The organism is Pontibacter sp. LHS2, assembly GCF_058932845.1.
Window position 1 is genome coordinate 115,343 of sequence record NZ_JBZYWG010000001.1, and the last position, 115,343, is coordinate 230,685.

Genomic DNA, 115,343 nt, shown 5'->3' on the forward strand with positions numbered 1-115,343 from the left:
ATGCAAGAGGATGCATCCGTGTCTGCACGTCCCGGGCTGCTGCTTCCCCAGCTGTGGATGCGCCGATCACTAGCCAGAGAAAGCCACCAATGACAGTAATAGCCGTGATGAGTAAGGTATTGTTAGGGTATATGCCATCACCGGGTTTGATACCTAGCGCCATAATAAATGTAAGAGCAAGCAGAACTGCTAAATAGAGCCAGGTAGAGACGCGCCTTATCAGGTAGGCGAATTCAAAGCGAAAGATCTTCCAGAGTATCATAGCTGCACCTCTCTTTCCTGTTGCATCACCTGCTTTTGGTCATGTCCAGCCATGGTGGTGAAATACACGTCTTCCAGATCGGGAGCCACCGGTTCAAAGCCGTTGCCGGGATTTTCCTCGCTGTAGACATGCACTGCCGTTCGTCCGCTTAGCAGTTTGGTAGAGATGATCTTATACTCCCGCTCCAACTGGGTAAGTGCACTCTTCTCGACAATGCGGCGCCAAATCTTTCCCTGTAGTTCCTCTACTGCTTTAAGTGGCTCCGCTTCCTGCAGTATCTGCCCTTTGTTGATGATCGCCATCCGGGTGCAAAGTTCGCTCACATCTTCTACTATATGCGTTGATAGTAGTACCACGCTGTTCTCACCCAACTCACTTAACAGGTTAAGGAAGCGTACCCGCTCGGCAGGGTCCAGTCCTGCCGTAGGCTCATCCACAATCATCAGCTTTGGGTTTCCCAACAGGGCCACTGCCACCCCAAAACGTTGTTTCATACCACCCGAGAAGCCTCCAAGTTTCTGCTTGCGCTTTTCCCAAAGATTGGTCTGTTTCAGTAAGGCTTCTACCACTTCTTTTCGGGAGGACCGGTTGGTGATGCCTTTGAGTACCGCAAAATAGTCGAGCAAATCTTCAGCCCTTGCCTTAGGGTAAACCCCAAACTCCTGTGGCAGGTAGCCCAGCGTCTGACGCACCTCCTCCTTCTGATTCAACACGTCAATATCACCCAGGTGGACACTTCCTGTATCCGGCTCCTGTAGGGTAGCCAGAATTCGCATGAGCGTGGACTTGCCAGCGCCATTAGGCCCAAGAAGGCCATACATGCCATTGGGAATGGTGAGCGTAACATCTTGGAGCGCCTGCACCCCGTTGGCGTATGTTTTGGAGATGTTGGAGATTTGTAGTGCCATAGGTTTATTTTGTTAGCTGCCGTCTTGATTGCGTCCTGCGAACTGAAGTACAAAGCCATGCTGTAGCAAGACAAGGGAGCATAGCTTTATTTATGTTATGACTAGGAATGCGTTTCCCAGCAGTCTTGCTAAAAAGCTGAAGAGTTATATCTAATGTACCACATAGTACTATGTAATGCAAACTAGCATAATAACTATTCGACCAAAGAAGATTTTTTGTCTATAAACCAGCCAGTTTTAATCCTGAAAAGGGAGTAGCCTATTCCTTATTTCTCTGTTTTATGGTGGTGGTCTGAGGTGCTCTATAAGTATAGGGAAAGGAATAGTGTTGAGGATAAGGGCATTTTAATCTCAAATTTTCAGACCATACAGTTAGACAAGAGAGGATAGAATGAAAGGAGTAGTACGCAGGTATAGCCAAACAAAAAAGCCATACCCTTGCAGGTATGGCTTTCCGATTATTCAGGTATAGGTATAGCGCTTAGGCTTCCGGCATCAGTCGCACCACCAGCCCATCCAGGTCAGGGTTCACGCGCAGCTGGCACGAGAGACGACTGGTTGCAGTAGCGTGTGGCAGGGTTTCGAGCATGTAGGCTTCGTCGTCGCCAGGCTCTGGCAGTTCGGCGCTTTCGAGTACCTCCACATGGCAGGTAGCACAGATGGCCATACCACCACAGATGGCAGGCACCTCAAGTTCATTCGCCTTCATCACTTCCATTACGGAAAGGCCCATGTCAGTCGGCGCTTCCAGCGTCACGCGGCTACCGTCTGGCAGCTCTACGTGTATGTTGATCAGCTCCTCCATTAGCTCAGCTCCTGTATGCCGTTCACGGTCGTGTATTTCAGCACAAACTTCTTGTCCGGGTAAATGATGTTGTAAGCGCTCTGGGCCATCAAGGCTGACTCGTGGAAACCGCACAGGATCAGCTTGAGTTTGCCCGGATAAGTGTTGATGTCGCCGATTGCGTATACACCCGGTATATTGGTAGAGTAGTCGAAGGTATTTACCACGATGGCACCCTTCTCCAGTTCCAGTCCCCAGTTCTCAAGCGGGCCAAGCTTTGGCACCAGTCCGAAAAGCGGAATGAAGTAATCTGTCTCGATTTTGTGTTCGGTCTGGTTGTCGATCAGCACCGTCACAGCATCTACTTTGCCGTTGCCCTGCACATCCGTCACATTCGACTTAAGCAGCAGTTTAATCTGTCCTTCCTCGGCTAGGGTCAGCACTTTTTCAGCTGACTCCGGTGCTCCCCTAAAGGTAGAGCCGCGGTGAACCAATGTGAGTTCCTCTGCTACGCCAGCCAGGTAGATGGCCCAGTCCAGGGCAGAGTCACCGCCGCCAGCCAGCACCACTTTCTTGCTGCGGAATAGCTCCGGGTCGCGCACCATGTAGGTCACGCCTTTGCCCTCAAAACTTTCGAGGCTTTCGATGGCTGGTTTGCGCGGCTCAAACGAACCAAGTCCGCCGGCAATGGCCACTACCTTACAAGCGATCTCGGTGCCTTCGGAAGTGCGCACGATGAACGAGCCGTCCTCTTGCTTGTCAAGTTCTTCCACACGCTCACCCAGAGTGAACGTCGGGTGGAAAGGCTCGATCTGCTTCATCAGGTTGTCTACCAGTTCACCGGCCAAAATTGACGGAAATCCAGGTATATCGTAGATCGGTTTTTTAGGGTATATCTCGGCTAGCTGTCCACCTACCACGGGCAGGGCGTCTACCACGTGGCAACGCATTTTGAGCAAGCCTGCTTCAAACACGGCGAACAGGCCCACCGGGCCTGCCCCCACAATGCATATATCAGTTGTTATTCTGTCCATTTAAATTAGTCTTTTGATCGATCAATTTCTACCGTAAAGATACGGCCATGTGTTAAGCATCCATAGCAATTTCTGTTATAATGCGGCGACCAAAAGAAAATTCAGGTCAATCAATCATATCGCCCAGGTCACTTACACCCAGTGTGAACATGACCAGCACGATGGCCAGCATGACCTTCAGAACAACCGGAATCGAGAAGCCCAGGTGTCGCTGGAGGTAGTCATTGGTTAGCGGATAATAGACGAAGGAGATGAGCAGGTATGCGATGCCCGGCACAGGATGTACCAATATCAGATTGAGGACACCCACTGCTGCCACTACCATGCCGAATAGCCAGCCGAGTAGGTTAGAGGTTAAGGTTTGAGCTTTCATGTGGCTGTTGCTTAACTTCCCGCAAATGGACTACCAAATATACCGACTGCCAGCTCTGCCCAAATGAGGAAGAAGGCCAAGAGAATGACCCCGATGATGATGAGCCGGGATTCGGTGCTTTTCACTTTCCGGATGACCAGTTCTGCAGCGAGTCCGGTGCTAAGCAGCAGAAAACCCATGATCAGAAAATCACGCAGATCCCAGTCTACTTCGCTGGTGAATTGCATCGCGACAAGCGGGATGAGCAGCAAAAACACTACTGTGAGTATAATGCCGATAAGTCTTTTGTTTTGCGTTACCATATCTGTATTGTTAATGATGAAAATGATTTTATTTCTAATTCAATTGTGTTACAAGTCCTTCAGCATCAGGTCGATCTTGTCTGGCAGTTCGGCCACTCCCACGGCAGACCACAGGATGAAGATGCCTAGTATGATCTTGACTGGCAATGGAACAGAGAAGCCTGTTGTCTCCTGCAGGATAGCAGTCATAGGAGGGAAGTAGGCAAGGGATAGGATGATAACAAAAAGGCCATAGCCGGCATCATTTCCCCAAAAAGTATTGATAAACCCAATAGCCAGAAAGAGGAAGCCAAACAGCCAGCTGACGACACTCCCGATTTGCAATGATTTTTCCATAAGGTGTTTTGTTTTTATGATAGAATGAATGTTTACTGCGAGTTATTCAAAGCCGAAAATCAGGGGGAAAAGGAAAACGACTACGATGGTCCAGGCAAAATAAACCGGAATGTAGAGCACGATGGAGCGCCCAACCTCCGTGATGGCTGCCTTCTTTGTGGCGGCTTTGAAAAGCATGACCGTTACGATGAGCAGGTGCACCAGTATGAGGACGTTGCCGCCCATCACAGCGACTCTGTTGGGTGTGATGCCCCACTCCGAAATGCGGAAGGAAATAGCAGACAGTGCAATGCCATTCACGACCACTGTCACGATAGAAAGCAGCAGCAGCACCCATACAGCCGATAGAGCGCCTGACCGGTTCGTGCTCTCCGCCACCGAAAAGAAGATGAGTGCCATCACCCCGATCAGGAGCACGTTGAAAAGCATCAGAAATTCCCGGTCGTTATAAGGGTCCTTGCCGGAGTAGATGATGGCTCCGAGGTAGATCACCAGCATGACCAGCACCAGCGGGCTGAAGATGCGGGCAATAACCGGCGACACTTTGTTGACAAGCTGCGGATTGTTCTGGGTCAGGTAGGAAGCCACGATCGGTACAGCCGGCAAACCGAAAGCCACGATGTACTCAAAGTAAAACTCCTCGATCCTCAGACCGATCAGCGCAAACAAGCCAATCGTGATACCTGTCATCAGACCACCTGCAATAACCAGCAACGCTGACATCACCGCCAGGTCACCGTTAAAGCGCAGGAAGCTGAGGCGCTTGTCGGCCAAGTGGAGTTCATCGCCCGCGTAGGATACGCCCAGCAGTACCCACAGTAGCAAGGGTAGGTGAATGCAAGCCAGAACCAGTGTATCGCTCTGATTGTCCGGCAGTGCGTTGATGTAGATCAGACAGGCTGTCGTGATCCCACCGATAAGAGCTAGTCTGTTTGCAGGCACCTTGTTTCTCCAGGCGAAGTAGGCCATCAAAGCAGGAAATACAAAGAAGGCAATGTTGCGGGGATAGTAGAACTCCTCATTGATCGGGAAGATAGCCGGCAGCTTGACCAGTATACCTGCTACCAGCGCAGCGATCACGATAAACAGAAACTCCCGGTTGAAGCGCCAGAAAACCTCTTCTGCTTCATAGTAAAGCCTTTCGTACCAGAACGCTGCCAGTGCCTTGTCCTGTAGCTGTGGGTATAAGCCGCTGAACTCCTGCTTAAAGCCGGCCTTATTGGAACGGTACAGTTTCTCCAACTGCCCGGGATTGTCAAGATGAGATAAAATTTGCTCTTTCATGGGGCTGCTTGTGGGTTAATTTTCATAATTAAGTGAGCGGTTTGACACTTGCCTCTTAATGCCAGAGCGTGCCTACCAGACCCAGCACAAAGCCAAGCCATAAACCAACCAGAAAAATCACTGCACTAAGGATTATGGCAATTGCTCTGTGGACTCCAAACTTGTGGTGATACTGCAGTAGAAAGTAATTGATCAAACCTCCGAGCGCACCAGCCATAGGTACAATAATCAGGGGCCTGATCATCCACAGCTTTCCCCAGGCAGGGTCAGGTGAGTTGACACCAGCCAGAAAGAGGCTGATCAAGGCGAGTCCGATCACGGCGCCTGACAGGGCTCGCTTACCTGCAGCAGCTAGCTGCACAGGTTGGTTTTGAAAATCTTGTTGCTGTACCATCTTAATTTGAGTTAAAGATTATGAATTATGTTTGAGTGTTGTTAAAGTACTTTGAGTTTCAAAGTAAAGCGACAAAAAAAATTTAATCGCTTTGCCTGTTATTCAAAATCAACTGTTCCAGCGCATCCAGGTGACTTTTAAAAGCCTCACGGCCAGCATCCGTTGCATGGTAAGTTGTATTGGGTTTGCGGCCCACAAACTGCTTTTCCACCTGCAGGTATTTGGCTTCCTCCAACGCCCGCAGGTGACTGGCCAGATTGCCATCGGTCAGTTGCAGGGTTTCTTTCAGGGTGTTGAAATCCACCCTGTCTTCTACCATCAGCACTGACATAATGCCCAGCCGCGCCTTGCTTTCGAAGGCCTTGTTTATATTTTCGAGATACTCTTTCACCGGTCTGCTAGCGTTCGTATTTAAAGTACACCAGCGCGCCATATACAATGTGCAGGATGCCAAAGCCCAGGGTCCAGAGCATCAGGCCATAGCTTACAAACACACAGGCAACCAGACCAATGATGATCTCAATAATACCCAGATAACGAATATCGCCCAAGGTATACTTGCTGCCATTGAGCAGCGCCAGTCCATAAAAAACCAGCATGGCGGGTGCTACCAGGTATAGAATGCCATGATACAGCAGAACAGCGCAAAACACACCTCCTGTAGCCAAAGGTATAGCCAGGTTCAAAACCAGTCGCCTGGATTGATTGTCCCAGGTGCGTTGGTTCTTTTTGCGGGCATTGCGTGCCGTGAAATAGGTGGCCGTACTGAATGCCAGTACCAATACACCAACGGCTACCGCTAACACAAAAAGGACATTATTACGACTGAAGTTGCTGGTCAGGTCATTGTAGTAATTGATGCTGTGTTGCGTGAAGTACCACTTGACCACAGCCGCACCGGCCAGCGCCGACAGGCCTGCAAATACGCCGGACAATCCGCTCAGGGAGATAAAGCGGGAGGAGCGATCCATGATGTTACGGATCTCATGCAGGGCTTCTAACTGGTCTTGCTGCTGGTTCATTATAAAGTACTTTGAGTTTCAAAGTTAATATTGCTTTACGTAAAGTCAAGCCCCAGGGCTAAATAAATTTAAAAAATCTATATAAGGTCGTTTGATATCTGCACAGCGTTACAAAAGAAGACGAGCGCTGTGTATCCGGTTATACAGCGCTCGTCAGGTATAGCGTATGCAGCAGCAGGCTATTTTTCCATTTCTTTTAGCCTGGCAACTGGCTTGAATTTTTCCGACTCCCATAAAGCCACAAACGGTTCGGTATCTGCTGACCGGTAAGCACGCTTCATGAAACCTGTGTTGAAAGCGAAAGCAGGCTTGCCTTCCGTATCCATGGCCAGTATCCCTTTATCGCCCTGTAGTTTATCGGCGTGTAGGTTCACAGCGTGATCTGCCGCCTTCTGCAGCGAACTGCCTGCATACTTGACCATCGCACTGATTTCATGCGCCAGCACGCCGCGCAAGATCACTTCACCCTCGCCGGTGCAACTCACGGCACAGACTTCATTATCGGCAAAGGTGCCGCCACCAATGATCGGGGTATCGCCCACCCGGCCTTTAAGCTGTCCTGTCAGTCCGCCTGTGGAAGTGGCTGCGGCGAGGTTTCCATTGATGTCCAGGGCAACAGCGCCTACCGTGTCAGCCATAGAGCCGGGCATGGTTTTTTTCTTTTCTGATTGCTTGTGTTGCAATTCACGCCAGGCTTCGTCTTTTTCAGCAGATACGAAATACTCTGGTTCCCTGAGCTCCAGCTTGTGGCGAAGTGCAAACTCTTCTGCTCCGGTACTGACCAGCAGGCAATGGTCGCACTTCTGCAAAATTGTTTTAGCCAGGCTGATCGGGTTTTTGACATAGCGTACTGCTGCCGTGGCGCCAACCCGCAGGGTATTGCCATCCATAATGGCCGCATCAAATTCCACCTCGCCGCGCTGAGTAAGGCTTGCACCCCGTCCGGCATTAAATACAGGGTTATCCTCCATGCTGTTAACAGCGGCTTCTACGGCATCCAGTGCGCTGCCACCTTTCTCCAGTACCTCATAGCCTGCCTGCAGGGCTGACTCCAGTCCCTCCCGGTAGAGCGTTTCCATTTTCTTATCGAGTTCTCCTGGTTTTATGCTTTCGGCACCCCCGTGTATCGCGATTGCAAATTTTTTCATTGTAGTTCGTTTCATTTAGGTGAGTCATGATAATACGATGTGTTGTTTTTCCGGTTTGGGCAGAAAAAGCCCGGCATGCAGCGGCTGTCCCTAAAACTAAGGATAGTTACTGCATGCCGGAAGCCTATCTAAAACGAGTCCTGCTCCAGTGAGGAAATGTGTCGGTGCTCGATGATTCGGAAACTTTCCACCAGCTTAATTGACTCTGGAATATCCTCCGAAAAAAGGGCTATGAAAGCCCCCTCCGGAGCATACTCCAGGGCATGTGCGAGCGCACGTGTTTCCTGGTTGATCTCCGTTACTTTCATGTTGGGTTTGGCAGACATGATGCCCTGCTTGATCAGGCTGTTGATCTCCTGTCCGGTCTTGCCGCGCAGGTCCTTATCCTGCCGGATGATGATCTCGTCAAACGTCTCTGCCGCGATCCTGCCTATCTCAATCGTGTCTTCTTCCTGACGATCGCCCACACCGGCTACGATGCCTATCTTGTAGCTTGCATGCACGTTGTCTATAAAGTCGGCAATGGCCTCCATGCTGGCGATGTTGTGGGCATAGTCAATAAGCACCTCATAACGCGGTAACTTGAACAGGTTCATGCGGCCCGGCGTGGTTTCAGCGGAAGGTATAAAGGTGCGCAGGGCTGTTCTGATCTCAGCTATCTCGAAGTGGTTGATGTAGCCGGCCAGCGTTGCTGCCAGCACGTTTTGAATATTGAAGCGGGCACGTCCCCCAAATGTCAGCGGAATATCCGCCACCCGGTCGACCCGGATCTTGTAGGTGTTCTTGAAGATAGATATGTATCCGTTTTCGAGTACGGCGGCCAGTCCACCTTTGCTGATGTGCTGCAGGATGCGGGGATTGTTTTCGTCCAGACTGAATAAGGCTATTTTGCAGCTCAGACCGGTGGCCATATCGTAGACCAGGTCATCATCGGCATTAAGCACGGCATACCCATTCTGACACACGGTGCGGGGGACCACAGCCTTCACATCAGCCATTTCCTCTACTGTGTAGATGTCACCCAGCCCCAAGTGGTCAGCCGACACATTGGTCACGATGCCAATGTCACACTGCCGGAAGGCCAGGCCAGAACGCAGCATGCCCCCCCGTGCACATTCCAGCACAGCATAGTTCACGGTAGGGTCTTTTAGCACAAACTCACTGCTGAATGAGCCGGTCGTATCGCCTTTGATGATCTTATTATCCTGTATGTAAATGCCGTCGGTGGTGGTATAGCCGACCTGGTAACCTTTAAACTTGAGCATGTGCGCCACCAGGCGGGTAGTAGTGGTTTTACCATTGGTACCTGTGATCGCCACTATAGGTATACGGGTCGGGCTACCGTGCGGAAAGAGCATGTTGATGATCGGCTCGGCTACATTGCGGGGCAGGCCTTCGGTAGGGGAGATGTGCATGCGCAGGCCTGGTGCGGCATTGACCTCGATCACGGCGCCGCGTGTTTCGGGCAGGGGTATGGCTATATCAGTCGTCATGACATCGATGCCACACACATCGAGCCCAATTATGCCGGCGATGCGTTCTGCCATCAGTACATTGTAAGGGTGCACCAGATCCGTCACGTCCGTAGCGGTACCACCCGTGCTGAGATTAGCAGTGCTTTTCAGGTAGAGCACTTCGCCCTCGGGTAGCACCGATTGCAGCGTCAGGCCTTTGTCTTTGAGCAGGCTGCGGGTATGCTTGTCTACCTTAATATGGGTGAGTGCCTTTTCGTGACCTATACCTCGTCGGGGATCTTTGTTAACCTCTTTTACCAATTGCTGTATGGTTGAGATGCCATTGCCGGTGACCATGGCCGGTGTGCGCTTGGCAGCCGCTATGAACTTGCCGTTAATCACCAGCAGGCGGTAATCGTCACCGGTGATGAACTGCTCTACCATCACGTTTTTAGAGTAGCACTGGGCTTCAGTGAGAGCCCGCTGCGCCTCTTTCCAGGTATGGATGTTGACAGTGGCGCCTTTCCCCTGGTTGCCATCCAATGGTTTTACCACGATGGGGTAGCCCAGTTCTTCCACAGCCTCTTCCAATTCGTCTGCGTCAGTCACGATGCTGCCACGTGGCACTGGTATACCTGCGTCGTCCAGTATCAGCTTGGTCGCGTTCTTGTTGCCGGCATTTTCCACCCCGAAGCAGGAGGTGCGGCAAGTCATGGCAGCCTGAATGTGCTTTTGGTGTATGCCATAGCCCAGTTGTATGAGGCCGCTCCGCTGGTTGTTGATGTAAGGTATACCTCTGCTCACCGCTTCAGACACGATCGCCTCTGTACTCGGGCCGAAGTACTCGTCTTCCCGGATCTGGTGCAGCTTGGCAATATCCTGTACGATACTGGGCTTTTTGCCTTTGGCCATCAGTTCGGTGATGCGCACGGCCGCATGGGCCGCATACTCACCGGCACGCTCCTGCTGGTAAGAGAACACCACATAGTCTACCCCTGCTGCAGGGCCGGCATAGCGCCTGCCATAGCCACTGCTCATACCTGCCAGTGTCTGCAGCTCGAGCGCAATGTGTTGTATTACTTTGCTGAAGGTGGTTCCCTCACGCACCAGCCTAAAAAAACCACCCGGTGTGCCCTTCGAGGAACGGTGCTCATACATACCCGGGAAAAGTTTCTCTAAGCGCTCCGGAAACTGTGGCACTTCATTGGTGAGAACATCCTGCAGGTTTTCCAGGTCAAGCTTCAGCACGATGATTTTAGGATGCTTGATGGACCAGTAATTAGGCCCACGCATGATCCTCAGTTCAAGTATTTTCATTTGCTTTCAAAGTTCAGGTTCAGGTCCGCGCCATGCAGGACTCGGTCAAAAGACACCTACATATGATAAGTACGGATTGGACGTGTTTTGGGAGAAAGCAGAAGGAGTAAATGAAGACCTGTCGCTTTAAAAATGAGTGTATGAGCCTGACCATATTTTAGAAAGCCTGTCATCTACTGATTCCGCATCAGTATTTGTACACCTTTTATGTAAAAGAACGGTTAGAGCATGTCAAACTAAAAACCTGCCATTAGATAAACCGTTTAATAAAAGCGAGTTTTGTCTAAGTACATATTTAATAAGTTCTATAAATACATTAATCAGCAAGCTATGGCAAGAGATTATCAGGATGACTATAGTAGAAGAGGTTATCGTTCGCAGGATCGGGATCGTTCTCACCAGGAAGAACGCGGTATATTCGATCGGTTAGGCAATAAAATCAGCAATGCCTGGGAACGTATAACTGGTGATGAAGACGAGTATAGTCACAGACAGAGAAGAGGAGATTCTCACTACCCTTATTCAGGCGAATCTGATCGCGGAGGCTACCGCTCATCAGCATACAGCTCAGGCAATCAAAGCCAAGGTAGCCGTTACGGTCAGTCACACATGGGCAGGTACAGCCCACAGCGTGCTGATAGTGGCAACTATGGCGGTAACTACCGTTCAGGACAAAGCGAAAGCAGTGGTTACAGCGGCCGCATGTCAGACTATGGCACTTCTTCGCAACAGAGCAGACAGTCTCAAAGCGGTAGCCCCTATGGCAGCTCACAAGGCTACGGTGCCTCTTCGCAAGGCAGCAGCTACGGACGAAGCGGCTCCGCCTACGGAGCAGGCTCCAGTGAAGGAGAGTACGGCGCCTCTAAAAGCTCTTCGTATGGTAGTTCACAGGCTAACCAAGGTTTGAGCGACTCCCAGCGCAATTATGGAAATTCAGCCGGCTACGGTGAGTCATCGGGTGGCTACGGTCGTAGCTCTATGGGCTTCCCACGGGGCTCCGATTATGGCAGCGGTGGATCAGGCTCCATGGGGGGGGGCTATTTCGGAAGTGGTGCTGGGCCATGGAGTGGAGGACCATACAGCAACACCGGCAATGCGGGCTACAGACCAAATAGCGGTTCGCAGCGTGATATGGGTAGCAGTTCCGGGCAGAGCTCCCAAGGCAGTTCGGGCGGTTACAGCAGCTCCGACTACGACTACTCCCGCAGAGAGCAACGGCGCCGGGGCCAATCGGACCAGGGCTTTGGCAGTGACTGGGACAGATAACAAATTTTAGGTTGAAAATAAAAAGGGGCCTCCGAATGGTGGCCCCTTTTTATTTTACTTTTCAATCATCTGCCTGGCATCTTCCACGGTACTTGCTGACTTGATCAGGCGATCAAGGCCCAGGATCTCAAACACGTTTCGTATTTTAGGTTGCATATTCACCATGACCAGTTCCATTTCCTTTAGGTTGCAGGCCTGGAAGGCGGAAAGCAACACACCCAACCCGGCTGACGAGATATAAGTCAGTTCGCTGCATTCGATTAGTACAAAACCTGAGGAGGAGGCAATCGCTTCTTCCAGCGCATTGTCGGCGTAAACAGACGAACTGGCGTCAAGCTCTCCTTTGAACCGGAGCAAAGCTCCTGAGCCAATCGTGTCTGTTGTAACGCTAAAAGTTTTCATCTATCGTCGTTTTCATCCTTTCACACTGCCACCGGAACTCTTCGGAAATTCGTTTTGCAGTCAAAAAAGGAGCGGTTTGTTATAATGCCTATCATACGCAAAAACATGATTCAGGCTGTACTTCTGGTATTCCTTATACCTTGTAAGATAGTAAGTAACATGCTGGGAAAACAGTACTTGACGTAAAATGCGTATAAATTTGGTTCCGTTAGTTGTTTATTTCTGTTTGATACTGTTGTTAATACGTATAAGGAGCTGTAGGAAATACTGAATTTTTGCTAACTGTTCAAATTTAAGTCAAATGTGAGAGAGCTGAGATTGGACATTCAGTAATTTATTAGGAAAATTGTCATCAGATGGGTCTGGCGGGAAGGCATTCCTAAAGGTCAGCATCAAACCATCATTTCTTCTTTATGTCGTAACCGGCTTTTTTGCTACGATCATAAACTCGATGATTGCCGGACAGAGAGGTACAATTTTTAACCTCTGACTCAAACTTAAAACATGATAAACCTTATAATCACTGATGACCATAAAATAGTGCGTGATGGCCTGAAAGCACTGCTGCAGGACCACGTGGCTGTACGTGTGGTAGGTGAAGCTGCCAGTGGCAGTGAATTGCTGGATTTGTTACCCGAAGTTGACGCTGATATAGTACTAATGGATATCAGTATGCCAGGGATGGATGGTTTTGATACGGCTGCCCATATCCTCAAACGCTATCCGGATCTGAAAGTCGTGGTACTTTCTATGCTGAGCCACGAAAAATACGTGAACCGCATGATGGAACTAGGCGCTTCCGGCTACATTCTTAAAAATGCGGGCAAAGACGAACTCTACTGTGCCCTGCAACTCATAGCGCAAGGTTGCCGCTACATCAGCCCTGATGTGACCCTGGAACTGCTGCGTAAAGTGAAACAGCTGCCAACTGAGATTCAGTCATCAAACGGAAACGGGGAGGAGCACCGAGAACTGTCCAAGCGGGAGCTCGAAGTGCTGTCGCTAATCGGTGAAGGCTATACCAATGCTGAGATCGCCGAGAAGCTGTTTACGAGTAAGCGTACCGTTGAAACACACCGTCAAAATCTGCTGGACAAAACCAAAGCCCGTAATACGGCCGCACTTATCAAGTTTGCATTGCAACGCGGATTGATCTCTTAAAACAAACTAGATTTCTGAAAGGATAGACGCCCAAGCTGCTTGCGTTTTGGTGTGGGCAATAGTGCTGTGGTTGTGGTATTTTCGTATCTTGAGGTACAATCCATAGACCGAAAGCGCCATGCAACAGAACCGTAGCGTCGCCCGACTCCTTTTTGCTGAAGAAACAGATATGGGTGGTCTGCCAATCCGGCAGCCACTGCCTACCAGTCAGGTAGAGCAGCATGATCCGTTCTTGCTGCTGCATCATCATACCACCACGATACCGCAATCAGACTATCCTTATAAACTAGGGGTGGACCCGCATCCGCACCGTGGTTTTTCGCCGGTTACGTTTGTGTACCAGGGAGGCGTGCAACACCGTGACTCCCGCGGCAACGACAGTGTCGTGTGGGCAGGCGGCACGCAGTGGATGAACGCCGGTAGAGGAATCATGCACAGTGAGCGCCCACCCCATGAAATGCAAAAGCAGGGAGGTATACAGGAAATCCTGCAGGTATGGGTAAATACTCCTAAGGCGAACAAAATGGACCAGCCTGCCTATTTTCCTCTGCAAGCCGAAGACACTCCCACCGTTACCGAAGACAATGAACGCGTGCAGATAGCTGTTGTGGCCGGCACCTACAAAAACTTGCAGGGGCCTGTTCGCACCCCAAGCCCGGTCATGGCTCTAAGAATCACTTTAAAAGCCGGAGGCACTTGCGCTATACCTCTACCTGCTGACTACAATGCCTTTTTATACCTGTTGGATGGTCAGATCATGCTAGAAGGTTTCGGTCTGGTCGAAGGACTGAACATGGTGCTATTCAACCGTGACGGCGATGGCTGCAGCCTGACAGCGCAAGAAGACACCCGCCTTTTGCTGATGGCCGGCAAGCCATTGGAAGAGCCGTTGGCGATGCACGGACCTTTTGTGATGAACAGTCAGACCGAGGTGATGCAAGCCATGCGTGACTACCAGATGGGCAAGATGGGGATGCTTTTTGAATAAGCTTATTACCAGGGTAACCCTTGCAAGTCAATGTGCGAGGGTGCCAGCCGGGCAATAGACTGATCAGTCAACAGCATGACATTCGAGTCATATTCCTCCTGTCCGTTGGGTTGATCATACACGAGTCGGCAATCCACCGTATACCATCCCAGGCGTTCATAGAAAGGCACAAGGGCGTCAGCACAGAGCAGCAGTCCTATCTCAGCCTGGAGGTTCTCAAAAAGAAACTTATTCGCTTCTCGCAACACCTTGCTGGCGTAGCCTTTGCCCCGGTGCGCGGCAGGGGTAATTACATTGTTAATGCCTGCCACTTTTCGGCGATGACCATCCACTATGACCTCGCGCTCTACAATATTACAGAAGGTAGCCACCTTACCTTCCTCCTCCAATAGCACAGTCCAGTCAGGCGTTGCCCAGCTGCGCTGCTGCACAAAGGGTACATGCCCGAATTCTCCTGTGATGTAGTTCTGAAGCTCCTCGGATAAAGCAGGAGAAAGTGTCGGATAAGCTATGTATTGAATCATCAGTAATTGAAGCTTGAGGTAAGTTTGCTTTCAGCGCCTGCAAAGTAAAAGATCAGTCCACACAGGTACAAGCAACTGAACTCACATTTCCCCCGGTTTATATTTCCCCATTTCTGGAAGATGCATTCAACTCCCCCAGTTAATGGTGTCACATGGACATGTGAACTAGTGTTATAACATAATTTGTGATATGAATTTTTGAAGTAGCCGGGTAGGCTCAAAAGATGAATTATACTGGCATTATCTGTTTTAGATGCTACACCTTGTTTTTATAATATAATTTTTCTGTGAGAGTGCACCGTATTAGACTTTTTATACAGACATCTTAATTAACAAAAATCCTTTTTATCACCCAGCGGCTTTCTCTCCGGATAAGTCGGTTTATTTTTTTAATACACCTTATGTAACACTTTTATTAATCCCTGTTTTATGAGAAAACTCTTAGCAGTAGTTGTATTCTGCCTGTTGGCGATCAGTCAAGTTTTTGCGCAGGCTTATATGGACAGCAAACTTCGGGCTGCCATTACAGATAAAACCAAACTAGTGCAGGTGGTAGTTACTTTCAAAGGAGAAAGCGCTCCCACTTTACTTGACCTTTCAGCCCTCACGCAGGCTGGTATTACCAAGGGGCTTACCCTCAAATCACTTCCTATTGCCGGTGTGTTAGCCACAGGCCTGCAAATCGAACTTCTCTCCAAAAGTCCACGTGTGCTGTCGCTATACCTGAACGAGTCGCTTCAGTATGAGAACAACTCTGGCACCGCCCTGACCGGGGTGGACAAGCTGCGCACCGAGCCGGTGTTTATGAGCCGCAATGGAGGCCTCCCGCTTACGGGCAAGGGCGTAGGCGTTGTGGTGAATGACAGTGGCGTGGATGGTACGCACCCTGACCTGCAGTTTGGCCGCAACCTGAAGCAAAACGTGACGGCTGCCACTAACCTTAATGCCGTTTCGACGCTACTGCCTTACCTGATCTTAGAAAATGTACCAAACACCGATGCCACAGGCGGTCATGGTACACACGTGGCAGGTATAGTGGGTGGAACAGGACAGGCTTCTCAGGGTTTGTATGAAGGCGTGGCGCCGGGTGCTGATCTGATCGGTTACGGTTCTGGTGCGGCTTTGCTTTTGCTGGATGTGCTTTCCGGCTTCGACTATGCCATTACCAACCAGGCACGCTATAATATCCGGGTAATCACCAACTCCTTTGGAACGACTAGCGACACAGGTACAGAGGTGAATCCGGCTGACCCAATTACTTTGGCCACCAAGCGCTGTGTAGACCGCAACATCGTGGTCGTGTTCTCAGCAGGTAACTCTGGCCCGGGATCTGGCACCATCACCGGTCAGTATAAGAAAGCCCCATGGGTGATCGCAGTGGCGGCCGGCGACAAGTCAGGTCGTCTGGCGGACTTTTCTTCGCGCGGCATCAAAAACAAAGGTGGCTCTTTCTCGCTCGACGGCAAGACCTATACCTGGGAAGACCGTCCGACAGTGACTTCACCGGGTGTGGACATTATTGCAGCACGTGTCATTGCGCCGGTGTCATCGCTATCCATCGATAAAGATGCAACTGAACTGGATCCGGCTCATGTGCCTTATTACACCCACATGAGTGGCACCTCCATGGCTGCCCCGCATGTGGCAGGTATCGTGGCACTGCTGCTGGAAGCTAACCCGGCATTGACTCCTTATCAGGTAAAAGAGATACTTCAGCAAACCGCCACCAACATACCGAACAAAGAAAAATGGGAGGTAGGTGCCGGCTATGTAAATGCCTACGCCGCTGTTGATAGGGTATACCGTACATCGGCGCCTTACGGCTCTACACTGAACATGAACCGCACTTTCCGCAGCAATGTGAACACCAACAATGTAGTGGAGAACTTTACCATCGACTACAATCCTGCCACGACAGCTACCAACAACTATACTTTCCAGGTGGCAGAAGGCACAACCGCCATCGAAGCCAAGATCAGGACAACAGGTCTGCAAGGCGAAACAGGCAACCCAGTGAACCTGTCCCTGATCTCACCATCTGGTGCCGAGACACGCTCGGGTATACCTGCACTGTTTGCCTTGAGCTACGACCGTGGTGTGGCAGTAGCATCCCCTGAACCAGGTACCTGGACATTGCGCATCTCAGGTTTAAATGGTGTCGCTTTTCCGGAGCAGATCAGCGGTGCCGTGAACATGATGACAGCTGCCGGTACATCTGGGCTAAATGATATAGCGGGTCACCCGGCCGAATCGTCGATCATGCTGGCGGTAAGTGCCCGATTGGCTGACGGCTTGAGTGGTGGTAGTTTCAAGCCAGACGAGTTACTCAAGCGTATCGATATGGCAGACTACCTGATGATGGGAGAAGGTATACGGCAGCAGTTACCAGTGAGCGGTGCCTATACCTTGACAGATGTGAAAGAGCGCAACCTGATCGCTGAATCAGTAATAGCTACAGGTGCTGCCCTGCGTGATCAGAAACATGTACAACATGGCATCATGCTACCTGCTGGCCCTGGTAAATTCTCTCCGAATGGCAAAGTAAACCGTGCGGAAGTAGCTTACTCTCTTGTGCAGGCATTGGGCTTGCAGGAATACGCTCTGCAGCGCAATGGTAAAACACCAACCGTAACATACAATGGCAAGAGCTATCCAATAGAGGACGCCGCTGCTATACCTGCCGGACTGGAAGGCTATGTGAGTGTGGCCCTTGAACTGAATATGATCAACGCCTTCTTTACCGCCACGCAGGCACCCTATGATTTAGAGCCAGTACTGCATGCCAGCTTTAAGCCTTTGCAGGATGTGACACGCGCTGACTTTGCTGTGATCATAACGCGTACCCACGGACTGTGGAACAGTGGCGAGCAACCGCTTGCGGCGGAGAGCACCTCCAACCTGGCTATATCGGAAGAAGGCAAGCTTGTCAGCTATCCGAATCCGTTTACAGAAGTGACCACCATTCGTTACGCTGTAGAGCAGGATGGACCTGTCACGGTTGCAGTTTATGATATATTGGGCAAGAAAGTGCGCACATTGGTATCGGAAAGGAAATCAGCCGGTGAGCACCGTATTGACTTCAGAGCCGGTAGCCTGCCAGCCGGTACTTACATCTACAAAGTAGAAGCGGGCGACAAGGTATACTCCAACAAGATGCTGTTGGCAAAATAAAGTCTCAGCCCAAAACAAGTAAAAAAGGCTCTCCTATATGGGAGGGCCTTTTTTGTCCAAACTCGAAACCGGGTCTTGAAATAAACTGTATCACTTTGACAATGTTATAAGTATATTGTACTTAAGCTTTTTTGAGCGTGGTACAGATTGCAGGTTTTCAACGATATGACCGTGCAGTTCCGGTCATCAGGCTCAAATGGAGGAGCAGGTAAACAGAGGGATTTATACAGGGTGTATGGTTTCCTTTGTTTGCTTATTCCAATACTTTTAACCGCTGAGTCCTTAGATGATGATCATTGGGAGGACTGGCAACAAAACCAAGTAGCAATTATTTATGAAAGCATACAGCAAGTGGTATCATCCATACGAGATCAACGAGAAGTATCAGAAACGCGTGGCCTACTTCAGCATGGAGTTTGGCATACACCAAGCCCTCAAGACCTATTCGGGTGGTTTGGGATTTCTGGCTGGTTCGCATATGCGCAGTGCGCATGACCTGCGGCAGAACATGATCGGGATCGGAATCCTTTGGAAGTATGGGTACTATGATCAAGTTCGAAATGATGATCAGACCATGCGGGTGCAGTTTCAGAAAAAGTACTATACCTACCTGGAAGATACGGGTATCATGGTGACGGTGAACGTAAACGGTCACCCTGTGAAAGTAAAAGCCCTGGTACTACGTCCTGAAGTATTTGGAACAGTGCCTATGTATTTTCTGACTACCAATATCGTCGAAAATGACCACCTCGCCAGAACCATCACCTACCATCTTTACGACAGGGAGCCTTCAACCCGCATTGCGCAGAGCATTGTGTTAGGTATAGCCGGTGCCAAAGTAGTTGAAGAACTGGGTGGAGCCGATATCTATCACATGAACGAAGGGCATGCGCTGCCGCTGGCGTTTTACCTGCACGAGAAGTTTGGCAATACAGAAGATATGCGGAAGCGCATCGCGTTCACGACCCATACACCTGAAAAAGCCGGTAACGAGGTGCACGACATTCACCTGCTCAACAATATGTCTTTCTTCAACAAAACATCATTGGAAGAGGCGCGTCGCATGACAGGTATGCACGGCAATTTCTTTGACTATACCCTGGCTGCCCTGCGGATCGCGAAAGTAGCCAATGGCGTGTCGCAACTACATGGGCAGGTGGCCCGCGATATGTGGTACGAAAACGAAAATGTATGCGAGATCAAAGCGATCACCAACGCTCAGAACGCCCGCTTCTGGATGGACAATACCATGCGGCAGGCCCTGGAGCGTGACGATAACCAGGCTTTAGTACAACGCAAAGCCGAAATGAAGCAGGATCTTTTTGAGATAGTAGCTGATCAGACAGGCAAGCTGTTCCGGAAAGACGTGCTCACCGTAGTATGGGCCCGTCGTTTCGCCGCCTATAAGCGAGCTGATTTGCTGGTGCACGACATAGAACGGTTCTTTGACATGATCGCCAAGAAAGATCAGCCTGTGCAGGTGATCTGGGCCGGTAAGCCATACCCATTTGATGAAGGAGCTGTGAGCGTTTTCAATAGCCTGGTGAATCTTTCTTATCAGCGCAAGAACTTCGCCGTATTGACCGGCTACGAAATCGGATTGTCCAAGAAATTAAAGCAGGGAGCCGACATCTGGCTGAATACGCCGCGTCGCCCACGCGAAGCATCGGGAACCAGTGGTATGACTGCTGCTATGAACGGTGCCGTGAATCTCTCTGTGCTGGACGGCTGGCTTCCGGAGTTTGCCCGCCACGGCGAAAACAGCTTTGTGCTCCCGGTGGTTGACAGCAATCTGCCAGATTCTATGCAGGATGAGATCGATCACAAGAACCTGATGAGCATTCTTGAAAATGAGGTGATCCCGACCTATTATAAAGATCGTGGAAAGTGGATGAGTATCGTGAAGCAAAGCATGCGCGATGTGATGCCGCACTTCGAGTCCGACCGCATGGCGCATCAGTATTATGAACTGATGTACTAACAAAAAGAGCCGCCCTGTAATGGGGCAGCTCTTTTTGTTTTAGAGATCTGTTGTTGTTAATTGGCCTGCCTTCCAAAACGGCTTCCAAAGAAGTCGCCGGCTTTCCAGCTTGGCCGCTCGGTTGCGGTGGCAACCTGGTAGCTGATCAGGAAATTCAGCTGCACATATTTCTTACCGGCATTGAAGTCGAACGTATCGTTGAAGTTGTCCTGTGGCTTGTGGTAGTGCACGGCGCGCCACTGCTCCACTTGCTTGTTCAGGTTGTTCTGTCCGTCTTTGGTTTTGTTGCCATACTTGATGTGCAGGGCAGGTATACCTTGCATCACGAAGCTGTACTGGTCGCTGCGAATAAAGCGCATTTGCTCCGGTTCAGGATCTTCTTCCACGGTCATACCCAAATGCCGTGCGGCCGCAGCTACTTCATTTTCCAGTGTAGAGTGATTCGAGCCCAAGCCTACTACAGATAACAGCGGCGCAATGATCGTAGGCATGTCCGTGTTGATGTTCGCCACGATCTGCTCTACCGGTACAGTTGGGTAACGGGCAAAATACGCAGAGCCCAATAGTCCCATTTCCTCGGCGGTCACCATCACAAACAGCAACGAGCGCTTTGGTTTCTCCGGCAGTCTCGAGTAGACTTTACCGATTTCCAACACACTGGCTACGCCTGATGCATTGTCGTGGGCACCATTGTAGATGGAGTCACCGTTAACGGCGCGGCCAACACCCACGTGGTCGAGGTGCGCACTGTGCACCACATATTCATTTTGCAGCTGCGGGTCAGAGCCGGTGATCTTGCCAATCACATTGTGGCTTTCAAAATCTTTATAAGTAGAGGTGTAGCTGGTGCGCAGAGTATGAGTAAGTGGTGTAGAGGCAGGTTTTCCCTGCTTCAGTTGCTCACCCAGTTTAGCCATCTCTATACCTGTGCCTTTTAGAAGTTGCTCAAAGGTTGTGGCATTGATATTGGCCAGCACGCGGATCTTATCCGAAACGTAGTTGCGAGACACGGCTACTTTGCCATTCGGGTCCATCACGCTGTAAGTACCGCCCTGCAAATTCGCAACGCCGGCCTTTGGGTTGTCGGTTGCCACGAGTACGCCCACGGCGCCTTTTTCGGCAGCTATCTTCAGCACCGTCATCATATCACGACTGTAAGCTGACACAGTGGAAGGGAAGCTCGTCGGAGCGCCACGCATCACCACCACGATCTTCCCGGTAGCGTCTATACCCGCGTAGTCATCATACCCAAGGTCAGGGGCGCTAATGCCATAGCCAGCGAAAACCAGCGGGGCTTCGATATTCACCTGCTGCTCTTCGGCATGCGGGTATATTGAGAAATCTTTGTTGTAGGTCAGTTTCAGTTCAGAGCCCATGGAGTCGGCTAGCGTCATGCTGGCTTCTTTGCCGGGAAAAGACTGACGCAAGCGTACCAGTTGCAGGTAGGTGCCGTTCTCACCGCCGGGTTCTATACCTGCCTTTTTATAATGCTCCACTACATAGTCCACCGCCATCTGGTAACCTTCGGTACCGGGCTTGCGGCCCAGCAGTCGATCGTCGGCGAGGTACTTGATGTGGGCCTTTATATCGTTTGGTTTTACTTTTTTGAGTGATTTCTCGACAGGTTTATCGAGGGCCAGCGACTGGGCAGAGGCACTGCCTTGCAGCAAAAGGCTGCAGGTGAGCGCCAGGAACAGAAAGCGTTTCATTCAGATCAGATCAGTTGTTTCACCAAATATAAGGGAAATGCCGCATTACGCCTAAGCCTATACCTGCCCATCGGTACAGAAGGGCAGGTATAGGCTTACTTTCTCCGGTTTTTACGATGCTCAATACGCCGCAGTACCAAGGTCAGCCCTGTGAGAAACAACAGAAAAAGAATCAGACTCAGAACTTTCATACCGTTGCTGCTTGGCGGGAAACAAGAGGATGTGTTATTCAGGTTTTGCTTCTTCCAGATGAACGAGGTAACTGGTCAGTTTGTCCCATTGCAAGCCCTGGAAACCAGCCCAGCCACCTTCCGCGATCAGGGTGTTTAGCATAGAGCGGTCACCGGATTCTTCACCCTGGTTATTGATGTACTCGTTCTTGCCAATCTCTGAACCGATCAGTTTCGTGCCCTGTACTTCCACCCGGAAGGTACTTGTCGCTTCGCTTGTAAAGAAATGCTCGGTTACTTCTTCCTCGTCTGTGGGTGGGTTTGGTTTGCTGCTGGGCTGCACCGTGAACTCAGCCATGTTATCGGAAGTCCTGATGTCGTTTACCTGCACCCAGTTCTCCACTTCAGCGCCCGGGAGTGTCACTTTGACGTAGTTGCCAATTTCAGGTACTTCAGCCGTCGTTTTTCTGCCGCGCTCGTCGTGCAGCTCAAAGGTCGAGTTGATACCCTCCAGGTTGGACCACAGATTGATATTGAATAGCTTCTTTTTTGACTCCTCAAAAGCGGTCCGAGCACTGGCCACGTCAGGGTATTCCTGCTCGTTCTGGTAGAGCTTGTCTTTGGACTCATCGCCCTTGAGTACATTTACTTCTTCTTTTACTTTATCGACTATTTTCTTGATGCCCATATGAGTGTGCTAATTTTACAGCGTTTGTTGATCAAGGTATATACGTTACACCCGACACTTTTAACAGTAGGGTTGCACTAAATTTCTAAAAGCGGCAAATCGCCACCTGCCGCAGGGGGCGATTTGCCGACCGTAAGTATAACTGCCAATCAATGTTTAGAGAGCTTTAGCTTACTGGACCTGCCCTGGCTATCGGTACAGTAGAGCATGTAGATACCTTTGTTCAATTTGATGGCACTGAAATCCAGATGCAGCTTATTGTCTACTATCTCTGGAACTGCCGTTGTCTGGAATATTCTTCTGCCGGCCATATCATAAAGCGTCAGCTCCAGCACCTGCGTTATACCTTGTGGTAGCTGCAATGTGAGCTCATCCCGGAAAGGGTTAGGGTATGCGCTGATCTCCTGCTTCAGTTGCACATCCTGTGCTTCGGTAACAGCCTGTGCCGAGCTTGCGACTATACCTGAGCCAATGTAAGGAGACAGCCGGTTGCCGGGTATAGGCCGCTCCAATGTTCCGTTCGGCAACTGCCAGCCTACAGCGAGGTGGTCGGAACCGCCACCTTCTAAGTGCACAGCTTCAATATAATAGCGCTTGCCAGCTTCTAAAGTAATCTTAGCTGACTGCTGACCAGGCGACTTAAGCCATTCGCGTTCGTACGTCCAGCCCGGCACAGAGGCAATACGCACCTTTTGGGCTGGATCTTCGGAAGTGCTCAGGTATAGCTCAGCCACATCGTCACCCGCGATCCAGAAGGTATACTGCCCAGTGGCAGGGGCGGTCACATAGCCCCGGATGCGCTGCCCGTAATTGGTACCCACATTAACAGGAGCCTCAAAGCTGGTGAGCTCAGAAGTACTGGTCGGTGTGGTGTTGACAGGCACTGCACTCACACTGCTGCCATACACGTTTGCCCAGTAGTTGCGAGTGATCTTGCCAGCGGTAGTTGGCGGTGTGCTGCCAAAAGGCGAGAGCCTGCTGCCAGGTATGGGCCGCTCTAAGGTGCCGTTCGGTAACTGCCAGCCCACAGCCAAATGGTCACCACCGCCGCCCTCCAGGTGCAGGGCCTCGATGTAATAGCGCCTGCCGGCCTCCAGCGTTATCTTCACGGACTGCTGACTGGGTGATTTGGTCCATTCGCGTTCGTACGTCCAGCCGGGAACAGTGGCAATGCGAACTTTTTGGGTCGGGTTATCTGTCGTGCTCAGCCACAGCTCCGCAAAGTCATCGGCAGCGATCCAGAAGGTATACTGGCCTGACACCGGCGCCGTTACATAACCTCTGATGCGTTGGCCATAGTTGGTACCTGCATGAGCAGGCGCCTCAAAGCTGGTGAGCTCACTCACGCTGGTGGGTGTGGTATTGACAGGTATAGCGGCCACACTGGTGCCGTGCACGTTGGCCCAGTACTCCCTGGTGATCTTACCTGAGCCAGAAGTGGTGCCCCCCGTAATGTTCACCGTGATAGGATTGGAAGTGGAGGTGTGTCCCTGGCTGTCGGTGGCTCGTGCCGTGATGCTGTAGCTGCCCGCCGTGGTGGGTTGCCAGGTATAGCTAAAGGGTTGTGTGGCCGAGCTTCCGATTACAGTGGTTCCGGCCAGGTACTCCACCTTTGTCCAGGTGCGGGCCAGGTCTGTGAAGCTGACTTTTATCTCCACATTGCTGCCCACTGTATACGAAGAATTGTTCGCGGGCGAGGAAATGGTGACCGGTTTGGTGGTGGAGGTACCGCAGTCGGGGTATAGGTCCACAAAAGTAGAAGCCGACAAGCCCGCAGGGTCCGTGACCTTCAGACTGATGCGGTAAAAGTAGGTTTCCCCATCGCAGCCCACTGGTGTGATGGTGGCAGATGTGGATGGATTGGTATCGATGGCTTCGGGGTGGGTATGGGTGTTGTGATGCAGTACCGTCTGCCACTGGTACTTCAGCTGCGAAGCGGCATGTTCCTTGTCCGTTACATTGGCGGTCAGCTTGTACACTGTGCTCTGCGTCATAGGGTATTTGGTACCAGCCGCCGGACTGGTGATCTGTACGGTAGGCGGCGTGTTGTTTACTGAAATGGTCAAGTTAGTAGTGGCACTCAATCCGCCGGTGTCAGTTACCTTCAACGTCACCTGATAAGAGGCCAGGCCTGTGGCGTTGAAGGTATGGCTCGGGTTTACTTCTGTCGAAACAGGGGTGCCGTCGCCGAAATTCCATTCATAGCGGAGCGCCTGCCCCTCAGGGTCGGTAGAACCGGAGCTGCTGAGCTTGATGGTAAGCGGGCTCGGGCCATAGAGTTTGTCGGCTGACGCAACAGCTGTAGGAGGCTGATTGGAGCCGGCGCCATAGCTGATTTTGCGCAACTGTGCCGCGTAGTTGATGTAGTAGAGCCCTCCTGAAACCGGATTAGTGGCTATGGCTACCACTGCGGCTCCGTTGTCCACAAAGTTGCTGATCGATTTTGGGTTGTCTGAGGCATCAAACGTAGAGGTCTTGATCCAGCCGCCGACATAATCGCCAAAGAAATAGGTATTCTTATACTGCGCCGGGAAATCATTGCCGGTATACCAGACGCCCCCCGTTACAGAGCCACCTCCGAACTGCGGACCCGAGACAGGAGAGCCGGCAGCGCCGATTTTCACCACCGTAGCATCCTCGCCCGAAAAGGTGCCGGTGCGGGAGCCGCCGCCTTTCTGGACGTGCAACCAGTCAAAAGCTGGCCTTGCGTGCACAAACAGCCGGAAGCTGGAGGCAGGTATAGGCACACTCCAGTTGCAGGGGTTGCCGAAGTAGGGTTGTGTGGTGGCCCTGGGCTGCATGATCAGATCGCGGTACATGAAATACTGCTGGGTACAGCCTCCCTGTCCGTACAGTGGGTTCTGAGCGGTTTGGGTATTGTACACCTGCCGATGGTAATGCCACTCCTGTTGTTCCAGCCCTTCGTAAACGGGCCAGCCGAAGTTCATACCCGATCTGGGAGCGACGTTTATTTCTTCGTAGTTATACCAGCCCACATCACCAATGTACAGCGTGCCTGGGTTGCCAGCTCCGCCTGTACCTGGTTTTATTGTAAAGCGGAATGGGTTTCTAAAGCCCAACGTCCATACCCTAGAGGCAGGAGCTCGCGGATCAGCAGAATTATAGAATGGGTTGGAAGGCAAGCCGTTGCCCGTTGCCGGATCGATGCGCAGGATCTTACCGTTAAGCGAGTTTACCTGTTGTGCCCGGTAGGCACCGATGTTGTCACGCTCTGTAATAATGCCATCCCGCAGTGCCTGCGGCACATAGGTATCATTAGGATTGGCAGGGTCATAACCTGTGTCTACATAACCAGCCGAGGCCGCATCGCCGGTAGAAACCAGCAGCGAGCCATCCTCCCCGAAAACAAGCGAACCCACTCCATGACCCATGTACAGGATTGGTATGCCCTGGGAGATGGACTCCCCGATCAGGATCTTGCGTGTGCTCAGGTCGGTGGTTTTGCGGTTGTCAGAAGAGCGGGCCGTGTAGCGGGTGAGGCGGCCAATGGTGGCACTATTGTACTCGTTGGCAGAGGCACTGTAACTGCCCGTGCCGTGGTAGAGCAAATGGTGCCTGTCTACCACATACAACAGGTAGAAATAACCGTTGGAGTCGAAATTCGGGTCTAACGCAAAGCCCAGCAGACCATGGTCTATCCAGTTGCCCACCTCTTCACTGAAGTCAATGAGCGGGGTAGGGAGCTTCTGGCCATTCTCCACGATCCATACCTTACCAGCCTTTTCCCACACATAGATGCGATTTCCGTCTTTGGAGAAGGTGAGACCTACGGCAGCATCCCAGTTACCCCCTATCTGTACATTGGTAAAGCCAGAGGGCTGCGCCTGCAGTGAGGTAGATGCCAAAAGCGAAAGAAGGAGGTATAGACAGAGGGTATTAAACTTAACATTCCTGACATTAGGGAAAATATGCGTGATGAGCAGGCGCAAACTGGTACAGCCTCGGCAGAGGCCGCTGAGCATGTAATCCTGAAGCATAAGAATAAAAATTAAAATAAGAAGAAAGGTGAAAGAGCAGGAGCAAGTAGATTACCAGCCACACGCAGGCAAAAATTTGCTATGATACTACCTGACTATGACAGCAGGAGAGGGGAAAATACAAACAGAGCACAATAAAACTGCTGATAGCTTCCACCAGCCAATATTATTTTATATCTGAATATTTATTTAAATAGTTAAAATTACTATTTGAATAACGATAATTTATACGGCTCAGAGCATTGCTTGTTTCGGCTGCAGCTGCAGCCTTTGATAGCGTATCAGGATATTATGGCTGAAGGGGCTTCAATTGACTTCAGGCACAGGCACAGAGAAAAACAAGCCCTCCCGCCAGCGGCTGAAGGGCTTGTTAACTAAAAGGTATGTGTTGAGACCGATGATAAACCAGGCCAGGGTCCGGGGTCCGGGAAGTACATGGCTTCCTTGTGCAACCAGTCGGCGCTCCAGTTTGGTGCTATGTAAGTTCCGTGACCTCAAACCGAGCCTAGCTGCTGACTGCCCATTGACTGCCATACGTTCTGTCCGTCTTTGATATCATCCCCCGGTGAAGATGACTTTTCCGGAGATGGTGACTACCTATGACAGCCATAGGTTTCTGTGTTTCATGAAGAGTAAAGGTTTGAGTGGGTTATGGTATTAAGATTATGATGGATTCTGAATGAAATGAATCCGGTAGCTGAAGCCTATTGCTTGCTGGCATCTTAGAACATGAAGGTCACATTGACCATGCTCCGACTGTTGCCCTCGGTGTGGTGGTGTGCCTCGGTGCTGCTAATAGGTAACTGCAGGGTACCACCCACCGCGATGTTTTTCACATACACGTTCAGTCCCAGGTTTGTGAAATAAGAGTCACCCCCTTTTTGTGCGTTAGAAACGCCCTGCAGGCGGTCGCCTGCCGCATGCTCATAATAGATACCGGCACTTGGTAACAGGGAGATGCCTTTCACATTCTGCCAGTAGAATAAGTTAGTAGAGGCACTTAGCCGATCCCCAAAGCGATAGCCGTTGCTGTTCTCTGTGTTGAAGCGGTAGGTGAAGTCGTTGCTCAGGCCCAGTTGCTTGTAGCGAACGGTGTAGATACCATTCACCAGGTAGTCGGTGCTGCCGGTGCCGGGCTGCATGTTGGCTGCCAGGGCTTCGCCATCTACCTGGTTGCGGTAAGCGCCGGTGGCCAGTTTTACACCGCCGCCCAGCTGCAGGGTATGCTTCAGGTTTCTACCCAGACTATCACCTGTGTTGATCAGGGAGTAATTCGCCATGAGGGTTATATCCCCTAGACCTTCACTCTTCAAAGTATGGTGGCCGCTGCTCTGCTCATTGAGCATATAAGGCACGAAGGCAAACACCTGCACATTCTTGACAGGTATAAAGCGGCCCCACAGTTCGGTGGTAGCAAAGTGTTCGTCGGTCACCTGCACGTGATGGCCGTGTGTGGCCGTGGTGGTATAGTCACGCGTTGAATAGCGCAGTCCTACAAAGTTTTTGTGAAACTGCGGCAGGATGCCCATGTAGCTGCCACCCATGGTGCAGCCTTTATCGCAGGCCTGGCTGCTGATGTTGATTGATAAAAGGGCAATGACGATTAATAATATCTTTTTCATGATTTAGGTTCTTTTTGAATTGATAATAAAAGAAGGGTTGCCGCAGGGCAACCGGTTTAGAAACTAAGCTTTGAACTGGGGAGGATGAAAGATGGAGCGGCTCAGCCTGATGGGATTGCCCGGCCTGTAAGAGGTAAAACCTGTCTGCTTGTCTATTAAAATTTCTACTGAGACCGGCTGGTCTGCTGTCTTATAAAGGAAAAGATCAGCCGACGCATGCTGCTGGCGTTGGGATTGCTGCTCCCGTTCCGTGTCTTTTTTAAGCTCTTTTCGGAGGTGGCACTTGCCCTGGCAATCTGATCCAGGTATAAGGCGCTGCTCACACAACTCATAAACTATATAGGCCTTGTTGAGCTGGTATATTAAGAAGATGCCCGGCTTGCTCAGTAACTGTACCAGCATACATAACAGACATAATATAATAGCAAGGCACTTCATGATCTCCTTTCTCTCTAGACTGTAACAAAGGTCATGCGATGGCTTAATTCAAAAAATGACATATATCACTAATAAAAGAGATTAAGGTCTTTTATTCAGGTCATGTCTTGCTCTACCTTTGAATTGTAAATGAAAGCCGAAACTGTCGAGAGACGTGAGATTGATAAAGTTTCCCAATGACAGTCATAGGAGATGCTTAATCATCTCATTACTAAACAGGTAAACATCATGAAAAGCAAAAACCAAAAACCAACAATCATGAAATCCCTTAAATCTACCGCATTTCTTTTCCTGGCCGCTATGGTGTTTTATAGCTGCTCATCTGACAACACCGCTGCAACAGAGGCGCATCAGGAATCAGGTCTGGCACATCAGGCACCTGCTGCTGCAGTGGAAGATGACGGAAAAGGAGTAGGGCCCATCAAGTCAGTGGAAGTAAGCGATAATGTAGACGAGGCGCTGGCCGCTGAAGGTAAGTCCATTTTTGAAGGCAAGTGCTCTGCCTGCCACCAATTGTCTGATCAGAAAGTAGTAGGTCCGGGTATGGCCGGCGTAACCGAGCGTCGCAAGCCGGAGTGGGTCATGAACATGATCATCAACCCAGAGGAGATGACCAAGAAAGACCCGACTGCCAAGAAACTGCTGGCTGAGCACTTAACCCAGATGACCAACCAGAACATCAACGAGGCGGACGCCAGAGCACTGCTCGAGTTCCTGCGTCAGAATGATAAGAACTCCTAATCACAGTCAACAAGCAAAACCAAAACATCATGAAATCTTTATTCAGAACTTTTAAGAAAGCGGCTCCTGCCGCGGCCTTCACGCTGGCACTGGCTGGCGGTGCCGTCCTGCAGGGCTGCAGCAGCAACCCGGGCGAAGGCAGTGCTACCGCTGCCGGTGTGTCTTCAGATGCTGCGCAGGCAGTGTATGTGGCGCCGGGCAAGCACGACGAATACTACTCTTTCCTGTCAGGCGGCTTTAATGGCCAGATGTCTGTGTACGGTCTGCCATCTGGCCGATTGCTCAAAATCATCCCTGTGTTCACGCAGCACGGTGAGAACGGGTACGGCTACAGCGAAGAGTCGAAGGCCATGCTGATGACATCACACGGTTTTGTGCCCTGGGACGACTTGCACCACCCGAAACTATCCCGTACGGACGGTATGACCGATGGTCGCTGGTTGTTTGCCAACGGTAACAACACGCCACGTGTGGCCCGTGTCGACCTGAGCACATTCGAAACAGTAGAGATCCTGGAGATTCCAAACTCAGCCGGTAACCACTGCTCGCCTTATCCAACTGATAACAACGAGTATGTGATTGCAGGTACACGTTTCTCTGTGCCACTGGACATGAAAGGCGGTACAGCCGACGTGAGCATGAACGAGTATGCCGACAAGTTCCGTGGCTCTATCTCATTTATCAAGGTAGACAAGGACAAAGGAGACATGGAGCTTGACTTCCAGATCCTGGTACCAGGCTTCGACTACGACCTGGCCAACGGTGGCAAAGGCCCGTCTTCTGACTGGGTATTCTTTACAACCTATAACACAGAGCGTTCTGGTACGCTGAAAGAGCTGGGTGCATCCCAGAACGACCGCGACTACCTGGCTGCTGTGAACTGGAAACTGGCTGCTAAATATGCCGCAGAAGGCAAGGCGAAGGAAATGCCAGCTTACTACTACCACAACAAAATGGACAAAGACTCGCACATGGCCAAGTCCACTATCAAGAAGACAGTGCGCTACCTGCTGCCGGAAGATTGCCCGGGCATGATGTACCTGATCCCTGCGCCTAAGTCTCCACACGGTATCGACGTGGACCCAAGCGGCGAGCACATGGTGGTGAGTGGCAAACTGGCTGCAACTATCCCGGTTTTCTCTTACTCTAAAATGCAGGAGGCAATCAAAAACAAGTCTTTTGACGGTGAAATCAACGGTATCCCTGTATTCAAATACGAGTCTGTGCTGAAAGCTGAAGTGCCAGAGCCAGGTCTTGGACCATTGCACACCGAGTTTGACGGAAAAGGCAACGCCTATACCTCTATGTTCGTGTCTTCTGAAGTGGTGAAATGGAAATTGAGCGACTTCACGGTAGTGGACAGAATGCCAGTTTACTACTCAGTTGGTCACTTGATGATCCCGGGTGGCGATACCAAAAACCCTGACGGCAAGTACCTGGTGGCCATGAACAAGATCACCAAAGACCGTTACCTGCCTACAGGTCCTGAGTTAGCGCACTCTGCCCAATTGATCGACATCAGCGGCGAGAAAATGCGGATGCTGCTTGACTTCCCGACCGTAGCTGAACCGCACTATGCCCAGGCCATCAAAGCCGACAAAGTAGCGCCGAACAGTGTGAAATTCTTTGACCTGGCCAAGAACACACACCCATACGCGGTGAAGAAAGAGTCTGACGCCAGCGTGACCCGCCAGGGCAACGTGGTTCGTGTGAAAATGACAGCTATTCGTAGCCACATGACACCGGACAACATCGAAGGCGTGCAGGTAGGTGACACCGTACTCTTCCACGTGACGAACCTTGAGCAGGACTGGGATGTACCGCACGGCTTTGCGGTGATGGGTGCCAACAACGCCGAGACCCTGATCATGCCGGGTGCTACACAGACGCTGCGCTGGGTACCGAAGAAAGCTGGTGTGTTCCCGTTCTATTGCACAGACTTCTGCTCTGCACTGCACCAGGAAATGCAAGGCTACATCAGAGTATCTCCTAAGGGCTCTAACGTACCGATCACGTTCTCTACAGGCAAGAAAAAGCCTTCCGCTTAACCAAACGGTATAAGCCGGGCAAAACAAAAGCGGAGGTTGCCCAAAGCAGCCTCCGCTTATTTTTAAATTTTCACCTTTAATCTACTAAGGATGAAAGCTTACCATAAAGTGCTGATGATCATAGCTTCGCTATCTCTCGGCTTGTTGTTTCTCTTCCCGATGTGGAAGATCTATTTAAAAGCTCCGCAATATCCGGAGGGTTTGGAAATGCACATCTGGATCAACAAGATTGCCGGTAACACGGATGGGGCTATTCAAAACTTTAACATTCTCAACCACTACATCGGGATGGAGCCTATCCACGCCGATTCGTTTGCCGAACTCAAGATCATGCCCTATATCGTCATCTTCTTTATGGTGGCAGGCATGCTGGTCGCTTTGCTGGGCAAGCGCAAACTGGTGCTGGGATGGACGGTGCTGCTGATGATAGCGGGAGCGGTAGGTATACTGGACTTTTACCTCTGGCTGAATAAATTTGGAACCAACCTCGACCCAACAGCTCCCATCAAAGTGCCGGGCATGACCTATGTGCCGCCCTTGCTGGGTAACAAGACACTGCTCAATTTCGATGCCTTGTCACTGCCTGCATGGGGGAGCCTCGGTATTTTTCTGGCCATCACACTCGCTGCATTGGTATACTTTCTTAGCCGTAATGCATCAAGAAAACACAACGCAAAAAAGGTACTGGTATGAAACGATTAATTCACAATCTGTTACTGGTAGCCATGATGCTCACGCTGCTAGTTGCCTGCCAGGTAGAGCCCAAGCCGATTGCCTATGGCGAAGTGAATTGCGCCCACTGCCACATGACTGTATCTGACAATAGGTATGGCGCCGAACTGGTGAATGACAAAGGCAAGCCGTTCTACTTCGACTCAGCCGAGTGCCTGGCGGCATACCTGCAGGAGAATCTGGAACAGGCCGAAAAAGCCGCTTATGTGCTGGTAACAGACTTCTCCCGACCAAACGAACTGCTAGACGCCCGCAGCGCCAGTTTTATACAAAGCAGGGAGCTTCCGAGCCCGATGGGCATGTACCTGACCGCTGTGTCGGACCAGGGAACAGCCACCAAAATGCAACAGGAAGTAGGCGGTCGCCTACTCAACTGGGAACAGGCCATGACAGCCGTTAAGAATAATGAAAAACCTGAGTAAACATATAGTAGTTTGGACAGCATGCACTTTGGTGTGGTTGCTGGGCAGCCCTGCAGCTCTCGGCGACACACTAAAGGTATGCAACACCTGCGAGTACCACTCCGTGAAAGAGGCCGTGCGCAAGGCGAAAGCCGGTGACGTGGTGCTCGTGGACGGAGGTGTGTATAGGGAGTCAGGTATAGACATTAACAAGCCCATCAGTCTGATCGGGCGCAACAACCCGGTGATCGATGGCAACAACAGTGGCCAGATTATCACCATCAAGTCCTCCAACGTGAAAGTGGAAGGGTTTACTGTGCAGAACGTGGCAGTGAGCTACATGCGAGACGATGCAGCCATCCGTGTGGCCGATCATGAAAACATACAGATACTGAACAATACCGTCCTGAACACTTATTTTGGGATATACATACAGAACGCCGACAACAGCGTGGTGAAAGGCAATGTGGTACGTGGCGTTAACACCGGCAAAATTGAATCGGCGCTGGGCAATGCCATACACGTGTGGCGCACCGACGGTGTGGAAGTAAGCAATAACAAAGTGGAAGGGCACCGCGACGGCATTTACTTCGAGTACGTGACCAATAGCCTGATTCATAACAATATCAGTGAGCGCAACAACCGCTACGGACTGCACTTTATGTTCTCGGACGGCAATGTGTATACCCGCAACATCTTTCGCAAAAACGGGGCGGGCGTTGCTGTGATGTATACCCGCAACATCCGGATGGAACAAAATACTTTTGAAGACAACTGGGGGTCGGCTGCTTATGGACTTTTATTGAAAGACATATCGCAGAGCACCATCCGTAACAATACATTTCGCAGAAACACCACCGGCATTTACATGGAAAGCTCCAGCCGGCTGCACATAGAAAGCAACGATTTTGACCGCAATGGCTGGGCCATACGCCTATTGGCCAGCTGCATTCAGGATACCTTCCGGCTGAACAACTTCACCAGCAACTCCTTTGATGTGAGCACCAACGGAAGCCCGACCATGAACCTGTTTGAGCATAACTACTGGGATAAATACAATGGCTACGACCTCGACAAAAACAGGGTTGGGGATGTGCCCTACAGACCGGTGAGTCTGTATTCCATGCTGGTAGAGCGGGTACCGCCTTCGGTGATGTTTATGCGCAGTTTTATGGTCGATCTGATGGATAGCATCGAACGTGTGATGCCGAGTTTTATACCTGAGAGTCTGGTCGATGAACGCCCTTTAATGAAGAAAGTAAATCATGATAGCGATAGAAAACTTGTCAAAAACCTACGGTAAGCTGCCGGTGCTGAAAGACCTGACCGTGCGCTTCGGAGGCGGCCGTGTGGTGTCCATCATAGGCCCGAACGGTTCAGGTAAAACCACCATGAGCAAGTGCATATTGGGGATGGTGCTGCCGGATAGCGGCGACATCAAAATAGATGGTAAAAGCGTGCTCAAGCAATACGCCTACCGCAGCCAGATCGGGTATATGCCGCAGATTGGTAAGTATCCGGAGAATATGAAAATCCGGCAGGTAATCGACATGATCCGCGACATCCGCAAAGACGCCACCGTGATTGACGAAGAACTGATAGGCCTCTATGGCCTCAAAGACATGTATGATAAAAGAATGGGGTCCCTGTCGGGCGGCACGAAACAAAAAGTGAGTGCGGCACTGGCTTTCATGTTCGACCCGCAGGTGCTCATTCTTGATGAACCAACCGCCGGCCTCGACCCTATTTCGGCGGAGATCCTGAAGTGCAAGATCCTAAAGGAAAAGAAAAAAGGCAAGCTAATCCTGATCACGTCGCACATCATGAGTGAGGTAGAGGAAGTGGCCGACGAAGTAGTATGCCTGGTGGACGGTGCCCTGAAATTCCACGAAACAATTGCCAGCATTAAAGCCCATACCAATGAGGAGCGCCTTAGCCGTGCCATTGCCAAAATTATGAACGAGGAGGACTAGACCATGAACAAGATCATCAAATACGTGCTCTACGACATCGTGCGCAACAAAATCGTGGTGGCCTATACCTTGTTTCTGTTGCTGCTCTCCATCGGCCTGTTCAACCTGGGCGGCAGTCCAGAAAAAGGCTTGTTGAGTTTGCTGAATCTGGTGCTGCTCACCGTACCGCTGATCAGCATTGTGTTCGGCACGACGCACTTCTACAACTCTTATGAGTTCATGGAGCTTTTAGTGTCGCAACCGATCAAGCGCAGCAAGATTTTCATGAGCGAATACTGGGGCGTGAGTCTGTCGCTGTCAGCTGCTTTTATGATGGGTGTAGGTATACCAGTGCTCTTGTTCGCACCGAGCGCCACAGGTTTATACCTGGTGCTGACGGGTGTGTTCATCACCTTCATCTTCGTAGCGCTGGCTTTTCTGGCCTCTGTCATCACCCGAGACAAAGCGAAGGGGATAGGTATAGCGCTCTTGCTCTGGTTCTACTTTGCGCTGATCTACGACGGCATTGTGTTATTTATCTTATACTCCTTTGCCGACTACCCACTGGAGTACGCTACGCTTGCTTTGACGGCGCTCAACCCCGTGGATCTGGGCCGCGTGATGGTGCTGCTCAACCTAGACGTTTCTGCCATGATGGGCTATACCGGTGCGCTGTACAAGAGCATTTTCGGCAGCATGTGGGGGATAGGTATAGCGTTGGTGGTGATGGTGCTCTGGGTGCTTGTGCCGGTGTTTGTGTCGAGGAGAGCGTTTCAGAAGCGGGATGTGTAACCTACCCCAAAGAACAGCAGGGGGAGTGGTGCACGATCAACATCCCCCTGCCCCCTTCAAAGAGGGACTTCTTTTCAGCACCGGATCAAACCACCCCTGCCCCTCCTTATCCAAGGAGGGGAGCCTGTAACTGCTATTTGACAGGTATAAGTGCTTTGTCCAAGTCTTTTAACAATCCCCCTAATTAACCCACCCCTCCCCCTCCCAAGAGGGGAATTAGTAACTGCCAGTTCGAAGACCGCGCATACCACTGGCACGCATTGGAAAGGTAACTTGCCCCTTGAGCTATGAAACAGATCACACCAGCCAAGTGCACTTTGCGGCGCTCCACTGTTCGAGCGTTCAGCGAGTGGGGGTAGGGGCCCTCGATTTGGAGCGTCTTGATTTTTTTGCTTACTGGGGGTAGGGGCCCTCGATTTTTTCATCAAGGAAAAAAGTGAGTGCCCGCCGCACAGGCGAAGCAATGAAACAAGTCAAGTAACTATACCTGCAATAGCAGCAGCAGTACTGAAACCAGGCCAGAGGCCCCACCATAGCCGTCACGAGCGAGGACGCTCGCGCCATACTTTACTGATTCCCCCGTCTTGGTGTCGTAACCGTATCAACATCAAACGCGGCGGTATCATCCTGCATATCCAGTTGGGGACTCACCTCCTCGCCAGAACCAATCTCTACACTTTCATCCATCGTTTCGGTGTCGCGGGTTTCAGTTTCAACGTCATGTGTGGTAGTGTCGGAGCTGCAGGAAAAGAAGAAAATGGCGATAAAAATAATAAGTATCTTTTTCATAGTCGTAATCATTGGTGATAACTCTTTAGAACGAGTTTGATACGGCTACGTTTCAAGGTATAGCACTGACAACCAGGGTATACCTGCAAGAAAGGTGTAGAAAAACCGCCCTGCTTATGACCAGAAAAAGCACAAGCAGGGCGGTTTTAAGTTAAATGTTATCTATTTACAAATTATCAGCAGCATACCACTCTGCAAACGACTTTTCCGTTTCCCAAAGCTTGAGGCTATGCAACTCCACATAAGCTGGTAGTAAGTGTCTGATCCGCTGCTTAAAGTCGATCAGCATATTCTCGCAAGTTGGTTGGAACGGAGTCAGCACCAGTTTGTGATTCAGGTGGCGCAGCGCCTCTACCAATTCCAGCGAAGCGTCCTGTCGCAGCAAAAGCGCATGGTCGATCGGATCAATGATGGTATCCTGCACCAGTTTTTTCAGGTCCTTAAAGTCCATCACCATACCGTCATTCGGGTGCGTTTCGCTCACGATGGGCGTGCCGATAATCGTGACTTCCAGCCTATAGGAATGCCCGTGAATGTTGCGGCAGCCGCCCTTATAGTTTTGCAGGGCATGCGCCGCTTCAAACGTGAACAGGCGGGTTAATCGTATTCTACTCATACCTCTTTATACCTTCTGATTCGCCAATTGCAACTGGTCTTCGGCTTCCAGTAATTCGTCCAACATCAACACACGCTTCTCCAGCTGGTCTTTGAAAATAGTCGGCAGCAGTTCTTTGTAATAGGCTATACCTTGCTGCAGGTTCTGCCAGAAACTCTGCAGGTATTTCTCCTGCTTGTCGGTCATGGTTTCCTGCAGCTCGGCTTTCTTGTTCTTCCAGTATTGTACGTACATATTGAGCTCGTTGACGAACACATGCGGGCGATAGGTGTTGTTAAGCACATTCACACGGCCATAGATGTGGTCGACCATCTCCTGCAGCTTGAAAATGTTGGAGAAGTATGCCAGGTTTGGACCCGGACAGATCGCAATCGGTCTGGACGCAACGGCTTTGCGGGCTATACCTAGTTTTACTAAAGCGGTGTTGGCCAATCCTTCGCAGAGGCATTCCTTTTCAAGTACTTTGGCTTCCTGGGCTTTGTATTCCGCTTCCGGCAAACCTAATCCTTGCAGCTGCACCAGCTTATTGCGCTGGTACTTGCGGGAGGCCGTACAGATCGGCTCTTTCGTGAAGTCAGAGTTCGATACCAGATGTTTCTTCTCGCACGGACTACCCGGTTTGCCACGCTCTATGCGGGATAATGTCAGCGCTTCTGAACTTGTGCCTCGCAACGAATTGAACGGTACACCGAGTGGGGAGATCGGACTCAGGTATAGGTCTTCTTTTTTTGCCCGCGCCAGTTTTTCCATGGTTTCCGCATCGACTGTCGTAGCTTCTGGTACCAACAGGAACGGCGTGCCCCAACCAGCGGCGTCCATACCGTAATGCTCCAGCAGGAAATTGTGCTCGTCCGATGTACCAATACCGCCTTGCACCGTGATGTGTGTTGTAGGCGCTTTTTCAGGTATAGCATAGCCTTTGGCAGCGAGCGCATTGCTGCACAAGGTATAAAGTTCGTCCTGCATCGCCTGTCGGTTTTGCTTGAACTCCTCCAGAATCGGGCCCAGCAAATGACCGTCGGTCGCGAAGGCGTGACCGCCGCAGTTCAAACCGGACTCGATGCGGAATTCAGAAACCCAAATGCCTTTCTTGGCGAGTATCTTGCCCTGCACAAAAGCTGAGCGGTAGTCGCTCACTTTGATCACGACCTGTTTCTCCAGATAACCATTTTCATCGGGGAAGAAGCACGGAAATTGTTCAAGATAGCTGTACAAACGCATGTTCATACCTGCTGAGAAAATCACCGAAGCATGCACCGTGCTTCTGGCAAAACCACGCAGCGCAGCCAGTGCATCGGAGTACTCCGATGGGAGGGGATTGCCGTCTTTATCATAATTGGTTTTGTCAAGCTTGGTCATGATGTTCACATCAATACTTCCCGGCACCACACCTTGCCTTAACTCTTCCTGCATGACTTTCTTCAGCTCCGGATTGCTGGTCTCCAGCATTTTCCTGTAGAGCGCTTTGAGAGGCGCATTGTCCGGTAGCAACAGGTAGTATTTGGTCAGTCGTGATTCGGAATCAAATGACTCCTCCTTTAACGCCTGGATCTGTTGCTTGACAATACGATCAGCCAGGTTCAGGTACTCTTCCACGCGGCGGGCCCGGTAGTCTTCCTTTTTCGTAGTGATGGGCGTGAAGCGCTCCTGATAGACATGGCTGTAATGCTCGCGCATTTGCTCCAGCAACGTGTCATCGCTTAGCGAAACAACCGATGAAATGCCATACTGCGCCACTTTCATAGGCGAGTCTATCGAAAAAGCCAACCCCATAACCGGGATGTGGAAGGTGTGCGGTGTGTTTTTAATCATAATTGAATATGCTGTATCAGTTTACTGATTGGTTACTTGTTATGTATTGTCATTTCGACCGGAGGGAGAAATCTGAATTATAGTTCAATTCGTCCCTCATCTCGGAAGAGATTTCTGCTATCCCTCCTCGCTCGCGGGACGCGAGCGAGGAGGGATAGTTATTTACAACCCCCGCCGCTTCATCTCCGCCTCCAACAAACTTAACTCCCTACCCATCTGCCCGGCAATAGAAGTATTCTCCTCTGCCCGCCTGATCATGTAGGGCAGGGTAGTGGCCACATCGCCATAAGGCAGGTATTTGGAAGCGTTGAAGCCGGCGCTGGCCAGGTTGTAGGTCAGGTTGTCGCTCATGCCGTAGAGTTGCGAGAAGTGTATGCGCTTGCGGTGATCGGCTATACCTTGTCGGTTGATCTGGTTGACGAGGTAGCGCGTGCTGGCTTCGTTGTGCGTGGCGGCGCAAAGCTCCACACGATAGAGATTTTGCAAACAGATGTCAATGGCTTTGTCAAAGCTATGGTCGGTATCGGCTTTGATATTGAAAACCGGGCTCGGATACCCATACTCGGCGGCTCGTTCCTGCTCTTTCTCGATATAGGCACCCCGCACGATTTTTATACCTAACACCACATCGTAGCCTTCACTTCTTTTGAGTAGATCAGTCAGGTAGGCGATGCGGTCGGTGCGATACATTTGCAGGGTGTTAAACACCACGGCGCGATGTTCGTTATAGCGCAGCATCATCTTTTCAGCCAGCTCGTCCATCGGTTGCTGGAGCCAGCTTTCCTCTGCGTCGATGTAGAGTGTGATGTTAGCTTCGTAGGCAGCTTTGCAGATCAGGTTCAAGCGATTTTCTGTTCGCTGAAAAGCGGCCTGTTCTTCTTGCGTGAGCGTCTCCCCATCCTGCAGTTTTTGGAAGATGTCGTGGGAGCCAAGACCTGTCAGTTTCACGCTGATGTAAGGTATATCGCCTGTCACTTTTGCCAGCCGGATGTTACGCATGATCTCGTCCAGCACGTGGTCAAAACCGGATTCATCTTCCCTGGCTTCAGCGGCGTAGTCGAGCACGGTGTATACCTGGGCGTTGGCCATACGACGGATAGCCCGCTGTGCTTGCTGGGCCGTTTCGCCTCCGCAGAAGTGACGGTAGATGGTGCTTTTGATCAAGCCTTTAATGGGGAGTCCTAGTTTGAGCGCCCAAATGGTGGCTACACCGCCCAGCTTTACGAATGTCGGGTTGCCCATTACCCGGAAAAGGAAGTGGGCCAGTTTGAGCTCTTCGTCGGTCTTGTTGCTGAAGGCTGTCTTCAGATCTTCCGGATCGAAGTGAGTAGTTGCTTGTATGGTAGTAGAAATCATGCGTGTCGAAGTTCTCGGGGAGGTTTTATTGCTGGTTGAGGTATAGTATTTCTATTGGAAAGCAAAGCGCAAACAAGCGTTTAATCAGCAACCTGAGCCTGTCACAGCAAAGGCCATTTTCAGCAATACCCGATGTAACTTTGCAGCTATATCAGAGGCTGATTGAATGCACAAGTTATGCCTATACCATGGTCCCGGAAATGAGCATAGTTACCTGAAATAATGACATAGATCATTTTCTGTTCTGAAGCTTTTACTTGCGGTTGAAGGTGGTTTTATTGTTGTGTATGAATGACTTAAGTCATTTTATAAACAGGCAAAGATGGCTACACTTGCATAAAATCTAACACACACGTTTTATGAACGCCCCTGATATATTGCCCCCAGAACTGATCAACCCGTTGACCTATCAGAGTTACAAACTATTGATAGATGAACTTGTAGCCAACAACCAGACTTCAGGCCCTGAGCAAACCGAAGAGCGCATTGCGTATACCAAGCTGAACCAGCAACGCATGAAGCGCGTCGAGAAACAGTTTGTCCTGAACGCTGACTTACTCGAGGCGCTGCAGCAACCACGGCCTGAGTGGCATTGGGTGGTGCTGGTGGAGTCGTGGTGCGGCGACGGAGCGCAGCAACTGCCTGCCCTTGCCGCCATCGCCGACGCCGTGCCGACCATCGAACTCACCGTGATCCTGCGCGACGAAAATCCCGCCTGGATGGATACCTGCCTGACGAACGGCAGCCGCGCTATACCTAAGCTGATCTGCCTGAATGCTGAAACGAACGAGCGACTCTTCACATGGGGACCGCGACCGTTGGCCATACTGGAACAAGTGCTGCAGTTTAAAGACCAAAACCCGGGTGCGGCCAAAGAGGAAGTCGGCACACTGGTGCATATTTTGTACGCCAAAGACCGCAGCCAATCGCTGCAGCAGGATTTGCTGCGCCTGGTGCAGGCCGCTATACCTGAACAACAAGAGGAAGGAGTTATAATATGAAGCTGATCATCATCACTATTTTTCTCGCCAGCATGACCTCCATGTGCGGACACGAGCGCGACCTAGAAACAGAGCACAAAGAGGTAATCCATGAAGAGAAAACCTTGGCCCTGAACGGTACCGAGCGCTGGCAGGCCGACGAGCCGACCAAGCACCACATCGCCCAATTGCAGGGTATGCTGAAAGAGTTTAGTCTGCAGGCTGAGAACAATTCTGCGGAGGCTTACAACGATCTTGGTTTGTCGATGAAGGCGGAGCTGCAGCAGCTTTACAAGGACTGCCGCATGCAAGGTCCCGCCCACGATATGCTGCACGTATACCTGGTGCCTTTGGTGGAGGACGTAAACCTGTTGGTGGAAAAAGACGAGCGCCAGTCTGAACAGGCGTTGCTGCGGGTGAGCACTCGATTGAAGGAGTATAATCAGTACTTTAACTAAGCAATGACAGAGGTTAGGGAGAGGCAGCAGCAACACACACAAACAGGACAGGATACCTTGGTGCGGGCACGGCTTGCGCTGGGGTATTTTGTGCTGGTGGCGGTGCTGGGCCTTTTTCTGCGCTGGCTGATGGTGTCGCCTGTAGATAGCGTCAACTACAAAAATTTCCTGCATGCGCACTCGCATGTGGCTTTGCTGGGCTGGCTCTACTGTGCTTTTTTTGCCGCCTTGCTTTACATTTTTCCAGCTGTGACAGGCGCGGCACGCAAGTCTTTCCGAAGGCAGTTTTTCCTGACGCAAGTATCGGTGCTGGGTATGCTGTTCACGTTCCCGGTACAGGGCTATGCGCTGTTTTCCATCATTTTCTCGACCATACACATCTTGCTTAGCTACTGGTTCGCCCGCAGCTACTGGCAGCATGTGCAGCTTAACGTTGACACCGGCACGCACGCCACTTCCCTGAAGTATATCGGGACGGCCTTGCTGTTTATGGTGGTGTCTTCCATCGGTCCCTGGGCCATGGGGCCGATTATGGCGAAGGGTACTATCGGCGGTGAGCTCTATTACTCGGCCATCTATTTCTACCTGCATTTCCAGTACAACGGCTGGTTTGCCTTTGCGGTGCTCGGGCTCTTGTTCTGGTTTCTGGAGCGCAACCAAATCACTTTCAACCGCAGCTGGGCCATTCGGGCGTTCTGGTTGCTGGCGCTGGCCTGTCTGCCTGCCTATGCGCTCTCGGTGCTCTGGACCAAACCTGCGGACTGGGTATACGCCATCGGCTATGTGTCCGTAGCCATGCAACTGGCGGGGCTATACTATTTGCTCAAAATTTCAAGGCAGGTATGGGCGGAGGTTGTCGCTTTGCTCAAACCCTGGGTGCGTGTTTTGGTAGGTATGGCGCTGGTGTTTTTCGTGCTGAAACTAGTGCTACAAACCGCTTCTGCTTTCCCGTATATGGCCGACCTTGCCTATAGACTGCGCTACTTCATTATCGGCTATTTGCACCTGTCGCTGCTCGGTTTTGTGTCGCTGTTCGTGCTCGGCTTCCTGTTGCAGCAAGGGCTCTACCGGCTCGGCAGGTATGGCAGTATCGGACTGTTGCTTTTTCTGGCTGGTTTCTTCGCCACGGAAATGCTTATGTTCGGGCAGGGCACTTTGCTCTGGCTCGGGCTAACGGCTTTGCCGAGTTTCAACTGGCTGATGTTTTGGGCGAGTGTGCCGATGCCGCTTGGGTTAGGGCTGTTCTTTTTGGGGCAGTGGGGAGTGAAAGTGAAAATTGTCTGAATCAGGATTTACAGGATTCTAGGATTGGCAGGATTCAGGAAATAACGGAGCTTTAGATTTTATAAAGCGTAAATACTCCAAGTAAATTGCAAATTAAGAATGTTACTGTTAGGATTGCTATACCTATACTGGCTCGTTGCTTGAATCTGGTTGGAGACTTTAGATTCCATATTAGAAATGCAATTGATAAAATACAGAAAATAGCAATGAAGAGATATTGAATTGCCCACTTTGTCATTAATTCATTTCTCAAAACTTCATCATCAATATTGATTGAAGTTGGCATATTGAGTATATAGTAGCCAAGGATAGGTATTGAAAAATAGATAATTCCTGTATGTGGTTTATGCATTTTTGTGTCTATTCCTTGTCATAACGCTAAAATTGGGCTATTGAGAGGGCTATCCAATATTTACAAAATCCATTATGAAATCGTATACATACATGATAATTTGAATTCCCCCTTTCACTCTTTTAGAAGTTAATCAATTTCTTCGAATCTATTGACCATTGCTTCCCATAATCTCATCTTCTCTAAAATTAACTTTCGTGCAAGAGATTGTACATTAAAAATATCATAGGGACTTATGTATTGAGTTAACCCATTGAATTTGTGAGAAGCAATGAAATTTCTTAGATAACTCGCATTATGTATAGCTTCTGGAAAGGTTAATGTTTTGTCTCTTATATCATTCCCAAGCGCTACCCATTTAGAATCTACTCCAAAATATGGTTTTATTTCTTTTTCAATTTGTGTAGGTATTCCTCTGTATATCCACTCAAAGGTCATATTAGGATTTATTCCCACGTTCATTAATCTATTATTAATATCTGAAAGGACCTCTGGGTTCCATTCACCAGCACTGCTATCGATGAATCTAGGTTTTTTGCTGCTCGACCGAATTTCAAGACCAAGCTCTTCAATAACAGAAAAGGCTGAAATTAAAGCAAAAGCTGCTCTTGTATGATAACTATGCTTGACATCATAGTGATTAAATATTTGCCCGTATTTAGGGTTGGCAGAATGGGGAGTGAAAGAACTTAATTCTAAGCTTACTTTATACTTTTCAATAGAGTAACAGAGTTGAGAATCTTTCACAGCTAAACTTGCAACCACACAACCGAAACCAACATCATCTAATCGCTTGAAATAGTCTCTAAATGGTTTCTCTTGATACAAATCGTCTTTATCTTCTTCATAAGGTGTTACATAAAAGTCCATAGACTTTGAGCTCAAATCTGGATAGGCCAAAAGCATTCCGCCATGAATTATTGATAAAAAATCTTCTGCTTTCTCTTCTGTTTCACATGTAATTAAAAGCTCATTTTGAGGGACCTCATCATCATTTCCATGAATTTTAGTAGAACCTTTACCACCTATATATAAAGATGTAGAATTTCCATCTTTTGATTCCCAAAAACGACTGGTAGGTTCAGGACTTGTTGATAGAAACACATCTTTTATAGATAAATTTTCTATAATTCTTGTGTCTTTAAGATTAACTAGAAGATGTGTTCTAAACTTATTCATTTATTTAAACGGTGTCTAATTACTGTGTAAAGGCAATATTAGATTTATTCGCTGTATGAGTGAAAGGGATTTAATCTAAATTATGGATTATTCCTAAACCTTACTAACTCCTAATATCTGCATTGAAAGAATCCAATACAATCCTTTCTCTATAATCCTCAACCACTCCCCCCAAACAAAAAAACAGGAGCGCCTATACCCAGACGCTCCTGTTTCATTTCCACTGAACTCAATCAACTACATCCCAAACTATTCCCACAGTTCAGGCACTTATAGCATGTGCCGGAGCGGATGGTGATGTGGCCGCAGACGTTGCAGATGGGGGCGTCGCCCATCATGCTGGCCAGCACTTGCTGGGTCTGTTCCATCAGCACGGTGCGACTCTGCGTCACCAAGGTATAGCCATTGGCTTTCACGTCGCTTGCCAGCTCGGGCTGGGCCGCCGGGGTGGCGACGGCTGGTATAGCCGGGGCGAGGGGCAGGGCCGGCTCTGGGTTCTTCTCACTCGGCACATGCACGAGGTCTTCGCGCTTCAGGTACTCGTAGCCGAGGAGGCGGAAGAGGTAGTCGAAGACCGAGGTGGCGGACTTGATGTTGGGGTGCTCCACGCGGCCCGCCGGCTCAAAACGGGTGAACGTAAAGCGACTCACAAACTCTTCCAGCGGCACCCCATACTGCAGGCCCAGCGACACCGCGATGGCGAAACAGTTGAGGATGGAGCGGAAAGAGGCGCCTTCCTTGTACATGTCGATGAACACTTCGCCAAGCTCGCCATTCGGGTACTCGCCCGTGCGGATGTACACGGTATGACCGTCAATCTTGGCTTTCTGGGTGAAACCGTTGCGCTTGTCCGGCAGCTTGCGGCGCTCCACCATGTGGGCCAGTTGCTTGCGGAACGGTTCGTTGGCGGCGTCTTCCAGAATGGCCTTGGCGGCCTGCAGCACCTGTTCGGCACTAATGCTGTTGTCGGTCTGCGGCGTTTCCGCGTCGAGTGCCGTGTCGGTTTCGGCTTTCTTGCTACTCGACGAGAGCGGTTGCGAAAGCTTGCTGCCATCGCGGTAAATCGAACAGGCCTTCAGGCCCAGTTCCCACGACAGGAGGTAGCAACGGGCGACTTCTTCGCGGGTGGTTTCGTTGGGCAGGTTGATGGTCTTGGAGATGGCCCCCGAAATGAACGGCTGCACGGCGGCCATCATCTGGATATGGCCTTCGGGCTTGATGAAACGCTTGCCTTTGTGCCCGCACTTGTTGGCGCAGTCAAACACCGGGTAATGTTCTTCGCGCAGGTAGGGCGCCCCTTCGGTGGTTATGGTGCCGCAGATGTAGTCGCTGGCTTCTTCTTGCTGGGCATAGGTATAGCCGAGCGCGGTTAACAGGTTGAAGTCCGGCTGGTGGTACTGTTCCGGTTTAAAGCCGATTCGCTGCAGTGTGGCGTCCCCCAAGGTATAGGCACTGAGGAGCGAGGCCACATCATAAGCCGTCGGCAGGGCCGCTTACAGTTTCTGTATTTCTTCGGGCGTGAATCCTTTGGCCGTGAGCGATTCTGCATTGATGTGCGGAGCGCCCTTGAACGTCGCGTGGCCTTTGGCGTAGTTCACGATGGCATGTATCTCGGCTTCGGTATAGCCCAGTTTGCGGAGCGCGGCAGGTATAGATTGGTTGATGATTTTGAAATAACCGCCACCGGCCAGTTTCTTATACTTCACCAGCGCAAAGTCAGGCTCCACGCCCGTCGTGTCGCAGTCCATCAGCAAACCGATGGTGCCCGTCGGGGCGATGACCGTGGCCTGTGCGTTGCGGTAGCCATGCTTTTGACCCAGTTCTAGGGCTTCGTCCCACGCAGTGCAGGCGGCTTGGTGCAGGTAATCGGGGCAAAGGGCAGGGTCGAGCGGCACGGCAGGTATAGACAAGCCTTCGTATGCTTCGGGTGTGTTGTGCGCGGCCGCCCGGTGGTTGCGGATGACGCGCAGCATGGCTTCTACGTTCAGTTTATACTTCGGAAAAGCACCCAGTTCGGCGGCCATCTCGGCAGAAGTCGCATAAGAAGTACCCGTCATAATCGCGGTGAGCGCTGCGGCTACCGTGCGGGCTTCGTCGCTGTCGTAGGCGAGGCCTTGCACCATCAGCAAAGCACCGAGGTTGGCGTAGCCCAGCCCGATAGTGCGGTAATCGTAAGAGCGCTGGGCCACTTCTTCGGAGGGGAACTGCGCCATCAGCACCGAAATCTCCAGGACCATGGTCCAGAGGCGGCAGGCGTGGCGGTAAGCGGCTACATCAAATGTCTGTTTGGAAGTATCGAAAAAGCGAATCAGGTTGAGGGAGGCGAGGTTGCAGGCCGTGTTATCGAGGAACATGTACTCCGAGCACGGGTTCGAGGCGCGGATAGGCCCTTCGGCGGGACAGGTATGCCACTCGTCAATAGTCGTGTCGAACTGCAGTCCGGGGTCGGCACAGGACCATGCCGCGTCGGCTATCTGGCTCCAGAGCTCGCGGGCAGGTATGGCCTTCACCACTTTGCCCGTTGAGCGGGCCCGGAGGTGCCACGGCTCGTCGTTTTGCAGCGCCTTAAAAAAGGTATTCGGCACGCGCACCGAGTTGTTCGAGTTCTGTCCCGACACGGTCTGGTACGCTTCGCCGTTATAGTCCGAAGAGTAGCCCGCCGCGATCAGGGCCGCCACTTTTTTCTCTTCTTCTTTTTTCCAGTTGATGAACTCCACAATCTCGGGGTGGTCAAGGTCGAGGCACACCATCTTGGCCGCCCGTCGTGTCGTACCGCCCGACTTGATAGCCCCCGCTGCACGGTCGCCAATCTTCAGGAAAGACATCAAGCCAGAGGAACTGCCACCACCGCCCAGCGCTTCGTCTTTGCCCCGGATGTTCGAGAAATTAGTGCCCACACCCGAGCCATACTTAAAGATGCGGGCTTCCTGTACCCAGAGGTCCATAATGCCACCTTTGTTTACGAGGTCGTCATCCACGGCCAGTATAAAACAGGCATGCGGCTGCGGCCGCTCGTATGCCGAAGTCGACTCCTGCAGCTTTTCGGTTTTGGGGTCTATATAATAGTGTCCCTGCGCCTTGCCCTTTAGTTTATAGGAGTTGTAGAGGCCAGTGTTGAACCACTGCGGCGAGTTGGGCGCGGCGTACTGCCCGAGGAGCATGTATACCAGTTCGTCGTAAAAAGCCTGCGCGTCTTCGGGCGTCTTAAAATAACCATGCCCTTCGCCCCATGTTTTCCAGCAATCCGCCAGACGGTGCACCACTTGTTTCACCGATTTTTCCGCGCTTTTGCTGCCATCTGGCTGCGGCACACCCGCCTTGCGCAGGTACTTCTGTGCTAATATATCGGTGGCGATTTGCGACCAGTTTTTGGGTACTTCCACGTCCTCTATTTCGGCCACAATACTGCCTGTGGGGTCACGGATAGTGGAGGACCGTTTTTCGAAGTCGAACAAGGCATACGGGCTCTCACCGTGACGGGTGAAGAAGCGGGAAACCGCCAGTCCGCTGGCTTTTGCTTTTCCTTTTTTCATAGGGTATTGTTTTCTTTCTGAGGTTAATTTAAAGCTATCAGGAAGCTTAAAAGTCGGGGAATGGTAGGGGGAAATAAATGACAAAGATCATTTTAATAAAAGACTTTTAACTCTTTTATTATGGATTGTCTGTACTACTTTTACATCGGCAATCATTTACAACCCATTATTCATTTAAAACAACACCATGGAAACCATAGAAAAATTAGACGTAACGGTACTGGAGCCTCGCATGAAGCACCCGACCATTTTTAATTGGTTCGACAACCTGGATGGCGGCGAAGCTTTTGTGATTCACAACGACCACGACCCGAAGCCGCTGTACTACCAGTTGCTGGGCGAGCGCGGCAATACCTTTACCTGGGAGTACCTGTTGCAGGGCCCGGAAATCTGGGAAGTGAAGATTTCGAAACTGACACCGGAAGAAGGGGAGACCGTAGGCGAACTGGTGGCCAAAGACTACCGCAAGGCGCAGGTGTTCAAAAAATACGGCATCGATTTTTGCTGCGGCGGCAAGAAATCGCTGAAGCAAGTGTGCGAGGAAAAAGGCATTAGCCCCGAAGTGGTAGAAAACGAACTGAAAGCCATGCCAGCCACAGGCAGCGCTGCCGCTCGTGGCAACGAGTACGAGAAGTGGGACCTGGGCTTCCTGGGCGACTACATTGTGAACATGCACCACAGCTACGTACGCGAGGCGATTCCTACGCTCTACGAATACACCACCAAAGTTGCCCGCGTGCACGGTGGCCGTCACCCGGAAGTGGTGGAAGTAGCCAAGCACTTCGTGAACATCGCCAATGAACTGGAGGCCCACATGCCGAAAGAAGAGCGCGTACTGTTCCCCTTCATTAAGCAGATGGTAGAAGCCAAGAAGAGCGGCGTGCAGTTGGACCGTCCGGCATTCGGCAGCATTCAGAACCCGATTAACATGATGGAGATGGAGCACGAGGCAGCCGGCGGCGAACTGGAAGCCATCCGCAACCTGACCAACGACTATACCCTGCCAGCCGATGCTTGCGCCACCTACCAGGTGATGTTCGCGAAACTGCAGGAGTTCGAAGAAGACCTGCACCGCCACATCCACCTTGAGAACAACGTGCTGTTCCCGAAAGCGGTGGAACTGGAGAAAGAGGTGTTGAAGTAAATTGTCTGAATCTTTATATAGGGCCCCTACCCCAAGGATTTTCAGGATTAGAGGATTGACAGGATTCTCGCATAGAGAGATACCCACCCCAAGGATTTTCAGGATACGAAGAGGGCCCCTACCCCCAGGATTAACAGGATTTGTTTAGGTGGATTTAAGTGCTGTTCCAATTGGAGAGAGCCTCCTTTCAAGGCCACTTAGATTTGATTGTCATTCTGTTAAGAAACTTGGTAGAAGGGAGGTTAAGCCTAAGCTACTTGTAACCAAGATCCTTTCAGGATGACAAAAAGTAGGGAGCAAGTCCCCCTTGGGGGTAGGGGCCCTCGATAAAGAAGGGGGTAGGGGGATGACAATCGTGCAAGAGCATTCCCCTCCTGGGAGGGGCAGGGGTGGGTTTACACCAGTGAGCAAACCCCTAATCCCACTCTTCTTCTGAAAACTGACACTATTAAAATTACAAACGGGCAAGGCCCACCACACCTATGACAACCGCTACCAAACCACTCAAAAGAGATAAAAGCCTGGTGCCGCTCTCACGGGAGCACCACTTCGGGCTGCTATTTTGCTGGAAACTGAAGCATGGCATGGCCAACGGCACTTCGCTGGACATCATGCGCCAGTATATCCAGTATTTCTGGAGGAACATCCTCAAAGCGCACTGCCGGGAAGAGGAAGTCATTCTGAAAAGACTATTGCCAAAAGATGATGTGATGTCGGCCAGGCTGCATGAAGAGCACCAGTTGATCGAGGCCATCATTGGACTGATCAACAAGCAGAAGAACCTGAACACCTCGCTGGTGGCTACGCTGCAACAGGACCTGACCGACCACATCCGCTGGGAAGAGCGCGAGCTGTTTCCATACCTGCAAACTGTGGCCGATCCGGAAGAGCTGGCTGATGTGGGAAGGTTGCTGGAGCATGACCTAAAAGAACCAGTAGATGAGTTCTTGCCTGCTTTCTGGGAGCACAAAAAGGTAGCGTAACCATGGAGCTTTCTGCCACCACCCGAATCTCGACTATTCTGCGGGAGAACCCTGCGGCGATAGAGGCCATTGTGTCGATCAACAAGCACTTTGAGAAGCTGCGAAATCCCGTGCTGCGCAAGGTGCTGGCTTCACGGGTCACCATCGCCGACGCCGCCCGCATTGGAAAGTGCAGGGTGGAGGATTTTTATGAAAAGCTGCAGCCCCTGGGCTTCAGCGTCGCGTCATCACCAACTTACAACAAAAGGGCTATCCCCATGGAAACGGATATTTTGGAAAGACCCGCCTTTATGGCAAACCTAAAGGCAAATGATACCATTGTGCTGGATGTGCGCGATACCATCGCCAAAGGCGACGACCCATTCCTGCAGATCATGGACGCGGTGAACAAGCTGACCCCCGAGCAGGTGCTTTGCATCGTGAACACCTTCGAACCGATTCCGCTCATCGCCATCGTGCGCCCCAAAGGCTTCGAGTACTATACCGAAACGCTGGGGCCGAATCTGGTGAAGACTTATTTTAAAAGGCAACGTGTTGGAGAGGAATTGGAGGTTACTAATTCCAAAACCGAAGAGAATTTCGATGACCTTTTGGCCAGGTATAGCGACAAACTGCAGCACATCGACGTGCGCCAGATGGAAATGCCGCAACCGATGGTGTCTATACTCAGTGCGTTGGAAACACTGCCTGAAAATAACGCACTGTATGTGCATCACCGCAAAGTACCGCAGTTTTTGCTACCACAATTGACAGAACGGGGATTTCAGGTGTGTTTAAAGGAGGTAGGGCCCAATGAGGTGTATTTGTTGCTTTACAGGTAAAGGCCCTCGCTCGCGTCCCGCGAGTGTGAGCTATCCAGTGGCGTCCCGCCACTAGTACCGATAGGTACAAACCATAGCGGCCAGAGTCCGCAAAATAGCTCACACTCGCGGGACGCGAGCGAGGGAGAAGATAGCCATAGACTTTATTTGGACCAATGCTGTCTTTTTGGATGACTTTTGTCATTTCGATTGGTGAGTGAAATCTGGAATTTTACAAATAAGAGAAAGGGAGATGGGAAACGATTAACCCACCCCTGCCCCTCCCAAGAGGGGAATTTTGGGAATGATTCGGACAGGTCGCGACCTGTCCCTACAACTGGAAAGTTCTTCGGCAGAGAGACCCCTTTGGGGGTAGGGGGTGATTAATCGTGTAAGAGCATTCCCCTCCTGGGAGGGGCAGGGGTGGGTTAACATTACACGAAAATCCTGTTAACCCAGGGGGTAGGGGCCCTCTTTAAAAATCCTGCAAATCCTGATTCAGACAATTATCAAACAACAGCCAAAACCATGAGCGCCGCAACTATATCCAATTCACCATCTAAATGGCTTGTACTGCCGCACTACGCCTTCGCAGCGTTGTCCTTTCTGGTGCTGTGCCTGCTGCTGGTCTTCTCCACCGATGCCTTTGGCGGACACTATTTCCATCCAAAGCTACTTACAATGACGCACGTAGCAGCATTGGGCTGGGCGACGATGATCATCTTCGGGTCAGTTTACCAATTGCTGCCAGTGGTGCTGGAAGTGCGGCTCTACAGTGATAAACTGGGTATAGTGGCATTTGCGATGCTGTCAACTGGTACGATCCTGCTTTCAATAACTTTCTGGAATTTTTGGGTGGGCACCATCATGCACATTGCGGCGTGCCTGCTCTTTATCGCCTTTCTGCTCTTTGCCTATAATGTGGTGCAAACCGCTTGGCAGGTAAAAAAATGGGGCATTGAGGCAGATTTCATGGTGACGTCAGTTGTGTGGCTGGTGGCTACGGGACTAGTGGGCGTATTGATGGTTTTTAACTTTCAGTATCCGTTTCTGCCGCAGGACCACGTGCATTATCTGCAACTGCATGCGCACCTGGGGATGGCGGGTTGGTTCCTGCTCCTGATCGTGGGCGTTGGATCCAAACTGATTCCGATGTTCCTGCTTTCACATCCTGAAGATACCCGAAGCCTGAACTGGAGCTATTACCTGATCAACGGTGGGTTGGTCCTCTTTGCGGCAGACCACTTGTTTGTACACACAGGCTACTATGCGCTGTATGCGACTTTGGTGGTATCCGGTATAGGCTGCTTCCTCTACTTTCTGTACCAGGCCAAGTGTCTCGCCAAACGACCTGATCTGGACATGGGTATGAAACAGACCTTTGTGGCACTGGCCCTATTGGTCCTACCTGTCGTGCTGGTATTTGTAGTAACGCTGCAGTTCGGCCTGCCACAACGCTTGTTGTCGTCACTATACCTGGTGTATGGGCTCTCGATCTTCTTTGGCTTTGTGTCGGCGCTTATACTGGGCCAGACCTTCAAGACGCTGCCATTCATTGTCTGGATGCACAGCTACGAAGACTATGTCGGCCGTTTCAAGACGCCGCTGCCCAAGGACCTTTATAGTGAAACGTTGCTGCGCTGGCAGAACAGCGCTTACATTGTCGGGTTGTTGGGTTTGTTTGGAGGCGTACTGCTGGCAGAGCAAATCGTGATCTTGCTGGGGGCGGTGCTACTGAGCATAGCGGCGGTGCTGTATGCGGGCAACGTGTTTAAGGTGCTGCTGCACAAGGTGAAATATTTAAAACCATTTGGATATGAAAACGCAGGAACAGGAGCTCGTCAACGAAGCGTATGATGCGCTTAAGTACATCATCGACCCTGAAATAGGTATAAACATTGTCGACCTGGGGCTTGTATATAAAGTGACGCTGAAGGAAGAAGAGGAGAAGCTGCACATAGAACTGACTCTCACCACGCCGGGCTGCCCCATGAGCGGCACTATCACCACGGCGGCAGAGCAAATGCTGCTCAAGTGTTTTCCGAATCTGGAGATAGAAGTCGAACTGGTATGGCTCCCGCAGTGGATACCCGACATGATAAGTGTAGAAGGCATGCGATTACTGGGAAATACCTGATAAATTTGCACGCCGGAGCAAGAAAATAAACGGACAAGGTTATGCTTTCGAAAACAACAGAATATGCCCTGCGGTCCATCGTGTACATTGCGATGGCTGATGAAGAAGGCAAGCGTGTAGGCATAAAGGAAATAGCGAACGAACTGGAACTGCCTGCCCACTTTATGGGCAAGATCCTGCAGGACATGGTGCGCAAAGGTGTCATTGCATCCATCAAAGGCCCGCATGGCGGATTCTTCCTGCACCGTCCTGCCAACGAAATCAATATACTTGAAGTAGTGCGCATCATCGATGGACTCGAGGCTTTCAAGAAATGCGGCATGGGCATGAAGCACTGCTCCGATAAACATCCTTGTCCGCTCCACGATGAAATAAAAGCATACCGCGACCACTTGCTCAAGGTGTTCCGCGACAAGACCATAAAGAGCTTGGTAGACGACGTGAAAACCGGAAAATATTTCATTAAAAACCAACCTGAAGAAGTGCTGGATGGCGGAGCCCAAGGTATAGCTTAAACAATCCTAAAACACACGGTGACAGCGACTCTGACTCGGGGCCCATCTCTGCAAATTTCAGAGCCATGCACCCCTTTGCTCAAACCCAGGAGATAGAGGCCTGCAGGAGGCGATGGAACGGTTTCAGCCCCTTCCTGCGGGCCTTTTGACATTAAGGCCCTAGTGCTTATATTTAGGAAAATTAATACGCGTGAGAGAACAAGACCATTCCGATAACCAGCATATAGACAGCGAGTCACGCTTAAAAACCATCATTGAAACGGCCATCGATGGTATCATTACAATCGATAGTCGTGGTACGGTAGAGACGGTGAACCCAGCGGCTGCCCATATTTTTGGTTACCAGCCCGAAGAGATAATCGGTAATAATGTGAGCATGCTGATGCCGGAACCTGACCATAGCCTGCACGATACGTACATTGAAAATTACCACCGAACAGGCGTGGGACAGATTATCGGAAAAGGGCGCGAAGTGCTGGGGAAAAAGAAAAATGGGACTGTTTTCCCCTTTCTGCTCAGCATCAGTGAAGTGAATTTGCAGGACAAGCAGATCTTTACGGGCGTAATACACGACATATCAGAACTCAAAAAAACGGAGGCAGCATTACGCGAGAGCGAGAGCCGCATCAACTCCATCATACAGACCGCTGTCGATGGCATCATTACCATCGACACTCGGGGAGTGATTGAAATGATCAATCCGTCGGCCTGCAAATTGTTTGGTTACGACGCCTCGGAAGTGCTCGGGAGAAAGATCAACATGCTGATGCCGGAGCCGGATAAGAGCTTGCATGACAATTACATGCACCACTACCACGAGACGGGCGAGCAACGCATAATCGGGATTGGCCGGGAAGTGTCAGGTCTTAAGAAGGACGGCACGATCTTCCCGCTATACCTGAGCATCAGCGAAGTGCAGCTGGTCGACCGCAAGGTATACACAGGCTTCATCCACGACATCACACGCCAGAAAGTAAGTGAAGAGCGGCTGCGACGATACGCTGCCGAATTGGAGCGTAGTAACCGTGAGTTGCAGGACTTCGCTTATGTGTCGTCACACGACTTACAGGAACCGCTGCGTAAGATCCAGGCTTTTGGGGATCGTCTCAAAATGAAAGAGTACGAAAACCTGAGTGAGCAGGGCAAGGACTATGTGGATCGCATGCTCAATGCGGCCAACCGTATGCAGAACCTGATCAACGACTTGCTCACTTTCTCCAGAGTGACGTCTCAGGCAAAGCCATTCTCCAAAACAGACCTGAACCAGATTGCCAGGGAAGTGGTCTCAGATCTGGAAATTGCCATAGAGCGCAACCATGCCAAAGTAGAAATAGGAGCACTGCACGTTATAGAGGCCGAGCCGACTCAGATGCGCCAATTGTTGCAGAACCTGATCAGCAATGCCATTAAGTTCCGCAAAGATGAAGTAGACCCGATCGTGAAGGTATACGCAAAGGAATTGCAGCTAAAAGCCCACATGACCTCTACACCGGGCGATGAACTGGTGGAGCTGCATGTGGAGGACAATGGGATAGGCTTTGAAGAAAAGTATCTGGACCGGATCTTCAACATCTTCCAGCGACTGGAAGGGCAGAAGTACGAAGGTTCAGGTATAGGACTGGCCATTTGCCGCAAAATTGCAATTCGTCATGGAGGCGATATTACAGCTAAAAGCAAACCGGGGGAGGGTACGCATTTTATTGTTACATTAGCTAAAACACATTTGAAGGAATAAATGCCGATGAAATCGAATAGATCAATCTTGATTCTGATAGCCGACGACGACGCTGAAGACCGCATGCTCATCAAAGAGGCACTGGATGAAAACAGGCTATCGAATGCTGTGCAGTTTGTAGAGAACGGGGAGGAACTGATGGACTACCTGCACAATCGCGGCAAGTATACCGACAAGGAAAAATACCAGACTCCGGGTCTTATTCTGCTCGACCTCAACATGCCTAAAAAAGACGGTCGCGAAGCGCTCAAGGAGATCAAGGCCGATGAGCACCTGCGTGTATTGCCTGTGGTCGTGCTGACTACTTCTAAGGCCGAAGAAGACATCCTGCGCACTTATGACCTGGGCGTCAGCTCCTTCATCACCAAGCCAGTCACCTTCAGCTCACTGGTAGACGTGATGCGCACCCTCAGCAAATACTGGTTTGAAATTGTAGAATTGCCAAAACCCTAGTAAGTTTAGGAGTTTAGGTGTTTGAGAGTTTAAGAAGTTAGAATTGAGAAGTTCGGGTAGATGAAGAGGAAAATTTCATTGACTTCAGCTCGAACTTAATTCCAACACTTTATTTCAAGCACCCCAAATTTATAAATCCTCAACTCCTAAACCCTCCAACTCCTAAACTTAAAATATGCCCGACAGAATACGTGTTTTGCTGGTGGATGATGATGAAGATGACTTTATTATCACGCGGGATATCATGGACGATATTCCGGGGCGAAACTATGTGCTGGAATGGGCATCTTCTTTTAGTGAGGCCATGCCCCTCATCCGGGAGCAGCAACACAATGTCTACCTGGTCGACTTTCGATTGGGAGCGCAGGATGGTTTGGAACTGATCACACAGGCTGTGAACGAAGGTATAAGCGCTCCATTTATCTTGCTTACCGGCCAGAGTGACCGCGAAACCGATGAAAAAGCCATGCGGGCCGGGGCGCAGGATTACCTCGTCAAAGGCACCTTCAACCCCTATGACCTGGAGCGCTCGATCAGGTATAGCATCGAACACGCCAAGAGTCTGGCCGAAATACAGAAACTGAATACGGAGCTGGAACAACGCGTCGAAGAGCGGACCCAGGAGCTGGCCACTGCCATCCATAACCTGGAGAAAGCGAACCGTACCTTGAAAAAGGCGCAGCAGGAAATTTACAAGGCGCTGCAAAAAGAAAAGGAACTCCACGAACTGAAGTCACGCTTTGTGACCATTGCTTCTCATGAATTCCGGACGCCACTCAGCACCGTGCTGTCGTCAGCATCGCTGATCACGAAGTATAAAACGGCCGAAGACGACGAAAAACGCCTGAAGCACGTCGGCCGCATCAAGTCGGCCGTGCACAACCTAACTAACATCCTGAATGACTTTCTGTCGATCAGCAGGATGGAGGAAGGCAAGATCCACAATGTACCGAGTTCATTTGACATGCAGAGTTTCGCAGCAGAGGTAGTCGACGAGATGCAGGGTTTCCTGAAAGAGGGGCAGCGGATAGACTATCAGCATGAAGGCACCCAACAGACCGTATACCTGGATAAGCAGCTCATGCGCAATGTTATGATCAACCTGCTTTCCAATGGCAGCAAGTACTCTGGTGAGGACAGCACAATCTGGTTTACAACCGACATCAAAGGCGACACAGTCAGGCTGGTCGTGCGTGATGAGGGTATCGGTATACCTGACGAAGACAAGACGCATTTGTTTACGCCTTTCTTCAGAGCTCAGAACGTGACCAATATACAAGGCACAGGCTTGGGACTTAACATTGTAAAAAAGTATGTAGAGATAATGGGTGGCGAGCTACGTTATGAAAGCGAACTGGACCGCGGCACCACCTTTACCATCACATTGCCCTATTCCGCACAGATATGAAAAAGATATTGCTGATTGAAGATAACCAGGAGATCCGGGAAAATACCGCTGAGATCCTCACACTAGCGAACTATCAGGTCATAGAAGCCCCCAATGGCAAGTTGGGTGTGGACCTGGCGAAGAAAGAGCACCCGGATCTGATCGTCTGCGACATCATGATGCCGCAGCTCGACGGCTATGGCGTGCTGCACATGCTCAGCAAGTTCCCGGAAACGGCCAGCATCCCATTCGTATTCCTAACGGCAAAATCTGAGAAGGATGACTTCCGCAAAGGCATGAACCTCGGTGCTGATGACTACCTGACCAAGCCTTTTGATGATGTGGAACTGCTCGACGTGGTAGAGATGCGTCTGAAGAAGAATGAGATCATGAAGGCGGAGTTTCAGCGCAACGTGCAGGGCATCGACAACTTTATACAGGAGGCGAAAGGCTACGAAGAGCTGAACAAGCTGATCTCTGAGAACCGTCGTGTGACGGTATTCCGTAAGAAGCAGCATTTGTTCTCAGAAGGCAATTACCCGAGCAACCTCTACTTCCTCAACAAAGGCAAGATCAAGACTTACAAGTCGAATGAAGAGGGACGCGAGTATATCACCAGCCTGTACAAAGACGGCGATTTCATTGGCTACCTCGACCTCCTGGAGGAGAAGACCTACCGTGAGTCTGCCATGGCGCTGGAAGATTCGGAGGTATACATCATCCCGCGTGAGGACTTCTATACCTTGCTCTACCAGAACCGCGACGTAGCAGGCAAGTTTATCAAGATCCTGTCAGACAACCTGGCCGACCGCGAAGAGCGTCTGCTAAAACTGGCCTATAACTCCGTGCGCAAGCGAGTAGCGGAAGCGCTGCTGTTCGTAGAAAAGCAATACAAGGAAGACCCGAACTACAAGTCGGAGGTATCGATTACCCGCGAGGATCTGGCCAGCATTGTGGGTGCTTCCAAAGAAACCGTGATCCGTACCCTGGCTGATTTCAAGGACGAAAACCTGATCGATACCCGTGGCAGCAAGATTATGATTCTGAACGCACAGAAACTGGAGCGAATGCGGAATTAAGGGTGACATTTCTCTTGCCTGAAAATGACCAATGTCATGTTTTGATAGGCTTAAATTAGAGACCTTTGCATTGTATCTGAGAGAAAGACCATGCAAAACCAGTTCAAAGCCCTTACTTTATCCTATAAGCAAGCACCTATTGCCGTTCGCGAAGCCGTGTCGCTCAACGAGATCGGTTGCCGTAACCTGCTTGATAAAATAAGCGAGTTTACCGACGCACAGGATGTACTGGTGCTTTCTACCTGCAACCGTACGGAGGTATATTACTCAGCTGACCAGGACCTTTCTAAAGCGATCATCAAACTGATCGCCATTGAGAAAGGCTTTATCGCGACAAAGGAAATCTCCGCCTATTTCCAGAACATCACCGACCACCAACAAGCGGTGCAGTACCTGTTTTACGTGTCGCTGGGGCTGGAGTCGCAGGTGGTGGGTGATATGCAGATACTCAATCAGGTAAAGAAAGCCTACCAGTGGTCCGCGGATGCCAGCATGGCGGGCCCTTTGCTGCATAGGCTGATGCATACCGTCTTCTATACTAACAAGCAGGTGTTTAACCAGACGTCCTTCTTCGACGGCGCTGCCTCTGTTTCTTATGCCACAGTAGAGCTCGTAGAGGAACTGACCAAAGGTATGACTGACCCGCGTGTGCTGATGATCGGGGTAGGAGAGATCGGGGCAAATGTTTGCGATAACTTCGGCAAGTCTAAGATCCATAACATTACCATCGCCAACCGCACACACCACAAGGCGCTCGAATTGGCCCAGAAAACCAACTCCCGTGCCATTTACTGGGAAAATGTATGGAAGGAAATGGCGCAAGCCGATGTGGTGATCTCTTCTGTACCGGGCGACTGTTTTTTTATCGGCAAGGATGCTGTTGAGCAGTTGGGTGACAATGCCCCTCAGTTCTTCGTAGACCTTTCGATGCCACGCAGCATTGACGCGGAGATCGAAACACTGACTAATGCGAAGGTATACAACGTAGACAATATCCGTAACCGTGCCACCGAAGCCCTGACCATGCGCATGGCCGCTATACCTGAGGTGAAAGAAATCATAGCTGAAGCGATGGCCGAGTTCAACACCTGGACCCGTGAAATGGCCATGTCACCGGCATTGCAGCAGTTCAAGAGCCGATTGGAGGAGATTCGTCAGCAGGAGCTGGCCCGCTATACCAAGAAGCTGGGTGATGATCAGAAAGAACTGGTAGAAGCCATTACTAAAAACATCCTCAACAAGATCGTGAAGCTGCCAGCCCTGGAGCTGAAAGCTGCTTGCCAGCGTGGTGAGTCTGAGGCTTTGCTAGAAGGCCTGAGCGCCCTCTTTAACCTGGAGAAGCAGGAGGCTTAGGCTATAGTAGCGACTTAAAATGCCTAAACTCAACGGATAGGCAATCCAATTTTGAAGATGTCCGGCACCTTGTAGCGACTTTCACGCTGTTGCTGCAGAACTTGTTGCCCATATCTGTAATTCTGCGATGCATCCATTGCGGGCATATCTTTTATTGATCTGTAAGTAACAGGCAAGGGTATAACAGGAAGTTGCTGAACTGGTTCTTCCGGTAGCTTCGTGTTCAAAACTGCCTGCTTAAAATCGTAATCCGTAGCCCAGGGCATCACATCCACAGTAGGCAGGGTATTGCGCTTTTCTTCTAACCGGATACTTAACGTTATGCTGCTTTCTTTGGTATTAGCAGGTATGGTCAGGTATAGCTTTTCGAAACCCAGCGCTGCGAACACGACGGTGTCTCCTGCCACCACAGGCATCGAAAAATAACCGCTCTTTCGGGTGTGCGTGCCGCGGGTAGTCCCCGGAACATACACAGCCACGCCTTCCAACCCTGTCAGGCTATCACCTGCCACGACCTGACCCGAGAATTGCAGGATTTGTTTGTCCGTCACAAGGCGTGACTGCGCCCCTGCCATCAGGAACTGCATCCAGCAAAGTGCTAACAGGAAGAGGATGCGAGCGGCTTGTTTTTTCATACAGGCGATGTGATGCTAAGTCCTATTGCCGTACTGTGACATAAGCAGCCAGTCTGCCGCCAACTCCTTTTTTCCAGTCTGCCAGACTGGCCATCCGCGAATAAAAATTGCCGCCTAGTGCACAGCCGTAGATAAAGATGTACTTCTCGTGATTGCTGTATTCAGGCAGGTACTCTATACCTAAAAAGAAATCCTCGTCCACCACAAGACCATACTGCTCGAGCGGAACCGTGACCCAGCCTTGCGTCAGTGGCAAACGTCTGATAATACTTTTCTCGATCAGACGCTCACCCGGCATACCCGCTTCGTTCTTATACAGGTTGATGCGAAAGGAAGCGGAGTCGCGCTTGATGCTGCGCAGGTATACCGTGGCCGAGAGAATCTCAGAAGCTTTATTGTTCAGGTTGATGTATTTGCCCAACTCAGATATATCATCTGAATGCACCGTTTCCGCTGAACCGTACAAAAAAGGATTGCGCGAAGTAGTCCCAAACTTCTTGATCTTGGGAGCCTTGTTGCTGATGACAACTTCCCGGAGGGCGGTGGTTTTTTCGGAGAGTTCAAAAGTAGTCAGACCACTGGATAGGATGGTTGCAATGGGCAGGGAAAGCTCGTTGTACCCAATGGCCGAAAAGGTAAGCGTGTCGTGCCGGTTTTCTGTCTGGAGCTTGAGTGTAAAGCTGCCATCCGGTCTGCTGGCAGTGCCCAGGTTCTTCTTCTTGATGCCGATGTTCACATAAGGTATAGCCTCCTGCTGCGCAGCGTTTGTGACCGTACCGCTGATCTGAAAACCCTGACCAAATGAGATACTGGCTATGAAGAGGAAAAAGAAAGTAAGGAGGAGGCGGCTTAGTTTGTTCTTGGGCATAGCTGGAATCTTCTGATAGTTTGGGTGAGGCTATACCTGGTATAGGTATAGTTACTATCAAGGAGATTCCATATTTATAACATAGGTTGCAAGGCCAACTTGAATTTTTGCAATTGCCAGGAGAACAGGTATAGCTTTAACTTGAAAGACAGGTTTTTAACTTAAGACTGGCGCGAAAATTAATTCAGTCTTCTTTTTGGCAAGTGCCGGTAGGGTTGTCTCTTCTGTCCATGATATCGATCAGCTTGAAGAGTGTTTTCTGCAAGTGCAGGATCTCCTCTGAGTTGATCGATTCATCACGGAACGAGTCAACAATTTGCTGCGGAATGGTGCTCGCTTTTTGCTTCAGGTTTAGGCCTTTATCAGTAAGTGATATTTCGACCACACGCTCGTCTGCCTCGGATCTTTTTCTGCGCACGATTTCTTTCTCCTCCAGTCGCTTGAGCAGGGGCGTAACCGTGTTGGACTCCAGCAGCAGCCGACTGCTGATTTCATTCACAGTTTGATTTCCGTGCTGCCACAACACCAGCAGCACCAGGTATTGCGGATAGGTAAGGTCAAGCTCCTTCAGGATAGGCGTGTAGAGCTTGGTGGTCAATCGGGATGCGGCGTAGAGTGGAAAACAAATCTGGTTTTCCAGGTATAGCAAGGTTCCGTCTGTGTTCATATCAAAGCAGTTTTTGGATGAAGGTCTCCATTCGTTCCGGTTTCGTGAGCGGAGCGAATCTTTTGACAGGCGTACCGTTCCTGTCGATCACAAATTTGGTGAAGTTCCACTTCACCTGGCTGCCGAAAGAGCCGCCCAGTCTTCCTTTCAGAAACCTGAAAAGTGGATGCGCTCTTTCACCGTTTACGTCAATTTTTGCGAAGATCGGAAAACTCACGCCATAATTGATCTGGCAAAATTCTTCGATCTCTTCAGAAGTGCCGGCCTCCTGGTTTGCAAACTGGTTGCAGGGAAAACCGAGAATGACCAGCCCTCTGTCTTTATACTTGTTATAGAGCGCTTCCAGTCCTTCGTATTGCGGCGTCAGGCCGCATTTGCTGGCTGTGTTTACGACTACCACTGTCTTACCCCGGAATGCCTCCATTTGCACGACCTGCCCCCGGATATCGGTCGCCTCAAACTGGTAGAAATGCTGGGATTTCGCTTCTTTTTTCTCTTTTCTGCCTCTGATCAGATACCCCAGCGCACCTGTTGACCAAAGCGCCCAAAGTATCAGGACAGGCTGAAAGAATAGCCTGATCAATCGCTTCTGGTCTGTGTCGAGTCCGAAAGCGTCGATGCCATTGGTGTATTGTGAGATGTTACCCGGGAAGATAAGGACATAAAACAGCGCCAGAGCCAAACCGACTTTCACTTTATGTTTCGTCAGAAATACCATGGACAAACCCAGCAATATCTCCACTACACCTGATGACAACACAATGAAATCCATGAATGCCGGATCGCTTGGCAACCACCTGGGCACCTGAGCCAAAAACTCCTGTCGCTGAAAAGTAAGGTGGCCTATACCGGCTAATACCATCAGAGAGCCTAATATGATTCTGAAGATGTTTTGTATGGTGGACGTTTTCATGTTTGTATCGCAAAAGATTAAATCGTGTGCGATGCAAATGTAGATATTATATTCAGTTTAAAAAAATTGCTCTGAAATTTGGGTGATGAATAGAGGCTACTGCAAACCGGCGCCGCCCAGCACTTCCAATACCTGTCCTTTTTCTGGTCTGCCAGCCAGCAGCGGCATGGCCTGGCCGATCAGCTCTTTCACGCCGGCCACTTGCAGGGAGTTGTCGTGGTCCTCTTTGCTGTCCCATACCTCCGTTACCCATATACCATCGGGCGTTTCCTGATCCAGGCTCACCAGGTATAAGAGGCAACCCTTGGCTGTGGAAACTAATTGAGCGGCTTCTAAAAGTATCGCAGCAAGCTTGTCGCCGTTTCCAGCTGTTGCCTGTAGTTTTCCGTGCAGACCGTATTTGTTCATGGAAGAAGAAATTTAGAGAGAGGTATAAATTCGTTTCATGCTATACCTGTGGTACCACACCATCGGCTTGCAGGTACAAGATAGAAATTCCCGATGTATTTGCCAGCTGATGGCTGAGTTAAAGCGTTGTCTACAGCATCAGGTGAGGCGAATCAGCTGAATTATACCTGAACTTATGATGGCAAAACGGGAAAAGCTGGTTAATTTGATCGCCGATATCCTTTCTGCCTGATATGAAAAAAACCTTTACTACCCCGATGCGCCAATTGGCGCTATACCTAAGTTTGGTCGGAAGTATCTCTCTGGCTTCCTGCGCTGGCAGTAAGCAGGGGGCAAGCAAACAAACACGCATGATCGAAAAAATACTCGCAGAACAGCCGGAACGGTTCAAAAGCATTCTCGATAATCCGGAATTGTACCGGTTACAGATCCTCTATACCCAGATCGACCGCGATGAACAGAACCAGCCGCACTTCACCTCTTATACCTACCGCGTCAATCCGCAGGAGTATTTTTATCCGGCGAGTACTGTGAAGCTGCTGGGTGCAGTAGCGGCGCTGGAGAAACTCAACGAGCTCAAGATAGAGGGTCTTGATAAGTATACGCCGTTGCAGGTAGACAGCGCCTATACCGGCCAGAGCACGGTGCAGGGCGACAGTACCTCAGCGGACGGGCAGGCGACCATTGCACACTACATCAAAAAGCTGTTCCTGGTGAGTGACAACGATGCCTACAATCGCCTCTACGAGTTTGTGGGACAACAGCGCTTGAATCAGACAATGCACGAAAAAGGCTTTAAGGATGTGCAGCTCGTGCACCGCCTCAGTATCTTTTTGAGTCCCGATGAAAACCGGCATACCAACCCGTTCCGGTTTTACAAAGACGGGCAGGTGATTTACGAACAGCCTTTGGTCAACAACCCAACGCCATTCAACCAGGCCAAGTTTGATGGCATGCTTGGCAATGGTTTCATTCAGGGCGACCAACTGATTGACGGGCCGATGGATTTCACGGCCAAAAACTACATCACGGTAGAAGCCTTGCAAGGTATACTTAAGACCGTGCTATTTCCGGAGGCCGTGCCGGCTGAGCAGCGCTTCAACCTGACCGATGAGGACTATACCTTCCTTTACAAGTACATGAGCATGCTGCCCCGAGAAAGCGACTACCCAAGTTATGACCCCAAAGAGTACCCGGACGGCTACGTGAAATTTCTGATGTATGGCAACTCCAAAGAGCGTATACCTGGCAACATCCGCATTTTCAACAAGATCGGTAACGCCTACGGTTTCCTGATCGACAACGCCTATATCGTGGATTTTGACAAGCAGGTGGAGTTCATGCTCACTGCCGTAATACTGGTAAATGAAGACGGGGTATTCAACGACGGCAAGTACGAATATGAAACCGTAGGCTATCCCTTTATGCAGAACCTTGGCCGCGCTTTCTACGAGCACGAAGTGAAGCGCAAAAAGCAGCACCTGCCCAAGCTCGACAGATTCAAACTCCAGTACTAACGGGCTATACCTGATTTTCAGTGTTAAGCATCGAGACTAATGAGTTTTTGACTAAGGACAGACTGGTAGAGGTTAATCTTTTAAACAAATACAGGTATAGCCATCAACAGCAAACTGACAATGGATTAGCTCTTATGCAAAAAAAACAGCAGCCGATCTGAGTGGTTCGGCTGCTGTTTTTTTGTCCTGTGTCTCAGAATTTAGTTCACCCTAAAATTCCTAAACTCTCAAACTCCTACTGGTCCCACCAAAGTGGTTCAGACAATGCAGGAGAGTCCGGCGTGTTCGGGTTTTTGCTGGCTTCGCCCTGCGGATAAGCTATCCTGCGGATAAAGGTTGTCAGTTCGGCGTTGGCAGGAAGGTCGAAATCAGCATATTGGTAATCGTAGCGTCGGGCATCAGTCCAGGCTTCGGCGTTGAGGTAAGTCACCACATACTTTTCCTTGAAGATCAGGTCCAGCGTCAGGTTAGCGGCGCCTACGCCTACTGCCGGGTTATTCAGGTAGGCATCCCGTTCTCCGGCTGGAATACCTAGCTTATTCATGTGCGCGCGAATACCTTCCAGGTAAGCGGTATAAGCCCGTTGTCTGTCACCAGCTCTGAAGGCGGCCTCAGCCTCTACAAATTTCATCTCGGCATAGGAGGCGATCGTGATTGGAGAGAGGTCTCCGGTTAAGGGAGAGTTGCGGGAGATGTATACCTCATCACGTACGGTATTATTAGCAGGCCCTACGTTGCCTACGCCATTGGGAGTTCCTACAAAGGTCCCGGTTACAGTAGGATCGGTGATGCGTGTCAGGCGCGGGTCAACAACACCATAAGTAGTACCGTTCAGGTGGTTTACGAATTGTTCTGACAGCCAGCCGCCGAGCACCAACTGGGTGTTGTTGAGCGCTATTTGGGCCCATGGGTTGCGTACTTCAAACACTTCCATCTCCGCATCGTCCGCATTAGACTGGTATGAATTCTCTACGGCGTTCAATACGGCTGTAGGGTCGTAGCTTGGGAGCTTGCTTACTTTGTTGAGCATGCGTGCTTTGAAAGCATAAGCTGTACGAATCCACTTGGTTTTGTCTCCACCATGGATCAGGTCATCTGCAGGTCTCAGGGCAATGCGCGAATCAGTCTTATTAAGCTCTGCAACACCTTCGTCGAGCAGGCGCAGCGCTTCAGTATACAGGTCCTGCGATGAATCAAAACCAGGCGTCAGGGTAGAGTTATCGAATGCTTGCGAATAAGGCCCATCGCCCCAGTGATCAATGATCAGGTTGAGGTGGTAGGCCATCATGATATTGGCCACCCCGACATAGTCCGTTGCGCCCTCCGCCATGCCTTTTTGCTTCATGTCGTAAATGTCAGCCATGGCCAGGTAGATGGCGTCCCATGCAGTGGTGAGGTCAGTTACCTGGTAGGTATCCGTGGCATTGCCAGCTACCGGACTGGCTACATACTGCACATAAAAAGCAGTGGTGGCAGCGATTCGCTGGCTGTTCAACCCTGTTTTATGGGTGGTAGTGGAAAGCATGGCATTGAGCGGCGGGTTCGACACCAAGTTTGGGTTCTCATTCAGGTCGAAGTAGTCCTCGCAGCTTTGCAGGCTGAGCGATGCCCCAATAAACATAAAGGCAATCGCAAATCTATATATCTTTCTCATGTTCATTCTTCGTTTTAGAATCCTACGTTCAGCGTAATCAGGTAGCTTCTCACAGCCGGGTAAGTGAAACCGGCAAATCCATTCACGTTGCTACCGCTCGGAGTAGAGCTGTTCTCGGGGTCGAAGCCAGAATAGTCCGTCCAAAGCAACAGGTTATTCCCTGTGAGCGACACAGAACTGTTTCGGATAAAAGTGTTTTCAAAAATACTGCTTGGTAGTGAATAGCTCAGGGTTAAAGAGCGAAGTCGTACCCAAGAGGCATCTTCCACGAAGTTCTCGGACACGCCACGATGGAAGCGGCGGTAGAAACCATCACCATAGTCTACTCCATCCGGTCCCACGCCCTGCCCCAGCCATACTGGCTTGGTGTTAGGCGTTCCATCAGCGAGCACACCTTCAAAAACCCTGGTATCGTTTCGGTCTTCGGTATATTCTGCAATGCCGAATGCAGAGAAGAAGTTACCCATCTGGTTGTACTTCTCGTGTCCCCACTGCGCATCAAACAAACTGGTTAGGCTCAGGCCTTTGTAAGTGAAGGTATTGGTCAGACCTCCGATCCAGTCAGGCATTGAGTTGCCCAGGATTTTTTGGCTGGTGAGTGGTGCCCGTACCGGGAAACCATTTTCACCGATCACAATTGGCCGGTCTTCGTCTATGAATAACGGATCCGGCTCCTCACCCGGGCCGTAGTAGCGCTGCCAATGCGAGCCATAGATGTTGCCGAATGGCTGGCCAGGTATCAGTTTCATAGTTACTGTGGAGCCCACATAGCCGAACTGTGAGGCGTACGGTATCTCTTCCAATCCTTCCCGTATGCTCAGAATTTTGTTTCGGTTAGCAGAGAAGATCAAACGTGTATCCCAGGTAAAGTTTTGTGACTTAACAGGCACTGCATTCAGGACAATCTCTACGCCTTTGTTGCGCATTTCGCCTGAGTTCACCGCTGCCCGCACATAGCCTGTCGAGGCTGCCACGTTAATTGGAATGATCTGGTCCTTACTCAGCGAGTAGTAGTAAGTGAAGTCAAAACCCAGGCGATCGTCAAGGAAGGACATTTCCAGACCGGCCTCATAGGTGTTTGTAAACTCAGGACGCAGATTGATATCACCTAGCAGTGCTGCACGCGTAAAGCCTGTAAAACCCGTCGGGAAATCTGAGTAAGGAGAAAAACCGAAGGAAGTAGCGTAACGGGGAGCGTCCTTAGCCGTCTGTGCATAGGAAAAGCGCAACTTACTCTGGTTAATGAAAGAAGGCAGTTCGAAGTGCTCTGAGAAAAGATAACTCAAACTAGCGGATGGATAAAAGAAAGAGTTATTGGCTTCTCTGAGAGTGGACGTAATATCATTTCGGCCGGTTAGGGTCAGAAACAGGAAATCATTGTAATCAATGGTGGCTTCTCCGAAAAAGCCCATGAGGCGGTATTCTGACTGTTCCTGCCGGGAAGTAAGCAAGCGGGCATTGCGCAGATCAAAGTAGTCGAACACTGTAAGTTCGTCGCCTTCCACACCAAAGCTCTTAACGGCTTCATCGTACAGTTCGTGCCCTAATCTAAACGTGGCGTTGAATTTATCTCCTATACCTGTGTTGGCGGTCGCCACAAAGGTGGAGTTGATACTTCTGAACTTAGTGGTGTACTCATACACGAAGCCCTGGCCGTTGTCCTCATACACGCGCTCATCAGCCAAACCGCGAGGGCCGGGTGCTGTGCGGGTTCTGTCGTCGTTATAAGTATCCAGTCCGATACGGTAGCTCAGGTCCAGCCATTTCAAAGGTGCGTATCCGAAGTGCACGTTTCCAATGAATCTGTTCACATCATCTTCCATTCGGTTAGTAGCCGCCCCGTAAATCGGGTTGTTGTTGCCATATGAGTTCATAGTACCGTCCTCCTTTCGGAAATCGGTCACATCCCATCGGGGAGACCAGTAGCTCAGGCTTTCGTTGAAGCGATCGGCGTTGTAGCGCTGCCCTCCGGATTTCGAGTAATTGAAGTTGGCCCCTGTTCTGAATTTTTCACTCAGCTTAACATCTGTGTTTAAGCGGGCAGAGAAATTCTCGAAGTCGGTAAATGGCAGTACACCCTCGTGTTTAAGATGTGATAAAGAAGAGAGGAAGGTGATGGTCTCGTTGCCGCCAGAAAAGGAAAGGGAATTTCTGAATTGATGACCGGTTTCGTAAGCGTCTTTAAAGTGGTTATACAGCTTGTCGGGATGTGTTGGGTCCAGTTGCCGGGCTTCCTGGACCGTGGGGCCCCATGACGGCCAGAAACTGTTTTGGTCATATACGCCCCGATAACCCTGGGTGTACGTATCCTGCACATCAGGGAATTTATTAACCTCTTCCAGACCTGCCGTACTGGTAAAGTTTACACTGAGCGCTCCTGACTGCCCTCTTTTGGTCGTGATTACTACTACGCCGTTAGCGCCCCGAAGTCCGTAAAGCGCTGTGGCCGCACCGCCCCGAAGTACATTTATACTGGCAATATCGTCCGGGTTAATGTCAGCCAGTCGGTTACTCATGCCTCTCAACTCGGCGCTTTGTCCGAAGGTAGAAGTAGAGTTGTCCATCAGCACACCGTCAATCACAAACAGTGGTTGGTTGTTGCGGGTCACATCAATGGAATTTATACCCCGGATTTGAATATTGGTGCCTTGTCCAGGGGCGCCGCCGGTGCTCGAAATTGTAGCTCCTGCCACCTTGCCCTGCAAGGCATTCAGCACATTGGGCTGGCGGTGCTGTGTTAGCTCCGCCGATTCAACAGATTGCGCCGCATAACCCAGCGCCTTTTTCTCACGCGTGATACCGAGTGCCGTTACCATTACTTCGCCGAGTTGCTGTGCGTCGGTGTTCAGTGTAACGTCGATTGTGGACTGGCTGCTGACTGTGATTTCCCTCGTTTGATAGCCCAGAAAGCGAAACACGAGGGTTGCGTTGTTGTCGGGCACCTGGATCTGATAGCTGCCATCGGTGTCGGTTGCTACACCGGTGGTGGTTCCTTTCACGGCTACACTGACGCCTGGCATGCCTTGGCCCGTATCGGCGGCGGTTACACGGCCACTGACTTGCCGCTGCTGTGCCCAGGCTCCTGTGGAGCCTAGCGCGAATAGCATTAATAAAATGAGTGTAAAGGTGTTCTTCATAGTGTTCTCATTTATTGCATCCTAAAATTTATTTAAAGCTTATTTCTGATCAAGTGTATTGGTTTACCAGGTAATCATATATCTGAAATTAGCGAAAGCTCGACTTGGTGATTTCGTATACCTGATGTTGTAAATGGATATCTACATCTAATCTTCATTCTGAGAATTAGTATAGTTGGATTACGCTATGTAATTTAAATATAAAAAATTTGTCTTTTATACGTTGAATACGCAAGAATAGGAGGTGAATACGAGGAAAATATGCTGCTAGATGCGAGATTTAAATTAAACCCGATAGAATTTGGCAGCATGGGAGCTCATTCTTAACACTAAATATCAGCTGTTATACCTATCCATACCTGGAATGTGCCCTATGGAAAGGTATAATAAGACAGGGCTGTCTTTTGTGTAGGTTTTACGTATAGAGGGGCATGGAAATCATTATTATAGCATCGGTACTCATCCTATATGCCGTTGGTTATTTTGTGTACTACATGTATGGCAAGGACAGGAAGAAAAAGGGCAGAAAGAAGTTTTACGATCACTTCTGGCCATAAAGCAAAACAGGCCGCCCCGTTTTGTGGAGCGGCCTGTTTTGCCGTATGCTTCTAAAAGTTTTTAGCTTATGCGTGTGCTCTTTTCTGTAGCGAAGCAACCTGCTCGTTGAGTTCTGCTACGAGGTTCATTTCAGTCTGAAGTTCACGCTTGATCTTGATCTCGCGCTCACGGGCATTCTTCTTGAACTCAGCAAACTCACGATCCATAGCATCAAACTCCTTCTTTTTCTGATCTGTTACCTTTTTGCTGCTCTTGAACTGTGTGTACACCACACCCAAGGCAATCAATAACAAGGCAATAATAGCCGTATTGATGATCACGTATACCTGCTTGTGAATCGGGATGCCCAGCACGTGCAGATTATTCACGGCGTCTTCACTCTGCTGTACAGCTGCTTCTTTTTGAGCGTTATCCAGCTTTAGCGCCTCAATCTCCTTTTCCTGCTCTGTGATGCGGGCTTGCGCCGTTTCCAGATCCTGACGGGTGGCACTCAGGTCTTTCACCTGCTTCTGCTCTACTTCTTTGATCGTGGTCTGCACACTTTGCCAGAACGAGTTAAGCAGGCCTACATTCACCACCTTATACTCTCGGTTACCTTCCATGTAGGAGTTGGACTTGCTCTTGAGATCATTAAACTGCCCGGTCAAAGCGGCGGCTGACTTGTTCTCATCTTTAGCCGTTCCCTGTGCCTGCACTGCTTGTGCCGCTGTGGTCAGCACGATCAATAAGGATAGAAAGAATGCTTTCATGTTGTTTTTAATATTGGTAAAAGTTGAATTGCGGTAAATATAAAAATAATATTTTTTTGAGAAAGTGGGACGGGTGATTTTGTGTTCTAAATCCAAAAACCTTTTTACACTAACTTCAAAAGTTTATCTTTTATTGCTAAAACTGACTCAAAAAGATCAGCTGCGTCGCATTGCCAATTCAGCAGACGCTCTGCCTTTACATTCCCGCTTAACACCTGCTGTTCAGGTAAAGTTCTGATTATTAGCGGTAAATAATCGTTTGGGCCGCTACCACACTACCGCCAGAGTGAACACCAGCACGATGGCCGGAAAGATATAGTGCTGGTAAACGCGTGCCAGAAGGCTTTCAGTGTTATATTTCTTGCGCTTTACAAATTGCAAAATAGAAGTGCCGATCAGGGAAGTGATCATCACATAAGTAAAGATAAAGATTTTGTCTGATACAGTAGCGTACTCCATCTCAGGTTTGTAAGCCGAGAAGTAGAGCGCAATAGATGCGAGCAGCGACGTTACCTGTATAGCTTCCAGTGTTTCGAAGCGGTGCAGTGGAATGAATACAGAGAAATATGTAATGGTCAGGATAACCAGGAGTGGGGTAAAAACCTTGAGAAAGAAATCAATACGCGCCCTGGCGAGCACGAAGGTATAGTTGAACTTATAGAACGGAATCGTATGACGAGAGGCCTCAAAGGTGTTCACGGAACTGATAATGTCGTGATCGAAGCCAACATAATGGCTATTGTAGTTCCAGCCTTTTACCTCAAATACTGTATCGCGGGAGGCAGGGTGGGAGGGCTGTACCAGAAAAGGCCTCAGAGCGCTGGCCGGCTGAAATGAAATGGGAAAACGCTGTGTGTCAAAAGGGTATTGGCGCAGGTCAGGCTCAAATACGAACTTGCCGGAAATTTTGTACAGGTAATTATACAGGGGTGTTGCTCCCTCCAGTTGGCGCTGTCGCACCAGCTTGATGTCCAGCAGGTAATTATGGCTGATTTCACTGCGGGCGGCATTCGTAAAATCGAGTTGATCTACCATGAAACGCCCCGCCGATGTCACCTCCAGGTAAAAAGTAGCATAAAAGCTCCCATCCGTATCGCTTACCCGGTTAATCTGCACCAGGTCCATGTGGGTATAGAGCACTGGCACACTGCGCAGGGTATCATCCAGGTGCATGTACTGCCGCGGGGCCAGTATATGCTGCGACGTGTTAGGCGGTTTCCAGGCAAGCATTACATCTCCGGCAATGGCTCTTTCAGGGGTGAAGTACCAGTCGTTGAACCAGCCTCTGTAAATGCGGCCTGCCCCGATATATTGTTGCATGCCCTGGTTGATACGTTCCCTGATGGGCAGATCGGCACTGTCTGCCTTACCTGATGAGCGTGCCGCCTCCGCCAGTATACCGATACTGTCCGCAAGGCGAGCACCGAAACTCAGCTGCAGCTCCAGTGTTTGCCCATACCTGATCTCCTTCTTAAAGGCCGGTACTTGCTCTTGTAGCCGCAGGTTGAAAGTGCCCGGTATACCTACCACGTTTAAGTCGTATAATTCGCCGGCTTCCTGTCCGTCAGCCTGTGAAGCTACAAAGCCCAGGTCGCCCAGGGCTGTATAGATGGGCATGGTCAGGCCAGCTTTCCGGAGCTCACGGACCAGGTACGAGGTAATGCCACTCTCAAAAGAGAGCACCAGAAAATCAGCAGCATTTGAACGCAGTACCTGGCTTAGGGAGTCAATATCGGCAGGGGTATAGCGGTGGTCTCCCGCAATCCACTTTTCATGGACAAGCTGCATACCTGGGTTTCTGTCCGCTGTTTCCTGCATTTCTCTGAATATAGCAATCGAGTAAAGGTCCTCTGCCTTGCCTACAAAAGCCGGGCGGCGGTAAGCTGCAAGCAGTTCACTGAAAACTGTGGCAAGGTCTACGATGCTGCGCTCAGCTGTGTACATGGTGGGGTAATCAGTGAAGAGCGGGGTAAGTGCATAGCCACCGACAAAAGGTATACGGGCAGGGCCCACCAACTCCGATATGGCTTTGGAACGGGTAGAACTCCAGCAGCCCACATAGCCGATCAGGCGCTTATCATGCATGGTTTCCTGTACTATTTCACGGGCTTTTTCAGAGCTGCCTTTGTCATCGAGGTACTTTACGCGCAATTCCCTTCCCTGCACCCCTCCCTGTCTGTTTATCTGCTCCAGTTTTTTGCTGATGATCAGCTTGACAACATCCGTATCACCGGGCGTAAGTTCGATCGTGTTGAGAATTACCCCGATCGTATAGTGACCTTGCAGCCGGTTAAAGCTTGTGAAATGTCGGAAGATGATATACAGGGCTAACAAGACTCCTGCCAGCAGCACGACTGTTTGTTTGGGGGATAGGACCTTTGTGCGCATGCACAGCAATAAGAGAACCGATACAGGTATAGCAGCAGGTATGGCATGGCCTAAGCCATTATCCGGAGTGTATGCTTTTATACGTAGTTCGGCGGCAGAATGCTAAAGGGGATGCTCTGCTGCAGGCCTTCTGGGTTGCCAGGGAAAACGGCCTTCCAGTTCTACCTGCAGGGAGAGGCTTAGAAAGGTCCTGATCAGTACGATCAGGCCGAGTGTGACCACCCGATCCATGGAGGGCTCCGTGACTACGGTCGCGATGATATCGGCGGCCACCAGTATCTCAAGACCCAGTAGAATGGCTTTGCCGAGCTCGTGCCGCAACACCTTGTAGGATCTGCGGGAGTTGTGCCGTAGCGGAAAAATGAAACGGAAAAGCGCAATGGCTGCCCCGCTCGCAATGATCAGGACGCCAATCGCTTCAATGATACGGGCAACGTATTCAATGTACAGCCTCGATTCGTGCATGTAGGGGGAGAGTCGTTTAAATTACTTTTTGTCTTTTTCAGGGTACCAGCTGCGCAGACGGACCTCAATGTTTTGGTCACCTTCGTTTACTTTACGCTTAAAGGCTTCTACATCACTCAGGCCATCCTGCCCCCGGTAGTGGTATGGGTATACGATGGTTGGCTTGAACTCGAGCACTGCAGAGGCGGCCTGGTCAATGTCCATGGTATAAGGCAGATTCATGCAAACGAAGGCGACATCGATGTTACGAAGGGCGCGCATCTCAGGTATGTCTTCGGTATCGCCTGACAGGTATACGGTCTTGTCTGCGAACTCCAGCACGTAGCCATTGCCGCGGCCTTTGGTGTGGCGGGAGTCCTCACTTTCGGGTAGATTGTACATGGGCATCGCTGCAATGGCAATGCCCAGTTGCTCAGTGTGCTGTCCGTTGCCAATCACTACGGCCTTTTTCTTCAAGTTTTCGGGTAGTTTGTCAGCCACTGCCTGCGGTACCACAAAGGTTGCCTTGTCTGTGTTGATGGCCTCCAGGGTTTTCATATCGAGGTGGTCCCCGTGTATGTCCGTGATCAGGATCAGGTCAGGGGCTGCTATACCTTTGAATACCTCGGCACCTCCATACGGATCGACGTAGATCGTTTTCCCGTCCCATGTCATAGCTAAGGTGCCATGCAGCACTGGCTGAATGGTCAGCGGACCTTTCTTAGTATCAATACGGTCGGCTTTGCTTGCTTGCTGGGCTTGTGCGGTTAGCGTCAATAGCAGGCCTGCCAGCATGAACATGGCTTTCAATTTCATAGGATTAAATTTTAAGTACTCAGATGATTTCAACGTGTCGGATTGCTAACAGGTTAAATGGTTTTTGGTTCTAACACCTTTTTAGTTCGTCTTCTCCAGTTTCTTCAGCTCTTGCCTGATATAAGTTTCAGGTAAATAGGTATGGCCGATCACGATACCTGCTATGCGTTGGGTTTGAGAAATATCGTTGAGCGGATTGCCGTGAAGCAGTAACAGGTCTGCTGCTGCGCCCACTTTCAGCACGCCTATATCATCACGATCGAAGTATTTGCCGACGTTGACTGTTCCGGTCCGGAGGGCTTCGTAAGGACTGAGCCCAGCCGCCACCAGGTATTCGAGCTCCTGGTGTGTGGAGATGCCCGGCACATTGAATACCTGCGGCGCATCGCAGCCCAGTAACAGCCCTACCTTGTTGTCGTTACAGGCTTTGATCAGTTTTCGGCGGAGGTCCACATAGCGGTTGATGGCCTCGGCATTGTAGCGCGGGTCTGCCATCAGCTTTTGTTTAGTAGCTACCCAGTTCTTCACCGTTTTAGGACTCATGTACTTCATCTCGGGCTTGTTGCCCAGGGTTTCAGGTGACTCTGCCGGAGACATCCAGCGCTCAGCGAGGGCCTGCGTGGGCACTACCCAAATGTTGTTTTCGCACAGGGCAGTCATTAGTTTAGGTATACGCGTCGTATCCGCTTGATCTGCGATGTACATGGCAAAGAGTCCGGCCTCCTGTTCAGGTATAGCCTCCAGTCCGGGGACCAGACTTTCAACAAAACCATCCATGTGGTCGATAGAAGCATAGCCTGCCTCAATGGCACGCCAAACCCCAACGTCATAGGATACGTGACCAGCAAAGGGCATTTTCTCCTGATTGGCTGTGCTGGCAATGGCAGTAAAGGTTTCATTGTTGAGACCCGGGTGAAGCTTGAGAAAATCATAGCCCGCCTGCTTTTGCTGCCTGACCATTTCGACGCCAGCCTCGGGCGTTTTGACACTGTTGCCATTCAGCGAAGGGCCTGAGGTGTAGAACCGTGGACCAACCAATTCACCGGATTGTAGTTTGCTGCGCAACTCCAAATGACGGGGGTGCCCCAGCATACCCCGTATGGTGGTGATGCCGTGAAGCGTGAACAATTGCAACACCTCTTTCATCGGCTCCAGGTCGTCGACAGGAGGGACGTGAGCATGCATCTCTGCCAGTCCAGGCATCAGGTATTTTCCTTTACCATCCACGATCAGCGCATTTTTGCTGTGTTTTACTTTCCCGGCACTACCGATGGCTATTATCTTTCCGTCTTTTACCACAACCGTCTGGTTCCCGATCACCTGCTTACTGTCCATCGGAATAAGACTCACGGAGCGGAACACGATTTCCCGTTCACGCGAATTAACAGGCTGCTGAGCTACGGCAGGATAAAGGCTAATCATCAGCAGGAGGATGACAAAGAACACTTTCATAGGATGGGATGATGATAGATAGTTATAAATAAAATAGGTTGAATTCTATTGTATGTAAGCTTAAACGTAATTCATTTGATAAGGTCGATTAGAGCCGACGTGGTATCCTGTAAAGCATAAAAGCCACCCGTTCAGGTAGCTTTTATGCTTTAGTCAGTCTTTGAACGTGCTATACCGTAAAGTAAGCCTCCAGCGCCTGCAAAGTGTTTTCAGTTGTTTGCATATCCTGCACGATCTGGCCCTTCTCCAGTATAACGATGCGTTTGCATACCTCAGTCACGTGGTTCAGGTCATGACTGGAGATCAGCATCGTCATACGGTGCTGCTCGTGCAAGAACCGAAGCAGGTTCTTCAGTCTGATCTGAGAGCTAGGGTCCAGGTTGGCAAACGGCTCGTCAAGGATCAGGATTTCCGGGTGGGACAGGGCCGCGGCTGCTACACCTATTTTCTTCTGGTTGCCCTTGGAGAAGTCACGGATGTACTTGCGCTGCTGTAGTATTTCGCCATTAAACAACTCCAGAAAGGGCTGCAGCCTTTCCTGAATATCGCCAGTCGATAAGCCATGCAGGTCGCCAATAAATTTAAAATACTCTTCGGGCGTCAGGTAATCTATCAGGAAGCCTTCGTCCAGATGTGAGCCGGTATAATATTTCCAGGCATCGGTGTGTGCCACAGGTATCCCTTTCGAGGTAACTACCCCATCTGTGGGGCGCACCAGGTCCAGAAGCATCCGGAACAGGGTGGTTTTGCCCGCGCCGTTGTTACCTACTAAGCCCATTGTTTCGCCGGGAGCTATGCTCAACGCAGGTATGTTCACGACAGTGGTGTTACTGTATGACTTTACGAGGTCTCTTACTTCAATCATAAAAATTTCTTTTCAGGTATAGCTGATGTGTTTTATCAATAGTAGTTAAACAGACTAGTGCTGTCTGAAGCCAGCGGCCAGGTTATACTTCCTGTCTTCAAGGCGATTGGCCATCATGCGGAGCAGCTGGCGGTGAAAAACAAGACCTACGGCACCAGTCAGGGCAATGGTGAAAATTCCCCACTGCGGAATATCCATAAAAGAGAAAGGCAGGAAGATGGCGATCGGTGCCAGTACCATGGGCAGCATCATGACAAACCTGGAGGCTCCCACACCTTGCCAGTTAAAGGCAGAGCCACTGCTCAGATCAAGCCTGTCTTTGTTAAGCGCCGCAAAGTAGAGGACCACGATGCTATTCACACCAATATTAAAGAGGCAGCTGGCCAGGTTGATCAGGAGCACTTTGGTGCCAAACAATGCATAAGGCAACGTGAGAACGGTAACCAGTAGCACCGAAGGCACAAACATGAGGTACTTGGCTCTCACGTACTGGTAGGTGGTGATGGGCCTGGTCAGCAGGGCATCGTAGTGCGCACTCTGCCAGGCCGGCACAAACTGACCATAGTTGAACATAGGGGAACCTGTCACAAATATGCCTACAAAGATGAGCATGCCCCATCCTTCCAGATAAACGTCGTTCGTGTAGAAAATAAGTCCATAAAACAGCAGAAACGTCGAGATCATGACCATGGACTTCGGTCGTTTGTGACGCCAGATCAGTTTTAATTCCAGTGCGATCAGCTTACCAGTGTCACCAAACTTGCTTAAGAAAGCCATGTCGTTGTCGCTCACGGTGGCCTCTTTCTTGATGAAGATCTCTTCCGGATACATATGCTGCATCAGGAACCGGTAATTGAGCAGGTATACACCGGTCAATCCCAACAGAGGAAGAGCGATCAGCCAGGGCTGCTGTAGCAAAGCGCCAAAGGCCGCCACAGAAACCTGGCGCAAAGAAAGCACCTGCAAGTAATCGAGCAGCATAAGCCCACCTACCAATAAGGCAAGCAGTAAGGTGAGCTTTGGGTTAGAAGTAAGCTGCCGCTTAAAGTAGATGAGAATGAAGTTGTTGATGAACGTGAGCAACATGAGGGAGGCCAGCCACACCAGCGCTATACCTGTGCCATGTTCCGGCACCACGGCACGCATCATGAAAGGCACGAATACCAGCAGCATCAATAGGTTAAACACACTCGGTATAGAGCGTAGCAGCACAAAGTGCACCAGTTTGTTTCGCTTCATAGGTAGGTGCAGGTAAGGCTGTATGGCCAGTACCGGCAGATCTTGCAGCATAAAACGCGAAACCAGGTCTATCAGAAAGTAAAAGAGCAGAAAGCTGTTAAATGACACCACGGGGCTCTGATCCGGATAAAGCTCGGCCAGTATCTTGTGGCCAAAAAAACCCATCGCTATAAATATGAGGGCAAAATACACAATGAAAAAGCCGAGTATGATATTAACAACGAGGCTTTTCTGATACGCCGGTGACCGACGGGTTTGCTTTACTTGCAGGTTGAAGAGAGCTCCAAACATAAGGGTATAAGATATATGGCTTTCTAAATATTATAATAAATAAGCTAAAAGCCAATATCATTATGCCCAAGCAGACAAAAAATTATTCGGTTGCTATAATGCTCACATTGATTTCGTCAATGGCGTTTTCCTCTTCCGGGTCATAGATTATCTTATCAATAATAATACTGTTTCCAGGTTCGGTGCTTATGAGGATGTCGATAAACTCACCTACTCCGAAACTGCCTAAGGCAGCACCGTTCATCCGGGCATAAATGATGGCATCCGGAGAGAAGTATTTTCGGATCGCTGTGCGCCAACGATCACGTACAGGAAGGGGTATGTCTTCATTTAGCAAGCCATTTAAGTAACCTTCCAAACTGGTTGGCTGCGGATAAGCAGGCTGAGCTGGTCTTGAAGGTGCAGGTTTCGAGGCAGGAGGTGTCTGTCGGGCTGGTGGGGTAGGCCTGGATTCCTGGCGGGTCTTCGCAGGGGCTGGGGTATCGGGCTTGGCCACTTGCTGAGCGCGATCAGCCAGAGAAGTATCCCGGATTACCGGCTGGGCAGGTACGTCGGTAGTTGCTGCAGTATCGGCAGCTAACTCCTCGTTTGGGGCTTGCCACACAAAGAAGTAGTAGGCGGCTCCCAGGGCACCAGCCAGCAACAAAAATAGCAGCAATGGCCATAGGCGGGATCTTTTCTTGTACACGATGGACTCCGCCGTAACATTGCCAAAGGTCCCGTATGATTTCCAGTTTCCGTATTCCAGGTAATAGTTTGCTTCATCAACAAGGACCTGTGCAGATGGTCTCTTCTCAGGGTCAGGATGCAGGCAGGCACGCACCAGATTGCTCAACATGCGGGAATAGGGAGCTGAAATAATCGGAATCTCTGCCCCTTGGCTCAGACTCAGTCCTCCATTGCCGAGCCATGGGGTTTCGCCCGTACATAGTTCGTATAAACTCACTCCGAGTGCAAATACATCACTGGCGCCCGAATGGACAGGGTGGGGACCAAACAACTCAGGAGCGGCATAAGCGGTACCTTGTGCCAGTGGAGTACCGGTAGCGCGGTGTAGGAGTGTGCGGAGTTGGCTACTCAGTGCTGGAACTGCCAGTAAGTAGTTACCCTTCGCATCCAGAATGATATTGTCCGGGTTGATCTGACGATGCGATACGGAGGGCCGCTGCGTGTGCAGGTATGCCAGGGCGCTTCCTACCTGAGCGATCAACCGGGCGATCTCTCTTTCTGAAAGTGGAATAGCCTGTGCCACGGTCTGCTCTGACTGAAGTGGCGCTACTTCATAAGGTATACCCTGGTGTACACCAAAATGAGACGGCGTCAGCAGGTGCGGGTGCCGCAGTAAAGTGCGCTGCTCCTGTTCCTGTTGCAACAGCTCCAGACTGTGATGATCGAGTCGTATCTGAGGCGCATACAGTCTCAAAGTTACCGGGGCCCCTTCTGCCGTCCAGTCTTCTGCTTTCCAGACTTCTTCAACCCTTCCTGAGCTAAGCTGCTCCTTCAATAAATAATGTGCTGCAAAAATGCCGTTTGTTTCCGGTATACTCATAAAACCCCTGTATTCACATGGGGTAATACGGGAATAAGGCAAAGAAGTGTTAAAATGAGGAATAGGGTAAGTTTGAACCGCCCTAAAGAGTTTATAGTAAGGTGAATAGCGGTAGCAGATTATAAGTTCTGTGCCTGACTTATAAGGCGGAAGGGGAGGATTTACCTACCCTTCCGCTTTGTTCAATCAGATTTATTTAGCGAGGATCAATTTTAGCGTTTTGGTAGAGCTTTTTGTCTGAAGTTTAATGAAATACATTCCTTTAGGGAGGTTGGTCCCATCTACTTCCAGCCTGTTCATCTGCCCTGCAAGTGTGTTGCCTTTCTGTAAAGTAGACACCAGCATACCCTTGGCGTCATATAAGCTGACGGCATAGTCACTCGCTTCCTGGAGAGAGAAATTCAGTGTGGCAGTATGTGTAAAGGGGTTAGGGAACACCTTGAGCTCGTCAGTCTGGAGCTCTACCTGCTCTAAGCTAGCTGAAGAGCTTGCCGTTAAACCGGATGAGATTATATTGAAAGTAATGATCAGCGGCGTTCCGGCTGCCCCAGTGCCATTGGCCTGGGCGTAGGGCGTTGCCTTGAGGGTGTAGGTGCCGTTTGCCGGCGGGTTCCAGTTGCCGTAGTAGTAGTTGCCCCTGCCGTCGTCGCCGTGCAGGGCGTAGGGGGCGGCGTTGTCGGTGTAGTTCCTGGACTGGGTGCCGCTGAGCTCAAACCTGACGCTGCCCACCGTGCCGGGCGAGGTGTTGGCCCGGATGTTGAGCTTGGCGCTCGAGAGCTGGGAGAGGTTGACGGTGGCCCCGTCGGTGAGCTGGAAGTGGTCCTGCTCGGTGTGGGAGTTGACGAGCGTGAAGCTGACCACCTGCGGCTGGCTCGTGGTGGCCGTGAAGGTGGCCGTCACGGCCCTGCTGCGGTCCATGGTCAGCGAGAGCGGGTTGGCCGCGCCCGAGGCGTCGCCGCTCCAGCCGGCGAACTGGAAGCCCGGGTCCGGGTTGGCCGTCAGGGTGACGGTGCTGCCGGCCGCGTAGGTGGCCTGGTCCGGGCTCTTGCTCACCGCGCCGCTGCCCGAGGCGCTGACCGTCAGGCTGTATTGCTCGCTCGGAGCTTCCTTATCTACAATATTAAAAGTAATGGTGAGCGGCGTGCCGGCTGCCCCAGTGCCATTGGCCTGGGCGTAGGGGGTCGCCTTGAGGGTGTAGGTGCCGTTTGCCGGCGGGTTCCAGTTGCCGTAGTAGTAGTTGCCCCTGCCGTCGTCGCCGTGCAGGGCGTAGGGGGCGGCGTTGTCGGTGTAGTTTCTGGACTGGGTGCCGCTGAGCTCAAACCTGACGCTGCCCACCGTGCCGGGCGAGGTGTTGGCCCGGATGTTGAGCTTGGCGCTCGAGAGCTGGGAGAGGTTGACGGTGGCCCCGTCGGTGAGCTGGAAGTGGTCCTGCTCGGTGTGGGAGTTGACGAGCGTGAAGCTGACCACCTGCGGCTGGCTCGTGGTGGCCGTGAAGGTGGCCGTCACGGCCCTGCTGCGGTCCATGGTCAGCGAGAGCGGGTTGGCCGCGCCCGAGGCGTCGCCGCTCCAGCCGGCGAACTGGAAGCCCGGGTCCGGGTTGGCCGTCAGGGCGACGGTGCTGCCGGCCGCGTAGGTGGCCTGGTCCGGGCTCTTGCTCACCGCGCCGCTTCCTGATGTGCTTATGGCTAATGTATACTGTGTAGTAGGCGCTTCAACCGTATTAAAACTCCAGACAGATGACCAGTTACTGTTCCCTGCTGCATTTGAAGCCCTTACTCTCCAGTAATAGGTCGTATTGTGGCTCAAACTGTTGATCGAAACGGAGGTACTCTGAATATTGGACTGGTTAAACACTGTGCTTGAAAAGCTGGAAGTAGTAGAAACCTGCGCCTGGTAAGAGCTTGCCCCTTCCGATGCACCCCAGCTTATACCTACTGGTAAATTCAAATCAGCCGCATTGTTAGCGGGTGAAGCCAGGATCGGAGTAGATGGTGGGGAAATTGTAAACTGATCGCTGGCCAGCACACCGACAACACTAGAGCTACTGGTTGCCATAACTACGACATCCGATGTGTAATTGTCTTTACTGCTGGTGGCATCATTGTAATTGCCACTCATCAGCGTCATCTGTGAACTGAAACTGATGTTGGAAGTTGAGGCTTCTTTGTACAGGATGTTACCACCATTGTTAGAGGAGGTATAGATGACCTTTACTTTGCCGATCGACTCGTTCAGGATTACGATAGGGCGTGTGCCTCTATCGGTTACGTTATACAAATTATCCCATGATCCATTAGGTCTGCGGACAAGGAGTGCTATTTCAGGGTAGCTCCTGTTTCCATACTCTGTTTTAACTGCGCAATAGAGAGTACCGTCACTGGCTATGGCCATATTCAGGTGATCATCAGCCATCCCACCGCCTACATTCTGAGCTGATTGCGAGGCTGGTACTTCGTCAGCAGACCAGTTTCCCGGAGAGTCGCCGTCCTGATGCGTTTTAAACCCAAACCTTTGTGTATTCTGGTTTGACCAAAGCACACCTATTTTTCCAGGCATGGCGATCACTGCACATATATCATCGTCAGTTACACCGGTGGCAATTGTAATAGGAGAGCTCCAGTTGGTATAAGGTGAATCACTCCATCGTACGTTTATATCACTCACACCAGCTGATGCCAGCCACATTCTGCCTGTACCGTCAATGTCAATAGTTGCTGTTTCCACTCCCTGGTCCATTGTGAGGCCAACCGTAGAAGTTCTTCTGGACCAAAGCCTGTAGGTATTCTGTGTGTAATCATATTCTACAGACGCCATTTGGGAGGAGGCGCCCTGGTAAAGCAGGATATGGGTTACATCTCCTGCTACTTTGCAATCGGCTTTAGAGGTAGTGCGTGTCGTGAGTCTGAGTATGTTAGTCCAGCTTGTGCCGTCTAATCGCCACAGGTGCGTACCGCTGGAGTTAGGGAACACGGCCCACCATTTACCGGCATGTTTCCATGGTTTAGACTGTGGCTTTTCGCCTGTGCTGGTAGTAGTTGACTGTGGGTTAAGATTTTGAATAGAACTAAAGCCCGCTGACTGCTGGGCAACAGCTTGAATGCTAAGGAAAGCTGAGAAAAACAGAAGGAAGGTAAACTTAATATTCATTTTCATAGGATAATGTAATGGGAAATAGAATTTAGAGAGTGATGGGCAGGGGAGTCGCAAAATCTGATAAAAGAGCATCTGTTATCTTCAATTATCAGATTAAGCCAGTGTAGGGCGTAGTATTAGTATGATTAAATCAAAATAAAGTTGTGTTTATTTGTCTGTTTTTAGTGAGGGAGGATCATTTTTAAGTATAAGTACTTGTATCACTATGGCGTCTAGTGAATTATACTTAAAACAGAATAACTTAAACTTAAGGGTAGTTCGTTGTATGACAGGGTTGAATAATCCTATCTCTCTTGGATTACTTTAAGTGCTCTGACGTTATTACTGGTTTGTAACCTGACCATATAAAGACCTCTGGCTACATCTTTCAAGTCAACGGTGTTCAGTTCACCTGCCTGTGCTTTGCCTTTGCTGAGCGTCGCTATTCTGGCTCCCTTACTGTCAAAAAGCAGGAGTTCATAGTCATCGTCTTCCTGGAGTGTGAAGTAGATGGTGGTTTTAGTAATAAAAGGATTAGGGTATACAACAAATGACCTGAAAGATGGCACCAGATCAGGACATTTGACTAATGAAGGTGCGCCATTCCCGATAAGTACACCATGGGCATGGGTCCTGGTAGAGGCCAGAATAGCGACCTCTGATTTAAACGCAGCTTTGCTACTGGTAACATTATCAAATTTACCGCTCATCAGCACCGTTTGAGCACTAAACTCGATATTGGTGAGGGAGGTAGCTCTGTACAAAATATCTCCCCCATCCTCTATGGATGAGTAGAAGACCATGAGTCTGTTGAGTGTTTCATCTAATAGTGCGATTGGGCGCGTGCCTTGTTCTGAAATCCCGTACAAGGGATCCCATTTGCCGGAAGGGCGACGTACTAATAGCGCAATAGTTGGGTAACCGGGTGTGTCATAGCTTGTTTTAACGGCACAGTATAAAGTACCGTCCCCTGCCACTGCAAAGTTGACATGGTCATCCGCGATACCTTTACCTACATCAAAAGACGAGTGAGAGGCAGGCGTTTCATCTGCGGACCATTGGGTAGGAGGGGCTCCATCCTGGTGTGTTCTGAAGCCAAATCTCTTGGCATTTTGATTCGACCAAAAAACCCCGATTTTGCCCGGTAAGGAAACTACAGCGGCAATGTCATCATTCTTCACGCCTGAAGCGAGCGTAATAGGTGAACTCCATGAGGTATAAGGGGCATTGCTCCAACGCACGTTTATTTTCTTTACTGCATCTGAAGCCAGCCACATTTTACCAGTGCCGTCTATATCAATGGAAGCAGTCTCCACACCGTTGTCAAGTTTGATCTCAACTGTTTCTGGTCTTTGGCTCCAGCGTTTATAAGTGTTTTGTGACTCATCATATTCGATGGACACCAGAAATGCTCTGTTATTCTGGGAGAGAGTAGAGTCCTCAGCTTCTGAAACGATGTTAGTAATGGGGGTTATTTCTTCGAAAAGCAGCACATGTACAACAGCGTTCTCTACTTTGCAATCTGCTTTGGTTACTGTGCTTGAGGAGAGTGTCATAACACGAGTCCAGCTATTGTCATCAAGCCGCCATAAATGGGTTCCGCTGGTGTCTGGAAGCACAGTCCACTGGGAGCAGGCATAACTCCATACTTTAGACTGGGGTTTCTCACCTGTGTTTTTTGTTACAGCAAGCCTATTCAGCCTTTCAACAGAGCTTATTCCTTGAATTTCCTGCGCAGACAAGGCTATTGAGAAGAAGGATGTAAATAAAAATAATACAGTAATAAATTTATTCATAAAATCCCTGATAAGCCCACAATCAGTAGAGGATAAGCGGTTTATATGAACTTACCCTGCCCCACAAGTTTATCTATATACCCATCTGCCTACAGTAAGTGCAGCTGTGACTCTGTTATCGATGAAATCAGCAAAGCTTCCTGGCCAGCGTGAATTCATCTAACTATTCTAGTATAGTATATATGTTAATTATGATAATAAGTTGTATTTAGAGGGTGCTAAATTTCTAATTCAGGATATTTTTATATAATGATGTTGTGAAGGCTGGGAGGGGAGTATTTTTTACAGGAGCTCAACCGACAGTTTGCATACCGACCAGTACATTTACAAGCTTATCTTTTCTGATTCTCTGGAGATTTTCCTGGCTGAACTTCAAAATTGTGATGAAGTTTTGCTCCATGTTTTTGTGATTCTTAAAACTGTATAGCTTTGTTTTAAGCGATACCAGTTTAATCGTGTTCAGTTTAGCTGCTTCTGAATCAGCTGGCAGGTATAGTTTAGCTGCGCAAAGGGGTAAGGACTTCACGATGTAAGATCCCACGATGCGCAAGCACATCAATTGAAAAGCAATCCTGGTTCTTGTGCCCATGTTCACATGGATTCGGTAAGGCATGATTACCTCGAAGCAACGGGCACCTTCTGATATGAAACGGATAAAGTAATTCCAGTCAAGTCGGGCTGTTGGCATGAAGTGCTTAAACTTAAGTTTTTCCTCATACCAAATAGTGTAGCCAGCCATGGCGATCGCATAACAAAGCTCATAATCGCCGCCTGCGGTAAGTGTGCCAGCCATGCGATCGGTCAGCAGTGGCTTGAAGCCTGCGTATAATAGCGTGTCATAGGCAGATTTTCGGATGACACAGCCTGCACCGTATACAAACTGCCTGCTCACCGGGCCAGACCTCTTCGCCTGAGGACCGTTTGCGAAGAAGCCATGGCCTATCGCCCATTTAGGGGGAGGAGACTCAAACACAAGTTCACCGTTGCCACCGAGCACACCTATTTCCGGATGCTTTGTCATAAGGTGGTACGCCAGATTCAGGTAATCCGGGCAGAGCCAGTTATCATCGTCACAGAAGAGGACGAATTCATATTTAGCATGATCCAATGCGAGTTCACGGGCGTATGTCAATCCTTGCTTCGGCTGGTGAAGCAGCCTTAGTTTGGTGGGCTGTCCCTGCTTTTCCCACTCCTCGAGTACAACTTCGGAAGTGTTGTCAGTAGAGGCGTTATCAATCACAAGTACCTCCCAGTTTATGTGTGGTTTTATACGCTGTTTTGCAATGTGACAGATTGTTTCAGGAAGAAGCGCCGCCCCATTGTAGGTGCAAACCACAATCGATATACCTAACCTCATATCTTACTGAATTTTAATGTAACGTAAAGTTTTGCTGCCATCAGATAGATAAGGGGACTGGAATGGAAATGCAGCGCATTTTTGATATGAGTCTCGACTAGCGGTTTGTTTCGCAGGCTTTGCCACAGACGAGCTGCAATGTTAAGCGCATAGGTAGCATAGTATTCTTTTGATCTGCGAAGTATGCGCTGCCGCTTATGCGCAGGAAGATGGTTTTGAATAAGCAGCATAACCTTGTTCAGATCCGCCAGATGCTCACCTTTCAAAAACTTACTATTTGTAATAGAAGTCGTGTGTTGTCTGTATTCCGCCAGTGTGAGCGGGGTATAAGCCACAGGGTAATGGCGTGCTATCCGAACCCACATTTCCCAGTCCTCTCCATAGTTTACACCATAAAATGCCCCTAGGTGTTCATAAACTTCTCTCCGCACGGTAATAGCGGCATATTGTATCAACTGTTTTTCTCCAATCCTTGTAAGCCAGTTTGGTAAAATACCATCCTGCCGCATTTCCTGCTTCTTTCGGGATATGACTTCTCCTTGCTCATTTATGCTGCAATACCCGCTAAATGCAGCACCTGCCTCTGGAAACCGCTCAAAGAGTTGCGCAATTCTGGAGTAATAGCCGATCCTGACTTTATCATCACCATGCAGCAGGTGAACCAGCTTTCCCTTTGAGCGGTTGATGCAGGTTTCGAAATTCCGGAGACTGCCTACATTATAAGGTTGCCTGAAATATCTGACGCGCCCTTTGCCTACTTCAAGAACCAGCTGTTGGATGTCTGCATCAGTACTGGCATCATCGATCACTTCTATCTGCATCTGATGTTCAGGTATACCTTGTGCCAATACACTATTGAGTGTATCAGCAAGATAAGAAGCACCATTGTAGACAGGTATCATCACAGACCATGTAGGTCTGTTATCTATACCTGAGAGGGGGGCAATAGAAGGAGGAGAGCTAGGTATGCTAAACATAAAGTAAACTGTCAGCTTATAAGTAATTCTTCTTCGTTGTATTATTAATACGGATTTTTATTTAATTTAATAAGATAAAATGTGATTATTTTAAAGTTAAATTAATGGTGAATTGAATCAAAGCACAGGGTCGCCAATAAGCTTTTTTTTCAGTAAGGATTTGAATCCTTTTGCCAGGTTGCTTAGTGGTTCCAGTTTTAACCGGAACAATAATTGGCTGTGCAAGGGAAGGTTTTTGGACAGGGCAGCGATTATAAATTCGCGCTTATACCGGGCTGCAAGTTTTACACTGTCTGCCTGCAGATTTAGATTATGCTTATTTAGGATGCATTCAGTTATATAGTCGAGCTCCCTGACGCAGCTAATGAACTTATTAAGGTCCTGCTCGGCGATCAGGGGCTCGAAGTTGTGCCGGTAGCATTCGATAAAACTGCTTGGTAAGGTATAGTGGTTGCCAGCAAAGTAGCGGAGATTGCGCAGCACTTGTTCCTGCTGTGCCCATTCGTACTCCTCCTTCTTGAGGACCTGGTGCAGGCTTTGGTCTGTGACTCTGTAATCCAGCAGAACCTCGGGCAGATTATAAAATTTATACCTTCGGGTAAGTTGCCAGAATAACTCGAAATCCTCTGAATATGTTGCCGTATACAGGTTGACGTGCTGCACGGCTTCCTTTCGATACATGACAGTCGGGTGGTAGATCCAGCAGATGAAAGTTAGGTTATAGTAAAAGTGCTCACTCCTGATCTTATCCTGTCTGATGAAACGGCCATCCTCGCCGATCACCCTTACCATAGACGACACCAGGGCACAGTCAGGGTTTGACTGCATGTAAGTATACTGTCTCTCCAATCTGTCAGGGTAACTGATGTCATCCGAGTCCATTCGGGCTATCAGACTGGTTTTAGCCAGGCTTATACCTTTGTTTAAAGTCGCAGAGATCCCCATATTCGTTTCGTTCAGGTATAGCCTGATGCGGGAATCGTCATAAGACTGAATAATAGAAACACTGTTATCAGAAGAGCCATCATCTATGATAATGAACTCAAACTCTTCGAAGGATTGCAGCAGTATACTGTCAATGGCTTCTGCCAGAAAATTCCCGGCATTGTATACCGGCATCAGGACCGTAAGCTTCGGCGGTGTCATCATTTCACGAACGATCTGAAACCTTTTTTGAGAATTCCTTTCACCTTGGATGGGATCGTGACTGCTGCAAAATAAAAGCGAGGATACCGGTAAGGTATAAGGGCTTTCTCCAGTAAATGTGCTGTGGTGGTGTCGTCAAGGTGTAACTCCTGCAAGTAGTGCTCCAGCCATTCTAGAAAATAGCGGCGCACCTCGTGGTAATGACCGTCTGATTTTACTTGCTGTACAATAGAACCTGTACGCTGGCGGTACTTATTCTGGCAGGCAGACGAGATGTATACCTTTTCGCGCAGGTATATTTTATGAAGGAACGCCTGATCTTCATACAACTGGTACTCCTTCGTAAAAGACTCTTCAAAGCCACCTGCGCGGTTAATGGCTTCTTTGGTTAGTATAAGGCCTGATGGGCAGGGGGCGGCGCCTGTGTGAAGCGGGTATAAGTACGAAGTCAACTCTCCCGGCGCATATGCCCTGTTCTGCGGTGCGCCTATAGGTATAGCGATATCCTGCTGGTCAGCGTGTTCCCAGCTATACCAGTATGAGGAAGCCTCTGCCACCATAGCAATGTCTGCCTCTGTTCTAAATAGAGCTACCTGCTGTGATAGCTTTTGAGGAAGCCAGATATCGTCCGCATCCAGGAAAGCTACCAGTTCGCCTCGTGCCTGGCTTATACCTGCATTACGGCTGGCGCTGAGGCCTTTATTTATATGACCAGCATGCTCATAGTAGTATATTTTGCCAGGGTAACGCAAGGCATACTCCTGTGCAATGGTGGTGCTATGGTCAGTTGAGCCGTCGTCAACGAGTAACAGCTCCCAATTCGGGTAGTCTTGCTGCAGGACACTCTCAATGGCTTCCTCCAGGAATCTCTCCTCATTGAGAAAGGCCGTGATGACTGAGACCAGGGGTGTAGGGTTTGTATGCATAGCGCTGTTAGGTTATGGCCCATTGCTTCAGGCTGGTGGCAAATGCTGCTCCTGTCACATCATGCACCTGAAACCTACCCATGCGGTGCTGATGTGTTCGCTTGGTCACAGGGTCGCTTTCTGTCGTAAATGCTGCATCAAAAGAAACGGCTTCCGCGGCATGCAAGGTGACTGTATTGTAATGGCCATAAGGGTAGGCTAACAGCGAAACACGGCAGCCTGTTATTTCCTGAAGCACATCTCTGTTGTCAGCTATTTCTTTTTTCTGGTAATCGAAGTCATGGTGCCCTAAAGCCGGGTGGGTCATGGTATGCGCTCCTATACTAAACAGGGATTGCTTAGCCATTTTCGTAAGCTGGCCGACAGTCATGCTTTTGTAGGCGGGGCGAGGCAGAACGTCCGATTTTGCCCAGTCCCGGACTTGCTGCATTACGTGCTGGATTTCGCTTTCAGTCATTACTTGTAATGTCGACCACAGGGCTAGGAAAAGCTCACTACGCTTGGTTGGAGGTGTATTAGAAGCAGCTTTCCAATGCATGTGTTGCTGTGTCAACGACTCAGTGAGTTCCTCTTCCTGACTCAGATCCTTTAGGATCTTTATTCCTTTCACCTCCAAGCTAAAGACAGCGGGTAAGTGCGGTGTGTGAAGTATGAGGCTCTCCAGCTCATCCCACCAGAACTCCTGCTCTTTGCCTATGTTGCAAGTCGTCACAAAGAAGGTAGCCGGTATCTGATACTTTTCCAACAGCGGTTTTGCTGTTTCATAATTATCGATGTAGCCGTCATCAAACGAAAGGGCGATGAGACGTTTCCTGCGTCCGCTTTCCCTTGATCTGGCGGCAAGTTCCTGAAGCGGCACCACTTCCCCCGTCTCTTTCAAGACCTGCAGCTGTTCTTCAAAATTTGCAGGGCTCACAGCAAGATCCCATATATCATCTTCCTGCGCCGCTATACGGTGGTACATCAGCACAAGCGCTTTCGGCTCCAGGTAGTTTTTGATAAATCGGCGAATCATAGATATGCGCTACTGCTTTTGGGCTTTTACTGTCACAATGACTTGGTAGTGGGGGTCATGAAAATTGAGTTTTGAGGGGGGGACCTCCTGTAAACCCATGCCATACAGAAAGGCGGCGGCCGTCAGCACATTGCCATAAGTGCCAACCGTGACCTGACTTTCCGGAAAAGTCTCCTCCATGACTTTGCGCATGGCCTTGTCTGTAAAAGACCAGTACCAGGTCGCCTTCCATTCTCCATGGTCAATCGGCGTTATACCTGGCACAGTAAGCAACAGTACCCCACCAGACTTCAGGATCCTATGGCAGGTTCTAAGCGCCGATTTAAAGTCATAGATCAGGTGTAGTGTCTGTGTGAGTATGATACAATCAAAGGTATTGTCAGGTAGGTGGGGAGCATCACTTATATCGCCGATGTAGGTGGCCGCTTTATTGGTTTCGTCCACGTGCAGTATATCGCTTTTGGTGACCTGCTTTCCTCCAAACTGCATCGTATAGGCATTGTCGCCGATTTCAAGCACATTGCCCCGAACATGCTGCGATGCATTGGTAAGGAAATCCTCAATATAATGGCGGTCCACAGGCCCTCCACGGTCATAGCCAAATTCTTTGCTAAATGGCGTGACTCTGTCGAAGTCCCCTAATGCCACTGTGCCTGGAGCAGGTATATGATTGTTGTACAAGCCCATGCTGTGCAGCATTCTGAGTGTGAAGGCTGGCGCGTACTGTTTGACTTTAGCTTTGAACATGGTTGTGTTTTTTTTCAGGATGTATTTATAGTAGAGTGGCGGTCTGTACTGCTTTAGTAGTTGCAAGCCTTCTGTAGAAGCAGGAGCTTTGTGTTGCTGCAGGCTTTTTATTAACTCCGAGCAGTAGTAATTTTTCCATACTTCCTGTCCTCTTTGATAAGCCTTGTGTTCATTCTGAGACGTTAGTTCTTTTTTCTGACGATCTAATACGCCCAGCACGCCACCCAGCATTGCCGGGATGTTGTTTGACATGTTGGCTGTATGGATTCGATAAGCCGCGATCCTGTCCTGGTGATGAAAAACCGGATACTTTCGGGCCACCTTAAGGTATAGGTCATAATCCTCACAGTTTCGGAGCATGGTATCGTACTGAAATTCAGAGAAAACCCATTTTCGGAAAAGCACAGTTGAGATCATGCCAATATAGTTGCCCTGGAGCAGGTGTAGGTAGTGGTCAGCACTAACTTGGATCGCCTCTTCTTTCACCAACCCTTCCTCTACATATACTTTGTGATGGGCTCCTGACACAAAAGCAAGTTCCTGCTGCTGCTGCAGGTAGGCTACATTGGTCGCGATAGCTCCCGGAAGTAGCCAGTCGTCCGCATCCAGAAAAAGCAGAAAGTCACCGGAAGCGTTTTTTATTCCTGTGTTCCTGGCTGATGAAAGGCCTTGGTTGGGCTGATATACATAGATAAGTCCGGTATAGGCAGCCGCTACTTCTTTGGTCTGGTCAGTAGAGCCATCGTCCACTACCACCACTTCTACTGCAGGGTAATTCTGTGAGAGCACACTCTCGACTGCCCCAGCCAAAAAGTGGCCCTGGTTGTAACACGGGATTACAACGGATACCAGAGGGCTCGACTGCGGGTTTGCCATGCTCATACCTGCTAATGCTATTATTTAGAATGCTGCTGTCTGTTTTTGAAGTAGTAAGTCAGACCGGATAAAACCCCGAGCATCTCTACAAACAAGGTTTTATGTCGATAGCGGTAGTGAGGGAAGCCTGATTTGAGAAGCTGCACGTATTGCTTAGGCAATCGCCAGAATAAATGTCTGATATAGCCCGCCTTTTGTTGGCGCTGCTGGATCATGGCTGCGGCGGCATGCCCCCGCATGTAGTAGAAGATTTGCTTTTTTAGACCTTCAATTTCCCGGCGGTGCTCATGAAAGGCGACAGCTCTTGGGTTATAGTGGATGGTGTGGCCGTTTATCAGAATCCGATACCACATTTCCGAATCACCACTGCAGCCGGCAGCCCCAACATCCAGGAGTTCATCAAAGTATCCCACTTGCTCAAATATTTCCTTCCGGAAGGCCATATTGGCGCCCGCCCCGATTACCCAGACCGGTGGGCCGTGCTGTAAAGTAGACTGTATAAATGCGGGTGTATAATATATATCGGTATAGCCCCGGTTAAAACTCCAGTGCTTCTCAAATATGTATTGGGCCTCTGTTTTCAGTTCGGAAGCAATCACCAACCCGGTCATGGCTGCTATACCTGGATCCTGGAATGTCTTCCATACCTGGTATGCCCATAGTGGATGGACAGCTACGTCATCGTCCACGTAAGCGACAACGGAAGTATCTGCTTGCTTTGCCCCTGTGTTTCTGGCAATATCAAGCCCCGTACGAGGCTCTCTTACATAAGTCACCCCTTCAAACTGCTGCACAACTGCTTTAGACGCCTCATCAGATGGTGCATTATCAATCACAATGATCTCTTGCGGACGGCAGGGCAGGTTCAAAAGCATTTGCAGACAATTTTGCAGATGATTTGGCCTGTCACGGGTGCAGATGATAGCGGATATTGCTACTTTTTGAGGTATTGCATCCTGGGAAACAGGAGTAAACATGTTGTTCATCCAGGCTTCCCATGCTTTGAAGTCCCTACTGTAGATCCATTCTTCCCAGGCCGTCATATTTGCCAGGCTACCATCTGCATAATAAGTTAAAGCAGGCTTGATCGCTTCTGTCAGACTTTTGAAGTAGGCAGGTTCCGATAGACTTCTATTAGGGGAAACGAAAAGATGACCAAGCGCTACATCACGCCACCAGAATACGAGATATTCACCCTGGTCATGCGTAGTCAGTGAAGGGACAGCTATGCCTTCGTTGAGGTAGATGTGACGAATATGGTAGGGTAGATGTCTGCTCATAGAGGTTAAATTTATAGTCCCACTTGCGGAATCATGACTTCGGCCTGTCTCAGTTGAATGGGAAACTGTGGACGTACTGCGCCCCACCATTTGCCATACCACTGAATGCTTTCGCGGTAATCCTCCAGTTCGAACCGAAGACACTCTTCGAAGTAATAAAGCGCCGTGGAAGTATCACGCACGATGATGACAGAGATGTAATATGAACCGTCATTAAGGAAATTGCCGGGGATCGTGCATTCGCCCTCTACCAGTCCTTTTTCGCAGGCGATGGCAGGGGAGGGGAGGTCAAAGATGCATTCTCCGCCAGCTGTGAACAAATGTACCCCAATACTCAGCACGGCCTCATCGAGCATGTTCCAGAACTGTATTCTGACCTTTAGCGGTGTGCGAATATCCAATGGCGTATCGGGAGACACAAGCTGTGGCTCAAGCGCTACGGAGCGTATTCGAACTGAGTCATTTCCGGGTGCTTCCTCAGGTGTAAGCCATACCTGTTGGAGGTGAGCATCCTGGGTGCTGGTCAGGTATTTATTTACAATGGCAGTTGAAGGTCCGAATGCCTGCATTTCTCCCTGGTTCAACCACACAGCTTTGTCGCACAGATTTTTGATAGCCTGCATGCTATGACTCACAAAAAGGATAGTTCTGCCATCAGCCTTTGAGACTTCCCGCATTTTACCCAAACACTTTTTTTGAAAATCGGCGTCACCAACGGCCAACACTTCATCTACGATCAGAATATCGGGTTCCAGATGGGCCGCTACAGCAAATGCCAGACGTACATACATACCTGAAGAGTAGCGTTTGACTGGAGTATCAATGAACTGCTCAACTCCTGAGAAAGCAACGATCTCGTCAAACTTACGCTTGATCTCAGGCTTGCTCATGCCTAGTATATAGCCACTGATGTAGATGTTCTCTCTGCCGGTGAGCTCCTGGTGGAAACCTGTGCCCACTTCCAGCAGACTGCTGACCTTCCCTCTGCCTCTGACTGTGCCATGTGTAGGGCGAACAATGCGTGAAATAATTTTAAGCAGTGTAGACTTCCCCGAGCCGTTTTTGCCAATGATGCCTATGGCTTCACCATGTTTCACTTCCAGATTGATGTTCTGCAGCGCCATGATTGTTTCGGCTGAGGCTTTGGGGGCAGCCCCATGATTAAGCTGGAAAAATGGATCTTCTTTGCGAAGGACGTTGGCGGTCCACCAGCGCTGTAAATCCTGCCTGAACGAGCCAGTGCCGATCACGCCAAGGCGATACATCTTATAAAGGTTTTCTATTTCAATTACGGTCTCAGACATAGCGCTCGGGTTTAAACTACATCGATTAATTTGTCACCCTGCTTATTAAACAGCAACATCGATCCGGTGAGTAGCACGAGTGTAAAACCCAGGCTATAGAGGAAGTGGGATACGGTGATGGTGCCCTCACCCAAAATAGATAGGCGGAAGAGTTCGAATACAGGGGTGATCGGGTTTAGCTCTACTAGCCAGCGTGTGTTCTCTGGCACCGCAGACAATGGGTAAATAACCGGCGTGACAAACATGAGCAGCCTGATGCCAAGCGATACGAGGTTAGACATATCGCGATACTTAGCGGTAAGGATAGAGAATAGCAACCCCATGCCCAGGCTGATAGCCGCTGTGAGCAGTATGGCTACCGGAAATGCCAGAAGCCAAGGGCCTGTTTGCAACGTTAGTTCGGTGGTGATGCTGTAATAAGCAACAATAGCTACCAGCATAAGGAACTGCATACCAAAGCGCAGTAGTTGCGTGCCGATGACCGATATAGGCATGATAATGCGGGGAAAGTATACTTTGCTGAAAACCTGAACATTCTCTTTGAACGTACTGGCTGTACCTGTAAAGCTGTCGCTTAAGAAGTTCCAGAGAACGATACCTGCTGCATAAAACAATACGGGTGGCAATGTGCCAGTAGAAATACCTGCAATCTTATGAAAGACTACTACAAAGGTGACTAGCGTCAATACAGGTTGAAACAGAATCCAGATCGGTCCTAGTACAGTCTGTTGGTAGTTCAGTATAAAGTTGCGCCTTACTAGACCAATAAGCAGGTGGCGGTAGGACCAAAGCTCTCTTAAGCTGTGATTCCAAACGCTTGTCTTGCTACTGATCTCCCATTCCCACACACTAGTAGCTATAGGCATATTTCAAAAATTTATAATAATATAACTATAATTACTCAAAATCGGCTAAAATGTTATGATCATTTGCTACTAAGTATCTCTCATTGTGCAAGTGCTCCAGCATGGATAGCATATGTTGCAGCCAACTCTAAGCGCCTGTTTACTTTTACCAATCCCCTTAATTTCTAATCTCATCTACACGAATTTTCAGGATTCAGAGAAATAGGCATCCTCCCACTTAAGTTGAATTTATTAAGGTCAATTATACCATAATGTGAGTGTTATGCGTTTTGTCCTAATTTGTCCTGTGTTATAGGTTTTAATTAAAATTGTATTCAAGGTTTAACCTATCTTTTGTGCTAGACTATATCTGAAAATCCTATATCCTAAATACTTTAAGGCTTTGATTTAGTTATTGATATAAGGTGATATTTATTTATGCAGGAAATTTTATAATTGAATAATTATAAATTAAAACGAGGTTAAAGAGGCAATTTTATATAGTGAATACTAAATGGTTACACTTTTTATAGTATTTTAATTATAATTAATAAGGAACTTAAGGTAAAATAGGCCTTTTTGAGAAACCGGGTTTTCATTTTTGGAATTAAGTCTTTTACATTTGCCAATCACTATTAATGAAAATATTCAAAAATAAGGAAGGGTGTTTTCGTTGAAAGTTCAGCCGAAAAGGATGTAAAACCTTAAAACTAATTTGTGTATGATTAGACTTTTAAGTTTCGGTAACTGACTATTACCGCTGTTAAAAATTTGTTCAACAAGCCAAAAACTCTGACTGCTAGTGTTTTATGGGCGAAATAAGTTAGCAGTAAAAGTGCAATATTATTTTTTATTTAATTTTTCAACTTTAGCCAAAACAAGATGAAATTGAGATTCCGTAACCTGGTGTTGCCAATGATGGCTGGCGCCCTAGCCTTTTCATGCGAGAAAAAAGAAATGGAGGAGCTTTCTCCTTCCGCAGCCCTGAGCGCCGAAGCCACCCAGAATGCAACTGCCAATCACATATTTGAGGAGACATTTGAGGGCAGCACCGCCTTCTCTGGTCGCCATACTCAGTTCGGCCCATCATACGCCTTCCAAATGGCTACCAACCCTGTGTTCCGAGGCGCCAAGTCTGGTCGTTTCGAACTGCGCAGTGGTGATGCTCAGGTAGCAAACGGCACCCGCGCTGAGGTGATCGTAGCAGACCCGGCTACCAACAAGGACCGCTGGTACAGCTTTGCTGTGTACTTCCCAGCCAAGGACTACGCCTCCGATTCTGGTAGCGAATTGATCAGCCAGTGGTGGCAGACCTCTGGTAGCACGCAGGCCACTTCACTGCGCGTTCGCCAAGACCGTTTGATTCTGCGCACGGGTAATAACGCCAGCTCTCTAAAGGAGATCGACCTGGGTCAAATTTCTAAGGATAACTGGCAGGAATATGTTTTCCACTTCGTGCACTCTTACGGCTCTGACGGCCTGATCGAGATCTGGCGCAACGGCACCAAGATCCTTACGCACAAGGGTGGTAACATGTATGACACAAAGATGCCAAACTGGAAAATAGGTATCTACAAGGCTTCCTGGAACAGTGGCTCGACTTCGACGACTAAGCGTGTGCTTTATTATGACAACATCCGCGTAGGCAACGAGAAAGCTTCTTTTAACGAGATGTCTTCTTCAAGTGGTAACACAACTGCACCGGTAGAAACTGCGCCAGCTCCAACTCCAACCGAGCCAGCTCCAGCGCCTGCGCCGTCACCATCACCTGAGACCAACCCAATTGGCAGTACGCCTGCTAACGGAGCACACAGCGTGATATTGGTTGATGCTGGTACTGAGAAAGATGTGATGACCGTGACAAACGGTGCTACGCTGAGCTTCAGCGAACTGCGCACTAAGAAGTTTAACTTCCGCTCAAACATTGACCCAGCTACTGTAGGTAGCGTTAAGTTTGAATTGAAAGGCGCTATGGGCCGTACCTATACTGATAATGCTGCGCCATATGCGCTGTTCGGTGACGATGGCAGAGGTAATTACTACTTTGGCAACCTGACCATGCCAATCGGTAGCTATACCTTAACTGTTACACCTTACTCAGGCACGAACGGTTCGGGTACTGCAGGTACTCCGGTAACAGTTAGTTTCAATATAGTTGAGACAGGTTCTGGAACCTCAGCCGAAACTTCTCCGGTAACAACTGTGCCTACTGCACCTGCTCCAACTCCTTCTGAATCGACTACCACTGCGCCAAGCACGTCAACGTCTTCACAGATCTCTGGTTTGACGCTAGTTGATGCTCACACAGAGAAAGATGTAATGAAACTGGCTAACGGTGCTACACTGAGCTTCAGCGCTTTGAATACAAAGAAGTTTAACTTCCGTGCTGATCTGAAGTCTGGAGTTGGAAGCGTGAAGTTTGAGTTGAAAGGTGCTATGAGCCGCACTTACACGGACAACGCTGCACCGCATGCTTTGTTCGGCGACGACGGAAGAGGTAACTACTACTATGGCAATCTGACTATGCCTGCTGGGACTTACACCCTGACTGCTACTCCTTATTCAGGAAGCAATGGCTCAGGCACTGCAGGTACTCCTGTAACTTACACTTTTACAGTTAAGAACTAGATCTCTCAAGCCTATACCTCGAGGGGTATACATATGAAAGCAGCTGGCCAATGGTCAGCTTCTTTTTTTGTAAGTACTTGATAGGTTGTATGTTATTATATAAGGTTACAGATTTTTTAATTAATACAATCCTGTAGTTCACTATATAGCTACACACATGCTCTGTTACCAGTATAGCTTAACACAGGGTGTGCCAATGTGCATGATAAATGCGGTATTTTCTTTATTTCAGAAAGCCTATTGTGAAAATTTCAATGAAGGGCAAATGAGTTTGTCTTTCTGTAACTGTGAAAAGTTTGTTGCATAAAATTCAATTTGCACTCTAAATAGTTGAGTTTAGCTATATATAAAGTTACAAGCAAAACAAGGTTATTTATATAACAAAAATTATTATAAATCAGAAATATGCAAGAATCAAGCATTTTTTGAGCATGACCTCTTTCAAAAGTTGATAAAAGTCAATTACATTTGTGACTGTCGATTGAGAAAAAATATCCAATAAACGGTTGGCCTTCTCCTTCGATTTATCATTGCTTTAAAATATTGATCATTAAATAAATAAGCAGATTAATAAGAATGATCAAAAGGGATTGGGAGTTAGGTTAAGTACTATTGCTTGATAGCTATAATTTCAAATAAGCTCTGAAATCAAAAGAATCGTGTAACAATTAATTTTATAAAGAAAGTACCAACATTAATTATTTTTTAGCCAATTAACTTTTCAACTTTAGCCAAAACAAGATGAAATTGAGATTCCGCAACATGGTGCTGCCAATGCTGGCCGGCGCCCTAGCCTTTTCATGCGAGAAAAAAGAAATGGAGGAGATCACTCCTTCCGCAGCCCTAAGCACTGAAGCTGCTCAGAACGCAACTGCCAACCACATATTCGAGGAGACATTCGAGGGCAGCACAGCCTTCGCCGGACGCCACAAGCAATTCGGTACTTCCTATGCTTTCCAAATGGTGAATAATCCAGTGTTCCGCGGCGCCAAGTCGGGTCGCTTTGAACTGCGCAGCACTGATGCCCTTGTAGCCAACGGTACCCGCGCCGAGGTAATCGTGGCCGACCCAGCTACCAACAAGGACCGCTGGTACAGCTTCGCGGCTTACTTTCCAGCCAAAGATTATGCCTCTGACTCGGGTGCTGAACTGATCAGCCAGTGGTGGCAGACTTCAAGCAGCACGCAGGCCACCTCACTGCGTGTTCGCCAGGACCGTTTGATCCTGCGCACAGGTAACAACTCAAGCTCGTTAAAAGATATTGACCTAGGTCAGATTACCAAAGACACCTGGCAGGAGTATGTATTCCACTTTGTTCACTCATACGGCACAGACGGCCTGATCGAGATCTGGCGCAACGGAACCAAGATCCTTACTCACAAGGGCGGTAACATGTACAACATGAAAATGCCAAACTGGAAGATCGGTATCTACAAGGCTTCCTGGAACAGTGGCTCAACCTCGACGACTAAGCGTGTGCTTTACTTTGATAACATCCGCGTGGGTAACGAGAGGGCTTCTTTCAACGAGATGTCCTCTTCAGGTAGCACTACTACTGTAGCAACACAGCCAACAACGACTTCTCCTACCACAACTACAACGGAGCCAACCACTACTACATCTTCTCAGATCGCAAGTATCACATTGGTTAATGCTGGCACAGAGAAGGACTTGATAAAATTGACAAACGGTGCTGCATTGAGCTTCAGTACTTTGGGTACAACTAAGTTGAATTTCCGTGCTGACTTGAAGTCAGGTGTGGGTAGTGTTAAGTTTGACCTGAAAGGTGCTAAATCACATTCTTACATCGACAACGCTGCACCACATGCACTGTTTGGTGATGATGGCAACGGAAACTACTACTTCGGTAATGCAACATTGCCAGCAGGTAGCTACACCCTGACTGCTATTCCTTACTCAGGAAGCAATGGCTCAGGCACTGCTGGTACTCCGGTTACTTATAGCTTTACAATTAAAAGCTAATAGCATGTAAAGGCTGCCCAAAACAGGCAGACATTCCTGACGCATAAAAAAAGCAGTCCGCCAATAAGGCGGGCTGCTTTTTTTATGCGTCAGATAGTGCTTGAGCTGTAAAGCCGGGCGACACTATACACAAAGTACTTAAGCTACATGCTCTGTTAAATCCCTGTTTCCAACTGTTGTAGTATTTTAAGAGCCTTCCTAATTATGTTCAGGCATCTTATAAATAAAGTATAGTAATATGGAAAGGAAAAGAATAAATCAAAAGTTGAAAAAAAATAATTGCTCTTTTTTATCTCCAAATTCCGTTTACCCTTAAAAAAGTGTCCTTCCCTAATAAAAACGAAAAGTTAGCACCCATTCTTATAAAATTAAGTATACAAAATATAGAATTCATATAAATACTGTCTCAATAAATTTATTCGTGCTGTAACAATTTTTCTAAAATTACTTATATACATAGAGAAAGCCGATAATTCTTACTGATTGATTTTCTGAGGGTTATTATTGTTTGAACTTTTACACTAATACGTCTATGAAAAATAACTATACCCATGCACATTACAAACACCTCAATCTAGGCTTTTTATCTAATGTAAAGCGAATAAGACATAATAAGGCTACATAATATCTTATAACTGGCGGATGCAGATAAATCGGTCGACGGGGAGCCTACACTTTACAAAGTGACCGACCCCAGACTCTATTTGAGATCAAAAGCATCGCGACATAGTCTACCCGAGTTATTATGGAGAAATCATTCTGCGTTTATGTTGCTCAATTGATTTTAGTTTAAAGTTATGATTAAATCGAAACAAAGACTTCCTATACTCTACCTTGGAGGGGATATGCTTACTATTGTTCTTATCTCGTGCATCGCATTCTACTTTATTAATGATAAGGAATATCAGCAGACAGCTTGGATAGTACTAATTGGCACGATCTTAACCTGGACGCTTATCAGTTACTGGATACGGTTACAGGAGTCTCAGCTTTATAACAGAATTAATTTGCGGGTAGTTAATTACATAAAGATCTACTTATTGCTAATCGGTTTTGTAACCGCCTTCTATACCTTTCTGCCTTTTTCAGTTGAAACGAAGAATGTTGTAGCAGGCATTGTGCTCGGTTTTCCAATCATCGGTATACCTATTAACTTTTTGATAGTGAACACAATTGAACATCTGCGGAGTAGCAATGGCCATCCTAGGTATACCTTAGTAGCAGGTGTGGGTGATCTGGCAGGTAATGTTGAGAGACACATGCAAGCACACAATGGGTCACATGTCAAACTGAAGGGCTTCATCAATTGCAGGAAGGAGGAGTGTGTTGTTTCACAGGATAGGGTAGTAGGTGATCTGGATCATATAAATGAGTATCTGCGAAATAATCCAGTGGATGAAATCGTCATTGCGATACCAGTTAAAGTTTCGAAAAAAGTTAAAAGTATCATCACTGCGGCCGATTATCATGGGGTGCGCGTGAAATATATACCTGACTATCGAGGCCTTTTTGGGGACAATTACAAAATGACCCGCTATGGCCAACTGGATGCGATTAACGTCCGACAACTTCCCCTGGATGAAACCTATGCATTCTTCTTAAAAAATACTTTCGATAAAATTTTCTCTGTCTTAGCACTTCTTGCGCTGTCTCCTCTGTTCGTAGCACTGGCTATTCTGATCAAACTGGATTCACCTGGTCCTGTGTTTTATTGTCCGGTTAGGATTGGCAAAGGCGGAAGACCTTTCAAAGTATTTAAGTTCAGAAGTATGTGTGAGAATGACGCTGTGACAGGAGGTACGATGTCAACCCTGAAGGATGATCCGAGGATAACCAAGCTTGGTAAGATCATTAGAAAGTACAGCCTTGATGAGTTGCCTCAGTTTATGAACGTGCTGTTAGGGGATATGAGTGTTGTGGGACCACGACCTCACCGAAGCTTCCTGAACCAGAAACTGCAGGAAAGCGTGGACAAGTATATGATCCGGCACTACTTTAAGCCCGGCATCACGGGGTGGGCACAGGTAAACGGATGGAGAGGCCCTACCGAAACCGACGAACAGCGCAAGCAAAGAACGATGCACGATCTCTGGTATATGGAAAAGTGGTCATTGTGGCTCGATATTAAGATCATTTACAAGACCATATTCGGTAACAAGACACATAAAAGTGCTTACTGACACCATGAGGGCTTAGGCTAAAGTACGGAGGCGAAACAGGAATATGATGAAGGGAAACGTGGTTGCGATTATTGCTTGTGTTTGCGTACTCGGGTGGACTGCGACACGCTTTGACAGCATCAAGCAGAAACCCCTGAATGAACACCTCATCTTTGAAGAGACATTTGAAGGGGACAATCCGCTCGCAGCGACAGTTAATTTACAGACCAGTACAGCACATGGCTTCAGTATAGTAAACAGCCCGGTATACGAGGGAGGCAAGGCTGCTCGATTTGAGCTTCGTGCCTCAGATCCAATGATTCACCGAGGAAAGCGCTCTGAGCTTTTCGTAATAGACAGGATAACGCAGAAAGAGAAATGGTATAGTTTTGCTGTGTATATTCCAGCGGAAGGTTATGCTCCGGACTCTGCCAATGAATTAATTAGTCAATGGCACCAGGAAGGGAGCCCCCCCATTTCGCTCAGAACCGTCGACAATACTTTTTATCTTAGAGTGTTACACAACACCAAAGATGATAAATGGAAAATCATAGAACTGGCCCCGCTAACGAAGGATGTTTGGCATCAGTTTGTATTCCATATCATCCACTCAGCAGACCAGGATGCATTAATTGAGGTCTGGCACAACGAACAGAAACTTGTAAACTATAAAGGGCGCAATCATTTCAGAGACAAAAAGATGCCTTATTGGAAGATAGGAGTCTATAAAGCGAAATGGAACCAGAACAAGACAGCATCCGATAGGAGGGTCATTTATTTTGATGACATAAGGGTAGGAAACGAGCTGGCAACTTATGATGATATGCTTCGCACCGATATGAAGGTGAAATTCAAATCTGACTTATAGATCAACATAAACTCCAATATCAGCATTAGCTGTGTAATGCTACTGATCACATTTAGAATTTACTAGCCGCATAATTAGCATAACTACTCTAGACTACTAAAACCAAAAGGTATTTCCCATGGAACTAAGCATCAGAAACGTATTTACATGGCTGTTGGCAAATCTTCTAATTGTTTGCGGCTTCGTAAGGAGAGCCAAAAAGAGAGCGATGAGAGGTGATCACATTTTATCCATGTACTTTCACGATCCATCAAAAAAAGAATTTGAAGCTTGTATAAAATGGCTCAAAAAGAATGGTTTCACGCTTATAAGCCCTGAAGATTTAGATAATATCATTCAGAAAGATTTGCCCTTACCAAAAGGTGCTGTACTGATGACTGCAGACGATGGATGGAGGGGAAATGAATCAAACCTGGTAGCCGTGGCAGAAAAATACCAGGTTCCTGTGACCATTTTTGTATCGACAGAGGCCGTTGAAGAGGGCGCTTACTGGTGGTCCTATCTTGAGAAAGCAAAAGAGCTTAACATCACAGTGCCTGACAAGTCCTCCTTGAAACTTATTATGAATGATAAACGGGCTGCGCTGATCAATGAGATTAAACGCCAGACAGCAATGGAGCGGGATGCCATGACGATCGAGCAGATCAAGCAGATATCCAAGTCGAAGTATGTGACGATAGGAGCACATACCCATACACACCCGATTCTGGTTAATTGTAGAAGAGAGCAACTCTATAATGAGCTCGAGATCTCAAAGCAAAAGCTAGAGGCCTGGACAGGAAAAGAAGTAAATTACTTTGCTTACCCGAATGGGGATTTTGGGGAGCGGGAAATGCGAGCTCTTATTGATCTTAACTACAAACTGGCCTTCACAAGTGAGCCCCGACAGATTACCGTCAATGAACTAAACAATACCTACTGTTTGCCTCGATTTGGGCTGTTAGAAGGAGCTTCCCTGGCGGAAAACATTTGCCGTATGACCGGAGTCTGGAAGCCATTGATGATGAAGTTCCGGCTCCCAATCTTTATCCGAAGGGAAGCTGCTATACCTGAAGTAAGATACCATGAGGAGCACCATCCTAGGGTGGCTTCTCCTGCTTAGGTATAAGTTCACATAAAAGAAAAAGCCAGCTTCGTGAAGCCGGCTTTTTTTTGCTGATGAAGTCCCGATTAGGCTTTTTATGATCATTGTATCGTTCCAAGTGGTTCAAGGGAGGCACATGAACTAAGTGCTAACTCATCTTGTAAGAATTTGAATGACTTCGCTCTTTCTTCAGCCAAAATATCATTGACTTTATCCCAGTCGATTTCTTCGAAAATGATATTCCTGTTTACAAGGTCAATGTCTGTAACCAGCCGCTCCTCTAACCCAAATAACTGTAGTAGCGACTCAAAGCGCGTAAGACCTCTTCTTGTATTTCCAATTGCTATAAAAGGCTTGTTAAATAAAATAGATAGGGCACAGCCATGAAAGGAGTCTGTTATAACAAATTCTGCATCTCTGATGCCTTTAAGCCATTTTGTTACAGAAGGATAAATGCAACTTTGTATTTCATTTCTATTGCCCACTGTTAAGGGTTTAGTTTCTAGCTCGCTTAAGAGCTTTAAATTCAGCTCTTGGGCAACACTCTTTATAAACTGTTCCTTTTTTGCATTCTTATCAAGTACATAAGTCATCAGAGTGCCTTCCAAAGGGGGCTCATTTTCACCTTGAATTAAAGTCGAGTATTCGTGTGGCTCCAGCAATAGGGTGGGATCCAAAACTTGTATTGCATTGACACCCAGATATTCATGACAAAGCCTTATACCCGATTGTTCTCTCACCGAAACGGCGTCAAATTTTCTGACTAAGCTTGAGCAACGGTCTGTATCCTGTTTCGTGAATTCCCACTCTGAAACTCCAAATGATGCAGCATAAGCAATTCTTTTAATCTTCTGCTTGTTTTCCAGAAAGTCCAGGAAGAAGTTCCTGATATTTGGTGAGTATTTGGGTCTCCATACCTGATCGCTTCCTACAACATACACATCAAATTTCTCTTTTAGTAGAGAGTGCATCCCATTGTTTGTGTCAATTAGTGGCGTAATGGGAGAGATGTATTTATTTTTAAAGTAAGTTGTGTGTTTACTTATCTTCTGTTGTTCCTGATCACTAGGGTGGCGTATGATATAATCCTTTTTGTTAAGTACATACCCATGAAAAAACACCTTTGCAAAAGATTTGAATATTTTAAAAAGTCCCCTTTGGTTATGTTTTCTGTTAATTATCCAGACATCATGGCCAAAGCTGCTTATGGTTTTCTGTAATGCGTAGGCTTGAAGCAATCCCCCATAATTATTATGTAGGGGCTGGGTTAAAATACCTACTTTCTTGTTGTGTTTCTGTTCCACCATTTTTAAGATAAGTATTTGCGAACTTTCTGATTTATCTTGGATACTATTTTCAGGATTAGTAAGTCTTTCTTCAGCTTGGAGTCAAAACTTACAGCGTGAGGGTGTTGCTGCCATAGTTCCAGGCTTTTTGCCCGAACTCGTAGCCTGATCGTTTGTACAAGTTTGCTGGGATACGAAATATTCCCTTCCACAAACCGTTTTGGGGGAATTAGGGATCCTTTAACTTTCTTCTTTTTGAAACGGAGTTAAACATATGTAAGTATTATTCTATAAATCTTATAATAGTGCATTGTCATCCTGATTGCTTTATGTTATATGGGAGTTTAATTAATGTAATCCATTGTAGTAAAGTTTTGCTTTTAAGAGCACCTTTCTGGCTGGGACTAAAAGAAGATCTCGTTCGTAATTGTTTAACCCTACCCACCAGATTGCATTCGCATAGAGGATACTGAATACAAGGATCTTAATAAATAAAGACAAAAACGAGTTATCATTGTTGACATTATTTAGAACAATTCCTACAGCAACCACAGCCAAAATTGGGAGTGACATCGAGCCTATCTCTTTCCAGAAGCGGGGAATATCTATGTTTACACGCTTGTAATAATAAATATTCATAATGATAATATTTCCCACGATCAGGGAAAAGGAGGTTCCAATAGCACAACCTATGCCACCATATACCTTGGCCAAAGGTATACTGATAAACAGACTCGTGGTAGCCACCAAAATGTAAACCAGAGACCGAAACTTATGCTGATTGCGTGCCTGTAGAATGGATATGCCTAGATTTTGAATTAAAGGTACAGTGAGGGGTATCATTAGCAGAACAGCTATCAGATAAGCATCCGCATAGTCGGCCCCAGCCCATAGTATAATAAAGGATTTCCCAAACAGAATAAAAACAGTTAGCACAAAAGCCATCACAATAAATTGTATCCTACCAGTCCGTATGAAAAGGTCTGATACTTCTTTGTCAGTAGTGTTTCGAGCAATCATGGCTGTTACTTTAGGCAAAAACACACCTGAAATGGCAGTTGAGAGTGTCATGTAGTACATCTGCAGCTGCACGGCAATGGCATACACCGCTACCACTGCGGTCCCTGCAACAACACCAAGCACAAACTGTCCGGTGCCCCAGTAAATCTTATCGACTACCACCCCAAGAAAGATAAAGAACGAGTAAGTGGAGATTTCTTTCAGCACGCCCCATTCCATTCTTCTGAAGTGGAGTTTGATTTTTAGTTTCGTGAAGCAATACCAACTGTTTACCAGCAAAGTGAGGATGTTCAGCAGCGTAATGACCAAAACTATACCTATGGATTTGTAACCCAGCAGAAGTAAAGGGATCATCATGCAGGGGCTAAGCAGCACCCGTACTATGTTGATTAACTTCTGGAACACATAATTTTCGTAAGCTACAATGATAGAGCCGAAAATGCTGAGAGGGAATGTGGCGGCAAGATTGAATATCAGCAGTACTACCATAATACGCGCTTTATCAAGCTCTGCAGCTGATAGCGAATTTCCGAACAGGGCCTCTACGTTGTAGTACAGTACCGTGCCAGCCATAATGACCAGTAAACTTATGCCACAGTACAGCGTCAGAAACATACCGAACAAGGAGTACTGCTCCTGTTGCATGTTCTGGGCTCTGTATTTTGCAGTATAGCGCACAACAGCATTCCCTAAGCCCAGGTCGAGCACAGTAAGGTAAGCGACAACGGAAGCTACTAGTGAGTAGAGTCCAAACTCGGACTTACCAAGCATCCGCAACATAAAAGGTGTGAAAAGCAGACCTACAGCATTGTTTATACCAATGGAGGCATACGACAGTAGAGCACCTGCTTTGAGTTGATTAACGGCCATAGTTTATGAAGGTATAAGATACCCTATATCTATTGCTATGCAGGCAATGGGGTGGTACGCTCTTCCAGTATGCCCTCCGGGAGTGGCGCATTCTCCTGAATGTTCTGGTCGATGAATGTTCTGAACCAAAGCTCCAGGTGTATCCATTTCCAGATCTCTTTTGCAATATTTGTTTTGCCCGAAAGGTGCTCCTTGTACTTTTGCATGGCTACCCCCGGGTTGATGAGGTTGCGGTTTCTGAAAGAGTCACTGGTCAAGATCCCTTCGACAATATTTTGCCAGGCAGGTTCTCTGAACCATTCATCCTGCGGTGTGCCGAAGCCGATCTTATCCTGCCGCATCCTGATCTTCTCCGGAAGTACACCCTTCATGGCTTCCCGGAGTATAAATTTGGTGATGCCATGTCGTATAGCCCAATTATCTGAACTGGCCAGGGTTTTCTCTACCAGGCGATAGTCCAGAAACGGCACTCTGGCTTCGAGAGAGAAATGCATAGAGTTGAGGTCTTCCCACTTAAGCAGGTGTTCCAGTTTATTTTCAAAATGATCCAACAGGGCGTCTTTAAGCGAATTGGAACCGTACAGATTGCCGGCTATGCCATTGGATTCGCTGTATTTCGTTACAAAATCCTCTTGCAGATACCCTTTTTCCCCAACTCTGACTTTTGTTCGCATACCCTCTGGCAGCAAAAAATATACAAACGACTTAAGACCATACAAACTGCGGTGGTTCTTCAGGTAATGCATCATTTCACTGGCAAGCTTCCCAATACGACCAGAGCGAAGCAGGTCTTTAAAGTAAAAACCAAAGAAGTAATGATAGCCTGCCAGTTCTTCGTCAGCGCCCTGTCCGTCAAGTGTTACCACAACATTGTCCTTCGCCAATTCCATCACTTTAAATTGAGCATAAGGTGAAGTGGAAGGTATAGGCTCTGCATGTGTCTTGATGAATTGCATCAGGTCATTCTCCAATGTTTCAGCATTCGGATAGATGTAATGCATATTGTTGAGCAACGGTTTGTACTCATCTATAAACCGCCTTTCATCACCCGTTTGACCTTGCTGGTAAACAGCTGAGAATGTGTTGAGATCCTGTTTATGATAGGTCTTGAGTAGGATAGAAGTGATACTGGATGAGTCAAGACCACCACTTAAGCACACACCTATAGGCACATCACTCCTGAGTCGCAGACCGACCGCTGATGTAAACAACTCCTTATATTCTTCTGGGCTCTCAAATTTTTCTGATTTTGCCACACGCTCTCTCAAGTCATACCAGCGTTTGATCTTTACGTTTTTGCCATGCACACTCAGCTGCATGCCATGCTGTAGTTTCTTAACTTCTTTGAAGAATGTCGCCTCAGACTGATCTGTTCTATTAAAGGCCAGGTAGTCAAAAATACTTTGGTAGTTTGGTGTCGGTTTCCCGTTTAGCAGACCCAGCAGAGGTGGGATCTCAGAGCAGAAAGCAAAATAGTCGGCCGTGTGAATGTAGTAAAAAGGCTTGATGCCATACCTGTCACGCGAGGCGAACACTGTCTTGGTTAAGCGGTCGTAAATTGCAAAGGCCCACATACCATTGAAGTGATGCATGCAGTCCTCACCCCAGTGTATGTAGGCGTTCAGCAAAACTTCTGTATCCGTTTTTGTTTTGAATACTACGCCCAGCTGCTGCAGCTCCTCCCGCAATTCCACATAATTGAAGATTTCTCCGTTGAACTCGAGCACAAAACGGCCGTCAGCAGATACCATGGGTTGGTGACCGTCAGGGGAGAGGTCAATGATACTGAGCCGTACAAATCCAAGACCGACTTCATCTTCTATAAATATACCATTATCATCAGGGCCTCTGTGTTTCATTTGTTGCATCATGCCACGTAATGCAGATTCCTTGGGTGTTTCCTGATTGAAATTGATAATACCAGCTATTCCACACATATCATTTAAGGGTTTGTTGTTGGAAACTTTATTCTATTTATTGCTCGGGGCGAGGTAAGAAGTATGCAATGATTCCAAAGCCTTACACACCGCTTTGTCAGTTGTATGAACAGTGGCAAAAAGTGGCAGACCGTTAGCATTTGCCTGGCTGGCCACAATGGCTTTGGTGAAAGCTGTTATTTGGGTTTCGTCTAAAAAAGGACAGAAAAAGCTGTGCAGAACATTTACTTTTTCTGGTAGTTCCAGTGCATCTAGAGATGCCGGTCTGGTGGCTTTAGGTTCACTGAGCCAGGCATAAGCTAGTAAGTGACCATTCTCTTGCCAGGTATACACGTGCTGTCCCGACTCCAGTCTGCGCATCGCATCGGACAGGAATTCCCATTTCGATGTAAGGTTTGTAGTGGGAGTATAGCAGAGCAAGTCCTGCAGTTCGTCCTTATTCACTGACACTGTATGCTGCTGCCCCGCTGTATGCTGGATATGGAAGGTTTGGAGGCTATCCTGTTTTCCAATTACATGAGTGAGATTCCGGAATAAGAGCGGAAGATTACGTCTGTTTACAAGCTTGACTTTTTCTTTGAGTACGTCTGCCTGATGGCTGAATTGTTTGATCTGACGGTGTTCTATACCTAGTTTGGGTAAAGCATCTTTAAGATATTCGGTCAGGTTGTACTTTAGCTTCCTGTTTAGGATGTTGGCCTTACTGCCAAAAACCAACTCGGTTGCGTAAGTAAAGTCTGTTGCAAGACTCTCTTTATACGGATCATTGCCCGGCGTCAAATCAAAGACTTCTATACCTTGCTCTGCCAGCATAACGCCGAGCATCAAAAAGTGCAGTATGCCTGGAGAGTGCTTGGCCTGTATAGGAGAATGGGTATTAATGCCCTGCAGATGTACCCAGTTTTGCCCGGTTACCCCAACATTAGAGGCTATAATGGTATTGTCTAGTTTTAGGAGCGTAACATGCAGGAGCCCTTCCTTAAACAACTCTTTCAAAAACTCTTTTCGGTAGCTGTCATCCTGAAAGGCGCATTTGTTGTACATAGCCCCTTTTCTAAAATCACTCTGTACGGCGAGCTCATCCAGTACAGAGGCGAACTCTTGTGCATCGGTCATGCTGACGAATGTAAGTTCACCCTGTCGTTTCAGTCGGTTGAGTTTCTCCCGCCTGTTCTTTTTCCGAAGCTCTTGTGAAAGATTTTCTTTATTAAGGTTTAAAAGAGGCTGTTTGGCTACTCTCTTAAGGCATATCTTTTGCCATTCGAGTTCTGTGTCAAGCCATTGCAAGGGCGTGTTGGCAGGAGCGAATTTGATACTGATCTCTGACTGTGGGTATCGCTCGAGCAGCTCGGCCAGCGTCTCTTTTATAAAGTTTGTACTATGCTGCTCACTCGCGAGCCACACCTGATACTCTGCCTGGCTGGCTCCGGCTCCTACCAGTTGACCACTGTCATCCTGTGCCAGCGTCATAAGTCCGGTAAGCTGTTCTCCTTGATAAGCCACTGCTACGATAGGCAAGTAAACGGCCAAGTAAGTCTGGTACCAGGTATACACAAATGCTCTGCTCTGAAAGACAGTTGACCAAGTACAGGAGGTGTAGAGTGTGTCCCACTGCATCTGGAATCCAGGCTCTGCAAGCAATGCCAAAGCTTCTTTTCCTGTCAGTATTTCTACAACATCTTTTTGCTGGTTTGTGACTTTCTGTAGCAGTGTATTCATAGGCGTCTAAGAGTTTTAGTTACTTATATTGACTAAGCCGTAGCGTAGTTAGCATGCTGCAGTTCCAGTGTTGCGGTACTTATTTTCATGCCGCAAGCTCTTGCTACAGCGGGACTGCCGATCAGGTATAGCGGTACATCAGCCTGATTGCTTAAAACCTCAGCAGAAACTGATTCCAAGAATTGAGGCAGTTTATTCTCAAACCCTGGCCGAAAGTAAAGTCCATCCAGCACCGCGATATCTGACGAATATTCGAGTCTGGCAGCATAGGGGCTTTTCTTTTTAGCGTTACTGCTAAGCCAGACACAGGCTTGCAGTATATTATTATCTGTATAGGTATAGGCCTGTTCCCCAAATTCGAGTCTGCACATGGCTTCTGACAGAAATTCCCATCGTGTTCTTAGCGACTGCCCCGCACTGAATTTAAGAATATCCTTTATGCTGTTTCTGCTTATACATACATACGTATCTTTTAAAATGATTTTGCCTTTATCTGTGTTTATTTTATATAATTTTTCTTTTTTTCGGGTTGGCGAAATTTTTAATGCTTGTTTCAGCCAGCTTGTAATGCCTTGCTCTTTGAAAAGATGCCATTTTGCTTTCAATAGCTTTTTCTGTTTTCTGAGTTTAGCTCTGGTTGCTTTATAATCAATCCCAACTTTTGATATGTTTTCAATGACTAGCTTCTTAACAGAGGGAGAAAGTCTTAGTATCGATTTTGCTTTGGCTCGGATAATGAGTCCATAGACCTGATCATATGAATTGGCCATCCGCTGTTTGTATGCCTGATCCCCGGTCGATAGGTCCAGCATCTTATAGCCAGCACCGGCTAGTTGCTCTGTTAACATGATGAAGCTTGTAAACCCAGGTGAGTAAGCGGCGAAAGTAGGGGCGTGGGTATTGATTCCTACTCCATGCACCCATTTATCTTTACCTATAGTAGCGATAAGTGACCCTACCATCTGGTCATTCATCTTGAGTACTGCCACATGAAGCATTTTCAACCTGAAAAGCTCCATCAAAAAGTCTTTTTTATGAGGGTCTGATCTGAATGGCAGTGTGTTGAGCGTTGCACCTTTCCTGAAATCAAACTGGTCCATCATCTCGTCAAACATGTCTGACAGTTGATCTATACTGGTGATATGCTCGAAGGTGACTTTCCCCAGTCGTTTTAGACGGTTCCGGTTTTCCTTAAACTGTTTCTTGGTATAGAGTTTTGGTAATTCAGGGTGCGTCAGGTCCACCAGTGGGCGTTCATACGATTTCAATACAGTCAGTGACTTCCAGTGTTTATCTGTTTCAAGCCAGTTAAGAGGCGTATGTTGAGGGAGCTGAAACAAACGAATGACATAACCAGGAAAATGCTGCTTTGCTTTATGGAGTGCCGATTTAATGAATGACTCTTTGTTGTACTCTTCTGCTAACCAAGTGTGGTAGTAGGCGTCGCTTGCGCCCGTACCTGTTATTTCAAGTTTTTGGAGACTCATACACAGGTTCAATATACCTGTAAGCTTGTCCCCATTGTATGAGGTGATGAGAATGGGTATGTATTGCTTTTTGTAAAGCTTATACCAGGTATTGGTGTAAGTAGGGCCTTGAAACACCGTTGCCCAGTAACATGTCTGGTAGAGTGTTTCCCACTCAGCCTGAAATTTTTCATCTGAAAGTATTTTCAGGGCCTCTTCTCCCGCACTTATCTCAATCTTATCTTCTACTCCTGGGTATAATACGTTACTTTCTTTGTTGGTATAAGAGCCTTTCATACTAAGAAGTTTTTAGGTTAAGATTTTAGTGGATTTTAGGCGAAATGATGAATGAAATATCAGGTTATTGGACGTATTGAAACCCCGCTCCAATAAGCAGTTTGCTATCCGGTTCGTGAACCGCATACAGATTGGTCTCAAGGGTCTCTCTGGCAATAAAAGCGGCTACATGATCCAGAAAAAGAGCAAACTTATCCGTAGCTTCTGGGTGACAGTAAAAGTGCATCAAGGCAGGTATATTCGTCAGGTCTGGCGCTACCATATCTGACTGGCCATACCAGGCGCAAGCCATAAGGCGACCACCTTCAGTCCAGGTATAAGACTGGTTACCTGTCTCAAAAAGTCGCATCGTGTTCTCCAAAAATTCCCAGCGGGTGAGTTCCGTATCTTTCTCGAAGTCCAGTATATCATTCAGGCTGTTCTTCTGAATACTCATGACTGGTAGTGGGAAGTCAGCTTCTACTTTTTTCATGTAGAGCTGAGCCGCGGAGCTTTGCTTATTGTTGGCAATAAGCTGAGTTATCACTTTAGCATAACCAGTTTTTTTAGCTAATCTGATTCGGTTCTTGAGTAGGTATAGCTGTTTCTTTATTTGTAGCTCTACGGTCATGGGGCGTCTGCCTGTCCTGACAAGGTAATCCTGCAGTTCTCTTTTGATCAGCCTTTTGAGTCTGAATCCTTTGATGCCGGTTATGAGCAGTCCAAATACCTGATCATGGCTGGTGGCCAACTTCTCTTTGTAGGTGTCACCGCCTGGGGTGAGGTCAAATACGTCCACTCCTTCCCTTGCTAGCAGCTGACCCAGATTTAGAAAGTGCAAGATGCCAGGTGAGTGTTTGGCATAAAATGGGGAATGGGTGTTGATACCTTGCAGGTATACCCAACCTCTGTCCGCTACGGCTACCATGGAGCCTATAATGTCATCGTCCACACTTAACAGCGTGACATGAAGAATGCCATTTCGAAACAGCTCCTTCATAAATTCAGCTTTTAGAGGTTTTTCTCTAAACTGGTTTTTATTGAAAAGCCCTCCCTGTCTGAAATCATATTGTAAGGTGAGCTCCGGTAACACGGCTTCAAATATTTCAGGATCTGTTATTCTTTCAAATTTTACGGTGCCTAACTTTCTAAGGCGATTAAGCTTTGTCTTGTATTGATTGTTGATGCGGAATGCTTTCTCAGCCATAGGGCTTTTTATCTCCAATAAAGGGCGTTTGAAGGCTTGCTTCACACTGAGGTTGCGCCACTTTGGGTTTTGGTCATGCCAGGCCAATGGTACACCTGGTGGCATAAAGCGAAACATAATCTTAGCTTTCGGAAAGCGCTGTAGTAGCATGGAAAGTGAAGTAGTGATGAAACTGTCATTATTAGATGGCTCAGCGATCCAGCAATGATACTCTGCTTCATACTCACCTGCCCCCACTATTCTTACACTGCCCTGATTAGTTTCGGCGCTTTGTTTGTCCCCAATGGGTATGGCCATGGCCAGTAGACCTGTTAGACGACCTTCCTGCTCCGATTTCAGTAGCACAGGGATGTATTCTGTTTTGAATACACGGTACCATGATGCAATAAATTCCCAACTTTGAAATGCCGTAGCCCAAGTACAGGAACTGTATAGGGTATGCCAGGCATCTTTAAAAGCAGCATCGTCGAGCAGGCTGTATACCGCATCACCCACCAGCAGTTCTACCTGGTTTTGGTGTTCAGTAACAGTAGGCGCAACGATTGCGCTAATTACATTTTCCATCATCTTGTTGCGTTATAAGGTGTGTAGCAAGCTGAGCTCGTTTAGCTCAAACGGGAGTATAAATTAGATGAAATGCTAAGGACGTGGGTCCTTGACAGACTCAAATCCAGCACGCCTCACTGTCTTTGAAAGCAGGTTGTCATGTTCCGATATAGCCAGGTATACCTGAGCCTTATCTAAATTTGAGTCGATAGCAGTAATAACTGAAGTCAGAAATGACTTAAGTAACGGTACACCCAAGGGATGCACATAGAAGTCATGTAGATTTATGTGATTACTTGTTGGCAGTGTCGGTTGAGTCTCGTCTGAACTGGCTACAGCTTGACTACACCAGGTGCTACAAAGCAGCTTACCTTGATCGGAAACGGTATAAACTTGGTCGCCCTGCTCTAAATTTCGCATGGCATCTTCCAGGAATTCCCAACGTGTGCGCATGCTGCCTTGCATCTCGTAATCGAGCAAGTCACTCAGACTGTTTTTACTGATCTTCAGATTGACTTCAGCATCTTTCAGGTCAAGTGTTGTTCTGAATAATTTATTCTGCTGCTTCGTCCACAGCTTTTTTACTCTTCGGCTCAACTCATGTACCAGGCCACGCTCATTGAAAAAGTAGAACTGTCTTTTTACATTCAGTTCAAACGACAGTGTCCGGATACCCATTTGTGTCATGCGTTGGTACACAAGTTTTCTTAACTGTCGTTTTAGAAAGTAGAATCTCGAATTAGTCGTGACAAGTATGTGCACCTGATCATGCTGGGTAGCAAGGCGATTTTTGTAAGGGTCACCTCCAGGTGTCAGGTCAAAAGAAGTAATGCCCTCGTGAACAAAAAGCTGTGAAAGCATGACAAAATGCACATACCCTGGGGAGTAACTGGCAAAAAGCGGCGAGTGAAAATTAATGCCCCCGAGATTTGCTTTGTTTTTGCTTAGTAAGGCAGCCACAGAGGCAACTATTTCGTTGCCAGCCTTTAGTACTGTAACATGGAGCAGGTTTTGCCTGAACAATGTAAGAAGAAACTCTTTGTTTGTCGGGTCGTCCCGGAAGGGGTTTTTGTTATACATGGCACCCTGCCGGAAATCATAAAAGACTGCTAGCTCATCCAGCATAACGCTGAAGGATGCTTCGTCTGTTATTTGACTGAACTCACCAATCTGCTTCATGCGGTTTACCCTTTTCCTGTCACGCCTGGACACAGCAAAGTCCGACATGACGATTAGTGGCCTGGTCAGCGGATAAAGGATGCATGAACTTTGCCAACGAGATTCTGATTTTGCCCAGTCAGTGGGCGTGTTTGGAGGAAGGTGCCGCAGCATCAGTTCTTTGGTTGGGTACTTCCGCATCAAGGCTTTCAGAGCAGCGCTTATAAATGTATTGCCA

94 protein-coding genes and 1 pseudogene (2 of these 95 running past the window's edge) are annotated in these 115,343 nt (G+C 48.8%); 33 read left to right on the plus strand and 62 right to left on the minus strand.

What is annotated here, in order from left to right; all coding sequences use genetic code 11:
• From AC5FX6_RS00450 to cphA, 13 genes are all read right to left on the minus strand, one after another.
• Positions 1-163, minus strand: the start of a protein-coding gene (locus tag AC5FX6_RS00450) for an ABC transporter permease/M1 family aminopeptidase (protein WP_493595058.1). The gene continues 3,329 nt to the left of window position 1, outside the view; only the first 163 of its 3,492 coding nucleotides appear in the window; the start codon lies at positions 161-163; the stop codon falls past the left edge of the window.
• A 95-nt stretch (positions 164-258) separates the two neighbouring features.
• Positions 259-1,170: an ABC transporter ATP-binding protein gene (locus AC5FX6_RS00455; protein ID WP_493595059.1), complete on the minus strand. Its 912-nt coding sequence runs from the start codon at positions 1,168-1,170 to the stop codon at positions 259-261.
• Positions 1,171-1,651: 481 nt separating this feature from the next.
• Positions 1,652-1,975 (minus strand): 2Fe-2S iron-sulfur cluster-binding protein, encoded by a 324-nt coding sequence (locus AC5FX6_RS00460; protein ID WP_493595060.1) that lies wholly within the window; start codon positions 1,973-1,975, stop codon positions 1,652-1,654.
• Positions 1,975-2,988 carry an NAD(P)/FAD-dependent oxidoreductase gene (locus AC5FX6_RS00465; protein WP_493595061.1) on the minus strand — a complete coding sequence of 338 codons (1,014 nt, stop codon included), beginning with the start codon at positions 2,986-2,988 and terminating at the stop codon, positions 1,975-1,977. Before AC5FX6_RS00465 ends, AC5FX6_RS00460 begins: the two co-directional genes overlap by 1 nt.
• A 106-nt stretch (positions 2,989-3,094) precedes the next feature.
• Positions 3,095-3,361, minus strand: coding sequence for a hypothetical protein (locus AC5FX6_RS00470; protein ID WP_493595062.1), 267 nt, complete (start codon positions 3,359-3,361; stop codon positions 3,095-3,097).
• Positions 3,362-3,372: 11 nt separating this feature from the next.
• Positions 3,373-3,663 (minus strand): hypothetical protein, encoded by a 291-nt coding sequence (locus AC5FX6_RS00475; protein WP_493595063.1) that lies wholly within the window; start codon positions 3,661-3,663, stop codon positions 3,373-3,375.
• A gap of 48 nt (positions 3,664-3,711) precedes the next feature.
• Positions 3,712-3,999 (minus strand): hypothetical protein, encoded by a 288-nt coding sequence (locus AC5FX6_RS00480; RefSeq protein ID WP_493595064.1) that lies wholly within the window; start codon positions 3,997-3,999, stop codon positions 3,712-3,714.
• A gap of 42 nt (positions 4,000-4,041) precedes the next feature.
• Complete coding sequence (locus tag AC5FX6_RS00485; protein WP_493595065.1) at positions 4,042-5,283, minus strand: hypothetical protein; 1,242 nt, start codon at positions 5,281-5,283, stop codon at positions 4,042-4,044.
• A 55-nt stretch (positions 5,284-5,338) separates the two neighbouring features.
• The gene (locus tag AC5FX6_RS00490) at positions 5,339-5,677 is read right to left on the minus strand and encodes a potassium transporter KefB (protein WP_493595066.1); all 339 of its coding nucleotides are present in this window, start codon (positions 5,675-5,677) and stop codon (positions 5,339-5,341) included.
• Positions 5,678-5,759: 82 nt separating this feature from the next.
• On the minus strand, positions 5,760-6,068 hold the full coding sequence (locus AC5FX6_RS00495; RefSeq protein ID WP_493595067.1) for a winged helix-turn-helix domain-containing protein: 309 nt from the start codon (positions 6,066-6,068) through the stop codon (positions 5,760-5,762).
• Between the two features lie 7 nt (positions 6,069-6,075).
• On the minus strand, positions 6,076-6,699 hold the full coding sequence (locus tag AC5FX6_RS00500) for a hypothetical protein (RefSeq protein ID WP_493595068.1): 624 nt from the start codon (positions 6,697-6,699) through the stop codon (positions 6,076-6,078).
• Between the two features lie 179 nt (positions 6,700-6,878).
• Positions 6,879-7,847: an isoaspartyl peptidase/L-asparaginase family protein gene (locus AC5FX6_RS00505; RefSeq protein WP_493595069.1), complete on the minus strand. Its 969-nt coding sequence runs from the start codon at positions 7,845-7,847 to the stop codon at positions 6,879-6,881.
• A 128-nt stretch (positions 7,848-7,975) separates the two neighbouring features.
• A complete protein-coding gene (gene cphA, locus AC5FX6_RS00510) occupies positions 7,976-10,618 on the minus strand; it encodes a cyanophycin synthetase (protein WP_493595070.1) in 2,643 nt (880 codons plus the stop codon).
• A gap of 330 nt (positions 10,619-10,948) precedes the next feature.
• On the opposite strand from cphA, the gene AC5FX6_RS00515 reads away from it, so the two are divergent.
• Complete coding sequence (locus AC5FX6_RS00515; RefSeq protein ID WP_493595071.1) at positions 10,949-11,884, plus strand: hypothetical protein; 936 nt, start codon at positions 10,949-10,951, stop codon at positions 11,882-11,884.
• Positions 11,885-11,938: 54 nt separating this feature from the next.
• On the opposite strand, the gene AC5FX6_RS00520 is transcribed toward AC5FX6_RS00515, so the two are convergent.
• Positions 11,939-12,286: an STAS domain-containing protein gene (locus AC5FX6_RS00520; protein ID WP_493595072.1), complete on the minus strand. Its 348-nt coding sequence runs from the start codon at positions 12,284-12,286 to the stop codon at positions 11,939-11,941.
• Between the two features lie 504 nt (positions 12,287-12,790).
• Here AC5FX6_RS00520 and AC5FX6_RS00525 point away from each other — a divergent pair.
• Positions 12,791-13,447: a response regulator gene (locus AC5FX6_RS00525; RefSeq protein ID WP_493595073.1), complete on the plus strand. Its 657-nt coding sequence runs from the start codon at positions 12,791-12,793 to the stop codon at positions 13,445-13,447.
• 118 nt (positions 13,448-13,565) lie between these two features.
• Positions 13,566-14,435: a pirin family protein gene (locus AC5FX6_RS00530; protein ID WP_493595074.1), complete on the plus strand. Its 870-nt coding sequence runs from the start codon at positions 13,566-13,568 to the stop codon at positions 14,433-14,435.
• A 5-nt stretch (positions 14,436-14,440) separates the two neighbouring features.
• Here the strand turns inward: AC5FX6_RS00530 and AC5FX6_RS00535 are convergent, their stop codons facing one another.
• Positions 14,441-14,959 (minus strand): GNAT family N-acetyltransferase, encoded by a 519-nt coding sequence (locus AC5FX6_RS00535; RefSeq protein ID WP_493595075.1) that lies wholly within the window; start codon positions 14,957-14,959, stop codon positions 14,441-14,443.
• Positions 14,960-15,388: 429 nt separating this feature from the next.
• On the opposite strand from AC5FX6_RS00535, the gene AC5FX6_RS00540 reads away from it, so the two are divergent.
• On the plus strand, positions 15,389-18,130 hold the full coding sequence (locus AC5FX6_RS00540) for a S8/S53 family peptidase (protein ID WP_493595076.1): 2,742 nt from the start codon (positions 15,389-15,391) through the stop codon (positions 18,128-18,130).
• A gap of 334 nt (positions 18,131-18,464) precedes the next feature.
• Positions 18,465-20,111: an alpha-glucan family phosphorylase gene (gene glgP / locus AC5FX6_RS00545; protein WP_493595077.1), complete on the plus strand. Its 1,647-nt coding sequence runs from the start codon at positions 18,465-18,467 to the stop codon at positions 20,109-20,111.
• 56 nt (positions 20,112-20,167) lie between these two features.
• On the opposite strand, the gene AC5FX6_RS00550 is transcribed toward glgP, so the two are convergent.
• From AC5FX6_RS00550 to AC5FX6_RS00575, 6 genes are all read right to left on the minus strand, one after another.
• A complete protein-coding gene (locus tag AC5FX6_RS00550; RefSeq protein ID WP_493595078.1) occupies positions 20,168-21,820 on the minus strand; it encodes a M28 family peptidase in 1,653 nt (550 codons plus the stop codon).
• 225 nt (positions 21,821-22,045) lie between these two features.
• A complete protein-coding gene (locus tag AC5FX6_RS00555; RefSeq protein WP_493595079.1) occupies positions 22,046-22,678 on the minus strand; it encodes a hypothetical protein in 633 nt (210 codons plus the stop codon).
• Positions 22,679-22,827: 149 nt separating this feature from the next.
• Complete coding sequence (locus tag AC5FX6_RS00560) at positions 22,828-26,544, minus strand: PQQ-dependent sugar dehydrogenase (protein WP_493595080.1); 3,717 nt, start codon at positions 26,542-26,544, stop codon at positions 22,828-22,830.
• A 506-nt stretch (positions 26,545-27,050) separates the two neighbouring features.
• Positions 27,051-27,155, minus strand: coding sequence for a hypothetical protein (locus AC5FX6_RS00565; protein WP_493596630.1), 105 nt, complete (start codon positions 27,153-27,155; stop codon positions 27,051-27,053).
• A gap of 243 nt (positions 27,156-27,398) precedes the next feature.
• On the minus strand, positions 27,399-28,298 hold the full coding sequence (locus AC5FX6_RS00570) for a hypothetical protein (protein ID WP_493595081.1): 900 nt from the start codon (positions 28,296-28,298) through the stop codon (positions 27,399-27,401).
• Positions 28,299-28,361: 63 nt separating this feature from the next.
• Positions 28,362-28,700 (minus strand): hypothetical protein, encoded by a 339-nt coding sequence (locus tag AC5FX6_RS00575; protein WP_493595082.1) that lies wholly within the window; start codon positions 28,698-28,700, stop codon positions 28,362-28,364.
• A 294-nt stretch (positions 28,701-28,994) separates the two neighbouring features.
• Here AC5FX6_RS00575 and AC5FX6_RS00580 point away from each other — a divergent pair, with 294 nt between their 5' ends.
• From AC5FX6_RS00580 to AC5FX6_RS00610, 7 genes are all read left to right on the plus strand, one after another.
• Complete coding sequence (locus tag AC5FX6_RS00580) at positions 28,995-29,477, plus strand: c-type cytochrome (protein WP_493595083.1); 483 nt, start codon at positions 28,995-28,997, stop codon at positions 29,475-29,477.
• Positions 29,478-29,506: 29 nt separating this feature from the next.
• A complete protein-coding gene (gene nosZ, locus AC5FX6_RS00585; RefSeq protein WP_493595084.1) occupies positions 29,507-31,525 on the plus strand; it encodes a Sec-dependent nitrous-oxide reductase in 2,019 nt (672 codons plus the stop codon).
• 90 nt (positions 31,526-31,615) lie between these two features.
• Positions 31,616-32,218 (plus strand): hypothetical protein, encoded by a 603-nt coding sequence (locus AC5FX6_RS00590; protein WP_493595085.1) that lies wholly within the window; start codon positions 31,616-31,618, stop codon positions 32,216-32,218.
• Positions 32,215-32,679 carry a nitrous oxide reductase accessory protein NosL gene (locus AC5FX6_RS00595; RefSeq protein ID WP_493595086.1) on the plus strand — a complete coding sequence of 155 codons (465 nt, stop codon included), beginning with the start codon at positions 32,215-32,217 and terminating at the stop codon, positions 32,677-32,679. The genes AC5FX6_RS00590 and AC5FX6_RS00595 overlap by 4 nt, the downstream gene beginning before the upstream one ends.
• Positions 32,663-33,961, plus strand: coding sequence for a nitrous oxide reductase family maturation protein NosD (locus AC5FX6_RS00600; protein WP_493595087.1), 1,299 nt, complete (start codon positions 32,663-32,665; stop codon positions 33,959-33,961). Before AC5FX6_RS00595 ends, AC5FX6_RS00600 begins: the two co-directional genes overlap by 17 nt.
• Positions 33,924-34,631 (plus strand): ABC transporter ATP-binding protein, encoded by a 708-nt coding sequence (locus tag AC5FX6_RS00605; protein ID WP_493595088.1) that lies wholly within the window; start codon positions 33,924-33,926, stop codon positions 34,629-34,631. Before AC5FX6_RS00600 ends, AC5FX6_RS00605 begins: the two co-directional genes overlap by 38 nt.
• Positions 34,632-34,634: 3 nt before the next feature.
• The gene (locus tag AC5FX6_RS00610; protein WP_493595089.1) at positions 34,635-35,402 is read left to right on the plus strand and encodes an ABC transporter permease subunit; all 768 of its coding nucleotides are present in this window, start codon (positions 34,635-34,637) and stop codon (positions 35,400-35,402) included.
• 567 nt (positions 35,403-35,969) lie between these two features.
• Here the strand turns inward: AC5FX6_RS00610 and AC5FX6_RS00615 are convergent.
• The 4 genes from AC5FX6_RS00615 to AC5FX6_RS00630 form a co-directional block, all read right to left on the minus strand.
• Complete coding sequence (locus tag AC5FX6_RS00615; RefSeq protein ID WP_493595090.1) at positions 35,970-36,203, minus strand: hypothetical protein; 234 nt, start codon at positions 36,201-36,203, stop codon at positions 35,970-35,972.
• A gap of 154 nt (positions 36,204-36,357) precedes the next feature.
• Positions 36,358-36,807, minus strand: coding sequence for a 6-pyruvoyl trahydropterin synthase family protein (locus tag AC5FX6_RS00620; protein WP_493595091.1), 450 nt, complete (start codon positions 36,805-36,807; stop codon positions 36,358-36,360).
• A 6-nt stretch (positions 36,808-36,813) separates the two neighbouring features.
• On the minus strand, positions 36,814-38,619 hold the full coding sequence (locus AC5FX6_RS00625) for a hypothetical protein (protein ID WP_493595092.1): 1,806 nt from the start codon (positions 38,617-38,619) through the stop codon (positions 36,814-36,816).
• Between the two features lie 162 nt (positions 38,620-38,781).
• Positions 38,782-39,975: a proline dehydrogenase family protein gene (locus AC5FX6_RS00630; RefSeq protein WP_493595093.1), complete on the minus strand. Its 1,194-nt coding sequence runs from the start codon at positions 39,973-39,975 to the stop codon at positions 38,782-38,784.
• Between the two features lie 359 nt (positions 39,976-40,334).
• On the opposite strand from AC5FX6_RS00630, the gene AC5FX6_RS00635 reads away from it, so the two are divergent.
• The 3 genes from AC5FX6_RS00635 to AC5FX6_RS00645 are packed head-to-tail and all read left to right on the plus strand — an operon-like array spanning position 40,335 to position 42,697.
• Entirely contained in the window at positions 40,335-40,976 is a 642-nt protein-coding gene (locus AC5FX6_RS00635; protein ID WP_493595094.1) for a thioredoxin family protein, read from the plus strand.
• Positions 40,973-41,413 (plus strand): hypothetical protein, encoded by a 441-nt coding sequence (locus AC5FX6_RS00640; RefSeq protein WP_493595095.1) that lies wholly within the window; start codon positions 40,973-40,975, stop codon positions 41,411-41,413. The genes AC5FX6_RS00635 and AC5FX6_RS00640 overlap by 4 nt, the downstream gene beginning before the upstream one ends.
• A gap of 3 nt (positions 41,414-41,416) precedes the next feature.
• Positions 41,417-42,697 (plus strand): hypothetical protein, encoded by a 1,281-nt coding sequence (locus tag AC5FX6_RS00645; protein ID WP_493595096.1) that lies wholly within the window; start codon positions 41,417-41,419, stop codon positions 42,695-42,697.
• Positions 42,698-43,178: 481 nt separating this feature from the next.
• Here the strand turns inward: AC5FX6_RS00645 and AC5FX6_RS00650 are convergent, their stop codons facing one another.
• The 3 genes from AC5FX6_RS00650 to AC5FX6_RS00660 form a co-directional block, all read right to left on the minus strand.
• Positions 43,179-44,228: a hypothetical protein gene (locus AC5FX6_RS00650; RefSeq protein WP_493595097.1), complete on the minus strand. Its 1,050-nt coding sequence runs from the start codon at positions 44,226-44,228 to the stop codon at positions 43,179-43,181.
• 233 nt (positions 44,229-44,461) lie between these two features.
• Entirely contained in the window at positions 44,462-45,697 is a 1,236-nt protein-coding gene (locus AC5FX6_RS00655) for a ribonucleotide reductase barrel domain-containing protein (RefSeq protein ID WP_493595098.1), read from the minus strand.
• A 24-nt stretch (positions 45,698-45,721) separates the two neighbouring features.
• Positions 45,722-47,845 carry a vitamin B12-dependent ribonucleotide reductase gene (locus tag AC5FX6_RS00660; RefSeq protein WP_493595099.1) on the minus strand — a complete coding sequence of 708 codons (2,124 nt, stop codon included), beginning with the start codon at positions 47,843-47,845 and terminating at the stop codon, positions 45,722-45,724.
• A 103-nt stretch (positions 47,846-47,948) separates the two neighbouring features.
• Here AC5FX6_RS00660 and ric point away from each other — a divergent pair, with 103 nt between their 5' ends.
• From ric to hemA, 11 genes are all read left to right on the plus strand, one after another.
• Positions 47,949-48,905, plus strand: coding sequence for an iron-sulfur cluster repair di-iron protein (gene ric, locus AC5FX6_RS00665; protein WP_493595100.1), 957 nt, complete (start codon positions 47,949-47,951; stop codon positions 48,903-48,905).
• Positions 48,906-49,387: 482 nt separating this feature from the next.
• Complete coding sequence (locus tag AC5FX6_RS00670) at positions 49,388-49,888, plus strand: hemerythrin domain-containing protein (RefSeq protein ID WP_493595101.1); 501 nt, start codon at positions 49,388-49,390, stop codon at positions 49,886-49,888.
• Between the two features lie 2 nt (positions 49,889-49,890).
• On the plus strand, positions 49,891-50,709 hold the full coding sequence (locus AC5FX6_RS00675) for a DUF2249 domain-containing protein (RefSeq protein WP_493595102.1): 819 nt from the start codon (positions 49,891-49,893) through the stop codon (positions 50,707-50,709).
• 507 nt (positions 50,710-51,216) lie between these two features.
• Complete coding sequence (locus tag AC5FX6_RS00680; protein WP_493595103.1) at positions 51,217-52,545, plus strand: cytochrome C oxidase subunit I; 1,329 nt, start codon at positions 51,217-51,219, stop codon at positions 52,543-52,545.
• The gene (locus tag AC5FX6_RS00685; protein WP_493595104.1) at positions 52,505-52,825 is read left to right on the plus strand and encodes a metal-sulfur cluster assembly factor; all 321 of its coding nucleotides are present in this window, start codon (positions 52,505-52,507) and stop codon (positions 52,823-52,825) included. Before AC5FX6_RS00680 ends, AC5FX6_RS00685 begins: the two co-directional genes overlap by 41 nt.
• A 41-nt stretch (positions 52,826-52,866) precedes the next feature.
• A complete protein-coding gene (locus AC5FX6_RS00690; RefSeq protein WP_493595105.1) occupies positions 52,867-53,340 on the plus strand; it encodes an RrF2 family transcriptional regulator in 474 nt (157 codons plus the stop codon).
• A 190-nt stretch (positions 53,341-53,530) separates the two neighbouring features.
• Complete coding sequence (locus tag AC5FX6_RS00695) at positions 53,531-55,075, plus strand: sensor histidine kinase (RefSeq protein WP_493595106.1); 1,545 nt, start codon at positions 53,531-53,533, stop codon at positions 55,073-55,075.
• A gap of 6 nt (positions 55,076-55,081) precedes the next feature.
• Positions 55,082-55,528 carry a response regulator gene (locus tag AC5FX6_RS00700; protein WP_493595107.1) on the plus strand — a complete coding sequence of 149 codons (447 nt, stop codon included), beginning with the start codon at positions 55,082-55,084 and terminating at the stop codon, positions 55,526-55,528.
• A 175-nt stretch (positions 55,529-55,703) separates the two neighbouring features.
• Positions 55,704-56,936: a sensor histidine kinase gene (locus AC5FX6_RS00705; RefSeq protein WP_493595108.1), complete on the plus strand. Its 1,233-nt coding sequence runs from the start codon at positions 55,704-55,706 to the stop codon at positions 56,934-56,936.
• On the plus strand, positions 56,933-57,994 hold the full coding sequence (locus tag AC5FX6_RS00710) for a response regulator (protein ID WP_493595109.1): 1,062 nt from the start codon (positions 56,933-56,935) through the stop codon (positions 57,992-57,994). Before AC5FX6_RS00705 ends, AC5FX6_RS00710 begins: the two co-directional genes overlap by 4 nt.
• A 90-nt stretch (positions 57,995-58,084) precedes the next feature.
• Complete coding sequence (gene hemA / locus AC5FX6_RS00715; RefSeq protein ID WP_493595110.1) at positions 58,085-59,347, plus strand: glutamyl-tRNA reductase; 1,263 nt, start codon at positions 58,085-58,087, stop codon at positions 59,345-59,347.
• Between the two features lie 29 nt (positions 59,348-59,376).
• On the opposite strand, the gene AC5FX6_RS00720 is transcribed toward hemA, so the two are convergent.
• The 6 genes and pseudogenes from AC5FX6_RS00720 to AC5FX6_RS00745 all read right to left on the minus strand — a co-directional run bounded on the left by AC5FX6_RS00720 (position 59,377) and on the right by AC5FX6_RS00745 (position 62,838).
• Positions 59,377-59,982: a carboxypeptidase-like regulatory domain-containing protein gene (locus tag AC5FX6_RS00720; protein WP_493595111.1), complete on the minus strand. Its 606-nt coding sequence runs from the start codon at positions 59,980-59,982 to the stop codon at positions 59,377-59,379.
• Positions 59,983-60,004: 22 nt separating this feature from the next.
• Entirely contained in the window at positions 60,005-60,850 is an 846-nt protein-coding gene (locus AC5FX6_RS00725; protein ID WP_493595112.1) for a carboxypeptidase-like regulatory domain-containing protein, read from the minus strand.
• A 184-nt stretch (positions 60,851-61,034) separates the two neighbouring features.
• Positions 61,035-61,517, minus strand: coding sequence for a MarR family winged helix-turn-helix transcriptional regulator (locus AC5FX6_RS00730; RefSeq protein ID WP_493595113.1), 483 nt, complete (start codon positions 61,515-61,517; stop codon positions 61,035-61,037).
• Position 61,518: 1 nt separating this feature from the next.
• A complete protein-coding gene (locus AC5FX6_RS00735; RefSeq protein ID WP_493596631.1) occupies positions 61,519-62,040 on the minus strand; it encodes a glutathione peroxidase in 522 nt (173 codons plus the stop codon).
• A pseudogene (locus AC5FX6_RS00740) lies at positions 62,023-62,430 on the minus strand (DoxX family protein); the annotation flags it as partial. The gene AC5FX6_RS00735 and the pseudogene AC5FX6_RS00740, both read right to left, overlap by 18 nt.
• 96 nt (positions 62,431-62,526) lie before the next feature.
• Complete coding sequence (locus tag AC5FX6_RS00745) at positions 62,527-62,838, minus strand: putative quinol monooxygenase (protein ID WP_493595114.1); 312 nt, start codon at positions 62,836-62,838, stop codon at positions 62,527-62,529.
• Positions 62,839-63,071: 233 nt separating this feature from the next.
• Here AC5FX6_RS00745 and AC5FX6_RS00750 point away from each other — a divergent pair, with 233 nt between their 5' ends.
• On the plus strand, positions 63,072-64,355 hold the full coding sequence (locus AC5FX6_RS00750; protein WP_493595115.1) for a serine hydrolase: 1,284 nt from the start codon (positions 63,072-63,074) through the stop codon (positions 64,353-64,355).
• 235 nt (positions 64,356-64,590) lie between these two features.
• Here AC5FX6_RS00750 and AC5FX6_RS00755 read toward each other — a convergent pair whose 3' ends face one another.
• Both AC5FX6_RS00755 and AC5FX6_RS00760 read right to left on the minus strand, forming a co-directional pair.
• Entirely contained in the window at positions 64,591-66,009 is a 1,419-nt protein-coding gene (locus tag AC5FX6_RS00755; RefSeq protein WP_493595116.1) for a SusD/RagB family nutrient-binding outer membrane lipoprotein, read from the minus strand.
• A gap of 14 nt (positions 66,010-66,023) precedes the next feature.
• On the minus strand, positions 66,024-69,116 hold the full coding sequence (locus AC5FX6_RS00760) for a SusC/RagA family TonB-linked outer membrane protein (protein WP_493595117.1): 3,093 nt from the start codon (positions 69,114-69,116) through the stop codon (positions 66,024-66,026).
• Between the two features lie 461 nt (positions 69,117-69,577).
• On the opposite strand from AC5FX6_RS00760, the gene AC5FX6_RS00765 reads away from it, so the two are divergent.
• Complete coding sequence (locus AC5FX6_RS00765; protein ID WP_493595118.1) at positions 69,578-69,703, plus strand: hypothetical protein; 126 nt, start codon at positions 69,578-69,580, stop codon at positions 69,701-69,703.
• Positions 69,704-69,769: 66 nt separating this feature from the next.
• On the opposite strand, the gene AC5FX6_RS00770 is transcribed toward AC5FX6_RS00765, so the two are convergent.
• The 19 genes from AC5FX6_RS00770 to AC5FX6_RS00860 form a co-directional block, all read right to left on the minus strand.
• A complete protein-coding gene (locus AC5FX6_RS00770; protein WP_493595119.1) occupies positions 69,770-70,453 on the minus strand; it encodes a hypothetical protein in 684 nt (227 codons plus the stop codon).
• Positions 70,454-70,720: 267 nt separating this feature from the next.
• Positions 70,721-72,841, minus strand: coding sequence for an ABC transporter substrate-binding protein (locus tag AC5FX6_RS00775; protein WP_493595120.1), 2,121 nt, complete (start codon positions 72,839-72,841; stop codon positions 70,721-70,723).
• A 102-nt stretch (positions 72,842-72,943) separates the two neighbouring features.
• Entirely contained in the window at positions 72,944-73,306 is a 363-nt protein-coding gene (locus AC5FX6_RS00780; RefSeq protein WP_493595121.1) for a DUF1622 domain-containing protein, read from the minus strand.
• A gap of 21 nt (positions 73,307-73,327) precedes the next feature.
• Positions 73,328-74,101 carry an MBL fold metallo-hydrolase gene (locus tag AC5FX6_RS00785; protein ID WP_493595122.1) on the minus strand — a complete coding sequence of 258 codons (774 nt, stop codon included), beginning with the start codon at positions 74,099-74,101 and terminating at the stop codon, positions 73,328-73,330.
• Positions 74,102-74,182: 81 nt separating this feature from the next.
• Entirely contained in the window at positions 74,183-75,553 is a 1,371-nt protein-coding gene (locus tag AC5FX6_RS00790; RefSeq protein WP_493595123.1) for an amidohydrolase family protein, read from the minus strand.
• A 169-nt stretch (positions 75,554-75,722) separates the two neighbouring features.
• Positions 75,723-76,418 (minus strand): ABC transporter ATP-binding protein, encoded by a 696-nt coding sequence (locus AC5FX6_RS00795; RefSeq protein ID WP_493595124.1) that lies wholly within the window; start codon positions 76,416-76,418, stop codon positions 75,723-75,725.
• 54 nt (positions 76,419-76,472) lie between these two features.
• Complete coding sequence (locus AC5FX6_RS00800) at positions 76,473-77,948, minus strand: DUF5687 family protein (RefSeq protein WP_493595125.1); 1,476 nt, start codon at positions 77,946-77,948, stop codon at positions 76,473-76,475.
• Between the two features lie 82 nt (positions 77,949-78,030).
• The gene (locus tag AC5FX6_RS00805; protein WP_493595126.1) at positions 78,031-79,497 is read right to left on the minus strand and encodes a serine/threonine protein kinase; all 1,467 of its coding nucleotides are present in this window, start codon (positions 79,495-79,497) and stop codon (positions 78,031-78,033) included.
• Positions 79,498-79,689: 192 nt separating this feature from the next.
• Positions 79,690-82,650 (minus strand): T9SS type A sorting domain-containing protein, encoded by a 2,961-nt coding sequence (locus AC5FX6_RS00810; protein ID WP_493595127.1) that lies wholly within the window; start codon positions 82,648-82,650, stop codon positions 79,690-79,692.
• 284 nt (positions 82,651-82,934) lie between these two features.
• Complete coding sequence (locus AC5FX6_RS00815) at positions 82,935-84,185, minus strand: T9SS type A sorting domain-containing protein (protein ID WP_493595128.1); 1,251 nt, start codon at positions 84,183-84,185, stop codon at positions 82,935-82,937.
• A 532-nt stretch (positions 84,186-84,717) separates the two neighbouring features.
• Positions 84,718-85,782: a glycosyltransferase gene (locus AC5FX6_RS00820; RefSeq protein WP_493595129.1), complete on the minus strand. Its 1,065-nt coding sequence runs from the start codon at positions 85,780-85,782 to the stop codon at positions 84,718-84,720.
• Positions 85,779-86,759: a glycosyltransferase family 2 protein gene (locus AC5FX6_RS00825; protein WP_493595130.1), complete on the minus strand. Its 981-nt coding sequence runs from the start codon at positions 86,757-86,759 to the stop codon at positions 85,779-85,781. The genes AC5FX6_RS00820 and AC5FX6_RS00825 overlap by 4 nt, the downstream gene beginning before the upstream one ends.
• A gap of 117 nt (positions 86,760-86,876) precedes the next feature.
• Positions 86,877-87,908 (minus strand): glycosyltransferase family 2 protein, encoded by a 1,032-nt coding sequence (locus AC5FX6_RS00830; protein WP_493595131.1) that lies wholly within the window; start codon positions 87,906-87,908, stop codon positions 86,877-86,879.
• Positions 87,905-88,831, minus strand: a complete 927-nt coding sequence (locus tag AC5FX6_RS00835; RefSeq protein ID WP_493595132.1) for a glycosyltransferase family 2 protein — start codon at positions 88,829-88,831, stop codon at positions 87,905-87,907. The genes AC5FX6_RS00830 and AC5FX6_RS00835 overlap by 4 nt, the downstream gene beginning before the upstream one ends.
• Positions 88,832-88,838: 7 nt before the next feature.
• A complete protein-coding gene (locus AC5FX6_RS00840; protein ID WP_493595133.1) occupies positions 88,839-89,846 on the minus strand; it encodes a polysaccharide deacetylase family protein in 1,008 nt (335 codons plus the stop codon).
• 9 nt (positions 89,847-89,855) lie between these two features.
• A complete protein-coding gene (locus AC5FX6_RS00845) occupies positions 89,856-91,469 on the minus strand; it encodes a glycosyltransferase (RefSeq protein ID WP_493595134.1) in 1,614 nt (537 codons plus the stop codon).
• A 20-nt stretch (positions 91,470-91,489) separates the two neighbouring features.
• A complete protein-coding gene (locus tag AC5FX6_RS00850) occupies positions 91,490-92,749 on the minus strand; it encodes a glycosyltransferase family 2 protein (protein ID WP_493595135.1) in 1,260 nt (419 codons plus the stop codon).
• 11 nt (positions 92,750-92,760) lie between these two features.
• Entirely contained in the window at positions 92,761-94,053 is a 1,293-nt protein-coding gene (locus tag AC5FX6_RS00855; RefSeq protein WP_493595136.1) for an ABC transporter ATP-binding protein, read from the minus strand.
• An 11-nt stretch (positions 94,054-94,064) separates the two neighbouring features.
• A complete protein-coding gene (locus AC5FX6_RS00860) occupies positions 94,065-94,919 on the minus strand; it encodes an ABC transporter permease (protein WP_493595137.1) in 855 nt (284 codons plus the stop codon).
• An 861-nt stretch (positions 94,920-95,780) separates the two neighbouring features.
• On the opposite strand from AC5FX6_RS00860, the gene AC5FX6_RS00865 reads away from it, so the two are divergent.
• The 5 genes from AC5FX6_RS00865 (at position 95,781) to AC5FX6_RS00885 (ending at position 103,638) form a co-directional block, all read left to right on the plus strand.
• A complete protein-coding gene (locus AC5FX6_RS00865; protein WP_493595138.1) occupies positions 95,781-97,526 on the plus strand; it encodes a polysaccharide lyase family 20 protein in 1,746 nt (581 codons plus the stop codon).
• 741 nt (positions 97,527-98,267) lie between these two features.
• Positions 98,268-99,509, plus strand: coding sequence for a polysaccharide lyase family 20 protein (locus tag AC5FX6_RS00870; protein ID WP_493595139.1), 1,242 nt, complete (start codon positions 98,268-98,270; stop codon positions 99,507-99,509).
• A gap of 845 nt (positions 99,510-100,354) precedes the next feature.
• Positions 100,355-101,689 (plus strand): undecaprenyl-phosphate glucose phosphotransferase, encoded by a 1,335-nt coding sequence (locus AC5FX6_RS00875; protein ID WP_493595140.1) that lies wholly within the window; start codon positions 100,355-100,357, stop codon positions 101,687-101,689.
• Between the two features lie 43 nt (positions 101,690-101,732).
• Positions 101,733-102,536, plus strand: coding sequence for a polysaccharide lyase family 20 protein (locus AC5FX6_RS00880; RefSeq protein WP_493595141.1), 804 nt, complete (start codon positions 101,733-101,735; stop codon positions 102,534-102,536).
• 232 nt (positions 102,537-102,768) lie between these two features.
• Complete coding sequence (locus AC5FX6_RS00885) at positions 102,769-103,638, plus strand: polysaccharide deacetylase family protein (RefSeq protein WP_493595142.1); 870 nt, start codon at positions 102,769-102,771, stop codon at positions 103,636-103,638.
• Between the two features lie 83 nt (positions 103,639-103,721).
• On the opposite strand, the gene AC5FX6_RS00890 is transcribed toward AC5FX6_RS00885, so the two are convergent.
• The 7 genes from AC5FX6_RS00890 to AC5FX6_RS00920 all read right to left on the minus strand — a co-directional run.
• Complete coding sequence (locus AC5FX6_RS00890; protein ID WP_493595143.1) at positions 103,722-104,927, minus strand: polysaccharide pyruvyl transferase family protein; 1,206 nt, start codon at positions 104,925-104,927, stop codon at positions 103,722-103,724.
• A gap of 327 nt (positions 104,928-105,254) precedes the next feature.
• Positions 105,255-106,796, minus strand: a complete 1,542-nt coding sequence (locus AC5FX6_RS00895; RefSeq protein WP_493595144.1) for a lipopolysaccharide biosynthesis protein — start codon at positions 106,794-106,796, stop codon at positions 105,255-105,257.
• Positions 106,797-106,831: 35 nt separating this feature from the next.
• Positions 106,832-108,733 (minus strand): asparagine synthase (glutamine-hydrolyzing), encoded by a 1,902-nt coding sequence (asnB, locus tag AC5FX6_RS00900; RefSeq protein ID WP_493595145.1) that lies wholly within the window; start codon positions 108,731-108,733, stop codon positions 106,832-106,834.
• A 33-nt stretch (positions 108,734-108,766) separates the two neighbouring features.
• Complete coding sequence (locus tag AC5FX6_RS00905; RefSeq protein ID WP_493595146.1) at positions 108,767-110,452, minus strand: GNAT family N-acetyltransferase; 1,686 nt, start codon at positions 110,450-110,452, stop codon at positions 108,767-108,769.
• A gap of 32 nt (positions 110,453-110,484) precedes the next feature.
• Complete coding sequence (locus tag AC5FX6_RS00910) at positions 110,485-112,215, minus strand: GNAT family N-acetyltransferase (RefSeq protein WP_493595147.1); 1,731 nt, start codon at positions 112,213-112,215, stop codon at positions 110,485-110,487.
• Between the two features lie 64 nt (positions 112,216-112,279).
• Positions 112,280-113,968 carry a GNAT family N-acetyltransferase gene (locus tag AC5FX6_RS00915; protein WP_493595148.1) on the minus strand — a complete coding sequence of 563 codons (1,689 nt, stop codon included), beginning with the start codon at positions 113,966-113,968 and terminating at the stop codon, positions 112,280-112,282.
• A gap of 72 nt (positions 113,969-114,040) precedes the next feature.
• On the minus strand, positions 114,041-115,343 hold the 3' portion of the coding sequence (locus tag AC5FX6_RS00920) for a GNAT family N-acetyltransferase (RefSeq protein ID WP_493595149.1). Its footprint extends 362 nt past the window's final position; the window shows 1,303 of its 1,665 coding nt (coding positions 363-1,665); its start codon lies beyond the right edge, outside the window — the gene reads right to left on this strand; its stop codon occupies positions 114,041-114,043.

Coding starts and splice junctions, on each gene's coding strand:
- AC5FX6_RS00765 (WP_493595118.1), top strand. CDS start 69,578: ATGGAAATCATTATTATAGCATCGGTACTCATCCTATATGCCGTTGGT.
- AC5FX6_RS00670 (WP_493595101.1), top strand. CDS start 49,388: ATGACAACCGCTACCAAACCACTCAAAAGAGATAAAAGCCTGGTGCCG.
- AC5FX6_RS00570 (WP_493595081.1), bottom strand. CDS start 28,298: ATGAAAAAGATATTATTAATCGTCATTGCCCTTTTATCAATCAACATC.
- AC5FX6_RS00675 (WP_493595102.1), top strand. CDS start 49,891: ATGGAGCTTTCTGCCACCACCCGAATCTCGACTATTCTGCGGGAGAAC.
- AC5FX6_RS00720 (WP_493595111.1), bottom strand. CDS start 59,982: ATGAAAAAACAAGCCGCTCGCATCCTCTTCCTGTTAGCACTTTGCTGG.
- AC5FX6_RS00685 (WP_493595104.1), top strand. CDS start 52,505: ATGAAAACGCAGGAACAGGAGCTCGTCAACGAAGCGTATGATGCGCTT.
- AC5FX6_RS00795 (WP_493595124.1), bottom strand. CDS start 76,418: ATGATTGAAGTAAGAGACCTCGTAAAGTCATACAGTAACACCACTGTC.
- AC5FX6_RS00690 (WP_493595105.1), top strand. CDS start 52,867: ATGCTTTCGAAAACAACAGAATATGCCCTGCGGTCCATCGTGTACATT.
- AC5FX6_RS00845 (WP_493595134.1), bottom strand. CDS start 91,469: ATGGCAAACCCGCAGTCGAGCCCTCTGGTATCCGTTGTAATCCCGTGT.
- AC5FX6_RS00550 (WP_493595078.1), bottom strand. CDS start 21,820: ATGAAACGCTTTCTGTTCCTGGCGCTCACCTGCAGCCTTTTGCTGCAA.
- AC5FX6_RS00810 (WP_493595127.1), bottom strand. CDS start 82,650: ATGAAAATGAATATTAAGTTTACCTTCCTTCTGTTTTTCTCAGCTTTC.
- AC5FX6_RS00650 (WP_493595097.1), bottom strand. CDS start 44,228: ATGAATAAGTTTAGAACACATCTTCTAGTTAATCTTAAAGACACAAGA.
- AC5FX6_RS00700 (WP_493595107.1), top strand. CDS start 55,082: ATGAAATCGAATAGATCAATCTTGATTCTGATAGCCGACGACGACGCT.
- AC5FX6_RS00640 (WP_493595095.1), top strand. CDS start 40,973: ATGAAGCTGATCATCATCACTATTTTTCTCGCCAGCATGACCTCCATG.
- AC5FX6_RS00910 (WP_493595147.1), bottom strand. CDS start 112,215: ATGAAAGGCTCTTATACCAACAAAGAAAGTAACGTATTATACCCAGGA.
- nosZ (WP_493595084.1), top strand. CDS start 29,507: ATGAAATCTTTATTCAGAACTTTTAAGAAAGCGGCTCCTGCCGCGGCC.
- AC5FX6_RS00635 (WP_493595094.1), top strand. CDS start 40,335: ATGAACGCCCCTGATATATTGCCCCCAGAACTGATCAACCCGTTGACC.
- AC5FX6_RS00870 (WP_493595139.1), top strand. CDS start 98,268: ATGAAATTGAGATTCCGCAACATGGTGCTGCCAATGCTGGCCGGCGCC.
- AC5FX6_RS00590 (WP_493595085.1), top strand. CDS start 31,616: ATGAAAGCTTACCATAAAGTGCTGATGATCATAGCTTCGCTATCTCTC.
- AC5FX6_RS00800 (WP_493595125.1), bottom strand. CDS start 77,948: ATGTTTGGAGCTCTCTTCAACCTGCAAGTAAAGCAAACCCGTCGGTCA.
- AC5FX6_RS00760 (WP_493595117.1), bottom strand. CDS start 69,116: ATGCTATTCGCGCTAGGCTCCACAGGAGCCTGGGCACAGCAGCGGCAA.
- AC5FX6_RS00535 (WP_493595075.1), bottom strand. CDS start 14,959: ATGATTCAATACATAGCTTATCCGACACTTTCTCCTGCTTTATCCGAG.
- AC5FX6_RS00610 (WP_493595089.1), top strand. CDS start 34,635: ATGAACAAGATCATCAAATACGTGCTCTACGACATCGTGCGCAACAAA.
- AC5FX6_RS00555 (WP_493595079.1), bottom strand. CDS start 22,678: ATGGGCATCAAGAAAATAGTCGATAAAGTAAAAGAAGAAGTAAATGTA.
- AC5FX6_RS00895 (WP_493595144.1), bottom strand. CDS start 106,796: ATGGCCGTTAATCAACTCAAAGCAGGTGCTCTACTGTCGTATGCCTCC.
- AC5FX6_RS00820 (WP_493595129.1), bottom strand. CDS start 85,782: ATGAGGTTAGGTATATCGATTGTGGTTTGCACCTACAATGGGGCGGCG.
- AC5FX6_RS00630 (WP_493595093.1), bottom strand. CDS start 39,975: ATGATTTCTACTACCATACAAGCAACTACTCACTTCGATCCGGAAGAT.
- AC5FX6_RS00730 (WP_493595113.1), bottom strand. CDS start 61,517: ATGAACACAGACGGAACCTTGCTATACCTGGAAAACCAGATTTGTTTT.
- AC5FX6_RS00490 (WP_493595066.1), bottom strand. CDS start 5,677: ATGGTACAGCAACAAGATTTTCAAAACCAACCTGTGCAGCTAGCTGCT.
- AC5FX6_RS00620 (WP_493595091.1), bottom strand. CDS start 36,807: ATGAGTAGAATACGATTAACCCGCCTGTTCACGTTTGAAGCGGCGCAT.
- asnB (WP_493595145.1), bottom strand. CDS start 108,733: ATGTGTGGAATAGCTGGTATTATCAATTTCAATCAGGAAACACCCAAG.
- AC5FX6_RS00540 (WP_493595076.1), top strand. CDS start 15,389: ATGAGAAAACTCTTAGCAGTAGTTGTATTCTGCCTGTTGGCGATCAGT.
- AC5FX6_RS00850 (WP_493595135.1), bottom strand. CDS start 92,749: ATGAGCAGACATCTACCCTACCATATTCGTCACATCTACCTCAACGAA.
- AC5FX6_RS00475 (WP_493595063.1), bottom strand. CDS start 3,663: ATGGTAACGCAAAACAAAAGACTTATCGGCATTATACTCACAGTAGTG.
- AC5FX6_RS00515 (WP_493595071.1), top strand. CDS start 10,949: ATGGCAAGAGATTATCAGGATGACTATAGTAGAAGAGGTTATCGTTCG.
- cphA (WP_493595070.1), bottom strand. CDS start 10,618: ATGAAAATACTTGAACTGAGGATCATGCGTGGGCCTAATTACTGGTCC.
- AC5FX6_RS00625 (WP_493595092.1), bottom strand. CDS start 38,619: ATGATTAAAAACACACCGCACACCTTCCACATCCCGGTTATGGGGTTG.
- AC5FX6_RS00460 (WP_493595060.1), bottom strand. CDS start 1,975: ATGGAGGAGCTGATCAACATACACGTAGAGCTGCCAGACGGTAGCCGC.
- AC5FX6_RS00645 (WP_493595096.1), top strand. CDS start 41,417: ATGACAGAGGTTAGGGAGAGGCAGCAGCAACACACACAAACAGGACAG.
- AC5FX6_RS00880 (WP_493595141.1), top strand. CDS start 101,733: ATGATGAAGGGAAACGTGGTTGCGATTATTGCTTGTGTTTGCGTACTC.
- AC5FX6_RS00530 (WP_493595074.1), top strand. CDS start 13,566: ATGCAACAGAACCGTAGCGTCGCCCGACTCCTTTTTGCTGAAGAAACA.
- AC5FX6_RS00615 (WP_493595090.1), bottom strand. CDS start 36,203: ATGATTACGACTATGAAAAAGATACTTATTATTTTTATCGCCATTTTC.
- AC5FX6_RS00840 (WP_493595133.1), bottom strand. CDS start 89,846: ATGATTCGCCGATTTATCAAAAACTACCTGGAGCCGAAAGCGCTTGTG.
- AC5FX6_RS00780 (WP_493595121.1), bottom strand. CDS start 73,306: ATGCACGAATCGAGGCTGTACATTGAATACGTTGCCCGTATCATTGAA.
- AC5FX6_RS00875 (WP_493595140.1), top strand. CDS start 100,355: ATGCTTACTATTGTTCTTATCTCGTGCATCGCATTCTACTTTATTAAT.
- AC5FX6_RS00705 (WP_493595108.1), top strand. CDS start 55,704: ATGCCCGACAGAATACGTGTTTTGCTGGTGGATGATGATGAAGATGAC.
- AC5FX6_RS00855 (WP_493595136.1), bottom strand. CDS start 94,053: ATGTCTGAGACCGTAATTGAAATAGAAAACCTTTATAAGATGTATCGC.
- AC5FX6_RS00500 (WP_493595068.1), bottom strand. CDS start 6,699: ATGAACCAGCAGCAAGACCAGTTAGAAGCCCTGCATGAGATCCGTAAC.
- AC5FX6_RS00835 (WP_493595132.1), bottom strand. CDS start 88,831: ATGCATACAAACCCTACACCCCTGGTCTCAGTCATCACGGCCTTTCTC.
- AC5FX6_RS00725 (WP_493595112.1), bottom strand. CDS start 60,850: ATGCCCAAGAACAAACTAAGCCGCCTCCTCCTTACTTTCTTTTTCCTC.
- AC5FX6_RS00790 (WP_493595123.1), bottom strand. CDS start 75,553: ATGAAAGTGTTCTTTGTCATCCTCCTGCTGATGATTAGCCTTTATCCT.
- AC5FX6_RS00770 (WP_493595119.1), bottom strand. CDS start 70,453: ATGAAAGCATTCTTTCTATCCTTATTGATCGTGCTGACCACAGCGGCA.
- ric (WP_493595100.1), top strand. CDS start 47,949: ATGGAAACCATAGAAAAATTAGACGTAACGGTACTGGAGCCTCGCATG.
- AC5FX6_RS00815 (WP_493595128.1), bottom strand. CDS start 84,185: ATGACACTCTCCTCAAGCACAGTAACCAAAGCAGATTGCAAAGTAGAG.
- AC5FX6_RS00805 (WP_493595126.1), bottom strand. CDS start 79,497: ATGAGTATACCGGAAACAAACGGCATTTTTGCAGCACATTATTTATTG.
- AC5FX6_RS00905 (WP_493595146.1), bottom strand. CDS start 110,452: ATGAATACACTGCTACAGAAAGTCACAAACCAGCAAAAAGATGTTGTA.
- AC5FX6_RS00680 (WP_493595103.1), top strand. CDS start 51,217: ATGAGCGCCGCAACTATATCCAATTCACCATCTAAATGGCTTGTACTG.
- AC5FX6_RS00505 (WP_493595069.1), bottom strand. CDS start 7,847: ATGAAAAAATTTGCAATCGCGATACACGGGGGTGCCGAAAGCATAAAA.
- glgP (WP_493595077.1), top strand. CDS start 18,465: ATGAAAGCATACAGCAAGTGGTATCATCCATACGAGATCAACGAGAAG.
- AC5FX6_RS00710 (WP_493595109.1), top strand. CDS start 56,933: ATGAAAAAGATATTGCTGATTGAAGATAACCAGGAGATCCGGGAAAAT.
- AC5FX6_RS00480 (WP_493595064.1), bottom strand. CDS start 3,999: ATGGAAAAATCATTGCAAATCGGGAGTGTCGTCAGCTGGCTGTTTGGC.
- AC5FX6_RS00785 (WP_493595122.1), bottom strand. CDS start 74,101: ATGAAATTGAAAGCCATGTTCATGCTGGCAGGCCTGCTATTGACGCTA.
- AC5FX6_RS00750 (WP_493595115.1), top strand. CDS start 63,072: ATGAAAAAAACCTTTACTACCCCGATGCGCCAATTGGCGCTATACCTA.
- AC5FX6_RS00455 (WP_493595059.1), bottom strand. CDS start 1,170: ATGGCACTACAAATCTCCAACATCTCCAAAACATACGCCAACGGGGTG.
- AC5FX6_RS00865 (WP_493595138.1), top strand. CDS start 95,781: ATGAAATTGAGATTCCGTAACCTGGTGTTGCCAATGATGGCTGGCGCC.
- AC5FX6_RS00830 (WP_493595131.1), bottom strand. CDS start 87,908: ATGATGACACCGCCGAAGCTTACGGTCCTGATGCCGGTATACAATGCC.
- AC5FX6_RS00915 (WP_493595148.1), bottom strand. CDS start 113,968: ATGATGGAAAATGTAATTAGCGCAATCGTTGCGCCTACTGTTACTGAA.
- AC5FX6_RS00745 (WP_493595114.1), bottom strand. CDS start 62,838: ATGAACAAATACGGTCTGCACGGAAAACTACAGGCAACAGCTGGAAAC.
- AC5FX6_RS00600 (WP_493595087.1), top strand. CDS start 32,663: ATGAAAAACCTGAGTAAACATATAGTAGTTTGGACAGCATGCACTTTG.
- AC5FX6_RS00575 (WP_493595082.1), bottom strand. CDS start 28,700: ATGCTGGTACAGTTACTGAGCAAGCCGGGCATCTTCTTAATATACCAG.
- AC5FX6_RS00465 (WP_493595061.1), bottom strand. CDS start 2,988: ATGGACAGAATAACAACTGATATATGCATTGTGGGGGCAGGCCCGGTG.
- AC5FX6_RS00890 (WP_493595143.1), bottom strand. CDS start 104,927: ATGGTGGAACAGAAACACAACAAGAAAGTAGGTATTTTAACCCAGCCC.
- AC5FX6_RS00525 (WP_493595073.1), top strand. CDS start 12,791: ATGATAAACCTTATAATCACTGATGACCATAAAATAGTGCGTGATGGC.
- AC5FX6_RS00595 (WP_493595086.1), top strand. CDS start 32,215: ATGAAACGATTAATTCACAATCTGTTACTGGTAGCCATGATGCTCACG.
- AC5FX6_RS00755 (WP_493595116.1), bottom strand. CDS start 66,009: ATGAGAAAGATATATAGATTTGCGATTGCCTTTATGTTTATTGGGGCA.
- AC5FX6_RS00605 (WP_493595088.1), top strand. CDS start 33,924: ATGATAGCGATAGAAAACTTGTCAAAAACCTACGGTAAGCTGCCGGTG.
- hemA (WP_493595110.1), top strand. CDS start 58,085: ATGCAAAACCAGTTCAAAGCCCTTACTTTATCCTATAAGCAAGCACCT.
- AC5FX6_RS00775 (WP_493595120.1), bottom strand. CDS start 72,841: ATGCGCACAAAGGTCCTATCCCCCAAACAAACAGTCGTGCTGCTGGCA.
- AC5FX6_RS00485 (WP_493595065.1), bottom strand. CDS start 5,283: ATGAAAGAGCAAATTTTATCTCATCTTGACAATCCCGGGCAGTTGGAG.
- AC5FX6_RS00885 (WP_493595142.1), top strand. CDS start 102,769: ATGTACTTTCACGATCCATCAAAAAAAGAATTTGAAGCTTGTATAAAA.
- AC5FX6_RS00520 (WP_493595072.1), bottom strand. CDS start 12,286: ATGAAAACTTTTAGCGTTACAACAGACACGATTGGCTCAGGAGCTTTG.
- AC5FX6_RS00825 (WP_493595130.1), bottom strand. CDS start 86,759: ATGTTTAGCATACCTAGCTCTCCTCCTTCTATTGCCCCCCTCTCAGGT.
- AC5FX6_RS00860 (WP_493595137.1), bottom strand. CDS start 94,919: ATGCCTATAGCTACTAGTGTGTGGGAATGGGAGATCAGTAGCAAGACA.
- AC5FX6_RS00580 (WP_493595083.1), top strand. CDS start 28,995: ATGAAATCCCTTAAATCTACCGCATTTCTTTTCCTGGCCGCTATGGTG.
- AC5FX6_RS00470 (WP_493595062.1), bottom strand. CDS start 3,361: ATGAAAGCTCAAACCTTAACCTCTAACCTACTCGGCTGGCTATTCGGC.